Raw genomic sequence first — 114,670 nt, forward strand, 5'->3', positions numbered from 1 at the left:
TGAAAACGCCGTCCCCAGGGGAAAATCGGTCCTGCACGCCGTGATAATTGAGGACTACATCCGCGACTGACTGTGCTGAACAGTTGTCTTCCTCTGCAAGCGATGCAAGCCAACGCGTTGAGAACCCAAGCCCCTCGTCCGGAAATTTCCTAAGCCTTTCCTTTACGTCGCTCAGCGCGCTACCAAAGTTCGAGGCTCCGAGGTTTTGATGCTGGATTCGTACGGGCTGGATGGTAGTGAACCATCCGATGCAGCGGCTTATGTCCAGACCTGCGGCCAGGGGGTCGCGGCCATGGTTTTCAAGGTCGACGCGTATGCTACCGTCGGCCCATTCGTTGAGTGTGAGGCACAGCGCCGTCGCCAAGATCTCCTTGACGCGAATGCGAAATACTGACGGCACCTCACGCAGGAGTCGGCGTGTTTGGTCAACGTTAAGCTTGCGCACGATAGTTGCGCCATCCGCTCCGATGCTCTGGTCTCCGCTGCCGTAGTCGTGCGGGACACGCTCCGCGCCGTCGGTGATAGCTCGCCAGTGCTCCTCCTGCGCAGCGACCGCCGCACTCCGCGCGTAGCGGTGCACCCAATGCGCCCAGGGCGTGAACGGCAGGGCTGGCTCGTCGTCTACGAGTACCCTTTCTCCTACTCTTGCCTGGTACGCGGTCGACAGGTCCGCTAGTAGGGTTTGCCAAGACAAGGTGTCGACTGCCAGATGGTGGACGGCAAGCAGGATTCGATCTGGGTGTCTCCTTCCGAAACGAAACAGCCCTGCGGCCAGAAGTCGGCCAACGAGTGGATCGAGTGACGACTGGATTCGCGTGGCGACGTTGTGCACCGTGACCTCGGAATATTCGCCGTCCTCTACGTCGATCACCGTCAAGATGCCCGTAGATTCCGTCTGGGCAACTGATTGGTTCCAGAATCCCCCGGTCTGCTTGAACGTCAGACGAAGAGCATCGTGACGTTGCACTACGTCGTGGAGCGCGCCCTCCAGTGCGGCTGGATCCACGTTGTCAGCTTCGAGGTGGCTTGATTGGTTGTAGTGATGCCAGTCGTGCATTTTCTGGGCGAAGAACCATCGCTGAATGGGCAGGAGTGGCAGGGATTCCGTTGCGGACGTACTGACGTGCTGGACGGGGACTGCTTCGGTACGCTCCGGTCCGACTTCTGCTGCTAGTGAGGCGATCGTCGGGTGATCAAAGATATGCTTCGGAGTTAGAGGGACCCCCTGTCTACGCGCACGGGCGCAAACCTGGACGGTCAGAATGGAGTCGCCTCCGAGCTGAAAGAAATTGTCGTGCACCCCGATATGATCGATCTGCAGTGCCTCGCGCCAAATGGTGCAGAGGTCTTCTTCGACCGTGTTTCGCGGCTCGATAACCTTAGTGTTGACATCGCGGATACGGGTGGTCAAGGTCGGCAGCGCCTTGCGGTTGACCTTTCCATTGGCATCAAGCGGGATTTCCTCGATCGCAATGTAAACGGACGGGACCATGTAGGAAGGCAGCGTTGCACTGGCCCATCGATGCAATTCATCGTCGGGAATATATTTTCCAGTCTCCCGGAGTGTGTAGTAGCAGACGAGGCGCTGAAATGCGGTCTCGTCCGCAACCCCGAGCACGATCACTTTTCGTACCTTCGGGTGCTGGTCGAGACAGTGCTCGACTTCCCCTAGCTCAATACGGTGGCCACGGATTTTCACCTGCTGGTCACTGCGGCCCACAAACTGCAGGTTCCCGCCTGGGAGCCAATACCCGATATCTCCTGTGCGGTACATGCGGCTTCCGAGCGCCTTGGTGAAAGGGTCCGGAATGAACCGCTCTGCAGTAAGGGCTGGCTTGTTGAGATAGCCGCGGGCACAGCAGACTCCGCCGATATATACCTCTCCGTGCACGCCAGCGGGGAGGGGGTTCAGGTCGTCGTCGAGGACGTACAGAGTGGTGTTCTTTATGGGGTACCCGATGGGCAGTAGTTCTCCCCGATTGTCTTCCCTGTCCTCTGCGGTGTCATAAAAGGTGTTGGCGACAGACGCCTCGGTGGGCCCGTACTCGTTCAGGACGGGCGTGTCAGGGTCCAGCGTTCGCCAGGATGCGAGAGTATGCGGAGAGAAGGCGTCGGCACCCACGGCCAGGAGGCCAGCAAGGTTGTGTGCCTGCGCTTTAGTGAGCTGCTTGGCAAGGAGGTCTAGGTGGCCGGGAGTCATCTTGATGAAGGCGTAGGGGCTCTTCTCTACAAGCCGCTCGGCGAGCTCACCCGGGTTCAGGCCTTCGGGAATTAAGTGTACCGGCTGGCCCATGAGCAAGGGCGTGTACAGATTCGGCACGATCATGTCGAAGCCGAAGGATGAGAAGAGAGGGGCGCCGTTCGTTCCACGATAGGCGTAGTTTTTCATACAGGAGCGCAGGTAGTTCACCAGGCCCCGGTGGTGGCAGGCGACGCCCTTGGGCCTGCCCGTCGAGCCCGAGGTATATATGACGTAGGCCAAATCATCTGGACCGATGGTGCGTTCCGGCTGCGTTCGGAGGTGCTGGGCGATCCGGGCGAAGTCAGTTTCGGTTACACAGGCCCTGACCTGGCTCAGGTCCAGGCGCTCCATCAGTCGTTCCTGGGCTACGAGAAGTTCGATTTGCGCGTCTCGCAGTACGTATTGAAGGCGCTCTGCGGGGTTGTCGGGCGCGAGTGGAACGTAGCCGGCGCCGGTCTTCATCACTGCGAGCAGTGTGATTACCATCTCCAGGCTTCGCTCGTAGAGGACCCCAACGAGCTGGCCGGATCCCGCACCAAGTGAACGCAGGTAATGGGCCAGTTGGTTGGCTCTCTGGTCCAGCTCCTGATAAGAGAGTGACACCTCACCGAATGTGAGGGCCGTATGTGTGGGCGTCTTCGCGGCCTGCTGTTCGATGAGCTGGGCGATTGTGAAGTCGTTGTCCCAGTCGGTTGATGTCTCATTCCACGACCCGACGATTTCAGCCTGCTCAGTGGGGGTGAGGAGTCCGACGGTGGCAACGGTCCGAGAAGGATTACTGGCTAAGGCAGTCAGCACCTGGACCAGGTGCCGGGAGACCTTGCGCATACCAGCTGGCTGCAGTCGGCCGCGCTGGTAGCGCAGCGTGAGGTGAATGGTTTCCTCTTCTTCGTCGATGACGAGGACTAGTGGGTATCCGGTCTGCTCGTACATCGCCTGAAGCTGGAGTCTCGCGCCGTCTTGTGGACTGCCAGCGGCCACGACTGGGTGATTCTGGGAGATCACGATGCTCGAGAACAGTGACTGTCCGCTCGGTATGCCGCTCCACCTGTGGATATCAGCGAGCGCCGCATCGGCGTGGTCGAGCGCCGTGAGCAGATTTTGTTGGATCCCTCGCAGCCAGTCGCCAATGGGAGTATCGCTGGGCACCCGCACGCGGATAGGCAAGGTATTGATGAACATGCCGACGATGGACTCGATACCGGGAAGGTTGGCAGGGCGGCCGGATACGGTGGAGCCGAAGACGACATCACGGTCGCCGCTGTAGCGTGCAAGCAGCAGCCCCCAGCTGGCGTGAACGATCGTGCTCAGGGTAATGCCCTCGCTGCGGCACGATGCACGCAGGGCAACGGCTCGCTCACCGGCGATGCTGACGGTAAGCTCCTCATTCTCACCCGGCCCGGCACTCGGGTCATCGCCAGGCAGTTGTGTGGGCGCCGTGAATCCTGACAGAGCGTTGCACCAGTGAGCCCGGGTAGCTGCCTCGTCATCGCGTGCTATCCACTGAATGTACCTGCGGAATGGAGGCGGCGTGCCTAGACGTCCAGGCCGTGCAGCGAGGGTTGCCGCGTAGATCTCGACGATCTCGCGGACGATAATGGACAAACTCCAACCATCTAGGATGATGTGATGGAAGGACAGCAGTACCTCCGCCTCACTTGCGCTCGTGCGCATGATCGTCAGGCGGATAGGGGGGCGAGCGTCCAGCTGGAATCCGCGTGCCTTGTCTTGGGCGAGCAGATCGGCACGGGCGGATTCCATCGCATTGTCGTCGAGATTACGCCAGTCAAGCCAGACTATGTCGATATCGACGTCTCGATGGACGAGTTGGAGGGGCCGAGGGACGTCCTGCCAGTGCACGGTTGTCCGGAGCGCTGGGTGGCGCTCTGCGATCTGGCGCCACGCGCTCTCGAAGGCCCGTGTTTCGATGTGACCTGCGAGGGTGAAGATCGCTTGCTCGAAGTAGTCTGTGGAGCCAGTGGTGAAAAGGCTGTGGAATAGCATTCCAACTTGCAGAGGAGATAGGGCATACGCCTCCTCGAAGTCGGTGTAGGTGGTCCGGAGTTGTGCCACGACACCGGCGTCCGTGAGGTGCAGATTGATTGCTTCCGGAGATGGGGATTCTCGCAGAGTCAGCTCGCCGACGGTGTCGGCTAGTCGCTGAATGGTGCGCTGTTTGAAAATGTCGGAGACGCAGAGATTGAGGCCACGGCTGCGGGCACGCGCTGTGATCCGCATGGCCTGGAGTGAATCTCCTCCGAGGTCGAAGAAGTCCTCGTCGGTGCCAACCTCGATACAGAGAACACTCTGCCAGATGTCAATAAGGCTCGCTTCTGTTTTTGTTGATGCAGCAGTTCGTATCTGAGGGCGGTCGGGGAATGCCGAGAGCGCCAGCAGGGCCTGCCGGTCGACTTTGCCACTTGCTGTGAGCGGGAACCTACCCTGGAGAACAATTCGGGATGGAACCATATGAGCAGGAAAAAATTCATTCAAAGAACTCTTGACTTGTTGCGGGTCCAGTACGTGCCCTTGAAATGGAACGATATGGGCCACGAGCTGCCGATGCCCGGAAGGCACTTCAGCGAGCACTACGGCCGCGTCCCGTACGCCCGTTACCTTCAGGAGGGTTTCCTCGATCTCCTCGAGTTCTACGCGCTGGCCCCGAATCTTGACTTGGCGATCGGCCCTTCCCAGGAAGTCAAGCAATCCGTCTTCCCGCCAGCGGGCCAAATCCCCAGTGTGGTACAGACGCCCTTTGCCGAAGGGATTTGGAATGAACTTCTCCGCAGTGAGGCCGGGCTTCTTGTAGTAGCCCCTGGCGAGTTGTACGCCACTGATGTACAGGTGGCCAGTCTCCCCGCATGGAACCGAATCGAGGTTGTTGTCCAGCACGTACAGCTGTGTATTGTCGATCGGGCCCCCGATCGGAACGTCCAGCGCAGCAGGGTCGGGCTGACACGCATAAGAGGAGACGTCGATAGATGCTTCTGTGGGCCCATAAAGGTTGTGCAGGGTTCCAGTCAGGAGATCGCAAGCACGGTTCATCAGTGCTGCCGGCAAGACTTCCCCGCTGCAGATCACCCGTCGGAGGCTGCGGGTCTGAGCGAGCGAGGGAGTATCAAGAAACTCGGAGAGCATCGATGGGACGAAGTGCAGCGTAGATACCTTCTCCTGAGCGATGACATCCACCAGATAGGAGGGGTCACGGTGGCCACCAGGCTGGGCTAGGACCAAGCGTGCGCCGGTCATCAGCGGCCAGAAGATCTCCCAGACAGATACGTCGAAGCTGAAGGGGGTCTTCTGCAGGACGACGTCGTCGGTGCCGAGTCCGAAGGTGCGTTGCATCCAGGTGAGACGATTGACGACTCCTCTGTGCTGGAGACATACGCCCTTGGGGGCCCCCGTCGAGCCGGACGTGTAGATGATGTATGCGAGATCATCGGGCCCGGCGGTTCTCTCCACGGCATGGGTTGGCTGCTGGAGGACTTCGTCCTCGCCGATAACTACAACTTGGGCGCTGCCCGCGCGTCCCTTGATCCTCTCAAAAGTTCCGTGCTGGGCCACGATGACTGGACAGGCTGTGTCGTCGAGGACGTACTGAAGGCGCTGATCTGGGTAGTCAGGGTCCAGTGGAACGTACGCGGCACCCGCCTTCAGGATCCCGAGCAGCCCAATGACGAGTTCGATGCCCCGTTCCGCGCAAATGCCCACGGGGACATCAGGTCCGACACCAACCTTGCGCAGACGGATTGCCAGACGGTTGGAAGCCTGCCAGAGCCCCCGATAGGTCATGTCGTCGGTGCTGGATGTGAGAGCCGTGGCATACGGGGTGCGTTTGGCTTGCTCGTCAAATAGGTCATGGATGCAGCGGTCGTCAGGGAATGGACGTGCGGTGTCGTTCCACGAAGTGAGGCCTGTGAATCCGCCTGCGTTGCAGGACATCGAGCCTGATCGTTTGGTCATTCCGTTCCAACCCTTTACTTCAATGTCGTTTTCCCGGTACTCAGACAGGTCTGACTACGACGGTGTTCAACGGCCCCTCGAAATCGAAGTGTCACCTCGTACCGCACGAAAATTAGTCCTTGATTGTCCCGCACTCACTCCCGGCCTGGCTACGCTTAAACGCATTTCATCGCTGATTACCAATAGCGCGTCTGTCGACGATCGGCATGATCACGATTCCAGCGGCATTTTCCCGGTGGTGAGCTACCTCGAGTTGCCGGCGGGCCCAGCGCTGTGTGGCCTCTCGCCCACAGAGGATCGGCAGCTCTGTAGCCCGTAGCCCGTCGCGTAGTACTCCATGCGATGGCGGCGCACACCGAGATAGGAGCGGGTGGCCCCATGGGGATGGGAGACGCCGTATCATCGGCAGCCTGGCACGTCATCTCGTGAGCGATAGCTCCCTCCAAGTACCAGCCCAGCAGAAAGCACTGAGTCGCGGCTCAACCGACTTGATCTCCTTCCCATAGCAGCGATAATGCGCTGGTTCCCATGCCCTCGACATACCGAAAGCCTGATGGGTTCCCGCTAGGCTGTGGGTCAATTCCGCATACCAGCTGGAAAGGTCAGGCCTCTGATTTTTATCCGCTGCCGATTGCCCTGCCGCTCGCGTATCTGCGTCCTTTGTTCCGAGAGGTTACGGCTGCACTCAGTTTCCTATCTCAAAGCGGTCAAGGAGGTGACGAGCAAGACTGGCCACCGTGGGGTTCCCGAAGAAGAACTTGAGATCGATCTGCACATCAGTGAACAGGTCGATCCTGTTGACAACTTGTGTGGCGAGCAGCGAGTGGCCGCCCAGGGCGAAGAAGTTGTCGTTGACCTTAATGTGGTCGATGTTTAGGATCTCCTGCCAGATCTCTGCTATCAACTCCTCGACGTCACTTAGTGGACCTGTGGATCTGGCGTCGCCTAGGTCTTGCATAAAGTATGGCGCCGGGAGATTATGCCGGTCTAGCTTTCCGGCGACGGTCAGTGGGAATTCATCAACAACTACAATATGGTTCGGGACCATGAAAGGAGGGAGGGCTTCGCGGCACCATTGCGCGAGGGCTTGCGCAGTGGGCTGAGATCCTGCCCTGGGAAGGCAGTAGGCAACGAGGCGCTTGTCGCCCGGAGTGTCTTCACGGACGATGGCGACAGCGGAAGTCACGTCATTGTGGCTGACAAGGAGGGATTCAATTTCTCCTAGCTCGATGCGCATGCCTCGAAGCTTCACCTGGTCGTCCGTTCGGCCGATAAACTCCAGATGCCCGTCCGGTAACCAGCGGACTATATCCCCGGTACGGTATACACGCCTCTGTGTGTCAGGAGAGAAAGGGTGCGAAGTGAAGCACTTCGCAGTCAGTTCAGGACGATTGAGATAGCCGCGGGCAACACCTACTCCGCCGATGAGGAGTTCCCCTGGTGTCCCGATGGGAACAAGCTGGTCGTTCTCATCCACCACGAATACTTCGGTGTTGGCTATGGGACGGCCAATAGCAGCTTGTTTGTCGCCTGGGTGGAGGGTGCATGCTGTGGCAGTAATAGTGGCCTCAGTGGGACCATATCCGTTGATGAGCGGGGCCGATGAGACGGCAAACCATGCGGCCACACTCTCCGCCCGGACTGCTTCTCCGGCGAGGATCATCAGGCGGAACTGATCCCCCAAGTCGTGCTGACCCCTCATACAGTCAACTACTTGCGCCCACATAGACGGAGTCAGCTCGGCGACTGTGATTTGCTGCTCGCGCACGTAGTCGATGAACTGGCGGGCGGACCACAGGGCCGACTCACGCACCAGAAGCATGCCGCCGGACATGAGGGTCGGGAATATTTGTTCTAGGGAAGCATCAAATACCGTAGAGGCGAACTGCAAGGTGCGATCGCTTGCCTCGATTTGGTAGTAGGATCGCATCGCTTGCATGCGGTTACTCAGTGCTTGGTGTTCGACCATGACGCCTTTGGGGGTGCCGGTCGAGCCCGAGGTGTAAATGATGTAGGCCAAGTCCCGAGGACCTGCTTGTGGGGTGGGATTCTCTGTCGGCGCAGTGGCAATTGCGGGCCAGGCGTCATCGATACAAATTGACCTGTCGTAGAAGCTTGGCAGCCGCTCTTGCAAGCGCCTCTGGGTGATGACCAGTGAAGCTTGAGTATCCGTCAGCATGAACTCCAGGCGCAGTCGGGGGTAGTCAGGATCCATCGGCACATAAGCTGCCCCTGTCTTCAGCACACCCAGCAGCGCAATGATCATTTCAATGCCGCGCTCCACGAAGACCGCTATCAGGCTGCCGCAGCCAATGCCCTGCTCGGCCAGGTAGTGGGCCAACTGGTTCGCCCGCTCGTTCAGCTCCCGGTATGTGAGGCGCTCGGTGCCGTAGGCGACTGCCATCGCATCCGGCGTCCGCTCAACCTGTGCCTCTACCAACCGGTGTACCGCGACATCATCTGAAATCGGCGCATACGTGTCATTGAACTCCACAAGCAGTCGGTGGCGCTCCGCCGGCGAGAGCACATCCCGCCCCCCAACCGGATGGTTGGAATGGAGTTCGCTCCGAAAATCTGAAACGTTTTCAGTGAGTTTGCTGGAAGTGCTACCCGTATTCAAAGTCACTACCTTCCTTACCGTACGCAGCTAGGCGCAGGGCTGAGTGCTCAGGAACGATCACTGGAGAGTGCCACCACAGCGTCCAATAACACTTGACACCCATGGATCAAGTGTTTATCGCTTGTGCTTTCGGCCGGGGAATGGCTGACACCTCCGACGCTTGGCACGAAAAGCATGCCTGTTGGGATATGCTTACTGATGACGCTAGCGTCGTGTCCCGCGTAGCTGACCATGTCGAGGAACTCTCCCCCATGGTTGTGGATTATCTCGCGGATCGCCCGATGAATGCCTTTATCGAAAAGTACTGCCGACTTTTGTGAAAATTTCTGGACGGAAGCATGGCAGCCTTCTGATGCTGCAGTCTCATCGGCCAGCAATCTGATTTTCTGCTCGGCTTCGCGCAAGACTGAATCGAATGGATCTCGAATTTCGACGATCATTCGCGCTTGCCCGGGGATTACATTCGGGCTGCCTGGGAAGAACTCGATTGACCCCACATTTATGCGCAGGCGGTCACTGCACGCTGTTGTGGTGTCTCGCACGCGTGAGGCCATCGTTGTAGCCGCGAGACCAGCGTCGGCGCGGTTGTTCATGGCGGTTGTACCAGCATGATTTGCCGTCCCAGTGACATCGATGGCGTAACGTTCGATTCCAACTATTCCTGCTACAACTCCAATCGAGACGTCGGCGCTCTCTAAAGCAGGTCCCTGCTCGATGTGCAATTCAATATAGGACTGATAGTTCTGCACGTACCCCTTTTCGCAGAAGAAAGTGGAACCGACCAGACCTCCTGTGCCAGGGTCGCGCACTCCTTCCTCGTCCCAAAACCCGACGATCTCTACATATTTGGCTGATGGGTGATTTGCTTCATCAAGCGTCCGCAAGACCTCAAGCGCGGCCATAACTCCATAGGCTCCATCGAGTCGCCCCCCTGCGGGCACGGTGTCGGTGTGGGATCCTGTGAGCAACCGGGGCCATTCAGCGCGTGGAGAGCGACCGAATACGTTCCCTATCTCATCAGTTCGAGGTAGGAGCCCTGCCTCATAAATTTTCTGCTGCAGCCATTCTCGAGCCTCCAGGTCGGCCTGGGAACCCGCTACCCTGTCCACGCCTCCGTCTTGGCGACCGCCGAATGAGGCAAATGTCGCGAGGTCTTCGATCAGACGAGCGCCATGCACGGTCGGGCGAAAATTATTGGCACGGTTGCTCATTTTAGACACCTACCATCCCTTTCGTGTGGGTGACATGCAAACCCTGCCCGTCCGCGGGGCACGGGGGTGCGAACCTTTTAGCTGGAGCCCTCAGTCATTGGACTGACCGTCTGCGACTGCTCAGCGGACGCATATCAGTCCATATCCTTTCGATATGATCGAGACATTCCTCTCGAGTGCCATGCTTACCCTCTTCGTGCCACCCTAGAGGCAACTCTCTGCCTATTGGCCAAAGCGAGTGCTGTTCCTCATTGTTTCGGACGACCATGTACTCTCTTGCATATGGTTCCTCTGGCATGTCTCCCTTTTCTTACTGCAGTACTTCCAAAGCGAAAGCGATGGACTGGGCGCCGACTTGCTATACCGCGCTGATGTGCTGGGGGGCTGGGGGAGCTTCTTCGAGTACAGACTCTGCCGTGGGAATAGGGGTGGCAGCGCACCCGAGTTGATCGAGGGCCTCATCGGCAGTCATTGCGATAGCTATGCAGGAAAGTTCCTCGTGTGAGAGGAATCCTTCGGTCACGACGTTATTGAGCAACCCAATTAGCGGGTCGAAGAACCCTCCGTGGTTAACCAGTACGATGGGCTTGCGATGGAACCCTAGTTGATTCCAGGTCGCCACCTCCATCAACTCATCGAATGTTCCTATGCCTCCAGGTAAGACGGCGAACCCGCGCGAAAGCTTGTACATGCGCGCCTTGCGCTCATGCATGGTGCGGACGACGAAGATTTCACCTCGACTGACTTCAGGACGTTCTCGCTCGAACAACTTGTGAGGAATGACGCCAGTGACAGAGACGCCCCCTGAGAAGGCCGCTTCGGCGACCGCGCCCATCACACCGACGCTGCCGCCGCCGTATACCAATCCCGCTCCCCGGCGAGCGAGTGCGAAGCCGAATTCTCTCGCAAGTTCGATGTATTCTGGCCGGGCGCCTGCGCGCGCACCGCAAAACACGGCGATTCTGTGAGGGGTATTAGAAATTACAGACATTGTTGCCACCGTCGTGTGTTGATCAGTGATGTGAACGGTTTCGACGTTCTGCGGATAGCGACCTGATGTGTCGCAGGGGCACTGAGGCTGCCGTCAGCGCGCTGAGAGGGCGCTCCTGACCGCCTCTCCGACCTCCTTGGTGCCGAGGGAACCGCCCAGGTCCGCGGTGACCCGGCGTTCGCTGATCGCTGTGCCGACGGCGCGGCGGAGTGCGCTGGCCTCGGCAGTCCAGCCGAAGTTCTCCAGCATTAGGGCGTAGCTGAGGATCGCGCCAAACGGGTTGCCGATGCCCCGGCCCGCAATGTCGGGGGCACTGCCGTGCACCGGCTCGTAGAGGCCGAACCCGGTGACCGGGTTGATGTTGGCGGAGCCCGCGTTGCCCAAGCCGCCGGCGAGCACGGCCGCCAGGTCGCTGAGGATGTCGCCGTAGGAGTTGTTGGTGACGATTACATCGAACTGCGAGGGGTCGGAGATTAACTTCATCGCTGCTGTGTCCACGTATAGGTGAGTGGAGCGGATGATGGGGTTCCTGGAGGCGGCCTTCTTGAACACCCGCTGCCAGATCTTGCCTCCGTGGCGGACGGCGTTGGACTTGTCGACCATGCAGACACCGCGTCTGGCGATGGAGTACGCGTACTCCATGACCCGGGAGACCCCCATGTAGGTGCTGACGTCGGCGTCGACGGCCGTCTCGTGCTCGGTGTTCTCGCGCAGTACACCACCGATGTCAGCGTAGAGGCCCTCGGTGTTCTCGCGAACGATGACGCAGTCGATGGCTCCGGCACGGGCGTCGCGCAGCGGGCTGAGGTCCTCGTGGAGCAGGGTGGCCGGACGGTGGTTTACGAATAGGTCGAGTTCGAAGCGGAGGCGGAGCAGGACACCGCGGCCATAATCCGAGGTCTTGACGCGCGGGTCGCCGATGGCGCCGAAGAGTACGGCGTCGCTCGCCTTGACGCGCCCGAAGTCCTCGTCGGAGAGAGAGACTCCCGTACGGAGGTAGGTATCCGCGTTGACATGGTCGAGGAGGTCGAAGCGGAGGTCGAGGCCCAGCGCGTCGACGGTCTCCAAGGCTTCTCGGGTTACCTCGGGGCCGATGCCGTCACCGGGAATGACGGTCACAGTCTTAGTCATGCGGGCATCACCGTTTCTGGGTGGTCGGTGGTGGGGATGGTCGCGGCAGGGGGTGGCGAGCGACAGTCATGCCAGCAGGCTCCGGCGGGCGGCCCCGAGGACGTGCGGCGAGCGGTTGAACGCCACGCGGACGTAGTGCCGACCACGCTCTTCGTCGGCAAAGAACGGGGCCCCGGGCGCGAGGAGCACGGAGGATTCCTCCAGGACACGGCGCACATAGGCGGCGCAGTGCTCGTCCGTGACGCTGCGGATATCGGCCAGAATGAAGCAGCCGCCCTGGGGCGTCCGGAAGGTCAGCCCCATCCGGGACAGGATGTCCGCCATCTCGTCTCGAGCCCCGGCCAGCTCCTTCGCAGCCGCGAGGGAAGCGGCATCGAAGAGGTCCGTGAGGCCGGTGGCCAGCTGGAGCGGGGCGCTGGCCCCATTGGTGGTGATCTCGTGAACTCTCCTGAATGCAGTGGTGAGTTCCTGACGGGCCCGCAGGAAACCAAGCCGCCAGCCGCTGATGGCATGGCTTTTGGACAGGGAGCCGATGACCACGCTCCGATCCCGGAGGGCTGGCACGTCGGCGGCCGAGAGATGCGGCCGCTCGTCGAAGACGAGGTTCGCGTATACCTCGTCGGCGATCACGGTCACCTCCCACCGCTCGCACAGGGCGGCGATCAGTTCGAAATCCTCCGCGGACAGGGTCTGGCCCGTGGGATTGGCCGGAGTGTTGAGGACGATCGCCCGGGTGGCGGGGCCGAAGGCGGCGGCCAGCTCACCGGGGTCGAGCCGCCAGTCGGTGCTCGTCGCTTCTCCGGGCTCCCGCAGTCGAACGAAACGTGGCCGCGCCCCGGCCAGTTCTATGGCGCCGAGGAAGTTCTCGTAGTACGGGTCGAGGACGACGACCTCCTCGCCCGGGTCGACCAGGGACAGGAGAGCCACGCACAGCGCCTCAGTGCCGCCGACCGTGATGGTGAGCTCGCTGTCCGGGTCAGCGGGGGTCGTGAAGGACTCTGCGATCCGTCGCCGGATGTCCGCGCCGCCCTGAGGCAACTCGTACTGGTTGGCGCCGGCCCGCAGCGCGTGTACCGCCTCCTCGACGAGCCGTTCGGAGGGCTGCGGAGCACCGGGGGTGCCCACCGCCAGGTCGATCGCATCCCGCTGCCGCGCGAGGATGAACAACTCAGCGAGGTTACTCTCGGGGATCCGCCCGGCCCGGGCGGAGACGGCAGAGCAGCGGCCGCCGACCTCCCCTACCGCCGCCGTCACGAGACCCGTCGCAGCTTGGCCGCGTCCTGCGACGAGTAGGTCCCCCGTGTGATGCTCGTCATCCAGGCCGGGCGGTGCGCCTCATAGACGGCGATCCTGTCGGCCTTCCCGAGGGTGACGTCGATATCGTCAAGGCCGTTGAGGAGGAGCCAGCGGGCACGGTGGTCCGCCGTGAAGCCCCAGGTCTTGCTGGAGGCGGTGACGGTCAGTTCCTGGAGGTCGATGGTTATCTCGAACTCCGCTTTTGCGGCGACCTGTTCCGTCAGCTCGGCTACGACGGGAGCAGGCAGGGCCACGGCCAGGAGGCCGTTCTTCAGCGCGTTGCGCAGGAAGATGTCGCCGAAGCTGGTGGCGATGACTGCGCGGAAGCCCCAGTCGCGAAGCGCCCAGACGGCGTGCTCCCGGGAACTGCCCGTACCGAAGTTGTGACCCGCCACCAGGACGCTGGCTCCCTGGTGCTCCGGCCGGTTGAGGACGAAGTCGTCTTCCTTGCGCCAGTGGCCGAACAAGGTGTCGGCGTAGCCGGTCTTGGTCAGCCGCTTGCAGAATTCGGCCGGGATGATCTGGTCGGTGTCGACGTCATCCCGACGCAGCGCCAGGGCCCGGCCGGTGTGCGCCTTCAGGGACTCCCTCATGCCTTCTCTCCTTGCAAATGCGGAGCGCTCCCGCGGCCCGGGGCGGGCAACTCGGTCGGCGCGGCCAATCGGCCGGCCACGGCAGTGGCGGCGGCCACGGCCGGTGAGACGAGGTGGGTACGGGCGTGGGTGCCCTGTCTGCCCTCGTAGTTGCGGTTCGAGGTGGACGCGACGCGCTGGATGCCTTGAAGTCGGTCGGCGTTGATGCCCATACACATCGAGCAGCCGGAGAGCCGCCACTCGGCTCCGGCATCTAGGAAGACCTGGTCCAGGCCCTCCGTCTCGGCCTCGGCACGGACGGCCATCGAGCCGGGAACCACGAGCATCCTGACCGTTGGGGCCAACGTGCGTCCGCGCAGCACATCCGCTGCGGCCCGCAGGTCCTCGATGCGACCATTGGTGCAGGAGCCAAGGAAGACCGTGTCGATGTCGAGGTCACGCATCGAAACGTCCGGTGCGAGACCCATGTACTCTAGGGCCCACCGTGCCGCTTCCCGCTCGGCGCCGGTGCCAAAGGAGTCGGGGGTCGGCACCGCGGAGTCCAGCGGCACGGCTTGGCCGGGGTTCGTCCCCCAAGTGACGAAGGGCTTCAGCGTGGTCACGTCGAGCTGGACCGTACGGTCGAAGACGGCGCCTTCGTCGGTCCGCAGGGACCGCCAGTGGTCGACCGCCTCGTCCCAGTCAGCGGCGGCCGGGCCCCAGCGCTCGCGCAGGTATTCGAGCGTTGTGTCGTCTGGGGCGATGAGACCGGCGCGCGCCCCGGCCTCGATGCTCATGTTGCAGACCGTCATCCGCCCCTCCATGGACAGGTTCTGGACGGCACATCCGCGGTACTCGATGGCATAGCCGTTAGCGCCGTTGGCGCCGATGTTTGCAATCAGCGCAAGGATCAGGTCCTTCGGCGTCACGTCCGTCGGCGGCTCGCCGACGAACTCCACCGACATCGTCTTCGGGCGCTGGAGCGTCAACGTCTGGGTCGCGAGAACGTGCTCGACGTCGCTGGTGCCGACGCCGAAGGCGAGGGCGCCGAAGGCGCCGTGCGTGGAGGTGTGGCTGTCACCGCAGACCACAGTCATTCCGGGACGGACGAAGCCAAGTTCCGGTGCTACCACATGCACGATGCCCTGCCGGTGGTCGCCCAGCGAAAACAGCTCGATGCCCTGCTCCTCGCAGTTCTGGCGGAGCCGCTCCAACTGCGCGCCGCCCATGGCGTCCTTTACCAGGAGCGTGTCGGTGGGCACGTTGTGGTCTTCAAGGGCTAGGGACAGATCTGGCCTGCGGACCCGGCGCCCCGCCAGTTGGAGACCGTCGAAAGCCTGCGGCGAGCTGGCCTCGTGAAGCAAGTGCAGGTCGATGTAGAGGAGGTCGGGCTCGCCCGGGGCTTGGTCGACGACGTGGCTCTCCCAGACCTTCTCTATGAGGTTGCGCCGGGTGGTGGTCATGGCGCGGTCACCGCCAGATCGGACGGGGCGGCGGAAGCCGTGGCATGGCCGAGGCGCTCGGTGATGATGTGGCGCAGCTCGCCAAGCTCGATGCAGGTGCCGTCCTCACGGCTGGCGATGTAAGTGTCGTAGATCGCGTCGAGCAGTTCTGACTCGACGCCGAGACCCATCTGGTCGAGGGTGTTCCTGATGACGTTCCGCCCGGAGTGGCGGCCGATGAGGATGCCACGCTCGCGGCCGAAGCGGTGCGGCTCCACGTATTCGTACGTCACCGGATTGCGCAGCATTCCGGCCTGGTGTATTCCGGCCTGGGTGGCAAAGGAATTCTCACCGAATACCGCCTTGTTGCGCGGAGTCGGCAGTCCGATGATCCGACTGAGGATCAGATACGCATCGTACAGCTTCTCGGTACGAAGGCGGCTGGTCACGCCCAGCTGCTCAGCCTTGTAAAGAAGGACTGCTGCGAGCTCTTCGAGCGGGGTGTTTCCGGCCCGCTCGCCAATACCGGCGAGCGTGGACTGCACTTCGTCCGCACCCGCATCGATACCGGCTAGAGCATTGGCCAGGGAGAGGCCCAGGTCCTGGTGACAATGGATCGAAAGAATGATGTCGTCGTGAATCCAGGAGCGGACCCGCGTCACTTGAGCGCCGAATTCCGACGGAATCAGGCAGCCAGTGGTATCGGCGAGCGCCACCGTGCGGGCACCCTCCGCGACGCCCGCCTCGATCATCGGGCGCAGCAGGTCGTCGGAGCCGCGGCTGGCGTCCTCGATGCCGAGCGTGATGTCGGTGAAGCCCAACTCGCGGGCGAACCGGACGCTGTCGACGATCTCTTTCAGGCCTTCGGCCCGGGTGATGCCGCGCTTGTGTTCCAGGTGGACGTCGCTGCCTGTGGCCATGATCTGGATCTGGTGGTCGATGCCGCCAGCTTCGGCCGCCAGTTGAATGTCCGCGCGGACCGCGCGGTTGAGGGTCGCGACCTTGGCAGTCGTGAGCGCTTGGGCGATCAGCTTGGTGGCCTCGAAGTCGCTGGGTGAGGAACTGGGGAAGCCGGCCTCGATGGTGTCGACGCCGGTGGCCTCGATGGCGAGGGCAAGTTCCAGCTTCTGCTCGGGGTTCATCGCGTTTCCGGGGGCCTGCTCACCGTCGCGGAGCGTGGAGTCGAAGACCCGGAGCCTGCGCGCAAAGACGTGAGAGTTCGAAGTCACTATTCGCCTTCCTCGGTTTCTCGGGAACGTCGCCGTGGTTGCACACGACCGGACAGTCACGCTGCGGGCAGCGGATCTCGTGGTCGGCGGTGGTGACTTTACGCAGCCCAAAGCATCGCCCGTCAAGGTCTTCTCGCAGAATAGAGCGAGGATAGCGAGCGAATAGACGGCCCGCAGAAAATGACCTCCAGCCTGCTATTCGGAATGCATCGAGCGTGATTCAAGGAGTGATGCTAATGAGTGATTCATCTTCCGAGGCTTGGCTGCTTTCTCGAATGCGGCGCGCGGGAGTTGCCAGTCGCATTTTGCGTCGTGGGGAGGGGGTGCGGGAGGTTCCGTTGTCCTTCGCACAGCAGCGTCTGTGGTTTTTGGACCAGCTTGATCCCGGCAGTGCCGAGTATGTGGTCCCCACTGCGTTCCGGGTCCAGGGCCCCCTCGACCGGGAGGCGTTGAACATTGCGCTTGATGCCCTGCTGGAGCGGCACGAGGTCCTGCGGACACGTTTCGGTACGAGTCCGGACGGCGACCCGGTGCAGATCATCGACGATCCCTGGCACGTCACCGTCGAACACCTCGACCTCTGTGGCGGCACGGAGCCGCTGGAGGCCGGCCGCGCGGCGGTCGAGTCGTTTGGACACCGGCCTTTTGACCTCGCCGAGGGACGTCTGCTGCGCGCCATGACCGTGGCTGTCGACAACGACGACCACCTGCTCGCCCTCGCGATGCACCACATCGTTGTGGACGGCTGGTCTATGAGCGTCCTGTTCGAGGAACTCCGCAACCTCTACATTACCGGCGATTCGTCAACCCTCGCCGAACTGCCTATCCAGTATGCCGACTTCACACTCTGGCAACAGAGCCAGCTCAGTGGTGACGCGCTCGACCGCGACCTCGACTACTGGCGCGCCCAGCTCGCGGACCTGGAGACCCTCGAACTCCCCACCGACCGCCCCCGCCCCCGGATCCGCTCCGGCGCCGGTGACACCCACACCTTCACCGTCCCCGCCGCCACCACCGAGGCACTGCGTGAGCTGGCGGCCAAGAACAACGCCTCCCTGTTCATGACCGCGCTCGCTGTCTTCCAGCTCGTCCTCGCCCGCTGGAGCGGCCAGAACGACATCGCCGTCGGCGTTCCCATCGCCGGCCGTGACCGCGCCGAACTCGAAGGCCTTGTCGGCTTTTTCGTCAACACCCTTGTCATCCGCACCGACCTGCCAGCCGACGCTCCCTTCACTGAAATCCTCGACCAGACTCGTTGCACTACTCTCGACGCCTACACCCACCAGAAACTCCCCTTCGAACGCCTCGTCGAAGAACTCGCCCCTGAGCGTGACCTCAGCCGCAACCCGCTCGTCCAGTCGGTGTTCGCCCTGCAGGACGTGTCGTTCCGCGACTGGGACCTGCCGGGGACGACGGTCGAGCTCCTGCCCACCGACGAGCGGACCTCGAAGTTCGATCTCGCCGTCTTCCTGACAGAGGAGCCGGACGGGAGTCTGTCGGGTGAGGCGACGTTCGCGACCGAACTGTTCGATGTCTCCAGCATCAAGCGGCTGACCGGCCACTTCACCACCGCCCTCGCCGACGTCTGCCGCGACCCGAACCAGAGACTCGGCCAAGTCCAGCTCCTCACTGAGGCAGAAAAGCGCCAGATCCTGCACGATTTCAACGACACCACCGTCGAATACTCCGACGACACCACCATCCACCACCTCTTCGAACAGCAGGCCCGCCTCACCCCCGACGCGCCCGCGGTGGTCCACCACCACACCACCCTCACCTACCGGCAACTGAACGGACGGGCCAACCAACTCGCCCACCACCTCATCGATCAGGGCGTGCGCACCGACACCCTGGTCGCCCTCTGCCTCGAACGCGGCATCGACATGATCACCGCACTCCTCGCCGTCCTCAAGGCCGGCGGCGCCTACGTCCCCCTCGACCCCGACAACCCCCCTTCCCGCCTATCCTTCATGCTCGAGGAGACCGAGGCACCCCTCGTCCTCACCCACTCCCCCCTCGCCCACCGCCTCAAGCACGTCCCCGTCCCCGTGGCGTCCCTCGACCGGCTCGACCTCGACGACCGTCCCATCGACAACCCCACCACCCCGACCGGCGCTCGCGACCTCGCCTACGTGATCTACACGTCCGGCTCCACCGGCACCCCCAACGGCGTCCAGATCGAGCACCGCTCCATCTGCCGACTGCTCACCAACAACTGGATCAACACGATCACCACAGACGACGTCGTCGCCCAGATCCTCAACTTCGCCTGGGACTCCTTCGCGCTCGAATGCTGGCCGGTCCTCACCTCCGGCGCGACGATGGCGATCCTGGACCCCAAGGTCCTCGCCGGAAGCGAACCTTTCGCCGCGGCCCTCGAACGGCACTGCGTTTCGACGACCCTGATTCCGACGCCCTTGTTCAACCAGTACCTGGTAGAGCGCCCAAGCCTCTTCGAGAACCTAAAGTCCGTCTTCTACGGGGGCGAGGCCGGGGACCGCTCGGCCGCGGACACCCTCATGTCAGGCCCGTACGCGCCTGAGCGTCTCGCGCACCTCTACGGCCCAACGGAGGCTGGCATCGCCGCTACGTGTTTCGTGGTGGACGAGAACCGGCCGGACACGACCACGATGCCCATCGGTCACCCCATCTCCAACACGCAGGTCCTCGTCGTGGACCACCACGGCGGACTGGCCTCCATCGGAGTCCCGGGCGAACTCTGGATCACCGGACCCGGCCTGGGACGCGGCTACCTCAAGCGCCCCGAACTCACCGCAGACCGCTTCACCACCACCCACCACACCCCCACCCCGACCCGCGCCTACCGCACCGGCGACCTCGTCCGCTGGCTCCCCAACGGCACCATCGAATTCCTCGGCCGCATCGACAACCAAGTCAAGATCCGAGGACTCCGTATCGAACTCGGCGAAATCGAAGCCACCCTCACCGACCACCCCGACATCGCCCTCACCACCGTGATCGTCCGCCAGGACACCCCCCACGACAAACGACTCACCGCCTACTACACCACCCACACCAACAGCCCCCATCCCCAGGCCGACCTGCGAACCCACTGCCGCCACCGCCTCCCCGACTACATGGTCCCCAACCACTTCGTCCACCTCGACAAACTCCCCACCACCACCAGCGGCAAAGTCGACCGACGCGCCCTCCCCGCACCCACCACCGCACCCACCACCCACACACCCCCACGCACCCCCATCGAAACCACCATCACCACCATCTGGGCCGACACCCTCGACACCCCCGACCTCGGCATCCACGACAACTTCTTCGACCTCGGCGGCCACTCCCTCGCCGCCACCAAAGCCGCCAACCAGGTCAGCCGGGCGCTCGCTATGGACGTCTCGGTCCGTCAGCTGTTCAGTAACCCGACGGTGGCCGAGCTTGCGGCCAGTTTGAGCAAGGGCGGCAAGGCGGTCTCGCCGATTTTGCGTCGTGGGGAGGGGGTGCGGGAGGTTCCGTTGTCCTTCGCACAGCAGCGTCTGTGGTTTTTGGACCAGCTTGATCCCGGCAGTGCCGAGTATGTGGTCCCCACTGCGTTCCGGGTCCAGGGCCCCCTCGACCGGGAGGCGTTGAACATTGCGCTTGATGCCCTGGTGGAGCGGCACGAGGTCCTGCGGACACGTTTCGGTACGAGTCCGGACGGCGACCCGGTGCAGATCATCGACGATCCCTGGCACGTCACCGTCGAACACCTCGACCTCTGTGGCGGCACGGAGCCGCTGGAGGCCGGCCGCGCGGCGGTCGAGTCGTTTGGACACCGGCCTTTTGACCTCGCCGAGGGACGTCTGCTGCGCGCCATGACCGTGGCTGTCGACAACGACGACCACCTGCTCGCCCTCGCGATGCACCACATCGTTGTGGACGGCTGGTCTATGAGCGTCCTGTTCGAGGAACTCCGCAACCTCTACATTACCGGCGATTCGTCAACCCTCGCCGAACTGCCTATCCAGTATGCCGACTTCACACTCTGGCAACAGAGCCAGCTCAGTGGTGACGCGCTCGACCGCGACCTCGACTACTGGCGCGCCCAGCTCGCGGACCTGGAGACCCTCGAACTCCCCACCGACCGCCCCCGCCCCCGGATCCGCTCCGGCGCCGGTGACACCCACACCTTCACCGTCCCCGCCGCCACCACCGAGGCACTGCGTGAGCTGGCGGCCAAGAACAACGCCTCCCTGTTCATGACCGCGCTCGCTGTCTTCCAGCTCGTCCTCGCCCGCTGGAGCGGCCAGAACGACATCGCCGTCGGCGTTCCCATCGCCGGCCGTGACCGCGCCGAACTCGAAGGCCTTGTCGGCTTTTTCGTCAACACCCTTGTCATCCGCACCGACCTGCCAGCCGACGCTCCCTTCACTGAAATCCTCGACCAGACTCGTTGCACTACTCTCGACGCCTACACCCACCAGAAACTCCCCTTCGAACGCCTCGTCGAAGAACTCGCCCCTGAGCGTGACCTCAGCCGCAACCCGCTCGTCCAGTCGGTGTTCGCCCTGCAGGACGTGTCGTTCCGCGACTGGGACCTGCCGGGGACGACGGTCGAGCTCCTGCCCACCGACGAGCGGACCTCGAAGACCGATCTCGCCGTCTTCCTGACAGAGGAGCCGGACGGGAGTCTGTCGGGTGAGGCGACGTTCGCGACCGAACTGTTCGATGTCTCCAGCATCAAGCGGCTGACCGGCCACTTCACCACCGCCCTCGCCGACGTCTGCCGCGACCCGAACCAGAGACTCGGCCAAGTCCAGCTCCTCACTGAGGCAGAAAAGCGCCAGATCCTGCACGATTTCAACGACACCACCGTCGAATACTCCGACGACACCACCATCCACCACCTCTTCGAACAGCAGGCCCGCCTCACCCCCGACGCGCCCGCGGTGGTCCACCACCACACCACCCTCACCTACCGGCAACTGAACGGACGGGCCAACCAACTCGCCCACCACCTCATCGATCAGGGCGTGCGCACCGACACCCTGGTCGCCCTCTGCCTCGAACGCGGCATCGACATGATCACCGCACTCCTCGCCGTCCTCAAGGCCGGCGGCGCCTACGTCCCCCTCGACCCCGACAACCCCCCTTCCCGCCTATCCTTCATGCTCGAGGAGACCGAGGCACCCCTCGTCCTCACCCACTCCCCCCTCGCCCACCGCCTCAAGCACGTCCCCGTCCCCGTGGCGTCCCTCGACCGGCTCGACCTCGACGACCGTCCCATCGACAACCCCACCACCCCGACCGGCGCTCGCGACCTCGCCTACGTGATCTACACGTCCGGCTCCACCGGCACCCCCAACGGCGTCCAGATCGAGCACCGCTCCATCTGCCGACTGCTCACCAACAACTGGATCAACACGATCACCACAGACGACGTCGTCGCCCAGACGGTCAACCACTGCTTCGATCTCTTCACCTATGAGTGCTGGGGAGCCCTCATCTCGGGCGCTTCCCTCGCCATCGTGGACAAGGGCGAGCTGACCGACTCGAACGAGCTTGCCGCCGCCTATAGGCGGTACGGAGTCACCGTCACCTGGCTGACGGCCCCGTTGTTCAATCAGCACGTTGTCGAGCGCCCGGACCTAGTGGCCGGGATGAAGAGGGTCCTCTACGGCGGCGAGGCCGTCGATCGCTCGGCTGCGGACACTCTCATGTCAGGCCCGTACGCGCCTGACTCTCTGGTCAATGGTTACGGACCCACCGAGACGACCGTCTTCGCGGTGTGTTTCGTGGTGGACGAGAACCGGCCGGACACGACCACGATGCCCATCGGTCACCCCATCTCCAACACGCAGGTCCTCGTCGTGGACCACCACGGCGGACTGGCCTCCATCGGAGTCCCGGGCGAACTCTGGATCACCGGACCCGGCCTGGGACGCGGCTACCTCAAGCGCCCCGAACTCACCGCAGACCGCTTCACCACCACCCACCACACCCCCACCCCGACCCGCGCCTACCGCACCGGCGACCTCGTCCGCTGGCTCCCCAACGGCACCATCGAATTCCTCGGCCGCATCGACAACCAAGTCAAGATCCGAGGACTCCGTATCGAACTCGGCGAAATCGAAGCCACCCTCACCGACCACCCCGACATCGCCCTCACCACCGTGATCGTCCGCCAGGACACCCCCACGACAAACGACTCACCGCCTACTACACCACCCACACCAACAGCCCCCATCCCCAGGCCGACCTGCGAACCCACTGCCGCCACCGCCTCCCCGACTACATGGTCCCCAACCACTTCGTCCACCTCGACAAACTCCCCACCACCACCAGCGGCAAAGTCGACCGACGCGCCCTCCCCGCACCCACCACCGCACCCACCACCCACACACCCCCACGCACCCCCATCGAAACCACCATCACCACCATCTGGGCCGACACCCTCGACACCCCCGACCTCGGCATCCACGACAACTTCTTCGACCTCGGCGGCCACTCCCTCGCCGCCACCAAAGCCGCCAACCGCCTGAGACACGCCGGGTTGGACGTGACGGTGCGGCAGATCATGGAGTGGCAGACCGCCGCCGAGCTGGCCGCCGCGATCGAGGAGAGCAGGAGCGCGACGAAGGCGATCGTCTACAAGCTGTCCGCTGGCGAGGCCGCTCCGGACCTGCCGAAGCTGTTCTGCGTGCACCACAGTGGCGGTACGCCGCACTCGTACGGACAACTGGCTCGCCTGCTGCGTGACGACTGCACGACGTACGGCATCCAAGCAGTGGGCATGGACCGGTCCGAACGGCCCCTGCGGGAGTCCGGGGAGATCGCCACGCGCTACTGGCAGGCCATCAAGTCGGTCCAGGCCGAGGGACCCTACTACGTCCTCGGCTGGTCGCTCGGCGGCGTCATCGCCCACGAAGTCGCCCGCCAGGGCGCCGACGACATCGCCTGCGTCTTCCTCGTGGAACCGCCGGTCCACGGCCCACGCCTCGAGAAGCGGCTGCGGCCGAGTGTCGAGCTGTACGCACGGGCGGCGGAGCTGTGGGAGGTCGGCCAAAACACCGACCGCGAGACCCGGGAGGCGCTCACTGCCGAGCTGCGGCGCATAACGAAGCCGCTGGAGGTCCCCCCGGACGCGGTCGGCCTCGACGAATGGTATCCGTACGAGACGCTCGGGCTGCTGCTCGATGCCATGCTCCGGCATCGCCCCTCGCCCTCGTCGGCCCCGGCTGTGCTGTTCGTCAGCGACGAGGTTGCCCACAGCCGACAGGGCTCCGACGTGAACGAGCGCGATCTAGCCGAATATCTGGGCCACTGGAAGGCCCTCCACTACAACACGCCCCGGGTGGAACGCACCCCCGGCGACCACGGCGCGATGCTGACGGAAGTCCCGTCCGCCGAAAGGGTCGCGGAGGTCATCCGTACTGCCTTCCCCTCCCCGCCCGTGTCGTCCGACGCCACCGAGAACCAACACGCGAGTTGATCAAGGTGAACGTCGTTGCTGGAGTGCTGGAAAGCAACCACGGCCGCAGTGCCGTCGCTTTCCACGCCAGGTTGGAGGCGCTCATGGACAACGAGTGGGTACTCTCGGGGAGCGTAGGACGAACGCGAGTGGCCGGATCCAAGAGTGGGACGACGCGGGGAAGCACCGGGGCCTCTACCGGATCGTGTTCGACACCGACCTGTACTTCACGGGGCTGGGCATGCCCCGCATGCCCCCGACCTATCCAGAGGTCACGAACACGTTCCAGGTCTAAGACGAGAGGGCGGAGCACCGGGTGAACGTGACCTTCTCGGCTCATACTCGGCGGTCTTCACCGCCATGTAGGCCACAGGGACTCCTCGTCCGTCTCCGCCTCTCTGAGGCGGGCGAGGACCGGTCCGGCTAACTCCGGCGCCCATCGGGAAGGCCAATTCCCCCGCTTCGGCCAGGGGCTGCTCTGCGGCCCTCGGATCACCCGCGGCCCGGGGCGTGCAGGCTGACCAGCGCCTTGGCCTCCTCGGTAAGGATTTTCATGAGCCGGATGAACGGCAGCACCCACCGCAGGTGAGCCACCGCCTGGTCGGCGCCCCAGGTGGCGAGCGCCAGCTCGCCCAAGGTCACCAGGATGCGGCCCGTGACCAGGCGCTCGTCGTTGGCCTCCGCGTGCACGAGGGCGCGGTGCAGGACGTCGGCGACCTCACCCGTCTCGCCTCGCCGGAACCGGCCGGAGCTCATGCTGTGCAGGGCGTAGCCCTCACCGGTGTGGTCTCCGATGAGTCGGACGATGTCGAGCACCTGGTCGAAGGCCGTCAAGGCGGCGCCGTACTCTCCGCCCTTCAGATAGGTCTGACCCAGCCGGTGCAGCACCTGGGCCTTGACACAGTGGCCCAGGCCTTTCCGGCTCAGCCAGAGGGCCTCGACGAGAAGCGGACCGGCCGCGGCCTCGTCGCCCATGTCCGGTCGGAGCTGAGCAAGGCTGTACAGCACGTAGGCCACGGCGACGGAGCGGTCACCGCCCTTGCGGGCCGCCGCGAGGGCCACCTCGTGGGTGTCGCGCCAGTCGTCAAGGCACACATGGGTCTCCAGGGATGGCACGGCGGTGACGGCTAGGGCCCCAGCGATGCTCGGCGAGCCCCACCATGACGGTCCGCCGGACGCTGGAACACAGCATCTGCGCTCCTGGGAAAATCATGGAAGAGGCTCGGCCAGGATCCGATCCACAGTCTTGTCGGGCAGTGGATAGAGGGAAGGACACGTTGGTCACTCCGGATCAGGACATCACGCCCGCTCTCGCGGCAGGAAGATGACAGCCGAGCACCCGGAACAGCGCGGCCTCGCGTTCCTCCGCAGTCTCCTCGGCAGCGAGCCGTTCCCGGGCGAAGACTCGGATGAGGCTGAGCAGCCGGTACTGGCGGTCACGTCCAATCACGGTTCCGTCAGTGTCCAGCAGCTGCGCATCGGAGAGTTCGTTGATCAGTTCCCGGACCGCCGTCTCGGGGAGGCCGAGGAGCGCCATGCCAGCCCAGACGGAGAAGGGCCCCTCCTCCAGGACGGCGAGACGCCGGAGAAGCCGGCGGGCGCCCTCGCTGACGCTGTCGTACAGGAGGGAGAGGGTGGCCCGGACGCTCACGTCGGCGTACTTGAGCTCGTCGAGCCTGCGCGTCTCGTCCTCCAGCCGCTCCACTAGTTCGGTCACCTCCCAGTGCGGCCGGGCGGCGAGCCGGGCGCCTGCGATGCGCAGCGCCAGGGGAAGATGGCCGCATAGATCGGCAAGTGCTTCCGTGGCCTCTGGCTCCGACGCGACGCGTTCCGCGCCCGTTATGCGGCCGAGGAGTTCCGCGGACAGCTCTGGGGGGAAGGTTGTGACGTCGACGCGGACCGCTCCCGCGAGGCTGCCGATGTGCCGCCGACTGGTGATGATCACGGCCGAGGTGGGCTTACCCGGCAGGAGCGGCCTGATCATGCTCTCGTCGGCAACGTTATCGAGGACAATCAGCATGCGTCGTTTGGCGAGCAGCGCGCGGTACATCTCAGCCCGTTCCTCTACGCTGTCGGGTATCGCGGTGCCGGTGACGCCGAGGGCACGCAGGAAGCGTTCCAGGATCTGGGCGGAGCCGACCATGGTGCGCGCTTCACCGTGCAGGTCAGCGAAAAGCTGGCCATCGGGAAAGTTCGCGGCGACCCCGTGGGCCACGTGCACGGCCATGGCCGTCTTGCCGACGCCCGGTTTGCCGACAATAGAGACAATAGGCACCGCGAGCGGGGGCTGCTCCTGAGAGGAGAAGAGCAGGCGTTCGCGGATGCTGGCGACCAGCTCGCCGCGTCCCGTGAAGTCGGCGATGTCGGCGGGCAGCATCTCAGGCATGCCGAGGGCGGCTGCCGTGTGAGCGCCCGGGGCAGCCGTCCCGCGCCTGCCCTTCAAGTCGAGCCGGGGGTCCGTGATGAGGATGGAGTGTTCGAGCCGTCTCAGCCGAGGATCGGGTTCCACGCCGAGTTCTTTGAGCATCCACTTCCGGGTATCGCGGTAGACCTGTAGAGCCTCCGTCTGACGGCCGGAGCGGTAGAGCGCCAGCATGAGCTGTCCGCGCAACCGTTCACGGAGCGGAAATTCGTCGATGAGTCCGATGAGATCGCCGACCAGTGCGCTGTGCCTGCCGAGGGCGAGCTCCAGCTGGAGGCACTCCTCGGTGGAGGTGATCCGCTGCTCGGTGAGCCTGCTGGCGCCGGACCGGATGACCTCGCTGACCATGCCCCCGAGGGCGGCGCCGCGCCACAGTCCGAGCGCCTGGCGGTACGTGGCGGCGGCTTCCTCCTTCTGCCCCGCGTCGCGCAGCTTGCGCGCCTCGCCGACGAGGAGACGGAAGCGGAGGGAGTCGAGGCTTTCGCCGCTCGCTCGCACCATGTAGCCCTGGGAGTGCGTGCGGATGACGTCGTCGATGCCGTGGTTGCCGAAGAGGCGCCGCAGGGCCGAGATACTGATCTGGATCTGGGCCCGGGCTGTGGGCGGGGGCGCCTCCTCGTAAATGGCGCGGACTAGGCGGTCTAAACTGACCACCTGATTGGCCTCGAGAAGGAGGGTTGCGAGCACGGTCTGCTGGCGGACGCCGCCGAGATTCAGCGGCTTGGAGTCGACGCTCGCCTCGAACGGGCTCAAAATTCGGTACTCGACTTTATGTGGATGAGCGTGACCACCGTCGCTGCGTGCAGCTAATTTTGGCCGCTGCCCCATGTTTTCACCCCCAGACATTCGCGCCTGTCGCCGGAAAACCAGGGGCCCCTGGGGGGCTGTTACCTCACTTTTGTCGATACTTGTCCCGTAGGTAATGGGCTGCTGAGGCATGTGAATCTCTCCAAGCTAGCGGGACAACTACTGCAATGAGACCTGCACAGTCCGCACCTTCAGTAAAACGAGCACCATAGGCCTTGCAATGAGGAGCCGCAACCGAATCGCTACGTTCATCCTGGTGCGCCGGATGGTGCAGCAAACTCGCGGTGAGAGCGACCACCAAGGATACGGGGATATGGTCAAGGGCATACGTCGAAGACGTTGGCAGTCAGTTCAGAGGCTATGAGGACGGCGTCGCCGATAAGTCCGTGATTTGGATGCCAATGCTCTGCGAGCATATCCCCGGTATGTGTACGGGCGGTGCTGATCGGCAGGAGGTGGTCCGTCAGGTCAGCAGTGACAGCATGAAATAACACGGGAATCCGTAGGTAGAAGTGAGTTCTTCTGCCCGACCTACGTCACGCACTGCAGGGAGTACCCACAGAACGTCGAGCCGGGAACCGCTGCGGATTGAAGAACGGTGTATCAAGCTCATGCGGCCATTTCACCTGATGGCACCGGAGCTGTTTGAGGGCGATGGCAGTATTCTCTGCGATCAGACTCATGTCGGCATCCCTGGTCACTGCGACAGCGATGTATGCGTGGCTGCCAGCCGCGAACAGATACAGACAGGTATCCTCGAACTGAATCGAAGTCTGCTTCCAGGAGGACCCCTCTGCGGAGCACAGGGCAGACGCATGCCGACTGGCAGCCTGTATAGACGACAGTGCAGCGGCAACTCGCTCTGCCGTGTGTGTAGCAATTCCGTCCGAGCTCGACAGGCTGCCGCCATCCGCAGACAGCAACAATGCATGAAGAGCCCCAGGAGTGCGAGCGAGCTGGTCCAAGGGTGGGCTCATGAGGACATCCTCCATTCATTGGAGCGGACACAAGCATGCGAAAAAGGTCAGGATCCAAGGGAGCAAGGAACTGCTGTCGCCCGGGATTGCTAGAAATCTGCACTGAGCGGAGAGACTGATGCGGACGCGCGGCCAGGGAGAGACATCACGTGCCAGTTCCTCGAACGTGAGACTGCCCATCATGGCGATCCCGAGAACGCGTATTACATCGCAGATGAGGAAGGGCACCTTGGTAGTCACAGCGGCAGCACTGCCCCCACTGGGCTTAATAAGTAGACACGCTCTACGATCGATCTGTTGGCAGTAGCACTGCACCGTGGCGTCAGGGCCGCGAGGGTGGGTGGCGCGCGCCAGCAGCCCCGAGGCTCAGCATGATCGACAACCGCGTATACCGCTGATTCACCGCATTCTCGACTGCCGCGTCGCGGGCGCTTGGCGTTCTTGAAGCCAACGCCCTGCCTGCTGGGCTGGGCGGTGAAGCGGTGCGACTGTGTGGCGAGGCAGACGACAGCTGCCGAACCCGCCGACAGGCACCCCAGTAGTGCGTCCGTCATCGGATCCTCAAGCTTGGTCGGCAACGAGTTGGCACATGTTAGGGCGGCCGCCGTAATCTCCCGGTGACCAGCTTCCCCCACTCTTCAGCATCCCGCGGGCTGAGAAAAGCGTTTCGCTGTTGCCTGAATGACGAAACACTGGCGGGGAGCGAAGAGTTAACGTCAGACTCCCGAACGGAGAGGCCATCTCAAGAGGGGACCGCATGCCGCCTACCACTTCCACACATCTGTCCGTTGTCATCGATACGGACCCTGGGGTAGATGACACCTGGGCGATCCTGTTCCTAGCTGCTCAGCCGGACGTCGAGATCGTCGCAATCGGAGCAGCGCATGGCAATGTGCCCGCTGCCATGGCGGCGGCCAATGCCTTACGCGTGCTCGACGTCGCCGGCCTGGACCACGTACCGGTTGCCGTCGGGCATCCAACCCCCCTCCAGCAGCCCTTGCAGACAGCCGAGTTCGTGCATGGAGACGATGGGCTCGGTGGCAAGGCTGGCCCCCCGTCACCGCGCCAGGCCAGCACGGAATCATCAGCGGAACAGCTTGTGCGCCTGGCCAGGCAACGGTCAGGAGAACTGACATTGCTCGCCCTGGCACCGCTGACCAACGTCGCCCTCGCGCTTCGCATGGAGCCGAATCTCCCTAGGCTTCTACGCCGTGTGGTGTTCATGGGCGGCGCGTTCCGCGTGCCAGGCAACATCACTGCCTGGGCCGATGCGAACACCGCTCATGATCCGGAAGCGGCCGAGGAGGTTCTGCGTGCGGGGTTCGAGCTGACCATGGTGCCGATGGACATAACCGTGCACGCATGGGTTGACGAAGACTGGCTGAAGCGCATCGCGGATGCCGACACCCCTGCGGCCCGCTTCGCATCATCCGTGCTCGACACCTATCTCGCTATCTACAGTGACGCTCACAACACCGTCGGCTGCCTCATGCACGACCCCATCGCTGCAGCCATCATGGTTGATGAGTCATTGGCCACCTACAAGGAGCGGCAGGTCGTGGTCGAGCTCGCGGGGCATGCGCGTGGCGCCACACTGGTCGACGAACGGAAATTCAGCATCCTCCAAGGGGGCATCCCCGACCAGCGACCGCCCGTGCGGATAGCCGCCACAGTGGATGCCCCCACCGCTATGGACCGCGTGCACCGGGCTCTGCTCATCCCTGAGGCTAGTCAGTAACCGAAAGCGTTCCGGCCTGAGGCCATGCAGCCAGCCGGTCTCGCAGTCGCGCAGCTCGAGGATCGCCAAGCTGGTCGAACAGTCTCCACGCCCGCTCGCACGCCTTCCGCGCCTCTTCCCACCGGGATAGCTCCTCGAGGAGTTGAGCGCGGAGGTCGTGCGCGGCAGCCTGCCCCCAGTCGTTGCTGCCCTGGTAGTGGCACTCGGCGCTTCGATCTAGACATTGCACTGCCTGCACCAGTGCGCCGTGCTGCTGGTGCAGATGAGCGCGTCGCTCCCAGAACATCCCCTCGCCGAAGAGGTCGCCCATCCGGCGGTGCAGCTCCAGCCCCTCCTTGAACCCGGCTTCCGAGGCCGCAGCGTTTCCCAGCAGCCCGTCGGCTTCGGCGAGACTGCATCGCGCCACGGCTTCCCCGTGCAGGTCCCCGGTCTGCCGGAAGGCATTCAGAGCCTGGCTGAAGTACGCGTGTGCCAGCGGCGTTTCTTTTCGGTCGGCGGCGATGAACCCCAAGGCTTCGAGGCACCAGGCCTGGCCCTGCCGGTCACCGTTGCGGCGGCGCAGCGTCAGGGCCTGTGTGACATGCTGTTCCGCTCGGTCGTAGTCCCCGGACTGACGGTATGCCTCTCCGAGATTCATCTCGACCCAGGCCTGGTCGCCGGGGCGGCCGTACGTCGCTGCCGCCTCTAGTCCGATCGTGTGGCTGGAGATCCACATGCTCCAGGGCTTGCGCAATAGCAACCAGTTCCACAGCCGCACTGGGATGTGCCACGCCTCTGGAAGTCGGTACCGTGCGGCGAGTCGGACCATCGGGACAGCTGAGTCCCGCACCTCCTCATCTAGCCAGGCTCGTGCTTCTTCCGCCGCGGTATCGCTGGTAAAAGTCAGCGGGATGACTCCAGCGGGGGGCGGTTCTAGCAGTGGGACTTCCCGTTGCGGGGCCAAAGCAATGTTGGCGGCATCTACGCTGAGCGTGTACCACGACGTCAGCCGGTGGGCCGCAGCTACCCGTTCGGTCTGTGATTCCTCAACTGCGGCCCGATCGGCCGCATAATTGCGCAGCAGATCGTGCGTCCAGTACCGGTCCAGTCCGGTCTCCTCCACCAGGTGGACAGCCACCAGTTCATCCAGAAGAACCCGAGTGCGGGCCAGCGGGTACCCGGCCAAGGCTGCTGCAGCGGCTGCGCTAATGCGCGCGCCGGGGTAGAGGCCCAGCAGTCTGAACATCCGTGCTGTATCTTCGTCCAGCGCTTGGTAGGACAGGTCGAACACTTTGCGCACGGTCAGGTCGTCGTCGTCGCGGTCAGCCAGCACATCAAGGCGGTCCTCACTGGACAGCTCGTCGGCTACATGCGATATCGGCCAATGGAGATGAGTCGCCAGCCGTTCTGCCGTGATCCGCAGGGCCAACGGCAGATGCGCGCACCGGAGCGCCACCGCCCGGGCCGCGTCGTACTCGTCGTCCACCCGCTTCCCTCCGACAACCCCGCGGAGCAACTCGAGCGACTCTTGGTTCTCCATCGGGGCGAGGGACAGACGCCGGGCTCCGGCTGTGACGCCCAGCCCGGTCAGACGTCGCCGACTGGTCACTATTACGGCGCAGGAAGGAGCCCCCATCAGCAGCGGCTTGACCTGCTGCGAGTCGACTGCATTGTCTAGCACAACAAGGACATGCCGGTCGGCCATCACAGTACGGAACAGCGCGGACCTTGCTTCAAGCTCGTCAGGCACGGACTCCGTTCCCAGGGCAGCTAGGAAGCCCTCAAGTACCTGCATAGGATCAGCTGGGCGACCTTGGTGGGAGTGTCCTTGGAGGTCGGTAAAAAGCACCCCCCCGGGAAAGCGGCTGGCTACACGATGTGCCCACTGGATGGTCAGCGCGCTCTTGCCCACGCCGGGAGGCCCGTCGATCGCCACCGTCAGGGCCGTGCCAGCCCGCTCGGCCTTCGCGAGAGCGTCATCGAGCCCACGTAACGCATCGGCGCGGCCGACGAAGCCCGCATCGGCAGACGGTAACTGGGCCGGAAGTAATCGGACACGGGCCTCCAGCCGAGCTAGCTCCAGCAGCTTGCCGCGCGCTGACAGAGCGTCATCGCAGCTACGAGCTAATGCCAAAGTGGGCGCAGCTTGCCCTCGTTCTATCCTGCTGAGCCATCCCGGGCTGTAATGCACTATGCGCGCAAACTGACGCAGCGACAGGCCTCGCTGAGATCGAAGGTGGCGCAAAGCGGCGTTGAACTGTCCAGGCATGGCGAATATTCCTCTCTTGGTACATTCCTCACTCCAGCATCGTTGCCTTCGACAGAGCCCTGAAGGGCGATCTCACCGAACCTGCCGTGTCGACCGCCGGATGGCCACATGGATGCAGGACTCGACCTCCGGGCACGGCTTGATGCCGGGACCAGGTCCCCAGCGACTTGTGGCAACGATCCTGGGAGCGAGAACGGCCAGGCTCGCACGGTCGAGGAGCCCTACGATTGGTGGCCTTGCCGCGACGGCGACGTTGACGACGCCTTCGGCGTACATGCGCGTCAAGGTCTCGACCGGGCGGTGGTCGTCGTAGTCGTAGGTGCCCCTGGCTGAGGGCGACGTAGTTGCCCGACGGCAGCGCGCATGCCAGCCGCTCGATAAACCCTGCCGAATCGGCACCGTCGGGTACGACGAGGAACACCGACGCCAGCAGTAGCCCAATCGGCGCATCGAAGTCGATAAGGTCCCGCATCACATTGACCCCCAAGATGGAGCCGGGTTCGTGAAAATCGGCGGCGAGGTGGCCAGCCCGGTCGTCGACAGCGAACGAAGCCCGCTGATTCGCAGTGATCATTGCTAATTGATCGACGTAGCCAACGCGGCAGCCTGGATCTGCGGCCTGCGCAACGTCGTGTCGGCCAGACTCAGATCGCCAGGCCAGCTATCTCTCCTGTCCCCCAGCAAGCGCGCGTGCAGCTGCGCCCCATGCACGTGCATGCTGATGTCGGTCATGCTGCTGCTCTCCAGTGATCACGCATCCGCTCTAGTAGTCGTTGTGTCTCGTCACCGCGCGGAGTGGCCTGCGCGGCTGTCTGATTCAGAACCGCTGTGTAGGCCGCGGCCGTTGGCTTGTCTACGAAGGCGAGTCTCTCTAGATGCTGCACGCAGACGATTGGGTTGGCCCCGACGAGATGCCGCCGCTGTGCAGGTGGGCCGGCGCGGCACACCCCCACGGGTTCGCGGTGCTCGCAAGGGCTGCGAGACGATTCCGCCCCCGACAATGCCCCTCCCATGTCCAGCAAGGTCCACCAAATCGCCTGCAACAGCTACTGGGCCACTCGACCGCCAGCTTCACATGAGTCCATAGGACGAGCCGGGGCCGTGACCCAGGAGGTCCGTCCCGCCGCATCGGCTCGCCAGACCGCATACGGCGGCTAGAAGCCGATCACGGTGCTCGGTCAGAACTGCGAGCTGGTACGCCTGATTAATCTCAGCTACGGTCAACAGGTGAACAATCTGCCACGCTACGTAGCGAGGCGTCAACTAGCGTTAATCAGTTGGGGGGTCGTTCGCCGATGGACACGTTCAGTGAGCGCCTGAACAGGCTCTTTGAGGTGGTGCACCCTCAAGATCGAGGCCCATACTCGAACCAGGAAGTTGCCAAGCTACTGCACGAGCGCGGCGGTCCGACCCTCTCCCACGTCTACTTGTGGCAGTTGCGTACCGGCCGGCGCGACAACCCCACCAGGCGGCACCTGGAGGCACTTGCCGAGTTCTTCGGCGTACCTGTGGCCTACTTTTTCGACGACGGCATCGCGCTCCAGGTCGAGTCCGCGATCGCCCTGTGGCAAGGCCTCAGGAACAACCAGCAAGTCCAGAAGATCGCCATGCGAGCGGCCCATCTGACCCCCGAAGGCCAGGCTGCCGTTCTCGGGGTGGTGGAGCAGATCTTGAGAGAAGCCTCCGCCACGGCACCCATGGATGGTGACGACGACTGAGCGGGCAGCGCAACCGCACCGGCACACCGGCGTGACCGTTCAGCAATGGTATCGGGATCATGGAGAGAGTCGTGGACGTAAAGAGAATGCGGCGGGTGTGCGCCGAGTTATTCCGCGGACTGAACCTGCGGGTGCCTACTGAGCCAGACATTCTGTTCTCGGCGTTATGCAAGGAGATGACAAAACGGCACGATCGGCCTGTCGAACACCGCCTGGTTCCCTTTCCTGCCGGTACTGTCAGCGGCCTGTGGGTCGCCACCACAGATCGCCACCTGATGCTGATCGAGGCCAACACGGCTCCTGACCACCAACTGGTCATCCTCGGGCACGAATTCTGGCACTTGGAGGCCGACGCCGGGCGTGTACAGCCTGTCGACTCAACCGAAGCCTCGGCCTTGCTCGCGCCGAGCGTGGACGCCGACACTGTGCAGAAGATTGCCACCCGGGTTGCTGCACGCACTAACTGCGGGCAAGACGACGAAACCGCCAGTGAACTATTTGGTTCCATGCTTGGCAGCAAGGGCCTGCACTGGCTGGAAGACCGGGGACGCTCTCTGCCTGCCTCGTCCACAGCGCTAGTCCACCGTCTCCACGCATCCCTGGGACTCCCCGAAGGCCCGGGGGCGCCACAGTGAGCAACGCGATCTACTGGATCCTCGCCGGCAGCACGTGGACTGCCTTCTTCATCAAGGCCCCCGGCCTGCGCCTATCAGCGCGGAACCCACTCTACCTATCCGTGTGCGGTGTCCTCCTCCTCAGCGGGGCGACATACCTCTGCAGCAATCCCAGTTTCGTCTCTACCATGGACGACCTGATTGGCGTTACCAACCTCACACTCCTGCTCGACCGTGCGATGTTGACCGCTATCAGCGCCATCATCCTGACCCTGATCATGTACTGGCGGGGCGGGCCGAAGAATACTGTTGTCGCACGCACCGCTCGATGGCTGCTCACGACCTACGCTGTCATTGTTGTCGCAGAGGTGATTCTATTCATCCTGGGCGATACCCCCGTCGAAACACCCCTCGAATTCGACACCTACTACGCCAACACGCCCTACATACGCTGGATGATCGCGCTCTACCTGCTAGCTCACGGTATCGCCGCCATCATAGCCACCACCCTATGCTGGCGCTGGTCCGCAGGTCTCACCGAGCCCCTCTGGCTGCGACGCGGACTACGTGTCCTGACCTGCGGCTTCCTCCTCAACATCTGCTTCGACATCACAAAAATCACGGCCGTGGGAGCCAGATGGGACGGCACCAACTGGGACTTCATGAACACCACGGGCGCACCCGTGTGCGCAACCTTGTGTACTACCGCCACCACAATTGGCTTCATCCTTCCACTGGTCGGCGACCGTATGTCCACCGCACGAGCCGATCTGACCACGTATCGTGAGCTGCACTCATTGTGGAAGGCTCTACGCACAGCCACCCCCGACATCGCTGCCCCCGTGCCCATCCCTTGGTGGAACCTGGATTTACGGCTGACCCGGCGCATCACAGAAATTCATGACGGCCGCCTCGCGCTGCGCGCATACCGCGATCCTGCCGTCGCCGCAGACGCCACCGAACAGGCCCGGGTAGCCGACCTGGCCCCCGATGATGCGAATGCGGTAGTCGAAGCGGCCGTCCTGGCCTCAGCCATCAGACGCAAGGCCACCAGTCTTAAAGCCCCACCTGTCACGACTGGCCCCACGACGACAGCAACCGAGGTCCCCCTCCCGCGCGTGGCTCTAGTCCAAATATCCCGTGCGCTACAGCATTCGCCCATCATCGCTGCCGCGTGCACACTCGCACCTCATCAGGAGATTTCCACCCATGGCCCCGCCAATCAATAGCACCGTCCCGACACCCCGTCGTGCAGTCGTCCTCGGCGCAAGCCTGACCGGGATGCTTGCTGCCACCGTATTGGCCGACCACGCCGACGAGGTCATTGTCGTTGACCGCGACAACCTCCCGAACGGGCCTGTCCGCCGACCGGGCCTCCCACAAGCCCGCCACGTCCATATGTTGTGGTCGGGAGGAGCCCGAGCAATCGAAGCCTTAGTCCCGGGCCTGGAGGAGCGCTGGCTAGCTGCCGGCGCACGCCGTGTTCATATGCCCGCAGACCTGGTCGCACTGACCGCGCACGGTTGGACGCGGCGTTCACCGCACACGCAGTACCAAATCGCCTGCACCCGCGACCTCCTGGACGCAGTAGCTCGGGAGCACACCCTCGACAGGCCAGGCATCACCGTCCGCACCCGCACGCACGCCGACGGCCTCATCGGTGACCAGCACCAGGTACGCGGCGTACGCCTTCGACATCTTGAGACTGGCGCCGTCACCGACCTGGAGGCATGCCTTGTCGTGGACGCGACTGGCCGCGGCTCTCGTGCCCCGCAGTGGTTATCCCAGCTGCACCTTCCACCCGTTCGCGAAGAAATCGTCGATCCCGGCCTGGTCTATGCCACGCGCGTCTTCCGCGCCCCAGCCGGCGGGGAGAACTTCCCGGTAGTCACCTTCCAGGCCGACCCCAGCGACGGCACACCTGGACGGATGGCAACGCTGGCCCCCATAGAAGGAGCCCGGTGGCTGGTCACCCTGGCCGGCACTCGAGGCGCTGAACCCACCGCTAGACCTGAGGAGTTCGAGCCCTTCGCCCGTCAACTCCGCCACCCCCTGGTCGCCGACCTCATCGCCAACGCCGAGCCGCTCACCGACGTCCACATCACCCGAGCCTGCAGCAACCGGCGACGCTTCTACGAACAGATGCGTTCGTGGCCGTCCGGATTCATCGTGCTAGGGGATGCAGTTGCTGCCTACAATCCGGTATACGGGCAGGGCATGTCCGTTGCAGCCCAGGGAGCCACCACCCTACGACACATGATAGGCAAACACGGGCTACAAACGACAAAGCTGGCGCGCCATGTCCAGCCCGCGATCGGCCGCCTGGTCCAAGGACCCTGGAACGTGACCACAGGCCAGGACAGTCAGTATCCCGGGGCAGTGGGGAAGCAGCGACCGGTGGCCGCCCGGCTGGTGCACGCCTACGTGGTTCGGCTGATGCGTACAGCCAATGGCCGGAAAGCCGTCACTCGCGCCCTGTATGACGTCATGTCCCTTTCTGCCCCATCACGACGCCTTTTTCATCCCAGCGTTGTCTTACAAGTATTACTCGGCCCGGGCCAGCCGCCTCTCACCGAACCTCCGCTCAGCCCCACCGAACGTGCGTACTTCTCGAGACCTTGAAGACACGCGCAAAAGAGCCCTCAGCGGCATGCTCGCGAAGGGGCCTCTCCGCGCAGGCGGAGGTGAACCGGTGACGAGCAGTGACAGAGCGGCGGAGACGGTGTCCTCTCCGCGCAGGCGGAGGTGAGCCGGTGCGGCGCGGGTCATCCTCTTTTCAGGTGGTGGTCCAGTCCCGAAGCTGGCGAGCGATCCGGGCGATACCCAGGGAGCCTGCCGATGCGTCGCGGACGAGAGCGACCGCGTTTTTCGGCGTGTAGCTGAGGGGGTGTCCGTTCAGGGCGAGAAAGGCTTCGGCGCTGTGCCATGCGAAGGCCTCGTTCGAGTGCTCCAGACACGGGAGTTTCACCAGGGTCTGAAGCAGCGCGGCTGCCTTGAGGTGAGAAGAGCCGTAGATGTCACGCTCCATGACCCGGGCATACATGCGTTCGACGGCGGCGTAGAGCGGTCCGAGGTCGTCGACCTGTGGGTCGCCGGGGAGCCGCTCGGCGGCATGCAACAGGAAGGGGACATCGAGGCGGGGCGGCTGGTGAGGGTCGGGCTGGCTCACGCGGCGTGGCCCTGCCCGTGGTTTTCAAGGCTGCGGCGTGCTTCCTGCTCGGCGGCGCGCTGTTCGGAGTTGGGATCGATGCCACTGGGTTCGGCGGCGAAGGCCTCGTGGCTGCGGGCTACCGAAGCCTCGAAGTGCTCCAGGAACGTCGCTTCGACTGCCGTGGCACGCTCGAAGGCTGCCGACAGGATGTAGTCCTGCATGCTGACGCCGGCGTTCTTGGCTGCGGCGGCGATTGCAGCGCGCTGCCGTGGGTCAGGGAAGCGCAGGCTCATGGCCTTGGGTTCTTTGGACTCGCTCATGATACCGACGGTATCAGCGATACCAGATGATCGCTGCTTCCTGCCCCACAATGGGACCAGAGATGGTGACCTGCGACCGATCGGCAACTCGATGCGCTCTGCGCGCTGGCGGAGGTGAGCCGGCTCTGGGCCCGGCCCGACACCGTCCTATCCGCGCGAGCGGATGACCGTCGTACGCGGCGCAGCGAGATGGGGGCAGACCGCTACGCTCCTGCCTATGGCCAACGGTCTCGGGTTCACGTGCTCATGCCTTTGCGACTCATGCCGCGCTGCCGATGGGCTACTTGACCACCGCTCCACGCGTTTGCGGGCGGAGATTCGCCGATGCTCCCTGACCAGGACGGGCAAGGGTGGCTGCTGGAGCGGCGGCATGTGGAGGCCCTGCTCGCGCTGGACTCCCACCCCAGCCTGTGGGCCCTGACCATGGAGCAGGAGGACCGCTACGAGGGCAGCGCGCAGAAGCAGGACGAGCGGGAGAGGGAGCAGGCCAGCCGGACTCTGGAGCGCATAGGCGAGGATGAGGCCGACCGTCGGGCGGCGGCCGCGGCCGACCTCCACGACGGCCCGACCCCCGACGATCCGTACGCGCTGGAGCTCCAGGAGTGCCCCGTATGTGACTACGAGGCGTTCAGCTCCGACGATGGCGACGAGCTGGGCATGCGGGTCGGCACCGGTGAATGCCTGGTGTGCCACTACCGGCGCAGCCCGGCCATCGCCAACGCCATCGCGCGCCAGATGGAGTGGGAAAGATGCTGGGAGCGCGACTGACCGAACGGCATCGGACGGGTTGTCGCCTCGGATAAGCCCTGGTTATCCGACGCGGCGCGCTGTTGCAGTTCAGGAACGGGGCGGCGGCAGCGCCGAGCCGGGTTCGGTCAGCAGCGCGTCGCGGTCGGCAGGACATGCACGGTGCGCACGTTCGCGCCCGGCACCCCGGTATTGGCCGCCGCGATCAGCTTCGGTGCGCTCCAGCACAGCTTGGTTCCGTACGCGGGGGCGTCGGGGACGACGACCAGGCGGCCGGTGTCCGCATCGAACTTCACCGCCTGGGCGCGGCCGCTGCGAGGATGTCGTCGAACCGGGCGAGGACGCCGCCCCCGGCGGCCGGGGCGACCATGCCGCGCTCGGTCATCATCATCGTGATCGCGGTGCCGAGTCCGAGCGCCTCGCGGCCGTCCCGCCGTACGGCCTGTCCGGTGCGCCGCTTCGGCTTCTGCTTGCGGTGGCCGCGGTTCTTCTTCGCCTGCTCGCCGGCAGCGGCCAGGGACTGGCCTGCGAGGTCGACGCCGCTCGGCTCGGTGGCCATGCGATCACCGCCCCGGCCGCGTCGCCATCGAGGGGCCGGGCGGCGCGCTCGCGCAGCCGGTCCCTCGCGGTCTGCTCGTGCAGCTGCTCCAGCCGCGTGGCCAGGAGGTACTGGGCGGTGCGTTTCCCGGGCGGCGTCGGTGGCCTTCGTCGCGGCGGTCACCGATTCCACGCCGACCGGGTTCGCGCGGAACCAGCGGCGGTTCTGCTCGGTCGCATACGCCCGCCGTGCCTCCGCCTCGGCTTCCTCGGCCTGGCCCAGCATCGCCAGGGCGCACCGCCGGTACTCCGGTGCCGCTTGTTGCACCGCCTGGAGCGCGGCGAAGGCGAGCGCGGCCGCCGCCGCGACCCGGTTCGTGTTCAGCTCGCCCGGCTCCACCAGCTCCATGACTCGCGCCGGGCGGCCTCGATGTCGGCTTCCAGGGACTCCCTCACGCGGGCGGTGATGGCCGCGACGGCGTCCGCATTGTTCAGATCGGCGGACCAGGCGCCGCGACCAGGCCGGCCTCCACGATCAGCTCCTCGGACGACAGGGCCGGGACTACCCGGCTGGGCACGGGTGTCCGGTGCCCAAGCGCATACAAGAGCGCAGTGGCTCAGGAGGGGGACCCATCAGACCGACCTCATGCCGGGGCCACCCGTGATACTCAGTACTGCTCGGTGTTTCCCTTGGCCGACTTCTCACCGCCAGTTCCCGGCCTGCTCTACGGTGAGTGGCCCGGAGCCGGTGTTTCCGGCGGAACATCGAGACCAGGCGGGTAACAGGGGGGCGTGAGTTGGAGATCGAGCTGGCGGACGCGGTCGCGGCAGTACGGGACGAACTGCTGGAGGCCGCGGCACGCGGTGCGGGGCAGGATCTGGCGTTCAAGGTCGGGCCGGTGGAGCTGGAGTTCGCCGTGGAGCTACGCGCCGACGCCAAAGCGAAGACCGGGTTCAAGGCGTGGGTGATCAGCGCGGATGCGGAGGCGGGGGTCACCCGCGGCCGCACGCACCGGGTGACGCTGACGCTGACCCCGCAGCGCCCGGACGGGAGCGACCTCCTGGTCCACGGCGCCCCCTCCCGCCAGCAGGGTCCCGGAGACGTGAGTGGGCGCATCCCGGACTGACCGAGCCGGACGCGTTGACCGGTCGACCGGGGCGAGTAGGCCGCAGGGTCGGGTAGGGACAGCAGAACAACTGGGGGCACGGGGTGGATCGGGAACGTGTGGTCGCCGTAGACGGCGACCGTCCTGGGTCGGGATACGCGATCGCGGGTCGCCTGGTGCTGACCAGCGCCCACGTCTCCCCCGAACCCGGGGGCACGGTGAGGGTGTTCCGGCCCGGCCGGGAAGAGACCTGGTGCGGCACGGTGGTATGGCGGGGCACCCCGGGCGGACGTGACGACGCTGCCCTGGTCAGCATGGATCCGGCCTGGGCCGGGCCGCGGCAGCCGGTCCGTTGGGGGCGTACGGTGACCCACCGACCGGGCACGCCGTGTGAGACCTGGGGGGCTGCGAACCTGGTGCAGCGGCCGGGACGAGCGGTGGACACCGTGCAGCTTTCGGGCACGCTGAACCCCGGTGACCGGTTCGTCGGCAACCGGTACGTGATGAGCCTGGCCCAGCATCCACCCGCCCCTACGGGCGAGGGTGACTCGCCGTGGGGCGGGATGTCGGGGGCGGCACTGTTCTGCGGAGATCTGCTGGCCGGGGTCATCGCCTCCGACCCCGCCGGACGCGCCCACGCCCACCTCGAAGCAGTCCCCGCCTACGTCCTGACCCACGACCCCGGCTTCCACGCCGCACTGACTGACCACGCGCCCGAAGCCAACGCGACGCTCGAACCGGTCGAGTGGCAGCACCTCGCCGAACCCGCAGCACGCACCCGCCTGATGAACTCCCCCGCCACCCTGCTCCAGGCCCGCCGGCAGATCGTCCCCTTCCGCGGGCGCACCACACTCCTCACCGACCTCGACACCTGGGCACAGGAAGACGGCTTCGGCGCCAAGCTGCTGCACGGGCCCGGCGGCCAAGGCAAAACCCGGCTGGCCCAGCACCTCGCCGACACCCTCACCACGCGAGGTTGGACGGCCCTGTGGCTTCGCGCAGACGCCCCCGCGGACACGCTGGCCGACCTGTCGGCCGCAGCTGTCCCGCTCCTGGTCATCGTCGACTACGCCGAGACCCGCAGCCCACAGCTGACAGCGCTCCTGGAAGCAGCCGCCCAGCACGTCGGTGACAGCGCGTTCAAGGTGCTGCTGCTGGCCCGCACTGCCGGTGACTGGTGGAACGATCTGCACGCCGCCACCGCCACCGCCGAAGACCTCCTCGACGGCACCAAAACCATCCCCCTCCCGGCTCTCGAACCCGAACCCGACGACTCCCGCACCCAGGCCTACCATCAGGCCGTTCACAGCTACGCCGCCCACCTGCCGCATGTCCGAGGCTGGCAGCACCACGACTGGCCCACCCTGGCCGCCCCCCTCACTACCGGCACTCCCGACGGTCTGAACCGCCCCGGTTTGGACACCGCCCTGACGCTCCATATGACCGCCCTCGCCGACCTTCTCGACACCACTACCACCACCGCGGCCACCGCAGACGCCCCCACTGTCGAGGACCGGCTACTGGTCCACGAACGCCGCTACTGGACCACCACCGCCACCGCCCACCACCTCCACCCGCGCCTCACCACCGCCACCCTCACCGATGCCCTCGCCGCCGCACACCTCCTCGGAGCCGACACCCACGACCAGGCCGACACCCTCCTGCGGCACGTCCCCGCCCTCGCCGACCAGACCACCGACCGCATCCACGCCGTACGCCGCTGGATCGCCGCCCTCTACCCTGCACCCACCCCCGCCCAGCCCTGGGGCACCCTCCAACCCGACCGCCTCACCGAACACTTCACCGGCCGCCATCTCCTCCACAACCCCACCCTCGCTCACCACCTTGCCCCCACCGCCACCGAACCCCAGGCCGCCCGCCTCCTCACCCTCTACAGCCGCGCCGCCGCCCACCCCGCCCTCTGCCAGCTCGGCCCCCACCTCACCACCCTCTGCACCGACCACGCCCCCACCCTCGCCGCACCTGCCCTCGACGTCGCCACCCAGACCGAAACGCCCCAACCCCTCATCGACGCCCTCAACCACATCACTGACAACCCCACCACCCCACCAGCCCACCTCCAATACCTCGCTGAACGACTGCCCCACACCAGCTACAACCTTGCTCCCTACGCCGCCCACCTCACCCAACACCTCACCGAACACCACCGAACCCACGCCCACCGCGATCCCACCCACTTGCCGGACTTCGCCTCGAGCTTGAACGACCTCTCTAACCGGCTGGGCGATCTGGGTCGGTGGGAGGAGGCACTGAAGGCGATCGAAGAGGCGGTGGAGATCCGGCGCGGGCTGGCCCGGGACCGGCCCGACGCCTTCCGACCGGAACTCGCCATGAGCTTGAACAACCTTGCTGTCCGGCTGGGCAAACTGGGCCGGTGGGAGGAGGCACTGAAGGCGATCGAAGAGGCGGTGCAGGTGTACCGCGGGCTGGCCCGGGACCGGCCCGACGCCTTCCGACCGGAACTCGCCATGAGCTTGAACAACCTTGCTGTCCGGCTGGGCAAACTGGGCCGACAGGAGGAGGCACTGAAGGCGATCGAAGAGGCGGTGCAGGTGTACCGCGGGCTGGCCCGGGACCGGCCCGACGCCTTCCGACCGGAACTCGCCATGAGCTTGAACAACCTTGCTGTCCGGCTGGGCAAACTGGGCCGACAGGAGGAGGCACTGAAGGCGATCGAAGAGGCGGTGCAGGTGTACCGCGGGCTGGCCCGGGACCGGCCCGACGCCTTCCGACCGGAACTCGCCATGAGCTTGAACAACCTTGCTGTCCGGCTGGGCGATCTGGGCCGACAGGAGGAGGCACTGAAGGCGATCGAAGAGGCGGTGGAGATCCGGCGCGGGCTGGCCCGGGACCGGCCCGACGCCTTCCGACCGGACCTCGCCTCGAGCTCGAACAACCTTGCTGTCCAGCTGGGCAAACTGGGCCGACAGGAGGAGGCACTGAAGGCGATCGAAGAGGCGGTGCAGGTGTACCGCGGGCTGGCCCGGGACCGGCCCGACGCCTTCCGACCGGACCTCGCCATGAGCTTGAACAACCTTGCTGTCCGGCTGGGCAAACTGGGCCGACAGGAGGAGGCACTGAAGGCGATCGAAGAGGCGGTGCAGGTGTACCGCGGGCTGGCCCGGGACCGGCCCGACGCCTTCCGACCGGACCTCGCCATGAGCTCGAACAACCTTGCTGTCCGGCTGGGCAAACTGGGCCGACAGGAGGAGGCACTGAAGGCGATCGAAGAGGCGGTGGAGATCCGGCGCGGGCTGGCCCGGGACCGGCCCGACGCCTTCCGACCGGACCTCGCCTCGAGCTTGAACAACCTTGCTGTCCGGCTGGCCGAACTGGATCGGCGGGAAGAGGCTCTGAAGGCCATCGAGGAAGCGGTGGAGATCCGGCGCAAGCTCGCCCGAGACCGGCCCAAGATCCACCAATCTGAACTTGAGCATTCGCTAAAGGTATTGGATTGGTTGGAGGAATCTACCGGTTGAGCCGATGCGGCCGAGACTAACGATAGGGAGTGCTGAGGGCGGCCGTCTCCGTCACGGCGGCCGGGCAGCGGGCGTTCGTCGAAGTGTGCGGACGCTGAAGAGTACGTGTCCTATCCACCAGAACAGGCCCTGCAGGCGTCTCCGCGCTCGAGGTCGAACGCCCCGTACGCCTCCGTAGGCTGCCGCCTACGGGCTGCGACCCGTCACCCCTGCCGACTGGCCGGAAGCACCAGCCCTCGACCCCCGCCCAGACCCGCAGGACCTCAGCGGCGACGACATCGACGACGGCTGGAGCGAGCAGACGCTCTTCCAGGTGATCGTCTCGCTGATGCCCGGGGCCCGCGCGGTGCTGCGCTGGATCACCGACCTGGGCGGCACCACCTCGTTCGACGAAGTCCAGCAGTACTTCGTGTCCCATCCGACCACCCCGATCGCCCCAGGGAAACTCGGCGGGACTCTGACCAGTATCAAGGCCGTACAGCGCCGCATCGGCCCGACCGGCTCATCCCGGCTGCTCCAGCGGAACGAGCGGGCACGGCTCTACCACATCGATCGGCCCCTAATAGAAGGGCTCAGGCGGGCTTTCGCGATCGCCGATGCCCGCCCCGACCTGCTGCGCGGTGAGCCCACCGCACCTGTCACCTGACGCGGCCGCGCCACCGGTAGAAGAAGGTCTCGCCGGGCCCCGCTCCGAGCTGGATCGGCACGCCTGCCAGCAGGGTGCCGACGTCGATCGCTTGCCCGGGCCGCAGCACGGTGAAGCCCTGCCGCGTGTAGTACGCCTCGAGGTCACGCCCGGTATCGAACTCGCCGAACAACAGCATGTAGTCCAGCTGCCAATACACCTGCACGCACCGCTTCAGCAGCGCGGCCCCGATCCCGCGCCCGCGGACATCTCCCGCACCGCGACCGCTTTGATCTTCGCGTACTTCAGCATCGACAGCAGCGCGTACTGATCGTGGCCCGGCAGTTGGGCGACCGTGGAGATGACCGTGCCGGACGGAACGGCCAGCAGCGCTCCCACGACCCGTCCATCCCTGTCTTGGGCTACGAGCGGCAGGGACAGGGATGCTGCCGCTGGCTGCAGGCTGCCGGCCGATGCCGCTCGTACAAGCGGTTCGGTCAGGCCGACGCCCGAAAGTCCGTCCATCAGCCACGTCCCGCACTGCCCGTTGGCGAGCGCTTGGAGATGGCCGATTTCCAGGTCATCAGCGGCTGCTTCTAGCAGCGCGGCAACCCCGTCGGCCTCCTCCGGCGCCGCATAGCGGATCCGCACACTGCCCGGCCCGGGTAAGCCCTCGAGCACCTTCTGCTTCGTCAGACGCACCAGCCCGGTGGATGAGCCCGCTCGCTTCTTCGTCTTCTTCGCCATCCCTGAGAGCTACCCGCCGCCAGACCAGACAGCACCCGAGCTTGCGGCGCTGCCCGGCGCTGGGCCGTCGGTGTCGATGCCATCGGAGACGCTGTTTCTCAGGCCCGCTCGGCGGTCCGCACGTCGACCTATTCACTGAGAACCGATGTGTTCCGCGCTCCTCATCCCCCGGAACAGGCCCGATCGTTATCTGGGGTTGTCAAGCTGATGCCGCAGGTCAGACCGCAACGGAGGCTTAAGGCATGTACTCGCGGCGGAAGATGAAGGTGCTCCAAGGGCTCCAAGGCGACCGGTGTGGGAGCACCGATCTGAGGTGGTCGAGTTGAAGAGGGAGGGGTAGAGCTCTTACTGACCACGGCTGTCATACGGGGGGACTCATGGAAGCGGCTAACCTGGCATCGATCGCCATGCAGATGATCAGCGGCCTGGCAACCAGCGCGGGCACCAGTGTGGGAACGGCAGCCGGCGAGGAGGTATCCCGACTGGTCAGAGACCGGCTCCGCGGATCCCAAGAAGGCCGTGCGGCACTGACCCAGCTCGATCAGGAGCCTGGATCACCTGAAGCGGAAAGCCAGGTGCGGACGATCCTGACGAGGGCTCTCGCCGACGATCCAGACTTTGCGACACGACTGGAAACCGCTGCGACGCAGAACACACTCCACGCGGGCAGAGACATGACCGTACAGACGGTCAGCGTCAGCAGCAGCACCGTGAAGGGCACCATCAACATCGGTCCATTGACGATCACGAAGTCACGTGGCGCATACCTTGCTCTTGGCGCTGCCGTCATCGCGCTGGCCTTATTACTTGCCTTGGGTACATATGGCGCGGTGCAAGTGATCAGCATCAACAACTCACCATCCACGCCTTCCCCCGACCCGACCACTACTCCAGCCACACCTTCCACCGGCTCGACCACCACTCCGCAGGCCGGAAGCGGGCCCAAACTAGAGCCGATCACGACCAGGAACGCCGCGAAGGCGGTCATGCCGGACCAGTCCGTCCTGCCTGCTGGTTGGTCGGCAGCCGGCGAACCCGATGTGGTTACGGCAAGTGAGGCAAAGTATCCGGTTGATCCGGACGACCCGCCGCTCGAAGGCGGGATAGAACTCACAGGGCCTGACTACGGCATCACCCTGCAAATGGACTTCTTCGAGACCGCGGCCTCGGCCTCGAACAGATTCAACCGCTACGACATCATCGCGGGATGGGAAATCGATCAGCACAGCGAGTCCCTAGCCATGCCGAAGATCGGTGACGACAGCATGGCCTTCATCGACTACACCCCCTCCGACCACGTGGCGGGGATGGTCGCTGCGGCCCGGATCGGCACCATCACGTGCCAAGTGGCGGCGACCGACACTGTCCACCCCGCCGATCACGCCGACGAGGTCTTCGCCTTCACCCGGATGTGTATCCAGCGCGCCAAACAGGGCCAGCAGAGGAGGACGCCGGAGGCGTCATGGAAACCGGCTCCATCACACGGCCACCGGCTTCCGTGTCTCGGCGCGGGGGCGGGGAAGGGCAGTCGACTCGTCGCCGGTGTGGTGGCGGACCCACACCGACAATGTCTCGAAGGTGCCGACTCCCTGGCGCTGATGCGGCGGTAAATGTTTCGGCCGAAACATTTGGACTGCTGTTCGAGTGTCGCGCCGCGTCCTTCGTCGGGCTGGACGCGACGGGCCACGAGGAGGGCTCGGGCCCAGCCGCCCTTGCGGTCGTGGGTGGCGAACTCTTCGACGTCAGCGGCAATCTGCTCTTCACCGTCGTCGGTGGCGTTCAGGTAGGCGCACGCCTCGATGTGCAGCTCGAACGACTCGCTGACGACGACCCAATACGTGGAGTCATCGGCGGAGATGGCACGTTTGGCTCGGAAGTGTCGGTGCAGAACAGTAGAGACGGCCGACGTGCCTTAAACCCCGGGATATCGTTCAGGCAAGTACAAGATCACTCTACTTGCCTCACATGCCTGAAGGACTTCAGGGACCCAAGATAACGGCAGGCGTCTCCTTTCGTTGGGGTCGTAGGGGGCTCCGCAGGCGCAGCGGGGCCAGCCCAGGCAGGTGGGGCATTGGGTGTGGGGGTCGGCGACGGGGCGGCCGCAGGTGCCGCCGCGTCCCTCGCATTCGCGGTGTGGAGGCCGGTAGACGACCGCTTGGGCCGGGGTACGGTCCGCGGCCCTGGACGGGGCCTGCCTCTGTTCTTCCCCGGACTGATCGTTGTCAGCGTTGTGGGGGCTGGATCCGCGGCCGGGCAGGAGCCATCCACCGCGGCAGACGCTGCACGGCTGGTCGTCGTCGGCCGGCCGCTCAGGCGGAGCGGGGTGCCATCCGTCTTCACACCGGCCGGCACACGGCGTGGGGGCCAGCAGCCACACCGCGACGTCATCGGGCCGGTATCCGTCCTCTCCGTCGTCGGCTTCGCGCTCGAGGGGCCGGTTGGCCCAGGTGGTCCACCAGCGGCGCTCGATCCGCGCGGTGAGCCGGGCGGCGGGCTGGCGGAGCAGTTCGTCACGAATGGTCTGCAGGACCGCCGGCGGCACGCCGCCCGCAGGCACGGAGCAGCTTGTCCGGAAGCGCGGTCAGGACGGCACGGACTGGGTCAGCGGCGGAGGCTGTGCGCTGGCAGGCATCGCACTGGTCCCAGGCGCGGGGATAGTAGGTGCGCGGTCAGCGGCGGTGTTTGTCCTTGCGCTGTCCGGCCTCGACGCGGGTGATGGTCTCGGCGGAAGCCGGGCGGGGAGGGAGCGGGGCGGAACAGGTGCGGCAGCGGCCCTGGCAGGCGCGGCAGATGCCGCTTTCCTCGTCGGTGGCCGCCTGGCACATGGGCACTCGCGTCGGCAGACCCCGCACAGGTGGTCCTCCGGATGCGGTTGGGAAAGCCACCGGTGCTCGCCCTGGCAGCGCACACATTTGCGGGTGTCGGTGTCCTCGAGGTGCGTAGCGAGAATGGGCTGGCCAGGGCACTGGTCGCACCGGCCTCTTCGCCTTGGCCGTCGCGCTCAGCTTCGGTGCGCTCCGGTGCAGCTTGCTGCCGTACGCAGCAGGGTGTCGGGGAAAACGTCCAGGCGGCCGGGGTCCGCGCCGACCGCCACCGCGCCGTGGCCGGCGAGCTCGGGCGGCCACGGCGAGGACGTCCTCCCACTGGGCGAGGAGCTGGCGGCAGGGCGACCGTGCACATCGGATTGCCCCGCATGCCGAGCACGGTCTTGGGGGCCACCGGTTGCAGGGGCGAAGTGAGGCCGCCAACGCCCGATCAAGGCTGCCCACCTGAGCCGGTGAGACGCTTCGCGGCAGCGGCCACTTTCCTGCCGAAGGGCGTGGGCCGCATCTTGCGACCCTGTTCAGCACGCTTCGATCAGGGGCCGGCCCAGGTCCCTTTCAAGCCGGTTGATTTGGGTTGTCAGTGTCGGTTGGTGAATAACGAGGGCTCGGGCAGCTTCGGTGACGGTGGGGTAGGGCAGGGCGGCAGCGAAGCGTTCGAGTCGCTGCCGGGCATTTGGGCTGTTCAGGGCGTCGCGCGCAGGATGGCGGGGGCATCTGCGGCCTGCTCGGAGGTGCGGAGGGCGGTGTGGTGGCTGGGCTCCGCCGCGTGGCCGGAGGGGGATGTTGTGGGTATGGGCCCAGCGGCCCATATTTGCGGTGCTCATGCGGGTTTCGCGGGCGAGGTCCGGCAGAGTTCGGCGGCGGTGGACGTACTGCTCGATGAGCCAGTCCCGTTCGACGGGCCCGCGGCGCTTGTAGTCCTGTGGGCCCTCGCGGAGCGGGACGCATCGCCTCGTTCCGTCGTCACCGCAGGTCAACCCAGAGGCCGCGCATAGGCAGCGGGGCCAGTCCAGAAAGGTAGGGCACTGGGCGAAGAGGGGCGGCGGGGCGGCCGCAGGCGCCCCACACCGTCTTCACCCAGGGCTCATGCAATACCACAAACATCCATCGCTTGTCCGGACATCCTGGCGGAGGCTGGTCACCAAACGACGGTGGTGAGTCGGGGCGCGGGGCCGAACCGGTCTTTGGCGATGTGGACGTCGATGGTGTCGGTGTCGTAGACCATCTCGGCGGCCAGGCCGAGATGGTCGAGTGCCAGGGGCTCGTTGCTATCGGCCGGCGGGGTGATGCGTGCCATGACCACCACGGTGGGCTTGTGGTAGGCGGCGTTCACCGCGAGCATCTTCAGCCCCGTCCGGTGTCAGCCGCCTGGTCGGCCGGCTGTATGTGGTCGTCCATCGGACCGTCGGCGTACCTCGGCTCGGGCAGGACCGGGGTCATCAGGTGGAAGTGGTCGATGTCCACCAGGCCTACCGGGGTCGGGCAGGTGGGCGAAGGAGGCGACGTCCTGTTCGACGGTTTCGGGAGTCAGTATCGGCCGCCGCCGGATGGTGAGGTTGGGTACCGGGTTGCGGGCCGGAAGACCGGGGCGAACAGCAGGGTGCGTCCGTGCGCGGCGGCGTGCAGCGCCAGGTCGTAGCCGGCGGCTCACCTCCGCTCGCGCGGAGAGCACTACCGCGCCGTCACCGGGGCCACCCCGAACTGCGGCTCACCTCCGCTCGCGCGGAGAGCACCACATCGCGCTCGCGCCCCGCACGAGCAGCACCGGCTCACCTCCGCTCGCGCGGAGAGCACTTGTTCGCAGCACGGACGGCTTTGTTGAGTTCCGGCTCACCTCCGCTCGCGCGGAGAGCACTCCGCAGGTCGGCCCCGTGGTCAACGGTCAGACGGCTCACCTCCGCTCGCGCAGAGAGCACAACCACCTCAGCGCGGTTGCCCAGCCACCCGGCGGTGTCGGCGGCGGGTGAATCGTGGTTCTGGATCACTTTTCGTGCAGCGCTGACGGACGGTCACGGACCCGACTCGGCCGTGGGACGGTCACGCGGCCAGCAGGACGCGCTTGCGTAGCAGCGCCAGGCCGGCCCGGCCGAACATCTGCCGCTTCAGCATCTTGATCCGGTTCACCTGCCCCTCGACCGCCCCCGAGCTGAACGGCAACGTCAGCCCCGCCTCCACCGCCCGCAGATCACACCCGATCCCGTTCACGAACGACACCAGCTCGGGCAGCTTGCCGGCCTTCACGCTGTCGACCCAGGCCGCGAGCTTGTGACCGGTTCGCGCGTTCATCATCTCGGCGAAGGTCCGGACGTGCTCGGCGGTGGCATCGAGTTCCGGACAGCGGGCGAGGATGTCCTTGAGGTGTAACGTCTCGTCTTGGGTAAGGCTGTCGGGGTGGCGGGTGATCCAGCCGGTGACGTCCCGGACCGACGGTGGTCGGTGGGCCCGGTCGGCGGGCTTGGCTCCGGCGCGCAGGGGCTGGAGGTAGTCGCGGACCACCGAGTAGCCGCCGCGGAATCCCGCAGCCTTGATCTCTTCGAAGAGCTTCTTGGCGCTGGTGCAGCCCTCCTGCCAGCGCTGATGGAGGTAGGGCTTGTAGTCGTCGAGGATGCTCGCGCGCCCCTGCCACTTGCCCGCGCTGAGTTCCTCGGCGGTGGCGGCGCGGGCGAACTTGCGCACGGTATTGCGGGCCAGGCCGAGCTCGCGGCTGATCTCGCGCAGGGTGAGCCCCTTGTCGATCAAGGCGTGTATCTCCTGGTGCCGGTCGCGGGTGCGGTCGGCGCACCGGTGGGCGGCGCGTTCCGCCTTCGCGGCCCCGCTGATCTTCTCCAGTTCGGCGGCCGGGGCGGTGGACATCGCAGGGCTGGGCGGCGGCTCCGGTGTGCGCAGGCGGGTGGAGTGCCTGGTCACGCATCGGTCCACGGCTTCGGTGAGGTTGTGGAACAGGTGCCATCTGTCTGCGACTTGCACGGCGTCCGGCGCGCCGAGGCGGGCGCCTTCGGCGTAGCCGCTGGCGCGGTCGCGACAGATGATCTCGACGCCGGGGTGCTCGGACAGCCAGCGGGCCAGGGTCGCCGACTCCCGGTCCGGTAGCAGATCGATCGGGCGGCGGGTCTCGACGTCGATCAGCACGGTGCCGTAGATGTGGCCTTTGCGCAGGGCGAAGTCGTCGACGCCGAGCACGCGCGGCGTCACGGACGACGGGTCCGGCAGGGCGTGGATCAGCCGCAGCAGGGTGGAGCGGCTGACGGCCGCGCTGAGCACGGCGGCCAGCCGGGCGCCACCTCGTCCAGCCAGCATGAGTGCGACCATCTGCAAAACCGTGTGCAGCCGCTGACTTCGCCGCCCGTGCCGGAAGGTGAGCCCGTCGATCTGCTCGACGAACGTCGTCCGCGGGCACGAAGCCACCGGGCAGCGAAAGCGCCGGACCAGCAGGTGCACGACCACTGGCCGACCGCCCACCGCTGCGTCGGCCAGGCGGCGCTGGTAGCAGCTGTGGACTCGCCGGGACCTCGTCCCGCAGGCCGGGCAGGTGGCCTCGCCCGCGCATGCGCGGGCGGTCACGCTGACCGCGTCTTCGCTGAGTTCGACCTTGTCGACCTGCAGGCCGTCCAGGTCGGCGAACAGGACGTCCCCTATCTCCACATCGCTCACGGGGCTTGATCATCAGACCCACAGAGTCGGCAGCGCCGGGAAGGACCGGAAGTGATCACAAGAAGCTGGTGTCGTTCGTGAACGGGATCGGGTGTGATCTGCGGGCGGTGGAGGCGGGGCTGACGTTGCCGTTCAGCTCGGGGGCGGTCGAGGGGCAGGTGAACCGGATCAAGATGCTGAAGCGGCAGATGTTCGGCCGGGCCGGCCTGGCGCTGCTACGCAAGCGCGTCCTGCTGGCCGCGTGACCGTCCCACGGCCGAGTCGGGTCCGTGACCGTCCGTCAGCGCTGCACGAAAAGTGATCCAGAACCGAGTTCGACCGACGCCGAGAGGCGGCTCACCTCCGCTCGCGCGGAGAGCACCGACAGAAGATCGCCGACACCGCCCTGCGGCTCTGGCTCACCTCCGCTCGCGCAGAGAGCACACGAAAACAGCACCCGCCTGGGCGGTGGTGACCGGCTCACCTCCGCTCGCGCGGAGAGCACCTGTCCCATCCGCACATCGTCACCGTGCACGACGGCTCACCTCCGCTCGCGCGGAGAGCACCGGGACCAGGTCCGCTGGGCGAGGTCCCCGGCCGGCTCACCTCCGCTCGCGCGGAGAGCACTCGGGGGTCCACCGCTGGACGCCCTTGCCAGCCGGCTCACCTCCGCTCGCGCGGAGAGCACCATCAGCAAGATCCTGGAGACGCCCGACGGGGCGGCTCACCTCCGCTCGCGCGGAGAGCACCCTTCGCGACCTGCACCGTTAGAACCGATTTGCCATTCCTTGACTGTTGCTTAGCGGATCTGGTTGGAGAGATCCGAAGGCGACGAGAGTCAGTCCCTCGAAGTCGATCGGCCGTCGTCGTTGTTGACCTGCGGTTCGTAGCTCGAACCCCTGCTCGTTGTCGGCGGGATAGACGAGTACGGCTACGCCGTCTGCGGTGCAGGCTGTGACCGTACTCCACAGCTCATCACGTACACGGGCCGAGACAGTACCGACATAGAGCTGGGGTGTGACCTCCAGCAGCCACCGGGTCAGCGCCCCGCGTAGATGATCGGGGACCGCCGAGGCTGCAATTGTGATCATGGATGCCATGGGAGCTCTCGTGTGGTCATGGAGCGTCCGCTGCGTAGTTGATGCCGCCAGGAATCGGACCGGAGACCGGGTCCCACAGGTCAACGAGTTGTTCTTCTGGTTCATGGACATCAGCGGCGCGCTGGGGGGCGAGAATGCGCTGGATGTCGGCCGCGATACGAGGCATGAGTTTGAACAGGCGTAGCCCGTCGCGGAAGCTGCGGCGGGCCTGTTGCTCTGGGTTGTCGCTGTTGTGGAGGCTGAAGGCCAAGGGGATGGTGAGGTCTGCTTTGTACAAGTCGGCGATGTCGTAGACGAATGCCTGCTGGTTGCCGCTGTGGCGATGCCGTAGAGGCAGGTGTTGGCCGCGGAGAGGGCGAGGTTGACCGGGTCCTGGGTTTCCCATTGCTCGGGATCGTAGGTTCTGCGGAAGCGCCCAATGCAGTGTTGCCGGGCGAGGAGGCGGTACAGCGCTTTCATACGCTGCCCTTCAAGGCCGCGCAGCTGCTCGAGTGTCGGGGCGTGAGGGGCGGTGTCGGCCCCGAATCGCTGTTCGTACATTTGAACGGCGACGGCGAGGCGTTGCTCGTCGTCGGCCCAGGCACGGGCTTGGTGCTCAAGCCAGCGGGTGGTGAGGGAACTGGGGGTGGTGGCCGTGTAGCAGCGCACTCCACCGGCTCCGGTACTGCCATGGCGGGCCAGGGTGGTCAGAGCCCGGGCCGTGATGGATGTGCCTGGGCCGAGCATCAGGCAGGACAGGGCTGCGGTGGGCAGGTAGACGAGTTCGGTGCCGCGTTCTTCGGTGGTGATAGTGGCGCACACCCCGGTGGACGCGCACGATGTCCAGGTAGAGAAAGGACAGGCTGTCGCCGATACGAGGCAGCATGGCGACCGTCGGTGCGGCGAGCCGTCGTCGAGCTCCGGTGTCGTTTTTCGGTGTGCGGCGGGGGGCGGTCATGCGGGTGCCAGGGTGAGCAGGCCACAGCCGTAGGCTTTGCCGCGGCCGATTCCCTCCATGAGACGCCGTTGGAGCAGGCCAGGGTCGGTGATGGTGGCGGTGCCGTCGAAGCAGGTGCGGGCGTGGCGGATGTGGTGCTTTCCCTGGGCGTGTTCGCCGCGGGCGGCGTCGAGAGGGGTGCTGTGGACAGTATGGATGGTGAGACCGCTTTGGCGGGCTTGCCGGATCCACCAGTCGTCTGCGGCGGCGCCGGTCAGGGGGACGATGGGTTTGAGGTTGTAGAGGGAGCGGGTGGTTTTGCCGGGTTTGCGGACGGCGCTGGCGGCGATGCGGTAGCGCACTGGGCGCCCGGCCCGGAGGCCGTCAAGCAGTGGGGTGAGGGGTTTGGTGGCGATGGTCCCGTAACCGACGGGTAGGGCGGTGGTGTCAGGCTGGGCCTGGCTCTGGATCAGGAGGTGAGGTCCCTGGGGGCCGTCTTCGATGCGGAACAGGACACCGAGTGCGGCGCGAGCTTGTTCGGCTGCGGTGTCGGGGAAGAGCTGCATGACGCGGTGGTGCATGCCCACCGCACTGGCCAGGTCACGGCGGGCTTGGCGGCTGCGGAGGTCAGGGATGATGCGGGTGAGCCACAGCTCGGTCATGCGTCCGCCTCCTGGTCCAGGTCGTCGCGGTAAGCGTTGAGGTACGTGTGGATCTGGGTCAGATAGGCAGCGCCCAGGCCGCCGCGCTGGGTGGCGGGCAGATGGAGGGTGCGCCGGTAGACAGCACGAGCCCGATACGTGCGCTGGTGCGGGCCGAAGTCGAGGGGGTGGTCGTTGAGTTCGCCGGTGGGGGTCGCCCCGTCGTGCGGCCCGGCGGCTTCCGGTGCGCCCGGCAGAGTGTCCAGGGGCTGGTCGCTGATGAAGTCGATCGCCGCGGTCTCCTCCACCGCGGCGTCGTCGTGGCGGGAGGACGATGCCGTGGCCAGGGGCAGGCGGACCAGGTGGTGCAGCGGATTCCGGAAGAGTCCGTCGCCGATGAGCAGGGGCCCGTGGGGTGGGCAGGAACGGCGCCCGAGATAGAGGGGCCAGGCAGGTTCCTTGAGCGCTGCGGCGCACTGCTGCAGGAGTTGGTGGTCGTCGCTGGTGATGGCGGCGGTGAAGGCGGCATCTGCCAGGTAGTAGCGGTGGGAGAGCAGGGTGGCTGCCGAGGAGGGGCGTTTCTTGCCTTCGGCAGTGGTGACGGTCCGCTTCGCGGGCAGGCCGCCGCCGACGGTGTGCAGGTCGCGCAGCAGAACACCGCGGCGGTCCGACCGGATGGTCAGCGACATGCTGGCCAGGTCCTCGATGGTTTCGCCGCGGCGGCGGCCCAGGGCGCAGGCCAGGAGGCCGGTGATGCCGGACTTGGTGGGGAACGGCGCGGTGTCGCGCTGGTTGAAGCGGCTGTGCTCGCCCCAGGACTGCAGTGGCCCGGCCAGATGCAGCAGCAGCCCCAGGAACGGCTTCGCCGACGGCGCCGTCATGCCTCCGCCTCGGCAGGAACGGCGGGGGTGAGGGCGGTGTCGATGCTGAGGTGGATCAGTTCGGGGAAGGAGCTGTGGCGCTCGCCGAGCCCGGTGAGGTCTTTGTCCTCGAGGCTGGCCCAGCCGGAGGAGAGAAGGCCGCGCTCGCCGAGGAGCTGGTGCGCGGCCTCGGCGTAGGCGGCGAGCTGCTGGCGGGAGGCTGTGGCGTAGCCGCCGTGGCGGTCTGCGGTGACCGGTTCCTCGAACGCGGCTGCGAAGGAGACGGGCCGGTCGCTGCGGACGCCGATGTGCACCAGGTCGGGGATGGTGTGCGGGGCGGTGGAGTTCTTCTTCGCCTGCGGCAGGGAGAGCACGAAGGCCTCGGCGAAAGCCGAGGTCAGCTCCCGCGCCGCGGTGATGTCGCCGTCGAGGTTGCGCAGCAGGTCATCGAGGTCGACGGTGGCGTACCGGTAGAAGACGCCGGCGCTGTGTTCGGTGCTGCCCATGTGGGCGCTGCCCGCGGTGTCCTTCCAGCCGGCGGTGATGTCGTCGACGGCGGAGAAGTAGTCGACTTCCACGTCGGTGGCGTGGGTGGTCATCGCGTGGGCGACCTGGACGGCGCCGTCGACACCGGCGCCGTCGACCTCCGCGAGCATCCGGCCGAGAAGGTTGATGACCCCGTTGCGGGACCGCAGCACCGCATCGATATCGCCCTTGGGTAGAACGCTCTTGCCGCCCTTCTTCATATCCGGCGCCGCCTCGAGAACCTCGCGGTGCTGGACGGCCAGGTCCGCCAGCTCGGTGACCGCGGTACCTGGCACGTACACCATCGCGTTGGTCGACCACGCCGGCACATCATCGTCCGGCGGGTCGGCCTTGATGCTGCTGCCGGCCGCGATGTGCTGCCCGGCCCGCCGCGCCAGATCCTCCGGCCAGCCGCATCGCTCCCGCAGGTCCTTCGCGACGGCTTCCCCGATCCGGCGAGTCCGCAGCGCCTTCTGTCCCAGCGTCCGCTCGAAGTACAGGCGCGTCGCCCGCTTCCAGCACTGGCTGCTGACCCTCGTGCGCTCCACGTTCCCGTACTGGACGGTCTTGACTGAGTTGGTGTCGTCCCGGTTGAGGTTGGCGTACGGCACGCTCTGCAGCACGTGCAGATCGACGAAACGTCCCGGAGCATGAACCACTCGCTGCATGAAAACTTCTCCCCTTAGTTGAAAAACAGCAGATCAAACCGGTGCCCGATAGGATCGGGCCAGCCCGGACATCGCGATGGAACAGCCCCCTCGGCCACAACTACGGCCGGGCTCGGCCAGGTTCGGGTGCGATGCCAGGGGCCCGGTGGGGCAGGGTCAGCCAGCCGCTGCCGCGGGCCGGTCGGCGTCTGTGGCATCAGCCTGCTCGGCGGCGTCCTTGGCGGCCGCGATCTCGGCCTGCCGTCTGGCGCGGTAGAAGTCCTGCAGCCACCGCCGCCCTGTACGCCCCCGCTGGTCACGCCAGCCCCGCAAGTCCACCACCAGCTGCGCCCAGTCCGGCTGGGTCTTCTTGTCGCACAGCTGCCGCACCGCCGCCGGCAGATGACGGTGAATCCCGGCCACGCTCTGCCGAGTCAGCAGATTCAGCCGCATCTCCGCGCTGCTCTCCCGCAGCCCGTCCCGCGGCCGGGCGACCGCTGCCGCGAAGGCCACGCCCAGGCTTTCCCCGAACCGCGACCCCGGCGACTTCCCCGCCTTCTCTGCCCGTCCTGTCTGGTTGGGCGCTTCGGTGTCGCGGCGGGCGGCGATCAGCGCGGCCACCGCGTAGTAGGCCCGCTGCGTGTCCTCATCCAGCGACGGCAGCCACACCGCCACATACCGGTGCATCCGCCGGGCCTCATCCGGATGTTTCCCCACACCGGTCCGCAACGCGGCCCGCGCACCGCGGTCCTGCGCACACAACTGGAGCATCGCGGCCACGAACTCCCTGGCGTGCGCCAGCCGGCCCGTTACCTGTGCCTGGTCCGGCCCTTTCCCGGTCTGCTGTGCGGGGATCGTTCCCTCGCTCATCGCGCCGTCCCTCCCCCGCCGCCTGCGGCGGCGGCCGTTTTCTTCGCTGGCTTCGGTCGGCCCCCATACAGCTCCACCCGGGCCTCCTCACGCGCCCGAGCCCCCCGAGCCGTACCCGCCGCCCCGTAGGTGACCTGCTCATACACCTGCTCAGCGATCCGTCTGAACCCGCGCGCCGCCCCGTCGAAGTCCCGCTCGCGCACCCGACGCCAGAACTCCTCCTCCGCCCGCGGCCAGAACCTGGCCGCCGCCTCCTGCGACCAGCCGCACTCGACCGCCTTGGACGCATCGGTGAACAGCGCCCACGCTTTTCGCGTCGCAGTGGCCAGGCGGAACCCGGCTGTCTCTCCCCACACCCGCAGCCGCCCCACCTCCCGCGCGGCTGGCACATCCTCCTGCTTCAACAGCCCCACCAGCGGCGGCGTGCACGCCGCAACGAACTGGATGTCCTTGGCCTGCCCGTCCTGCTCGAACCCCACCGCCCGCACCCGCAGTTCCTCACACGCCTCCACCGCGGTGCGGAACACCTTCGGCCGCCGCGGCCGTGCCGCCCCCGGCGGATCCTCCAGCAACAGCGCGTCCACGTCCCGCCACAGCGCCCGGCCCGCATCCGCAAGCCGCGGGTACCGATTGCCCTCCTTGCTGGTCTGCCAGATCAGGAAGTCATCGTCCCGCGGCATCTTCTCCAGGAACGCCCAGGAGATATACGCATCCCGCACCGTCTGACCGCCGGGTTCGGGCACCAGCAGCAGCGCGTGCTGTGACCGCGCCGTCAGCCCCGAACACGGCCCGCGCACCATATCCGGAGCCTGAACCGGGTCCGGCAGCTCCTCCCACTCCCACGGACACAGGTCCGCCTCCGGCCGCACGTCCGGATCCGGCTCGGCCACCCCGGCCAGCAGCGTCTCGAACAGCGTCCGGCCCTCCGGGTGGTAGGACAGGGCACTCCGCAGCGGTCCGGCGGTCACATTCGCCGCCTTCACCGACCCGACCGTCCTCGACGAACAGCGCCCCGACGGACCCCAATACCGCCACACCAGCAGATGCAGCACCGCCTCCGCCGCGGCCGGAGCCTGCGGGGCCGCATCCCGGGTGTGCTGGAACCAGGCGTGATTGTTCCCTGACGGACGCGTCGTGATCAGCTTGTTCACCCCGGCGGCCTTCTCGCACTGCTGCGCCAGCCGCGGGTCCTGGAGGAACGGCCACACCGGATCGAACAGACGGAACCGGTCGGTGTAACGGCTCAGGTAGGCCCATAGCCGATCCGGGTTGAGCCGACCGTCGTCCAGGACGTCGTACCGGCGGTCACTCCAGTCATCGCCTGGCCGGTCCAGGCCCGTGACCCGGGCGGTGAGCGCGTACAGCACCCGGTATAAACCCGCCAGCGCCGGCGGCACCGTCACCGCCAGAGCATCGATCTCGTGCGCCCGCTCCAGCAACTCACGCAACCCCACCGCAGCAGGCAGTTCCTCCCCGCCCTCAGCCGCCGCTTCCCCTGCGTCCGCGGCCGTTCCTCCGGCGTCCGCGAGGGTCTCTGCCGACCAGCGCACCGGTATCCACCGCTGCTCTAACAGGTCGTAGCCCTCATCGGGTGGTGTCCGCTCCATGTCGCCTCCCCAGGCGTGTGAGTGGGTAGCCTTCGATGTGACAGGAGACCCCGCTGGCGCGGGGGTGAGCCGCGAGAGGTGGGCAAAGGCTCGCCCGAGGTTCCTGCTCTCCCCGCGCGAGCGGGGGCCCAGTTGTCCCGCCTCGAGCTCGGGGGCCGGGGCCCATGCCGTCCCGCCCCGAGCTCGCGGGCGGGACGACCACGCTGAACAGTAGAAGCGAGACGTGGGTAAAAGCGGCCGAATACGGAGATTGGCCACTATCGCTCGCTGACACCGAGATCATCGAGCAGCAATGACCGATCCCCGACCGAACACGACCACCTCTCGTCAGCCCCGAGGCGGAACCGCAGTACCACCAACGACGCCAGCACCGGCCGATCCGACCACGCCACCAACGCGGCATGCCGCTCATCCCGCCCCGCCAGCCACCGCCCGGGCAGCGGCACCGTATGCCGCATCACCTCAGCCACCTGCCCCCGGAACAACCGCCGCCCATCCACTCCCGGCAACTCCCGCCGCCCCTCCGGATCCAGCGTCAACGCCCCGCCCGCATGCTCGTACACGCACACCGCACGCTCGGAATCCGCACCCAGCCGCGTCGTCACCAACGCCTCATCCACCAGCCCCTCCGCACCGCTGAGCAGCGACAAGTCCCGCAGCGACGAGGCATACGGCGACGGGATGGCCGTCAGCTTCGCCAACTGCGTCTCCGCCGCCTCGCCCGCAACCCGCCGGGCATCCCGGAGCCGCAGCTCCTCCGCGGCCGCCTGGTCCAGCCGCTCACCGAAATCCTCCGCGTAGACCTCGTCCACGACCTGCTGCACATCACCAGGGACCGCGATCCCCTTCCCCGCCCGCTCCACCAGCAGCCGCCGCGTACGAACCAGCAGCGACACGTCATACACCTCACCCCAACTCCGCGGCGGCTCCACCCCCTCCTCCCCCAACGGATCCAGCACCACCAACCACGGATCAGACCCCACCCACCCCGGCCGGCCCCCACGCTCATGCCGCAGACACCGACCAGCCCGCTGCAACAACTGCGCCAACGGAGCCAGGTCACTCACCACCAGATCGAAATCCAAATCCAGCGACTGCTCCACCACCTGCGTCGCCACCAAAACCGAACACACCGGCCGCGCCACACCCTCGGCCCCCGGCTTACCGAACGCCCTCTCGCACTCCCCCGTGATCTCCTCACGCCGCCACGCCGGAAACCGCGCATGCAACAACCGCAGCCCACCCTCCTCCCCCGCCAGCTCAGGAAACACCGACCGCAGAAAACGGAACGTACGCTGCGCCTCGTCCACAGTGGTGCAGCACACCAGCACGCAGCCGCCCTGCTCCACCACCGGCGTCAGATACTCCACCAGGGCCGCCCGACGCGACCCCGCCGCCGGAACGCCGGCCGGCTCACGCACATCCCACGCCACCGGCTCGACCACCACCCGCAACGTCCGCGGCCGGTCACTGCCCACCGCCCGCGGCCGCGAGACACCACCAGACGCCGCATCGACAAACAGCCACCCCGGATAACACGGCTCCACCACGGCCGGCTCCCGAAACCCACAGCCCCGCCGATACGCCTCCACCAGCGACGACGCCACCCGCCCCGACAACGTCGCCGACAACAGCACCACCGGCGCACTCAACGCCCCCAACCACTCCAGCAACCGCACCAGCAACATATGCATCCACGGCCCATACGCATGCGCCTCATCCACCACCAGCACCTTGTTCGCCAACCCCAGCAACCGCAGCACGTTGAACCGCACCGGCAACACACCCGTCAGCACCTGATCCACCGTCCCCACCCCCAACGGCGCCAACAACCCACGCCGCCCACCCCGCAACCACTCCCCCGCCTCCAGCGCCGTCACCCCATCAGCCACCACCCGCCCACGATCATCCTGATCAGACCCACCCCAACGGCTCAGCCACGCCATGCTGTGCAACAACACCAACGCCCGATCCCCACCCACATTCACCCGGGCAAACCCCTCCACCCGCGACACCATCGCATCCGCCGTCGCCATCGTCGGCAACGCCACAAACACACCCCCCGCCCCCGACACCCGCCCCAACACCGACGCCGCATGCAACGCCGCCTCCGTCTTCCCATCCCCCGTCGGCGCCGTCACCAGCACCAACCCCGAACCCCGCTCCCCCACCAACCCCGGCAAACCCCGCTCCACACTCTCCTGCAACGCATTCGCCGAAAACGGAAACTGCCCCGCGAACGACCGGACCGGGAAAACCGCCGACCCCAGCCCGGCCCCCGCCACCACCCACTCAGCCGCCTCCACCGCCTCCCGCCAGTGCGCCGCCAACTCCCTCCCGTCCCCCACCCAGCCATCCGCCGGCAACCGCTCCGCGATCACCGACTCCTGACTGGCCAGCCAATCCGCGACCACCACCACACCCGACACCACCACCGCCGCCTCACCCGACAACCGACCCGACGGCACCCCACCCGCCCCCGTCAAAACGCGCACCACACCAGCATGAACAGCCCGCTGCCCCACCCAGCCAGGCCCGCCCAACCCCGGCTCCCACACCTCAGGCGAACGCAGCTTCGACGCCTCCAATGCACACCCGAATACCCCGTGATGCCCACCGAGCAGCTGCGCCACCTGATGAGCCACGGACTGTGACACCGGGCCGTGCGGATAGCCCCACTCCGCGAACAGGACCGTCAGAGCCCAGTGCGTCGCCCGCTCATGCCGCAGGCCCCGCTCCCCCTCCGCGCCCGGCGCCGATGCATACGCCTCGTCTGCGGCGAGGACGGCGTACCTGCCGGCCGACATGCTCTGAAACGGCGGAGTGATCTTCCCCAGATCATGCAACCCCGCCCAACAACACACCCACCGCCGCGACGCATCCTCACCCAGCCCCAGCCGCTCAGCGATCAGCCCATGCGAGCGGGCCCCCAGCATCACGTCCCACAGCCGACCCGCGATGGCCGCCGTATCCAACAGATGACAGATCAACGGATAGGGCCTCAGCAGCCCCTTTTCCTTCCCCCACAACCGCGCATCGAGCTCAATCCCAGCAGGCGGTAACGGCGTCTCGTCCATGCCGTACGACTACCAGCAGCCACTGACAATCGCCGACCACACGATAGATTGGCGCGCATGCACAACAGCCGCTCCTTGAGTCAAGAACACGCTAAGCCCCTCTAACGCCGCAGGTCACGAAGGGTGCTCTCCGCGCGAGCGGAGGTGAGCCGTCAGCAGGATCGTCACGAGCCCGGTCCATGCCGTGCTCTCCGCGCGAGCGGAGGTGAGCCGGAGATGGCCAAGGGCGGGCAGCCCCAGGCGATGTGCTCTCCGCGCGAGCGGAGGTGAGCCGCACCACATCGACGAGGCGACGGTGGCGGCGAGGTGCTCTCCGCGCGAGCGGAGGTGAGCCGGGTGCCGGTCGCGTGGTTGATCTGGCGGATGGGTGCTCTCCGCGCGAGCGGAGGTGAGCCGCCGCACTGGAAGACCAGCGCCTGGACCGCCTCGTGCTCTCCGCGCGAGCGGAGGTGAGCCGCAAGGGGTGCCGACCGGCGGCGGCGACGTGTGCTCTCCGCGCGAGCGGAGGTGAGCCGAATCGGGACCCCCGCGACCGTGCGACCGGCCCGTGCTCTCCGCGCGAGCGGAGGTGAGCCGTTCATCGCGGCGACCAAGAACGCCGCCGCTCAGTGCTCTCCGGCGAGCGGAGGTGAACCGCCGCGCTCGGTGTACTTGGGGCCCTCGCCGGGGTGCTTTCCGCTCAGGCGGAGGTGACCGGAGCCAGACGCGGCCGACCGGTTGGCCGCGCAGCCACTCCAGTGCGGGAAGCAGATGGTCAGCCCTTGGGGTCCTCCGGCGTACGTCTGCGCAGGCGGAGGTGAGCGGGGTAGCTGTTTACGGAAGTCCTCTCGGTGTGACAGCGGCCAGCTGGAATTCCCCACGTACGGCCAGGTGCGGTGTCACTGTTCGTAGTCGGAATTCAGACGGCCCGGCTGTGTCGCACGGTCCCGGCCCGGGCCCGGGGCTGGCCGCTAGGCGGGGCGGAGACCGTCCATCAGGAGGTTCAGCAGGCGACTGGCCTTGGCTTCACGTTCGGGCCGGGGGGCCACGGTGAAGATGCCGATGAGGGAGGCGGCGATGTCTTCGGCGGTGACGTCGGAGCGGAGGTCGCCTGCCGCGCTGCCGGCGTCGAGAATCGTGGTGATGGCCGCCAGTAGCTCGGTCCGGGTCTGTGCATGGGCGATCTCGCCAGACTCGATCATCGCAAGCAGGGTGTCGAGCATGCCGTTCTTGGTCGCGATCCAGTCCCCGAACATGTCCATCCAGCGCCGCATCGCCGCGCCCGGGGGCAATTGGCCGAGCAGCTCGCGGGCGCCGGTCGTCAGCCGCACGACCTGGTCCCGGTAGACCGCATCGACCAGCGACTCGCGGGTCGGGAAGTGCCGGTAGAGCGTGGCGATGCCGACGCCCGCCTCGCGGGCTATCGCACGCATCGACGGCTCGGCGTCAGCCGACGCGAACATGCGGGTCGCCACCGCGAGCAACTGGTCACGGTTGCGGGTTGCGTCCGCCCGTGGCGAGCGCATCTCCCCCTCGGCAAAAACGGATCGTGCTCCGTTTGTGTTACGGTCACTCATGTAAACGGAGCATAGTCCGTTTCAGTACGCTCCCTCGACCCCAAAGGAGGCAGGCGCACATGCAAGAACAGCGCGATCAATCGCCGACGGACAGCAGCAGGGCGGTCCGGCTCGAATCATTCGGCGGCCCCGAAGTCCTGGACATCCGTGACATTCCCGCTCCGCAGGCCAGTCCGGGACAGGTCCGCGTACGGGTCACCGCGGCTGGCCTCAACCCGATGGACTGGTTCATGACCGCCGACGCGGACACCGCCGCCCGGTTCGGCCTGAGCCTCCCGGCCGGGTTCGGGACCGACTACGCAGGAGTTGTTGACCAGGTCGGTGACGGGGTGACCGGCTTCGCACCTGGCGACCGGGTGTTCGGGGGCGCCCTGTCCCGCGCAGTCGCCGACTTCGTGGTGATCGAACCGGCCGAGGGGACCGCGGCGAACGAGGCCCATCACACCCCCGGCGGCGTCGACGACCGCACCGCCGCCACCCTCACGATCGCCGGCCGCACGGCATCCGCGGCCCTCGCCGTGGTCGACCTCGGCCCGGACGACACAGTGCTGATCGGCGGCGCAGCAGGCGGGGTCGGGGTGTTCGCCGTCCAGTTGGCCAGGATCACAGGAGCACGCGTGATCGGGACGGGATCGGCGACATCAGCCGGTTTCCTGCGCGATCTCGGAGCCGAGCCGGTCGCCTACGGTGACGGCCTGGCCGACCGGGTCCGAACCCTCGCTCCCAGCGGTGTCACCGCCGCCATCGACCTGCACGGAACCGAGACAGTGCACGCCGCGAGGGAACTCGGCGTCCCGGACGGCCGCATCTGCACCATCGCCGCGCAAGTCGACGGCGTGCCGGCGGCCAACGGCGCGAACGCCGCTCCCGGCACCTTGGAAGGGCTCGCCCGGCTGGTCGCGGCGGGCCAACTCCGGGTGCCTCTCGCGGCGAGCTTCCCGATCGAGCAGATCCGCCGTGCGGTCGAGCTCCAGGCCGACCGGCATGTGAAGGGCAAGGTCGTCATCGACCTCTAGCCGCGGCTGCCCGAGACGACCACAGAGCAGGCACCCCCGAACTTCAACGCAGCGTCACCACTAGCGGCCAGATGACTCCCCATCAGGTGGCCGCCAGCGGGGAATTGGAACTGGCCACTGACACGCGGTGGCGTGTCCGCGCGAGCGGTGCCATTTCCAGGTGCTTCCCCGGCCCCGATCGGCATACCTCGTGGAGACTCCTTACTCCTGTACCCCGACGAGGTCTGCGGTCAGTCGAGTTCCCTGGGTCCGTAGTGGGCGGTTTCCGCTCCTGTCATCAAGGCCCAGTAGCGGTCTCCATATGACCAGTGCCACCACTCTGTGGGGTAATTGACCAGGCCAGCGGTGGTGAGCGCAGTGCTCAGGATGTCCCGGTGGGAGCGGGCCCCGCCGCTGATGTTGTCGGCCTGCGTGTAACAGGCATCCGCGCTCTCCTCAGGAGTCGCGTTCATCCGGGTGCCCATGTCGAGTTCGCGGCCGTCGGCATCTGCAAGGGTCAAGTCAACAGCTGCGCCGGCGCTGTGCGGTGCAATCTCGGGAGGAGAGACGTAACGGCTGGCTGCCGAGCGAACCTGTTCAAGGGACCAATCCGGGTGATCGGTCCGCAGTTGATGTGCGTATTCGTCGAAGTAGTGCCGTTGAAGGGACGGTGGACGGTACCCCTCCACGAACAGCAGTCGCATCCCTTCAGGCAACAGTGTCTGTGCTTTGAAAAGTCGATCGAGTACTCCTTTCCGTAGGTTGGCGAAGGCGCCAGCGGAGTCCTGCCACTTCCGCTCATCAACCAACAGACGGCTGTCTCGGCGGACGTCCACGAGCCGCACAGCCTGCCGAGTTCGTCGACCTCATCGTGGTCTCCGCGTGAGCGGAGGTGAGCCGACATGAATCCCTCATCGTTCCCTCGCAGGTGAAGTCCTCTCCGTGCCCCGGGAAAGCAACCGGTGACGCCGCTACTGCGGATCTGTCGGGGCTCATCGCTCGTTTGGCGTAGTTCCTTCGCGTTCGCGCGCCTCGCTTCGGATTTCGTTGCGAAGTGCACGGATCGACCTGATGGCTTTCGCTGCCTTGTGGCAGATGACCGGAATTTGATCTAGTACATGGCTAGCGATCCAGGTGATGCAGGTAAGCCCGGCGATGGTGGCGCTGGCCCATCCGAAGGTTTCCATGGGGCTCACGGGACCACGGGATAGGCAGCCATGGGGATCTTGGTGGATTCCTGTGGACGACTCGTCGGTTGTGGATAACTGCCATGGCCCCGTGCGGGACAGAAGTCCCGCTCCGAAGGGTTTGGTCAGTGCCCCCCCCGCGAACGGAGGTGAGCCGCAGGCCACCGATCCGAGGAAGCGCCGGGCGATGGTGCTCTCAGCGCGAGCGGAGGTGAGCCGCGAAACGCCGTACGGGAGCGATCGCGCGCGGCGTGCTCTCTGTGTGAGCGGAGGCGGGCCGCATGCTGCAACCCTGTTCAGCCGGTTCGGCCGATGTGGATGACCACGATGGTGACGGTGGTTTCTGTGATCTCGTACAGGACCCGGTAACGGCCGACGTGCATGCGGCGCAGGTCCGGGGAGCCGTACTCCGCGGTGCCTGCCGGGCGGGGGGTGTCGGCGAGCAGGTCGACAGCGTCCATCAGCTGCCGCAAGCCGTCAGGGTCGTCCTTGAGAAACCGGGCGGCCGCGTTCACCGCGCCCTCGTCCCAGATGATCGCGTAGGTCAAGAAGCATGCCCCAGCCCGAGCTGAGCACGCACCTGCTCATGCGGCACACCCGTGGCCTCGCCGGACGCCTGCCGCGCCCGGTACTGCGCCAAGGCAAGGGCGTCCTCAAGGTCGGCCAGTTCCTGCGGGTTGATCAGGACCGCCGCAGGCTGGCCATGGTCGGTGATGGTGATCCGCTCACGGGCATGGGACGCGCGACGCACCAGCGACCCGAACCGGGCCCGCGCCTCCGTAATCGGCAACGTGTCACTCATGCAGAGAACTGTACACTTCACGCGCTTCGCGCCGTCACCATCCCGAGCACGAATAGAGACGAGCGATAGGTTGAGGTGCGTGTACGACCGCCGCTCCTTGAATCAAGAAAACGCAAAGCCCCTCTAACATCGCAGGTCGCGAAGGGTGCTCTCCGCGCGAGCGGAGGTGAGCCGCCGGACCCGTACCGGCGTCCGATGCGGTCCCAGTGCTCTCCGCGCGAGCGGAGGTGAGTCGGCCCCGCGCGAGCGGAGGTGAGCCGCCCAGGACTATGGGCGGTACGACCAACACGGGGTCCTCTCCGCGCGAGCGGAGGTGAACCGACCAGGATCACCGCCCGCTCGGGCGGAAGTGAACCAGGTCGATCGGCTGCGTGCCGCGCCCGCCATGGCGCCGAGGGTCGGGGCGTCGGGGACGACGTCCAGGCGGTCGGCGTCCGCATCGAACTTCGCTGCTTGGGCGTGGGCCGGTGAGCTCTGGCGCGGCCGCGGCGAGGATGTCGTCCCACTGCGCGAGGACGCCGCCGCTGGCGGCCGGGGCGACCATGCCGCGCCCGGTCATCATCAGGGTGATGACGGTACACAGCCGAGCGGCTCGCGGCCATCCCGCCGTACGGCCTGGCCGGTGCGCCGCTTCGTCTTCTCCTTGCGGTGGCCGCGGTTCTTCTTCGCCTGCTCGCAGGCGGCAGCCAGGGCTTGGCGGACGAGGTCGACGCCGCTCAGATTGCTGGTCATGGGATCACGCCCCGGCGGTGTCGAGGGGGCGGGCGGCGTATGCGGCATGGGCGGCGGCCTGCTGCCCGAGGCGCCTGGAGCCCCGTTGCCGCGTTGTGGGCCGTTAGCCTGTCGGTATGTCAGAGCGTGTCATGCCCGGTCGCACGGACGGCCTGATCACCCTGGGTGCCGCGGACGCTCTGTGGGTCGATTTGACGGCCGACAGTGCTGTGCCGACTGCTTCTGGGGCATTCACCTGCTCTCCTGCCCACGCCCGGGTGGGGTACGTCCTGCTCGGCGGCCATGTGGTGGCGACGGTGAAGGCGAGCGGCGGTCAGCGGAGTGTTCCGGAGCTTGAGGTACGCCGAGCAGCCGCGGAACTGAACGCGGTTGGGATGGATCGGCAGGACCTGATCCGCATCGGTCCGTTTCGCAGGGCGCCGAGGCAGGAGCGCAACGAGGAAACGCCACTGCGTTGGCGCCAGCGCATCACGGAGGAACTGGAGGAGCTGGGCGGCCCCGAGCGGGCAGCACGAGGTGAAGTCGGCCGGCCGTACCATCTGGCGGGGATCGACTGGCGGCGGACGCTTGTGGAGCAGACCCGCGACGGGACACAGCGGACGTGGTGGCTGCCGCGCGCCGTGGTCAGGCTGCTCGACGCGGCCGAGCACACCGAAACGCAGTGGGTGCAAGCCGCGCGGACCCGCCAGGCAAGCGCAGCCGTCACCGAGCCGCCCTCCCACCCCCGGCAAGCCCAAGACGCCGACGGTCGGCAGACGACCAGCCCCGAGGGCCCCACCGCCTCACTGCGCCCGTACAACGCAGAGCTGGAAGGCCAGCAGTACTCGGTACTCAGCAGGAAGCCCGGTACCTCCCGCAGGGTGGCCGGGTGGGAGTGCGCCGTCTGCCGCACCGCACCCGCCGCAGTCCTCGACCACTGCCATGAACACGGCTACGTCCGCGCCCCCGTCTGCCAGTCCTGCAACACACAGGAACACCCCGACCACCTGTACAGCAACGACATCCGCGTGGCGAACCGCTACACACGCCTCTTCCACACCGACACCGACGACTGGCTCCGCCACTGGCACCGCTGCCCCGGCTGCCGCGCACGCACCACCCTGCCCCTGCCGCACCTCGCCGCATGGACCGCCCACATAGCCTGCCGATCGCTGCGCCCGACCCACCCCGCCCCCCGCGGGCGCAAGCCCTGCGGTGTCCTGCGCGTGTCCTGGACGAGCAGTCAGAACGCGCCCCGTTCCTGCCTGCTCACTGTCGCAGTCGATTTCTGTCCCTCCGGCGAGCACCGTGTCCTGGCGCGAGTCTCCTATCGCGAAGCCGCCGAGCGGTTCCGCCACTGGTTGGCCGAGACGGCCCCTGCCGTGGCCGCCGCGGCCGGTCCTGACCGTTTGGACGGCCTCCCCGCCCAGTCCCGGCCAGTCATCGCGGACACCAGCGGCGAGGGCCTGGCACTGTTCTGAGCGAGCACCGGGAGACTGACACCCCAACAGCACCTCTGCCCCCGACACGGTCACCCCGCACGCCCCAGCGAAAGCGGCATAGGGTCAACACGACGGTGTCGAGCAAGTCCCTGCTCGGCATGCCCTGGCGGTACGCGACCGGCTGCGTCGACCAGCCCGGACTTGTGCACCGGGCCGAAATGATCTGGCACAAGCCCAACCCCATGCCCGGGTCCGCCACCGACCGCGTCGTGGACCATCTTCCATTTCACCCGAGGCCCGCAGTACTGACACGACCCCGAACACGCCCGCCTGCCAAGCATGTGGACCGTGCCCACCACCCCGCTGAAGCCACCGACCGAACTGGAGGACGCCCGGCACTTCGCCGCCATGCCCGAGACCCTGACCCAACACCTGCCTATCCTCGGCTACGCCCCACCGCTCGGAATCGTCCTGGACCCCTTCGGCGGCACCGGCACCACCACGGCCATGGACGTGGCCTGAGCCTGGTCGCTCTCGGGGGAGCGTGTCTGAAAGATCGTGTAAGTCCGTGATGTGGCAGGCTGGTCGGGGCTCTGACCTGGGCCTTTGACCAGCCGGGACGGACGGACATGAACGACAACGAGATCCTGGCCGTCGGACCGGTCGAGGACGAGCTCGTGGATGAGGTCGTCGAGCGGCTGATGGACCGCGCCGACGCCTCGGGTGCTGCCCTGCTGGGTGAAGGCGGGCTGCTGACCGAGGTGACACGGGCCGTGCTGGAGCGGGCCCTGGACGCGGAGATGACCGACCACCTCGGATACGAGAAACACGATCCCGCGGGCCACGGCTCGGGCAACAGCCGCAACGGCACATCGCGCAAGACGGTGCTGACCGATGCCGGGGCGGTCACACTGGCCGTTCCGAGGGACCGTGACGGGTCGTTCGAACCGCAGCTGGTGCCCAAGCACGCCAGGCGGCTTGCGGGCTTCAACGAGCAGGTCCTGTCGCTGTACGCACGCGGCATGTCGGTGCGCGACATCCGCTCGCACCTGGCCGGCATGTACGGCGTCGAGGTCTCACCGGACCTGATCAGCAAGGTCACCGACGCTGTCACCGATGAGCTCGACGCATGGCGGAACAGACCGCTCGACGCGGTCTGGCCGATCATCTACATCGACGCGCTGTGGGTGAAGATCCGCTCCGGATCCGTGGCCTCCCGGCCGGTCTACCTGGCCGTCGGGGTGGACATGGACGGCTGCAAGGACGTGCTCGGCCTGTGGGCCGGCGACGAGGGCGAAGGCGCCACGACCTGGATGACCGTGCTGTCCGAGCTCCGTAACCGCGGGGTCGAGGACGTGTGCATCGTCGCCTGCGACGGGCTGAAGGGCCTGCCCGTCGCGGTCACTGCGACCTGGCCCAAAGCCACCGTTCAGACATGCGTGATCCACTTGATCCGTGCCTCGCTGAGATTCGCCTCCAAACAGCACCACGCAAAGCTGGTCACGGAGTTGAAGGCCATCTACACCGCCCCGACCGAGCAGGCCGCCGAGCAGGCCCTCGCCGACTTCACCGCAGGCGAGCTGGGCCAGCGGTATCCCGCGATCGTGCGGACCTGGCAGGCCGCGTGGAGCGAATTCACCCCCTACCTCGCCTTCCCGCCGGAGATAAGGAAGGTCGTCTACTCGACGAACCTGATCGAGTCGATCAACGCACGGCTGCGGAAAGCCACCCGCAACCGCGGACACTTCCCCTCCGAGCAGGCCGCGTTGAAGGTGCTCTACCTCGCCATCCGTGAGCAGGTCACTCCCAGAGCGCGCGATGTCAACCACGTCGCGGCACACTGGAAGAAGGCACTGAACCAGTTCTCACTCTTCTTCGAGGACCGGCTCAACACCAAGTGAAAATCGAGGACTTACACAAAGTTCCGTACACGCCCTCTCGGGCTGATCGCCATTGTGGCCAACAGCCTGGCCGCGCTGACAGAGGCAAGCGATACGTTGTGGCGCATGTACGACCGCCGCTCCTTGAATCAAGAAAACGCAAAGCCTCTCTAACGTCGCAGGTCGCGAAGGGTCCTCTCCGCGCGAGCGGAGGTGAGCCGCATCTGACCGGAGGCGCCCAGTGACCGCAGGCGTCCTCTCCGCGCGAGCGGAGGTGAGCCGTTGCCCCACACGTTGCCGTCGGCGTATCTGACGTCCTCTCCGCGCGAGCGGAGGTGAGCCATGCTGGCCGATCATGTGACGCCAGATCGCGCGGGGCCCTCTCCACGAGCGGTGGTGAACCGGTCTGACGTCCCTTGGAGGGGTGGCAGGCCCAGTGCTTTCCACACGAGCGGAGGTGAGCCGAAGCACGACGCGGTGACGCGTGAGCAGCTGCTGTGCTCTGCGCGCGAGTGGAGGTGAGCCATTCCGTGGGGTCAAGGACGACCAGGGCCTGCCGTGCTCCGCGCGAGCGGAGGTGACCCGGTGCCATCCATCACTGCGTAGGCGTCGCACCGGTGCTCTCCGCGCGAGCGGAGGTGACCCGCTGACCGTCGACACGGGTATCGCCCACAGTCAGGCCTTCTTCGCCCGAGCGGAGGTGAGAGCGGACAGCGCAAGATCCTTGTAGGCGGACAAGTCAGATCCTGCTTTGCGGACAGTTGATCTCCCTTTCCGTGGACCCATTCGTGTCGGTTCCGAACAGGTGATCCCTCCGGGGGTTGGCTCGGTGCTGCCTGGCACCCGAACCAACTCATCTCCGGAGGGATCGTGAAGAAGTCTGACAGGGAGATCATGGAAATCTTCGAGGCTCTCGACGCCACCGAATGTGCGCATTCGGCGGCTGTGCTGGCGGGGGTCGATCCGAAGACCGTGCGCCGGTACGCACGGATGAGGGACACGGGTCGGCCGATTTCCGGTCCGGTCGTGCGACCGAAGCTCATCGACCCGTTCATGCCGAAGATCGAGGAGTGGGTCGAGCGGTCCGAGGGCACGGTGCGGGCCGACAAGCTCCACGAACGCCTGCGACTGCTGGGGTTCACCGGCGACGAGCGCACGACCCGCCGCGCGGTGGCGAAAGCGAAGGAACGTTGGCGGTCCGGCCACCGGCGAACGTATCGGCCGTGGATCACCGAGCCGGGGCTCTGGTTGCAGTTCGACTGGGGCTGGGGCCCGAAAGTCCCTGGCCCGGGCGGTGGAGATACGCGTGAGACGTTGTTGTTCTGCGCCTGGCTGGCCTGGTCGCGCTATCGGGTGGTGATCCCGGTCTGGGACCGCACCCTGCCCACCGTGATCTCGTGCATCGACTCGACGCTGCGGGCGATCGGCGGGGCACCGACCTACGTACTGACCGACAACGAGAAGACGATGACCATCGACCGGGTCGCCGGAGTCGCGGTCCGACACCCTCAAGTCGTCGCCGCGGGACGCCATTACGGTCTGCAAATACACACGTGTGTCCCCTTCGATCCTGAATCGAAGGGAGGCTCGGAAGCCACCGTCCGCATCGCGAAGGCGGATCTGATCCCCACGACCGCGAATCTGCGGGAGAAGTACGGCGACTTCGCCGAACTCCGCGGCGCCTGCGCGATCTTCTGCCAGCAGGTCAACACTCGCGTCTACCGAGAGACCGGCAAGACCCCGGCCTCCGCCCTGGACATCGAACGGACTCGCCTGCACCCACTGCCCGACGCCCCGCACACCCTCGCGCTCGGCGAATCGCGGCAGGTGCTGCGGGACCAGACGGTTCGTTTCGGCTCGGTGCGTTACTCGACCCCGCCGGGCCTGGTCGGCCAGGAAGCCTGGGTCCGCGCGGACGGCGAGGAACTCGTCGTCGTGGTCGACCTGTCCCGCCTGGCCCGCCGCCCGGAGTGGATGCAGGGACCGGCCGGACTGACCGAGGTCGCCCGGCACCCGCTCTCGCTGCCCGGCCGCCCGGTCATCGATCTGTCCCACTACCCGGGCCACCCGCAGGAGATGGACGGTTCACCACGCCAGCCCAAGCCGAAGCCGGCCAACGACGCGGAAAGAGCCTTCCTCGCGCTCGGCCCGGGGGCGAAGTCCTGGCTGATCGAGGCGGGTGCCGCGGGCACCACCCGGATCCGGGTGAAGATGGCCGCCGCCGTCGAGCTCGCCGCCCTGGTCGGCGTCGCCGAAGTCGATATCTCCCTCGGGCTCGCGGCGACCGCGGGCCGCTTCGCCGAGGACGACTTGATGTCGATCGTCCAGCACCGCCGCCATGGCGCCCGTCCCGCCGACCTGGTCGTCGCCGACGAGGCCCATTCCGTCCAGCCCGGCACCTCCGCCTGGGCCGACTTCGGCCGCAAGGCCACCTGATCCACCCGTCCCGGGCCGCGAAGCGGCCCGGGACGGGCAAGCCCGAACAGCACGCCAGTGAAAGGAAGTTGACGATGGCCACCGCAGCTGTTGCTGATCCGCCCGAGACTGTTCCCGCACCCTCACCGCTGCCTCCGGCGCCGACGGCACCGCCGATCCCGGCCGCGCTGGAAGCCGTGCTCAAGCGGATGCGGTTTCCTTATCTGCGCAGGGCCGCCCCGGAGGTGCTGGCCACCGCCCGTTCTCAACGCTGGGACCCGGCCGAGGTCGTGCGGATCCTGCTGGAGGAAGAGATCAAGGGCCGCGATGAGGCCACCCGCCGCAACCACCGCAAGCAGGCCCAGCTCCCCTCGGGCAAGACCTTCGACTCCTGGCGGGAGGAGGACTCCTCCATTCCCGCTCCGACCCTGCACGCGCTGATGACCCTGGAATGGATCTCCAGGGCGGAGAACTTGGCCTGCGCGGGCCCCTCCGGCACGGGGAAAAGTCACCTGGCCGAAGCGTTGGCGAACAAGGCGATCGATGAGGGGATGAAGGTCTCCTGGTTCACCCTCGAATCGCTGACCGCCCACCTCGGACGGGCGACCGTCGACAGCACGGTCTCCAAGGCCGTCGCGAAGATCACCCGGTCCGACCTCATCATCGTGGACGACATCGGCATGCTGCCCTCGGGGCAGGCCGCGGCCGAGGCGTTCTACTGCTTGATCGACGCGGCATACGAACGCCGCTCGGTGATCGTGACGAGCAACCTTCATCCCTCAGGATTCGATTCGATCATGCCCAAAACGCTGGCCACCGCCGCCGTCGACCGGCTCCTGCACCACGCCCACGTCGTCCTCACCGAGGGCTCATCCCTGCGGCTGACCCAGGCCACCACCGGCCAGGGCGTCGTCCCACTGAGCCCGACGAACTGACCCCGGCCTGCTCAGATGGCCGGCTCCGGAAGATGCCCGAGGCGCTCGATGACCCGCTTGCGAAGGAGCAGGTACTCGTCCCAGCGGCGCAAAGGGCCCGGCGGGCGTTTCACCACGCGGCCCTCGGTGACGGTCCGGCCTCGCTGGAATTGCTCGCGTGTCAGGTCGATCTCGATACCGCTGGCCAGCCGGTTCCACATGTGGAAACCGTGCTGGACCCCCTCGGAGTGCACCTCGCCGGCCATGAGGTCGCCACCGAAGACGTCATTGACGATCAAGGCCGTGATGTCACAGTGCCCCCAGGCCGGGTTCTCGGGCTGCCAGCCAGAGCGAGCGAGATCGTCCGGGGAGCAGGTGTCAGCGGCCCAGCTGGCACGCAAGGCGCTGTCCAGGTCGAGCAGGTTCCAAGGGATCATGCCGACAGCATCGCAGTCACCACTGACACCGACACTGGGCGCGGAAGCCGAAGTGGCTGACGCTGCCCCACCCCATCCGAGGGACGAAAAGTAATACCGGACAGGGAGATCAACTGTCCGCCCACAGGGACCCGAAAAGCCCGCTCACCCGGACGGACCGCTGTCCGTGGACACAGCTCGCGGCCCATGAAGCTTTCGAGAAGCGGCAGCGTGAGCGCGGCATGCCGTTCGATGCGTCCGCCTTTATTTCGGTCCTGGCTGCTGCACGCTGTGGCATGTTTGGCAGAGCCGTCTCGTGGCCATGCGGATACAGGTTGACGTCGATGTCGTTGCCGTGCGCGGACTGGAGGCGAGGGAGAGCGTCGCCAGCAGTTCCATCGACCGCCGTTGACATCCAGAGCAGCGCGGCCGCGCTGAGGCAGGCTCGCCACGATCCGAATGTGGAAGTGATCGTTGTGGCTCCACGGATGACGGGCGTTCAACCGAGCCATGCCCATCGAGAATGCGCCTCCAGCGAACAAAGCTCCGAATCATCGCAGCGCCACGGCCCGCATGCTGCCACGTCCGTGAGTTCGCAGCCGTCACCTCGCGCGCGGGAGTTCAACGGTTGAGTAGATGTCGACAACGAAAGCGATGGGATGTCGGCCGTCTGACGGCAGCCACCGGCGGCCTGCGGAGGCATCCGGTCAGGACGGGGCCCAGCAGGAGGCCAGTGAGTTCTCGGCCAGCCGGGTCAGCTCCGCCCGGGTCAGGCCCAGGCCGGCGGCGCTCGCCACGTAGTTGTCGGCGACGTAGCCACCGAAGAACGGCGGGTCGTCGGAGTTGAGGGTGACCACCACACCGGCGTCGAGCAGGCGCTTGAGCGGGTGGGCGGCGAGTGTTGGCACCACCTTGAGCGCCACATTGGACAGCGGGCACATGGTCAGCGGTACACCGAGGTCGGCCACCCGGCGGATGAGCGCCGGGTCATCGGCCACCGCCACACCGTGATCGATCCGGTCCACCCCGAGTTCCAACGCTTCGACGACGTACGAAGCTGGCGCGTCCTCGCCGGCGTGGATCGTGGTCCGGTAGCCGCGGCGCTGTGCCTCGGCGAAGAAGCGGGCGAACTTCGAGGGCGGGTTGCCTCGCTCTGCTGAGCCCATCCCGATGCCGATGACCTGCTCGCGCCACGGCTCGATCAGGTCGAGCAGCTCCAGGGCGGTGGACTCCTCCCGGTGGCGCTGCGCGGTGCAGATCAGCCGGGCGTCGATGCCCCATTCCTCGCCGGCTTCGCGGAAAGCGGCGAGCACGCCGTCGAGGATGACCTCGATCGGCACGCCGGCGTCGAGGAAGGTCTGCGACCCGACGAAGACCTCCGCCCGGGTGACGCCGTCGGCGTGCACATGGCGCAGGTAGTCCATCGCGAGGTCGAAGAAGTCCTGCCGCTGCCGCAGCGTGCCGGCCACCCGGAAAAGCACCTCGAGGAAGGCCGGCAGGTCGGCGAAGTCGTAGGCCGCCCGCAGCTCCTCCTCGCTCCCCCACGGCAGGCTCACCCCGTTGCGACGAGCACAAGCCAACGCGGTGGCGGGCTCGAGGGTGCCCTCAAGGTGTACGTGGAGCTCGGCCTTCGGCAGCGAACGGACGAAGGCCAAGTCGATGTCGGCGTCCATGTCGGCGGTGCTCATCGCAGCAGCCTAACCGGGAGGCGTCGGCGGCACCGAAGCCGGTGGCGGCGATGCCGTCCGACAGCGCCCTCGCGTTGCGCAACTGACCAACCATCTCGCCCGATCCCTGCTGGAGACCGCCGCCTGGGAGCGCAACTACACCCTCGTCTGGGCAGAGCCTGACACCAACCGTCAGCCCCTCCAGCCTCACGACACCCGCTGAGGCATTCCGAGAGTTCCAATACCCGACTCCACCATTAGCCATCTACCCCACCGAGACCATCGAAGCCCACCGCGCGTTCATCACCCGCCGCCGCGCCCTGCGGCCCGCCGAGGAATACCGCACCCCCACCGACGTCGAGTGGGAAGACTTCCTCGGCCACTTCGAACGCCGCAAGCTCTCCGTCGGCACCTGCGCCCGCGCCTACGGAACCGCCTGCATCCACGAACACGCTTGCTTATCCGAACTAACCCAGCACCGCGGTGAGTTCACCCTCTCATCGACGCCCGCCACGGAAAGCAGTTGTGGAGGGTGGGCCAATCGGCGCCCTCGGGCATGTCGCGGGCGCCGGAGGTCGTGCAGCTACTCGGTGCCGACGGTCAGTCCAGATTCCACTTGCACTTCAGCGCCTCCAACGGGTCCTTGTCCTGAGGCCGTGCGTAGGAGAACCACACCCGCCACGCCGTCGATACAGCGTTTTGGATCCACTGCTCCCCGACTCCGCGGCGGTCAACATCGGAGAAGGCGCCGCTGGTGTGCTGCTTGGACCCGATCAGGCGCGCGAGTTCGGCCCGGTACTCCGACGGCCCGAAGAGTCCGAGCACCACCTCCGACAGGACCCAACAGCACCTGCCGGCTGAAACGGCCTCCCGCACCTGCGTATTGAAATCCAGCCAGTCGCCGTCGCCCGACAGTTTCAAAATGTGGTTCCAGAACCGCTTGTCCTCCAGCTCTGGCAGTAGACAGAGCAGCTCAAGAAGATGCCGTTCGTCGCTGCTCCGCGCGTGAGCCATGCCGGAACCTCCCCGTTCATCCGATGGCGTTTAAAGATCCGTCCTCGCCCCTCCTTAATCATCTCATTGGCCCTTTGGTTTTGGCCCGTATCTCGGTCACACACCCTCCTCGGCCGGGTCGGGAGTGAGCCTGCCGACGGTGGTGCGGAAGTCGGGCATGCCGAGGTGGACGGTGGTGTGCTTCGCGGTCAGGTCGCGCATGGCCTCCAGCTTCTGCGCTGCGGCGGCCAGGGTGGTCTCGATCGCCACGACCTCGCCGAGCCAACCCTGGTCCCGAGCCTCCTGCAGGCGGTCGATGAGGTTGGCGTGGATCTCCTGAAGGCGAGGCATCTGGGCCGGGTCAACGAGAAGTAGGGGGCATCTGACGCAGGCGTTTTCATGCTGGCAAGGGGTCGCGTAGTCGCGGCCGCAGGTGCCCAGGGCGACCTTGCGGAGTTCGAAGTGGGAGAGGAACTCGTCCCATTCGGTGGCAGTGAGCTCGCGGTATTCCTCGCTGGGCCGCTCGGTTCTGCGGCGGGCGATGAAGGCCCGGTGGTGGGAGATCACGTCTTCGGGGTAGATCGCGGCATAGCCCATGGTGGTGTCCAGAGCGGCGTGGCCGCAGATCTTCGCGGCGATGTGCGGGGGTAGTCCGGAGCGGATGGCGTCGGTCACGAAGATTCTTCTGAAGTCGTGGGGGCGCCATTCGAGTGGATCGCCGGCGACGGTGATCTGGGCGGACTGCGAGGTGGCGACCAGGCACTCGCGGATGTAGCTGCGGGTGAGCGGCCGGTCCTCGGTGCCGTACCGGCGTTGGAACAGGAACGGCATGGGCGTGCCCCAGGTCTGCTCGAACACGTCGTAGGCCGACACCAGCGGCAGGGCGGCATTTCCGGCCCGGACCCGGAAGATGACTGCGGTCAGCACCTCCGCCAGTTCCGGGGAGACCAGCAACAGGCGCTCGGCATCGGTCTTGGAGGGTGCGACCTGCAGCATCGGCACCACCTCGCCGGTGGTAGGCAGGGTGTAGGCGATGAAGCTGTGGTGGGTGAGCTCCAGCATCTCCTCGATCCGGATGCCGGTGTGCCGTAGCACTTCCACCGTCGCCCAGGACCAGAATCCCGCTTCCTCCTCGTGGGTGAGGTTCCGCCGCCTGCCTGTAGTCACCTCGGTGGCGTAGACGCGATGGGCCTGCCCGGACCGGCATCGCTCGAACTCCTGCCCGGCGACGAGGAACCGCTCTCCGGCCGGCGTCGCGCCAGCCGTGGTGATTCGGTTCTCGGCGTCCTTGCGCTGCTGGTCGACGGCGCGAAGCAATGCGGGCAGCAGTGGCAGTTGGGTCCTGGTCCGCTGGTCCATCCGGGACTTCACGCCGGACCTGGACTTCTTCGTCGCGCACTCGCTCGCTTTGATGGGACACGGTGCCACCCAGGGCGCCCACCGGCCAGGATCGTCGGCGGCCCAGCGGGCGATGTCCTGGTAGAAAGCCCGGACGAACACCAGCTCGCTGCGGAAGTTCACCCGCGGCCGCACCGGATGACCGCCGGTGTCCGGCTTCCTGCGCGAGGTGGGCAACCTGGCCGGCGGCCCCTGGGATGATGAGGACGACGGCGTGAGGGTGACCATGTCGTGGAATGCCCCCGGCCGGACCCGTCAGACTCGGAGGGAAGAGGGATGACCGCACAGCCAGTCGATCGACACCAGCCGGAGCCCAGGGTGCCGCGCACCATCGGCGGCATTTCCGAGGCGCTGCGCGGCGCCCGGCGGGCGCAGTTCTTCGCCGAGGTGCTCGCGGCCGAGCAGGGCCCCGAGCTCGATGCGACGCTGACCGAGTGGTGGGGCCGGGCCATGCTGGACAGCGACCCGCAGCGCGGCCGCATTCACGCGGCCGCCGAGGCGGGCACGCTGCCGACCACGAGCTGGGACGAGATCGCGCGCCGCCGCCGTGCGAACGGCGGAGCGATGCCCGGTGAGTGATGAACCCCGCGGCTTGTGGCCAGTCGCCCCTTCCGAAGCGGTGGGGGAAACACTGGCTGACCCGGGACTGTCCGCCTACCTGTTCTCCGCGGTGGTCGCCCTGACGGTGTCCATCGCCGAGGACCCGTGGCTGAAGGGCAGCACACCGCTGGAGGGTGATGACGACTGGCGAGAAGTCTTGATCCTCGGCGGGCGCGGCATCGCCGAGTACCGCATCAACCAGGACGCCCACGACGTAATCCTCACCCGGATTCTGCCGTTCTGACCGAAGCCCCGGCCCCTTCTGCTGGGGGCATACCGTCAGCATTCAGCGGCTGCAGTGTCCTCTCCTCGCAGGCCGAGGTGAACCGCTGAACGCCGCGCGGGCCTGGCTCATTTCGAAACGTCCCTATTACAGCCGCTATGGGCTGGCCTCAGTTCCCGGTCTGCTCACGGAGGAAGCGGCGTTCTGCGCGGCGGCGGCGCACCTGGTACCAGCGTGCGGTGTAGGCGAGATCCTCCCGGCAGACGTCCAGGAAGACCCTCTGCGCGGTGACCACCGCCTCGGCCTGCCGCTGGGATCGGCGGGCGCTCTTCTCGTTCAGCTCCAGGTTGCTGGTGGCCTCGACGGGGGTTTCCGCCGCGGCGATGACGTGGACGCTGCCGCACAGCCGGACCCCGTGCAGCGCGCTGATGAGCTCGCTGCTGACCTCCCACGCCTGGGGGTCTGGCCCAGCAGCAGCTTGTGCGCGGCGCGTCCGGCCTCGCGCTTCAGGTGGGCGAACTGGTACGCGTAGTTGAACGAGCGGGTTGAGGCGTCCAGCAACCGGCGGTACGCCTCCGCGCGGTCTTCCCTGCTGCCCAGCCGGGGAACGCCCACAGGCCGGTACCGCCCGACCAGCGCGCTGGCCACGCTCTCTGTCGCTTTGATACCGGCAGCCGCCATGCCCGGCGTTATGAATGTCATGCCGGGGTTCTACCATCCGGCGGGCCGGGCGCCGGCCGGGCTGCCGCAGCAGCTGCTCGACCCGGGCCGTCCCGCAAGGCGAGGTCTTCCCGGCAGGCGTTCGGGAGGCGCACTGCGTGGTGGCCACGGGCGTCCCGGCCAGCGGGGACCGCCCCGCCAGAGCCCAGCCATCCATCCGCCGCTGCTGCGGCCGCGGCAGGAAGAAGGCCCGAACCTCGGCGGCTGAGGTTCGGGCCCTGTCCTATTGAGGAACGCGTTCAGCCGGTGTTCGGGTCCTGGCCGACCAGCCGCGTGAGCAGTTCCACGATCTGGGCCTGGTTCCGGTCCATCTTCTGTCCGAGCTCCTCAAGGCGGCTCTCCAGCCGGCCCACCTTCTGATCGAGGTTCCCCACCTGGAGACGCACGGCCGTCAGGTCGCTCTTGACGATCCCGAACTCGCGGTCGTTCTTCTGGTCGACCTGTTCGAACCGCCGTGTGAGAGCGGCGAGTTCGCTGTGAGCTATGGGGTCCTCGGGCACGCGGGGCGCTCCTGCCAGGTCAGGGGTACAAGCAGACATCAGGCCGTCCACGATATCGCGCTCACCGGGCGCCGGTCCCGGCCTCGGACGTGATCGAGGCGGGCACCAGCGATCCCTGGTGGAGTGTGGAGGCCGGGGCGGGCAGGGGGGGGTACGTACGAGCGGGCCAGCCGCTGCCGAGTGATCGGGGCGGCCCGATCGGGGCAGTGGCATTTGGGGTCAGGGGGATGGTGCTGCGCAGTCCTCCAGTCGGGCGGCGAGTTCGAAGGAGGCTTTGGGGATGGTGCCGTAGTCGGCGTCGGATTTGGTCTCCAGGCGCTGGACCGCCACGGCCAGTGACTGGCATAGCGGCTGATCGGCGAGGGCGGGGTTGTCGACGACGCGAGTGCTGGCGGCGACGCCGGAGTGCAGGATCGCCATGGTGCGGTTGATCATGGACTGGGGGGTGTACCAGCTGCCGCGGTGTCCCTGGCTGGGCGGCCGGCGCAGGAGGCTGACCAGGTCGTCATGGGGGCTGGTCTGGTTCTCCAGGTGTTCCAGGCAGGCGGCTTCGTGTGCCCAGTGCTCGGCGTCTCGGAGTTCTCCGCGCTGCATGTGCATCAGGTACAGGCACAGTGCCGCGGTTGCGCTTCCGGCGCCGGCGGAGAACTGCCACCAAAACTGTGCTCCCTCCCTGTCCGCCAGGTGCAGCAGGCAGGCGAAGATCAGCGCGCTGGCGGGTTCGGCGCGGCACGACTGCGCCAGGAGCGCGATGTGGTGAGCGGCACGGGAGTCGCGGATCACCAGGGTGGACAGCTTGCGCAGATCCTGGGCGGCCTGTTCGTGCTGGGCCGTGCACAGGGGAGTGCGGTGGCGGGGGGCGTCCTCAGGGAGCCAGGGCTTGACCTGCTGAGCGGAGGACTCGAGCAGCAGCGCGCTGCGCCACCAGGTGTCGGCGATTTCGCGTTCGATACGCAGACGTGAGGCCGCGGTGTCCTCGTCGTCGTACTCGTGCTGAAGGATCTCGGCGTCGGCCAGGAGTTCATCGAGGCTGCGCGGGGTCATGTCACTCCTCATCGTCGCAGTCCGTATCGAACGCTATGCCCAGTTCCCGGGCGATCTTCCGGCGCGCGAAGTGGCAGTGCGAACGCACGGTGGCCTCGGTGACTCCCATGATGCGGGCGACGGTATCGGTGGAGAAGCCGAGGACGTAGCGGAGCACCATCACGTCGAACTGCCGCTCGGGCAGCCTGGCTATCGCCGGGTACAGGCCCAGAGCGCTTTCGATGACCTCGAATTCCTGGCGGCTGGATTCCAGCACCGCGCGCACCACGAGCTGCAGCATGGCCGTCTCGGGCACCGCGGGCTTGCGGCCCTGGATCCGGAGCTCCCCGGCGACGCTCTCCTTGAGCAGAGCCCACGCGGAGGCGGCGGGGTTCGCCTCCTCCATCAGGTGGGCCCAGTTCATCGCCAGGTGCATCAGCACTTGGTGGACCAGCTCACCGGCCGCGTGCGGATCGCCCAGATGCACGTGGGCGTAGCGGCGGTAGGCCCGGTAGTACTGGTCGTGGAACGCCCAGAACGCCTTCGGCAGTTGTGGCAGCGGCACCATCAGGGCGGGCCTGGACTGCGACGTGCGGTGGTCGCTCACTCCGGGCCACCGTCCTCGCGGACAGCGCAGGCGGTCGGGGTGCCGTCGCGGCGTTCCGTCAAGGCCGCGGCTCCCACGCGCACCCCGGCCCCGAGCAGTCGGCGGGCCAGTGCCATGGCGTCCGGGGTGAATACGCGCAGCGCGATAGCCGAAGCCAGCACGCTGTTTGCGACATCGTGAGTCACGAGTGCAAGGCCCTTCTGGTCAACAAGGTGGGCAGCGCCTGGTCCCCCCTCGGGGCGCTGGAGAGCGTCCTTGCCCTCGATCACCAGCTAATCGACCATGAGGCCCAAACGTTGAACGGCACACTCGAGATTTTTATACGCGAAGCAACCGGACGGTTACTCTCGTTCGAATCCGCTCCCGCGCCACACGCCGACGCCCCCGGGGTGATGGCTTTGCAGAGCCTGCGGCAGCATCCCCACCTGCGCCCTCTTCTCACCGACCGCAATGTGGTTGTGACGTCAAGTAACCATCGTTAATCGCACTCTACTTGCGTCGCACCAAAGCCGCGTGTTCCAGATCACAGATGCGACGGGTGGGGCCTGCGAACCAGGCCATCGCCGCACAGCCGGCCACTGGCCAGCCCAAGCCCGGTCGCGATCGCCCCAGCAGTGTGGAGACGCTGCCGTAGGTGGCCTGGCGAGCGACTTACACCGCGGCCCGGCCGTGGGCCTGGAGCAGCCATTGCGGCCCCGTTGCCGAATCCCGGCACCATACGTACTGGTGCCCTGGTTCCACGGTCATGCCGAAGTCGTACAGCGTCGGCTCCCCTTCGGCCAGCCACCAGCCCCAGACAGGTTCCAGTTCGTCGGCCAGGCGCTGCGGCCCACCCTGATAGGCGACGGCCTGCCCGTCGGGGAGTGTGGTGAGCGTGGCCCAGGAGGCGACGCCGTCGTGGATCCACACGTTCACGCCGTCGTCGTCCACGCCCGTGCTGATCTGCATGTCGGGGAGGTGGATGCGCAGGGCGAACTGCAGGTGCGCGTTGTCTTTCAGGGGGTGCAGGTCCCATGCGAAGGGCCGTTCGTCGTCGGCGGGTCCGGTGCCGCGCACGTGCGGCCAGTTGCTCGCGGGCGGTGTGCCGCGGGCGGGGTCCTTGTTGGTCACGCGGTCGTACAGATGATCGGGATGGCAGGAACCACTGATCGGGCCCAGGTTCGGAATTCGCAGCCTTGTCCGGATTTCATGACGGGTCCGGCGCTCTCCGGTGGTGGGCAGCCATCCGTCGGAGCCGGATACGAGCGCCGTACGGGGAGCCGGCACCAGGGACGAGGCGCGGTGGTCCGCAGCCGGCTTCCATCCCCAATTTGGCGCGCGGGTATACCCCCTCGTCAGGTCCGTGCCCTGTCTGCCGCGTCCGGCAGACCCCCGGTCGTCCCGCGGCTGTACCCGCTCTCGGCGCCCGCCGGCTGCATGCTGGACGGACATCACGATGAACTCGGGCAACGCCTGCGCGTACCAACCGAGAACAAGCCATTCCGCCCCGGCGTGATCAAATTCGCTGATTCCGTCATCAACTTTTCATCGGGTGGCCCTATGTTCAGTCGCGCTCAGCACCATCACACTGACCACACCACCGGCCGGGGTTCCCGCCTGCGCGCGGGCCGGCCAAAGGGGGAAAGACAACGATGCGTCACTTAAGATCGACCGGCCGCTTCGGCAGAGAGCTCATAGCCTTCACCGCTGCGGCTGCCTCCGCGATAGCCGCCATGAGCTTCGCGGCCTCACCGGCCGCCGCCGCCCCGGCAAAGCCCGCCGCTGCCCAGGCAAAGCCCGGCGACACCTGTACGGCGGCCGACCTCGGCACACGCCACCCGTACATCAAGAGCACCGAAGTGTCCCCGACGATCACCCACTTCAAGGGCTGGTACGTCACCGAGGGCACGACCGGCACCCAGACCGTCACCACCAGCACCCAGACGACCATCTCGGTCTCCGTCGGCCTCAACGGCAATGTCGAGGGCAGTTTCGCCGTCGAGACCCTCGGCAAGGTCGGCGCGAGCCTGGGCCTGAACGTGAAGGTCGACTACACCTCCACCAGCACCGAGTCGAATGCGGTCACGTGGAACTTCAGCCAGCCCGGCTACTACGGCGCCTACAAGGGCACCAAGAAGGTCACCGGTACGTACGGAAGCCTCAACTGCAACCGCGTCCAACAGGGCGACGGCAGTTGGGCGTTGAAGTGGATCGAGGGGCCCGACGGCGGCAACTTCACCACCTACACCACCCTCGAGGAAGGCGCGGTGCGCTGCCAGGACGAGGTGCCCGCAGGCAGCATCATGGCCAAGGCACAAGGCCTCCTCGACTGCGGCTCGGCTGCCGCGAAGGCCGAGCACCCGGCGGGTGCGGTGGCGCCGACGGCGAAGCAAAAGCGGGACCGCCTCGTGCAGCGCCCGGCGCTCACCAGCGGCACGTCCGCCGAACAGCCCAAGGCCACCGGGCGTAGCGCGCGGGCCGCTCTCGACTGCAAGGCCGAGGTCTACAAGATCGCCGTACCCGGCAAGCCCCTGTCCTGGGGCGCGCCGCTCCTGGCGGACGACGGTGTCCGCCTGCGGCCCTCGTCGATCTTCAGCGCCCACCTGGACAACTGGCGCCTGTGCAACGTGACGGAGAACAACGGGGTCCTCGAGGCGTCCCTGTGGAACTGGGGCAACGGCGGGTGCGCGACCATCGCCGAGCAGAACGCGGCCACTGAACAGGCGGTCCTGCAGACGGCCCCCTGCACGGAGGACGACCTCCAGCGGTTCTACATCTACCGCGACGTACCCGGCAGCTCGAAGATCGGTGTGCAGAACAAGTACACCGGCTCCATGATGGGTCACGACCGTTACGCGGACGGGGAGTTCATACGCCAGTACTCCAGCGGCAGGCAGGACGGTACGGGTACGTACACCCTGATCGGAGTCTGACGGCCCACACCCCGTGAGCGGCCCCGCACGTGAACCCCCGACCTCCCGGTTTCGTGCGGGGCCCTCCGCGTCCCCAAGGCCGGAATAGTGCACGGTCGGAATAACCCCCTCCCGCCAGTAATCAGGGGCAGCGGTAGAGCGCGCGGGAGCACTCCAGGGAGCAGCGACGACCGGGCCGCCATCGCCTGGACGCCCGGCGGCATCCCTCCCGGCTCCCGGCGCGCCGGACACTCCAGCGCGCCGGGAGCCAATGCGCATCAGGCGCAGGTGTCGAGCATGCCGGTCAGCGCGGCATGCTCGTCCTCGTCCGTGGTGAGGGCGTAGGCGTGCTTCACGGAGATCCACGCACGGGCGTACGTGCAGCGGTAGCTGGCCAGGTCCGGCTGCCAATCGGAGGGGTCTCGATCGCTCTTCGTCCGGTTGGAGCGGGCCGAGACGGCGATGAGCTGGGAATGGGCGAGATCGTTGGCGAAGGCCCGGCGATCCGCGGTCGTCCACTGCGAGGCGCCGGACCGCCATGCCTCTTTCAGCGGCACGACGTGGTCGATGTCTACCTTGGATGCCGCGTCGAGCACCGCGCCGTCGTACGCCGAGCGCCAGCTGCCGACGGTGGCCCGGCACTGCCCGTCCTGGGTGACCTGATCGCCGTCCCGGGCGAGGACGACTTCGCGGGTGTCGCAGGTGCCGTACTGGGTGGCCCAGTGGGGGAACTTTGCCCGGCTGTAGCCGGGGACATCGTCCTCGGGTACGACGGTCAGCTCGTCCAGTTCCGTCCGGGCCTCCTCCGCCGTCGGGGGCTCCGGAAGCTCCGTCGCCGACACGGGACCGGCGATGGAAGACGCAGTACTCGGAGTGCTCGGTACGGCCCAGCTCGAGGGAGCGGAGCCCACGAGGCCGGCGGTTGCCAGCATGGCGGCCGCTGCAGCGGCCCAGCGACGAATCATCATGACCGTCACCGTGGCCTGCCCTGTGGGGCCGGGCGCTCAATTCCCCGAGGCATCACCTCAAAGTGGATACGCGGCAGCGAGGCTCCAGTTGCCCTCGAGCACGCAGGCATATCAGCCGGAGACCTCCCGCGCCGATCTCCTGCGGCATGCCCCTCGTGGCATCTGGTTGCCCCAGAATCCGAACAAGCGATCTAACGCGAGGCATGAGCCACGACTTCCCTCTCGACCTCGTGGAGGCGCAGACCGCCTGGTACCGCACGTACTGGCAGCTCGCCAAATCCGGGCCGACAGCCAGCACCACGAGGGACCGCTGGCGCCTGCAGCAGCTGTCGAAACAGATCGCCGGACACCCGTACTGGTGTGGACCATCGGGCACACCCGCCGCGCGCATGGAACTCAAGGAGCTCGCCCGGCGTGAGGTCAGGCGATGAGACCCGCCGCTCGAACGGAAACACCGGTTTGTGTGTTCATGACCTGGACATCGGTCTCCCGCGGGGAGCGCAGACCCGGAGCCTGACCGGCGCTATCGGGTCCCAGCCGATCTCCGTTCTCGACTGTGCGCGGTCGGCGTCCGGGCCGGACAGGCATCTCGTCCTCGTCGTCCCATGACCGGGTCTTTCTCAGTGGCCGATTTCGCTCCACCGGGCCGACTGGTTGCTGGGACGATCGCTCGTAGGCAGCCACAACGAGCCCGGGGGTGGGACGGTGTTGGAAGAACGCAACGAGCAGGTGGAGCGTGGCTATCTGCTGCTCCAGGCGGCGGTCGCCGAGGGTGCCCTCGGCGATATTCCAGCCGCCTACCGTCGGGCGCAGGAACTCGCGGAGATGGAAGGCGAGGCGCTGGTCAGGCGGGGGCGTCGGACGCCATCCGCGGATCATCATCCGGCGCCGGGAAGGGTCACCTCGCTCGGCTTCGCGTACACCCAGAGGTCGATCTCGACCTCCTCGTCGCATTCCTCGCAGCGGCGGACGTCGACGTCGCCGGCCACGCGCACGTGGATCAGCCAAGCGTTCCTGCCGCACTTCGGGCACATCGTCTCGCGCGCCGTACGTATGGGCTCGCCGTATCGCTTTGTCACACCAGTATCCTGCCGGACGGCCTCCCGGAGACCGGCATTTCCCTCATCAAAGGGTGTCGGCGGGTTCTTGAGGGCCCGGGGGTTTTGAGGGAGTTGTTGAAGGCTCTGGGCCATCCTTCGAGGGGTGTCCGGCCGACCCTCAAAGAACGTTGGTTATTTGAGGGCACACTGCCGTTCATGACCGTGCTGAACGACGCGCTCGGGTCCGCCGACAACCTTCTCGGCACCTTCCCGCTGCATCCGACCGAGATCCGCATCGGGTACGCGCGATAGCCGGGCATGAGACGTGTCCGGTCGATCGATGTCGACTGCGCGCCTGATGGTTTGCCGCCCACGTCGGCGGGAGTGCGCGAGGCTGTGTCTCACGTAATCGACCTCTGGGACTGGGATCCTTCGAGATCGCGGTCAGTCCCTACGATTGCGTAATCCGGTCGCGCAGCCAGGAGTCGACGCTGCTGAGCGCTGTCCTGGCCATTGCCGTGGGGTGGGCCGTGAAGCCGTGAGGTGAGTCGGGGTAGACCCGGAGCTCGACGTCATTGCCAGCCGCTGACAACCGACCTGCCAGCGCCAGGTTGTCTTCCAGCAACACGTCTGCGCTTCCGACGATCAGCAGCGTTGGGGGAAGCCCGCGAAGAACGCCGTAGATGGGAGAGATGTCGGGAACGGTGCGGTCTTCCACATGGCCGGCGTACGCCTGGATGAAGTATTCGTCCGCGATGCGGCGACCGGCCGGGGTTCGTGCGCTCAGGTCGTAGGTCCCGAATTGGAGTGCCGCGCCGGTGAACTGACCAACGGTATCTCTGTCCCTCAGCCGGAGCAGGGTCGCCAAGGCGAGTGTGGCTCCCGCGGAGCTCCCGCCGATCGCAAGTCGGGACGTTCCGAAGCGGGCATCGGCTTCTTCGACGAGCCAGAGCGCCGCTGCTTCGCAGTCGTCGGGTGCCGCTGGCCACGGGTGCTCGGGGGCCAGCCGGTAGTCGACGCTGACAACGGCGAGGTGGAGGGCGTCTGCGAGTTCGCGGTTGCGTTTGTCTCCTCGCGCTGCGGAGTCCATGTAGAAGCCGCCGCCGTGTATGTCCAGGTAGACGCCCTGCGGCGGACCGTCGATAGGAGTGAAGATTCTGACAGGGACGCGTGCTTCTGCGGCTTCGATCGTCTCTTCGATGGCAGGCGGATCGGCGGCAGGAGGAGCTGACCTCTTCGCTCGGACATCCTTCAGCTCCTCCAGTGAGCCGGGGCCACGGCCTGCCGCCCTCGACTTGTAGAAGTCGCGAGCTTCATCGAGCTGCTCCGCGGGCACGTCAGCGAACAGTGCGTCCAGCGCGAGTCGCACGCGCCCTCCTCATCACTCGGGTCTAACTCCACGCTATCGAGGAAGTGTGCGGACTGACGCCACCGGGGTGGCGTCAAGCTGTCGTCGAAGCGTGGTGATCTCTTCGTGCTGGGCTGCGAGGCGGGACAGGGCTGTGGCCTGGAACTCCTTCAGAGCGTCTAGCTCAGTGTTCTTCCTGCTGAGGCGCTCGCGCAGAGTGGCAACCTCGGCCTTGAGACGTTCGATCTGAGCCAGGCGTGGGTCGGGCTGCTGTCCGGCTTCCTGGGCGGCTTGGCGCTGACGGTCGAACTCGGCCTTGAGGTGTGGGTAGGTGCGGTAGAGCGTCGCTCGCGGTACTCCTGCGAGGGTGCACAAGCTCTTGACGTCGCACTTCAGCCCGTCGGGAACGGGCCCGGCGAGAAGTTGCCGCATCGCGTTCTGAATCCTGGCCTCGGGTTCCGCTTGGGGGTTGTGCATCATGAGCGCGGCTCCTCGTCAGGGTGGCCGGCAGCGTCGATATCGGCGACGATGCGAGTGGCACGGTCGAAGGCGGCCTGGGCTCGGGCCCGTTCGGGCTTGGAGAGTCTGGGGTTGCCGAGAAACACGGCCCGAGTGCTGTCGGCGTGTTCGGCCCAGATCTGCCGGTGCTGGGGGTGGTGGGTGGCCTGCGGGCAGCGGGCCGAGTCGCACATCCCCATCAGCGGCTCGGCTGCGTCCGGGGTGCCGGCGATTTTCAGGCACAATGCCTTGCCCGGATCGGAGAACCAGCAGTAGTTGCCGACACCGAGGTGCAGGGTCTTCGCCTTCGCTTTGAGGACTCGCTCGACGCGCCGGTCGTCGATGACGGTGACCGGCCCGGCGTCGTGCCGCCCCAGGACTTGGTCGACGGCCCTGAAGGCGCCAATGAGGTCGCGGGCGCCTTGGCCGCTGGGCAGGATGCCGCGCTGGTAGTCCTCGTAGGCGGCGACGGTCAACCGCAGGTGTTCGGCTTCTTCCTCGGCGGCGACTTCGGCGGCGAAGGCGGCCTGGTGTCCGCCGGGGCGGGCGGCATAGCCCTCGGCTGTGGCGACGCTGGCATGCTTGAGGTGCAGTTTCACGGCCATAAGGCCGTGCGGGCGCTGGGCGATGGCCATCGCGAGCGTGCGCCGCAGAGCTCGGGGATTGACCGGGCCGTCGGGGATGGGCTCCAGGCCGAGCCGCTGTCCGTACTCGCCGTTCACCCATGCGCGCAGGGCGGTATAGCGGCTGTTGCTGTTGTTGGATGCCTTGGCGAACAGCCGCTCACCCGGGGCGGCGCCTGTGAGGGCTTCGGCGGTGGCGATGGCCAGGTGCACGTCTTCGGTGACTACCCACGCGTCCTCGGTCCCGCCGAATACCTCGCCCTTGATGCGGCGGGAGACCAAGCGGTAGCGGGTGCCGCCGCCGGGCCGCTGTTCCTGCTGGCGGCAGTTGCTCGTCAGTTCCGCCAGTTCCGAGGAACGCATCCCGGAAAGCGCCGAGGTGAGGAAGTAGGCGGCAGAGGTGACGGCATGGACCGTGACGTCCAGTTGGTGCCGGGCCATCGGCAGGGCCCAGGGCACCGGGGTGCCGTCATCGGGGCGGGACACCAGGGCTGCATCGCGGCACCAGGGCTGCTGAAGGCCGCACTCACTTACCCACCGTTCCAGTTCGGGACGGAGTCTCTCCAGGTCCCTGCGGTGTCCCATGGCTCCCGCCGCCTGAACGACGAGCGGATGCCACGACATGTGCAGGAGCGGGTCGCCCGCGTCCCATCCGCGCTTCAAGCGCTGAGTGACGGTCGCGTCAGCGGCCCGTGCAGCGGCAAGCCCGGTCTCTCGCCGTCGCTCGATGACCTCGCGCAAGCCATCGACCTCAGTGACCAGCAGGCCGCGCCGCGAGGCGGCCTCACGTTGGTCGGCAGCGCGGGCCACGGCCGCCTCGGCCACCAGCAGCGGGCCGATCGTCTCCAGCAAGTACAGACAGTTCGCCAGTAGAGGCCGCAACAGGGTGTCCGGGACCGGCGGCACCCGGTTCTCGTCACTGCGTACATATCCCGTGACCTCGTCCGCGCTGCGGCCCGGCCACGGGGTGAAGCCCGGCTGGTAGCAATCGCTGAGGATCTCTGTATAGAGGACGAGGAACTGTGGAATGCGGACCATCGCCACCGTGGTCGCGGGTGACAGCAGCCGGTCAGGGTCGGTGGCACTGCGCGAGGCAGCCGCGAGATAGACGTCGCAGTGATGCTGGCGGACCTGCGACAGCGAGGTGATGCCAACCGCGGTGAGGTGGTTGAACCACAGGGCCAGGTGCTTGAGTTCGGACCAGAGGGAGTTCGGGTTCAGTGGGGTGCGGAACGCCTGCGGCAAGACGGCCACGTCCGGATGGAGCGGGGCCATCCGCGCCATCAGGTACTCGCGGGCAACCTGCCGCCAGCGGGGGTTGATGATGGCGGTGAAGTCCAGGATCTTGCGGTGTGCGCTCATCACCACCGGGGCGTCGGCGAGGCCGGTCAGGTCCCAGACATCCTGGTCGAATACGGGCCGCGGGCTGCCGGGCTCACGCCGCAGGCCGGCGGTCTCGATGACCGGGAGACCGTGGAAGGGGCGCCGCCCGGCCAGGGCCGGGGAAGAGGCATGGGCGGTCGTCACTGGGGCTGTTCCTCCAGGTGCAGCGGCAAGAAGGCGGCGGTCTCGGTGCTCTGCCGGGTGACGGCCTCGATGGCGGCCGGGCCGAAGCGGGGCAGGATGTCCTCGTCCAGGCGGGCCGTGTATGGCCCGAAGATCCGCAGGAACTGCGTGGTGGTCATCTGCTGGGCCTGCCGGGAGAAGTACGCCTTGAGCCTGAGCAGATTGGGCAGGTGACGGGTCGCGAACGCGGCGAGCGGACACAGCAGACACACCCAGGGCCGGGCCGGACACAGGGTTCCCGCCGGGGCGCGCGGGCCGTTGAGCGGGCTGGCGCACGCGGCGACGAACATGTCCTGCTCACCGGAGAGCAGAGCCTGGATGGCCGCCGCGTCCAGACCGGCTTCCTCGACCAGGCGAGGGAAGCCCGCGGCGAACGCGGCAGCGTCCTCACCGCTGATCACGACCGGCGGGCCGGCCTTGCGCCGCACATCGCCCTGGGCCTGCTCGATGACGCCCTCAAGCGCGTCCAGCTGGGCCGGGGTGTGAGAGCTGAGGTAGTGATCTCCCTCGACGCGGGCGCTGTGGTTGGGGTCGATCGTCGTGCGGCCGGTCCAGGCCGTGCGGTCGCGCCGGTGGTGGTAGGTGGCCCTGACCCGGCCGCCGTGCACCGGAAGGGACTGCCCGTCGTCGCCGAGCACGCCCGAGGACTCCATCCAGGCCCGGCGCTGGCGCTGGCCGCGGGGGCGGTCGAAGATCCTGCCCTGCCCTCTTCCGAGTCCGTCGCGGCCCACATAGATCCATACACGATCAGCCAAATCCCCGGCGTGCTCACGTAGTTGGGCTGAGTGCTCCAGCCAGCGGTCCAGCAGCCGCACGGCATCACGGGGCAGGTTGAGCGCCTCGTCCCCGGTGCGGCCCTTGCGGTAGGAGAGCAGGACGGTGTTCGCCGAGGTCCGGGTGATGTTGTCGAGTCGCAGGGCGTCGATGCCGTCAGGGACGATGCCCGTGCGCATCGCAAACAGCGTGAGGTAGGCGAACGCCGTCTCCGAGGCCGGGAACAGCGCGGCTTCGACCGCTGCGAGCTGAGCCCGGTCAACACCGGCGCCCATCGTGCCGAACCGCTCGATGGCCTTTCTCGCCTCCGCGGGGCCCGCGTGGAGCCAGAGCCAGGCGAGGTTGTCGAAGGTGACGCCGTGGACGGACGGATCGGCACCCCGGCCGGCTGCCTCCTGCGCCTGACGGTGTGCGCGGCGGGCCGCCGCGATCTGTTCGGTGCAGGAGGCTTCCAGCCGCCGCCATTCACCGTCGCTGTAGGGCTGGTTGGGCCGGCTCTTCTGCACCTTGTTGATCCGCCGCCCGGCCAGGTGACGGCAGATACCCGGGTCCAGTCCTCCGGCTGTCTCCTGGAAGGCGTCCAGCACCACGCGGATGCGCCGTTCGCGGTGGTAGTCGCAGGTCAGCCAGTACTGGACCAGAGTGCCCGGGGTCAGATCGGCAAGACCGCCCGTGACACCCCAGGCATCGAGGTCGCGCGCCATCCGGCGCATCGTCGTCATGTACTGCCGGGCCACCGAGCGGGTGCGGATCGGCCCGTGCGGATGCGTGGCCGCAACCAGTCCCACGGCCAGGTCCGTGGCAAGCTGCTGGTTCGGCAGATCGTGCAGGACACCGTGGTGGATGACGCCGTCCGGCAGCGTGAACAGCACCGCCAGGGGGTGCTGGATCTCGGCTGGCATCAGACCTCGCCCTCGAACTCGGCGACCGCGTCGGCATCCACGGTCAACGCGCCTCCGGCGGTCGCGTAGGCGTCCCGGTAGATCCGCTGGATGTCGAGCAGATGCAGATACGCCTGAGTAGTGGCGGCACTGGTATGTCCTAACAAATCACGCAGCACCAGCAGGGGATCGGCCTTGGTCAGATAGAGCGCCAGGGCGTCGTCGCCGCCCGTGTCCACGACGAGCTGGGCGGCCTGCTGGTAGTAGCCGCGTACCAGCCGCTCCAGCGTGGCCATCGCGAAGGTGTGCCTGGTGACATGGGGATGGACATGTGGGAAGGACGACTCAAAGCGGTCCCGGATCCGTAGCGCGGTCCGGCGCAGAACGGTCGCCCAGTCGACGAATGGCTTCCCGCCGGACTGCACTGCCAGCAGGGCGCTGCCTCCGCCGGGTGCCACCAGCCGCAGCCGCTCGGCCGGGGTGAGGGTGTGCCAGCGGCGTCGCATTCCGTTGATCAGCGCGCCGTCGTGAGTCGGGGCCTCGACGAACAGCGGATCACAGGGCTGCCAGCGCGAGCCCTCCGCCGCCGCGGCCCGCTCCCAGCCGATGTAGTCGTGGACCCGGGCCAGGTCCTCGTAACCGATCCACGTCGACCGGCCCTTCCTGCCCTTCGCCGTCGGCGGAGCGAGCACCAGCGGCACCGGCACCGCCGTGCGGCGGCGCGGCAGCGGCGGCAGCTCGTAGACCGTCAGATGCGTGAACTCCTGCGACCGCAGCCCGCTGGACAGCGCCAGGCCGATCACGGCCGCGTTGCGACCGGTCTCCCGCCCCCGGAACGAGACATCCCGCTCACCCGCCGGGTCGTTGCCCGCCAGGGCCTGCATCAGCAGCTCAGCGTACGGCCTCTCCAGGTACTTCCGCGTCGCGTGCGCGTTGCCCGAACGCACCGTCGCCAGGTTCCTGGTGACCTCCACCCGCGCACCGTCCGGGCGGGTCATCGACTGGCGCACGTAGGAGAACGGGACCGTCGGCGCGTACCCCTCGGCCGCCGCCCACCGGTAGAAGGACGACAGCGTCTTGACCGCCAGATTCCAACTCGCCGAGCTCAGCCGCACCTCCAGCGGCCCGGACAGCCGGTACTCGGCGTACATCGACAACGCATCCCGAAGCCGCTGCCGATCAGCGAAGACCGGGATCCGGCGGGCGCCGAGAAACTCCACCCAGCCCTTGAGCGCCTGGGCGTACGTACGCCACGACTTCGGCGACGGCGCCCCGCTCACCGGTAACTCCCGGAGCCACAGGTTCATCACCACCGTCGGCCGAGGCACCGCAGCGTCCTCGAAGCAGAGGTCCTCGTCGATGAGGACGGGCATGGTCTCCCGGATGACGGGCCGCTCGTACAGGCCCCACTCTTCCCACCCGGCGGAACTGAAGTAGTGCAGGATCACGGAACGAACCTGGAGTGAGGCACGAGACAGAGCAAGAGCTAACACTCGTACGAGGGACAGAACTTCACCCTCACGAGACACGCTCAAACCGCAGAGCTAACGCGCGGGTGTCCACCGACGGCCAGAAGCTCGACCGGCAGCTTGACGCGCTCACCCTGGCAAGTGTCGGCGCATCTTCTCGGACAGGAAGTCCGGCAAGAACGACCTGCGCCCGGAGCTGAAGGAGTGCCACGCCTTCCTCCAGCCCGGCGACTCCCTCGTCGTGACCGTCGCCCGCCTGCTGGGCGTGTCCGTCGGCACCCTCTACAACCACATCCCCGACCTGAAGGAACTGCGGGGCTCGCGTATCCCCGCCCAACTCGAAGGCAGCATGTCGTGACCGACTTAGCCCTCTTCGCCGAGACCTCCCAGCCCAAGGAGCCAGCCCGGCCCGCGACCGCTCCCGTCGTCCACGGTGCGGTCATCATCAGCGCCGTGGAGACCGCGTGGAAGGAGATCCGCCGCCGCTATGACGGCGTCCCGGACATCTCCGTCACCACCCCGCCCACCGCCGGCGCGCAGGACCCCACCAAGTGCACGGCGCTGCGCACCGGCCGCCGCTTCATCCGCGACGGCCGCCTGACCATGGAGCTCCAAGTGTCCTCCGGCACCTTGGGACTCGGCGGACGTCCGATGATGGAGGGGCTGCTGCATCACGCCGCGCATGGCCTCGCCCTGGACCGGGGCATCACCGACGTCAGCGGCGGTGACCGGCGCTGGCACAACAAGCGGTACGGGCGCCTCGCCCGGGAAGTCGGCCTCACCCCGCCCGCACGGGCCGCCCGCGTCGTCGGCATGGGCCGCTGCCCGCTGTCCGACGCCGAGGCCGCGAAGTGGGCCAAGGTAATCGCTGCCCTGGACGCCGCGGCCGCCGTCCAACTCGAAGCCACCGTCGAGGCCGTGGCCCCGCCGCGCGGCGGCCGATCCGGTGCCCGCTTCCTGATCGTCTGCGAGTGCACCCCGCCCCGCCGCCAGCAGGTCACCCCCTTCTTCTTCGAACAGGGGCCGCTGTTGTGCGGGCTGTGCCTGGCCAAGTTCCGGCCCGCCGACACGTCCGTGCCCCACCAGGGCGCCGGGGACGGCTGAGTGCCTGACGCTGTCGGGGATCTTGAAAATCGGAGTCGTTCAGCGTGGTCAACGTGCTGGTGACGCGATGCGTTTCCCCTGATCAGAGCTTCGCAATTAGGTTGGCGAGCCCCTGAGGGCCGCTCCTCCGCGTCCATCCCAGCCCTCCACCTCACCGCTCGTCCGTCTCCCTCCCAACGAGAGCCGGCGGCGCGAGTCGCGGAAGTCCTCAGACACGTTCGGCTTCTGAGCTAGGCGAACACCAGTCAGGACTTTGAACACAGGCACTGAGGCGATGGTCTTCGTCTGCGTACACGGCGACTGGGGCCGCATCGACGTCACCCAGGCTGATCTCGGCTGCGGCCAGGACCGGGAGAGCATCTACAAGGTCAAGCCGCCCGCACCGCTGACCTGCTACGAGTGCGACTGGCGGCTGCACCTGGTCCACAAGACCCACGGCACCTACGACCTGTGGTTCCTGCGGCACGCCAACAACGCCCCGCACTGCGCCACAAAGACTGCGGGCGAGGGGATGGCTCACCACCTGCTCAAGCTCGACCTCGCCCATCACGCCCGCGCAGCCGGCTGGAGCACCGAGTACGAGGTCTCCGCCCCGGACGGCTCCTGGCGGGCTGACGTGATGGGGGAGCGCGGGTCGTGGAACGGAAAGTCCGCTGCCCTGGTGCGTCACACACCAGGGCAGCGGGGCAGTGGGCCTCATGGCATAGCTGTGAGCTGGTCAGCCGATGGGGTTGACGAAGGTGCCGGGGTGGGTGGCGCCGCGCTGGTCGACGAGGGTGTCGGTTTCCCAGGGCCACTCGATCTTGAGGGCCTTGGTCTCGTTGGGCGGGGTGATCTCGACCCAGGCCGGCTGGTAGAAGCCCTCTTCCTCCTTGGTGAAGGCGAGGTTGAGGGTGAACTCGGTGCTCTGGCCGGCCTCCACCTCCAGGGGGCTCCACTTCTGCGAGGAGCGGACCAGGGACCAGCGCTCGCCGCCGTTGATCGAGGTCAGGTCCACACCGGGGAAGCCGCCGAGCTTGCAGGAGTAGTTGCCCTTGTTCATCAGGACGATGGTGGCGGTCGTCCCGCCGTCCTCCGGCACCGGGAGCGCGTCCTGGCCCGTGGCGAAGGCGGCTTCCAGGTTTTCGGTGTGGCAGCGCTCGACGCCCGCGTGCGCCCTGCCGCCGCCTTCGGTGGCGGCCTGCCCGCCGCCCGACTGCTTCTCCGCGGCGCCCGCCTCCGAGCCCCCCTTGGCCTTGGCGTCGGAACCCTGCGCACCGTGGGAGGAACCCGAGGAGCCGCTGGACCCGGCCGGGGCCGTGTCGGTCTGGCCCGCGGACTTCTTATCGCCGGTGTCCGAGCCGTTGCAGGCCGTCAGGGTCAGGGCGGCGGCCGCGGTCAGGACCGCGGCCGCCACGCGGAGAGTGCGACGGCGGGCGATGCGGGCAGTGGTGTTGGAACGCATTTCGGGTCCCCCAGAGCGGTCGATGTCGTGGTCTGCTCGGTACGACAACAACTCTGACCGGGGCCACTACCGCAACACCGCCGTCCCACTAACATCCGGCTAACACGACTGTGACCAGGGAAAAGACGCCAAGGGCACGCCCGTCCCCACCATGGCGGCGAGCAGTGGCAGACCGATCAGGGAGCTGGCGCCGGTGTGCCCGAAGGACACCGCCCACCGTGCCATGGGCAGGGACCGGAACCGGTCCATCACGCCGAACCAGCAGCGGTTCTGCTCGGTCGTGTACGCCCGGCGCGCCTTCGTTCTGCCCGCGCTGGCCATGGAGCGACCAGCAAGAGGCCCCGGCGAGAGCGGGGCTCGTCAGACCCCTCGGCCGTCAGGGACGGTCAGTACACCTGGACGCGGGTGAGGACGATGTGCGGCGGGTCGGCGTCAGCAACGATCACGTACTCGGCCACGCCGAGTACTCCATCCCGGCCGAGCGGCATCCGCCGCTGCTGCGGCCACTTCGCCGAGGCGGTGCTGCCCGGCACCATGCCCCGGGTCTCGTTGATCTGAACCGTCGCCGCGATGATCGCCCCGAAGACCTCACCCGGCAGGGATAAGTCGGCCAGCAGCGCGTCGACCTCTTCGGACAGTTCACACGGCCAGCCTTCCGGCTCCTGGCCGTACGACTCACTCAACGGGCAGCCCGGCTGCCCGGCGGCGCGCGATGGCCGCCGCGACGCTATTTGTGGGCAGGGTGCCGTTCAGCGCGGCCTCGGTGAACCGGCCGACGGACGGGTCGGTGTCGAGCATCGCCTCGCACCACCAGCGCCGCAGCACCGCCTCGGCGTCCTCCGGCGCGGCCGCCAGGAGCTCGCGGTAGAACTCCATCCGCCGCTCGCCCTCGAGCGCGGCCGCGATGCCCTCGGCGTTCCGCGGCACCCGGTCCGGCTCGTGCGGGTGAATTGGCTGTGCGCTCATCGAGTGGCCCCTTCCATCTGGCCCCGAGTCTGCCGCGTCCCGAACGGCCCCGTCGACCGGATCGCCGTCCCGTCGTGCACCAGTCGCCTCTCCCCTGCTCACCGGCAGGTCGCACAGGCGTCGCCGATGGTGGGGTCGTAGCGGTGGCCGCAGGTGCAGCGGGGCCAGCCCAGGCAGGTGGGGCACTGCTTGTAGGGGTCGGCGACGGGGAGGCCGCAGGTGCCGCCCCGGCCTTCGCATTCACTGTGCGGCGGCCGGTAGGCGACCGCTTGGGCCGGGGTGCGGTTGGCCGCCGTGGACGCAGTCTGCGCCTGGTCGTCGCCGGGCCGGTCGTCATCCTTGTTGTGGGGGTCGGGCCCGCGGCCGGGCAGGAGCCACCCACCGCGGCAGACGCTGCACGGCAGGTCGTCGTCGGCCGGCCGGTCAGGTGGGGCAGGGAGCCAGCCGTCTTCGCACCGACCGGCGCACGGGGTGGGGGCCAGCAGCCACACGGCGACGTCATCGGGCCGGTACCCGTCGTCTTCGTCGGTTTTGCGTTCAAGGGGCCGGCTGGCCCAGGTGGTCCACCAGCGCCGCTCGATCCGTGCGGTGAGCCGCGCGGCGGGCTGGCGGAGCAACTCGTCCCGGATGGTCTGCAGAACGGCGGGCGGCACGCCACCCCCGCACGCACGGAGCAGCTTGTCCGGAAGTGCGGCCAGGACGGCACGGACCGGATCGGCCGTGGAGGCCGTGCGCTGGCAGGCTGCGCACTGATCCCAGGCGCGGGGGTAGTAGGTCCGCGCCCAGCGGTCGTGCTTGTCCTTGCGCTGCTCGGCTTCGACACGGGTGGTGGTCTCAGCGGAGGCCGGGCGGGCAGGGAGGGGGGCGGAGCAGGTACGGCACCGGTCCCGGCAGCCACGGCAGAGCCTGCCTTCCTGGTCCGTGGCCGCCTGACACTCCGGGCACTCGCGCCGGCAGACCGCGCACAGGTGATCTTCCGGATGCGGTTGCGACAGCCAGCGGTGCTCGCCCTGGCACCGCACGCACCTGCGGGTGTCGGTGTCCTCGCGGTGAGTGGCAAGGATGGGCCGGCCAGGGCACTGGTCGCACCGGATGGTGGGGCGGTCGGTGTTGCGGTGCAGGATCATGCGGCGCTCCCGGCATCGTGGGCGGAGGCGAGTCGGTCAGCGTAGCGGGTGGTGATGGCGCACCAGGTGGCCGTTGCGGCGGATACCCGGCGGGCGTGCTGTTGCGCGGATTCGGCCTCCTGGGCTGGCCGGTAAGCCGCGTGGGCGGCAGCCCGTGCGGCCGGGAGATCCTGCGGGGCGATGGCCGCGAGAGCGAGCAGCTGCTCCCGTACCGGCCCGGGCAGTTCCGGGTCCTCGCCGGCTGACAAGTCATCTGCGTGCGTTGGGCGGCCGGCCGCCGGCGCATCACCGTCTGGTGCCGGTGCGTTCGGTGGCGGGTCGGCTGGTTGCGGCAGCGGGGCCGCGAGGACGGCTTCGAGAGCCCGGCGGGCCTGCTCGGTCTGCATGGCATCGAGCTCGCATGCGTCGCAGCGGACACGGTCCGTCGCCCGGCCGCGGGTCAGGTTCGCGCAGCCGCGATGGGCACACGGCACCAGCGTCATGCCGCCAGGCGTGTAGGGCAGGCCGACGCTCAATGCCCAGGACAGCGCGTCCCGGCGGAATGCGTAGGGCCTGTTCGGATCTCCCGTGGCCAGCGGTCGGAGCCGCTGTTCCAGCCGAGTCGCGATGATCGCGTCGGTCTCGCCGTCGGCGAGCAGTCCGCGCACCAGCCGCGTCAGGGCCTCTCGCTGAAAGCCGCTCGGCGACGGGATGACGGCCGACAAGATGCCCGCTACCTGCGGAACCTGACCGGACAATGCCCCCAAAGAAGTGAAAGAAGACAAAAGTGGGCGGTTTGGTTGTTCCGCGCGGAGCGCGCTCTGCCCACCACCGTCCCGCAGTAGGCCATCGCCCGGACGGGGAAGCTCGCCCTCGCGCGCGCCCGCGCGCTCCGGCCGACGGCCTTCACCCCCACGGCCTTCGCCGGAACAGCCACCAGAGAGCTCAACTGGAGAGACAGGAGTAACCACAGGAGCGTGAGAAGCGTGGAGGTGAGCAGCACCGGCGAGGGCTGCAACACCGCCCTCCTGCCGCTGCCCGGAGCCCTCCGCCCCCGTAATCGCAGGGACCACAGGGCTACCGGAAGCCTCATGATCTCCGGATGCAGCACAGGCGAGGTCTGAAAACACCGAGGTGACGGCCTTGCTGGCCTCCCCGATGCGCAGCCCGTGAGCCTGAGCGACCGGGAGCAGCCGCACCCGGCTGCGCGCGTTCAACCCGGACGCCGTCTCACGACGCTCCACCGCCAGCACGCCCCGCTCCTGGAGCCGCGCCAGCACCTTCGCCCCGGCCGCCGGCGAGCACCCCAGCAGCCGCCCCGCCGTCGCCGCCGGACGCCCACGGGACGTGTCCACGCTGCCGGGGCATAGCTGCAGCCAGCCACGCGAGTTCGAGGACAGCACCATCAGCAGCAGCCCGAGACGGTCCGTTGCCGCTCCGCGACCCGTACGGTCCGCGAGCAGCCCCGGAGGTGTCGGCTCCTTCTCCTTGTGCGTCCACCCCGGCCCGAACAGGACCTCGATCAGCTTCAGCAGCACCGCCAGTTCCACCCGCGACAACGCCAGAACGTGCCGCCGGTCTCCGGCGTGCTGTGCCCGGTACATCGGGACCACCCAGCACTCCAAGCCCGTCGTCCATCCGGCCGCGTTAGTCGTCGCGAGCGAGCCGAGCACGCCGCACTCCCGCAGCCGCGGCAGCACCGTATGCGCCACCCGCGACACCTTCAGCCCCAGCCACCGGCCCAACTCCCCCGCACGGATCTCCGTGCTGTAGTCCGCAGCGACCCGCGCCTTCGCCATCAGTACTACCGACGCCAGCCGCGCTGGGTCACCAGCACCCTCCAGTGCCGGGTCTGACACCAACATGCGCACCGCCGCGAGCAGTCGGGCGCGCATCGTCTTCGACAGCTGGAGCGGGTTGCCCAGCTCCAGCTCCACCGCCGGGCCGGCTTGTTTCGGCACGGACCGCAACCGACGCCGACTCTGCCCAGGCACCCACGTCCTCACGGCGGCCTCGGCCGCCACGGCACTCACCGGGCCGCCCGAACGACAGCACGGGCAGACGGCAACAGAAACGCGTTAAAGATCATGCGGCGAGCCTCGAACGGATCGCCTGTGGACAGAGATCGGCCCCAGTTGCACCGGCGGCTGGGGGCAACGGTGCAGAGAACGGCCGCGGGCGCGAGCAGACCGGCGAGCGGCGCAGAGGACGTCACACCTGCAACAGGTGTCGAGATCCGCCGCGGTGTGACACCGAACGAGCATTGATCTTCTCGCCGAGCGGGACATGCTGGGTGAATCGGACTGTGATATCCGGCCAGACGGGACTTCGTAGACGTGCAAACATGGATGAAACGGACGTATCTGGGCTGGCGAAAGCCAGAACGGTCATGCAAAATGAGAGCTGCTCCTCTCCTTGTGTGAGGGCATGACGAAGCCCCTCGTGGTCTTCGTGGTTCCTGGGAAAGAACCAAGGTTCGAACCGTTCGACCGGCCGCTAACCGATCGGACGACTCCTTCGGGAGGGCCTGCTAAGCCCACCCGGTGGAATGTGGGGCGCTCGGCTGAGGTGACCGCTAATCACCTGGTTGGCAGAGCGTCCCGGCGGCTCAAGGCCCGCAGTGCGGGCGCCGCCTCGCGACTACGCCGTCTCGACCTCCAGGGGAGAGATGTGCCCGCGCCCGGACCGGCGCGGAAAAACAGCAACGGCACCCGGCCACCGGAGCGACGCGCGAGTCATCGCTGCTACGGAGGCGGGTGCCGTGTGTGTCTGGCAGAAGATACGGGTACCCTGGGGCATGTCGAGACCATCCTGATCTTGGTCTGCGGCCGTGCCCCGGAGTGCAGCCTCGCGGGGCTTAACCATGTCTGTATTGATCTTATCCGCAAACACAGTACCCCCACTACTGCGCGTAACGACACCCCGTACTCCCCCGTGTCGCCTTGCTCCCAGGGCCTCCTGACGTGGCGCCACCTCTGGCTGACCTCGGCCCTTGGTAAACAGACGGACACTCAGACCGGCATGATGAGCATCATGCACGCGACGCCAACCAACCCCCTCGACGTGGAGACATTCGCCGAGCCGGCGCAGCAGCGCCGCTTCGCCGCGGCGATGCACCGGATCGCCGCCGACCGTCCCCCAGGCGTCCCGGTACGCGTGTATATCAGCGCAGCCCCCCGCACGAGGAACAATCCGAAGTGGGAAAACTGGCTCGCCCAGATCACGGACGAACTCCCCGACGGAGTCCAGATCCTCCACTACGGCAGCCTCTTCAGCGAAGACCGTCCCTACGACTGGGAGACCGTAGCCGACGACCTCGACGGGCTCGTCGTCGTTGGCAAACAGAAAAGACCCGGAAGCCGCGTCAATCTGCTCGGCCCCATCGCCCGCCTCGAACTGCGCTCCCTCGTCGCCCGAAAACCCGCCCTCCTCTACGGGCACAACCTCGGCCTCATCCCAGTCATCGACTGCAAGAGCCAGGTCCTGGCCCCCGAAGACGCACCCAGACTCAAACTCATTGCACCCAAGAGATGGAGGAAGGACGACTCCCCGACCCTCCACGCCGCCCTCCGCGCCCTGCGACCGCGCAGCACGGACGCCGGGACCGACCACGACATCGACGTACCGAGGCATCTGATCCATCCGTTCGCTGCACCTCCCCGGTAACGCCTTGGCACCGCTCAGCCGCAGAAGCCCTTCGTAGCGCTGGTGTGGCCATGATCTGAACAGATCCTGAGGGTGGAATCCAAGGGGATCGGTCGAATCCCTTCGCGCTTCCCGCCGGGCGGGCGGCTTTCCACCTGTGGTTCCCGCCAGACGGGATCCACGCAGGGAGGGTGTTCGGGGAACGGCCCCCGGTGACCAGCCAAAGGGGGCCCTCAATGAGATCGCCGCAACTCGCGCAGGTGAGCAACGAACTCCTGGGCCTCAGCCGCATGCTCGTAGCGAGACTGGAGCACTTGGTCGAGGTCGGACGACACCATCGCCAGCGAGGGGAGAGAGCGCCGATCCCCGCGCAATGCCCGCTCGCCATACGCGAGCGCTGAGTCCAGGTCGCCTTCACGGGCCGCGACCACGCCCAATGTCACCCGGGCCTCGGCAATGCGCATGGGCGAACGCTCGGTTCCATCGAAGTCGGTGCCAGCGCGGATCACCTCGCGTGCGAGCTGCTCCGCTAGGACTTGTCCGGGCGATCATGTGCGAAGCCAAATGACCAGCGCGGCTGTGGTGGCTGTGCCGAGGAAGACGTAGCCGCGTTTGTCGTAGCGAGTGGCCACGGCCCGGGACTGCTTCAACCTGTTGATCGCCCGCTCGACCGTGTTGCGCTTCTTGTACCGTTCCTCGTCGAAGCCGGGTGGCCGTCCGCCGCGTGAGCCTTTACGCAGGCGGGCGGCCTGACTGTCGGACTTCTCCGGGATGATGTGCCGGATGCCCCGTCGTCGCAGGTAGTCGCGGCAGGGCCCGTTGCTGTAGGCCTTGTCAGCGGCGAGGCTGTCGGGCTTTGTGCGCGGTCTGCCCGGCCCCGGCCGTGGAACGCGGATCTTCTCCAGCACCGGCTGGAACTGGGTGCAGTCCGCCCGCTGTCCACCGGTGACAATCAGGGACAGCGGGCGGCAGCGGCCGTCGGCGCTCAGGTGGAGCTTGCTCGTGAGTCCGCCGCGCGAGCGGCCCAGTCCCTCACCTCCTGCACCACCTCCACCAGCCGGGCGAGCAGGCTCTGCCACGGAGGCTCGTCCTGGTGTTCTGCTGTTTCGGCCCCCTTTGACGCGGCTGCCGGCGGCGGATCTGTGCGAGCACCGGCCGCGTGCTGATGAGCGCGCACGATGGTCGAGTCGACCGCCAGGTCCCAGTCGATGTCGCCCGCGGCGTCGGCCGCGGCTTGGACCTGCTGCAGCAGGCGTTCCCAGGTGCCGTCGGCCGACCATAGCCGGTGGCGTTCATAGACGGTCTTCCACGGTCCGAACCGTTCGGGCAGATCACGCCACTGCACCCCGGTGCGCACGCGGTGCAGGATCCCGTCGATCACCTGTCGATGATCCCGCCACCTGCCACAACGTCCATTGCTGACCGGCAGGAACGGCCGCAGTCGTTCCCACTCCGCATCCGTCAGATCACCCCGCCCCATGCCACATCAACGATTCAGACACGAGGCAGTCACATGATCGGCCGGACAAGTCCTAGGCGGTCCTCGCCGACCTTCCTGTAGGAGTCCATCCGGTAGAAGTCGTATTTGGCCGGGTCGACGACGAAATGATCTTCGATGTTCTCGGGATATGGCAGTCGCTCCAAGAGGAGCCGCCCCTGGTCCAGCGCGACCTCCGTCTGCTGCCGGTCCCCCAACCGTGCCCACGCCTTGGCCTTCTGGGCGTAGAGCTGCGCGGCGACGCTCTCGTTGGGCGCGGTGGCGATGCCTGCGTCGGCGGCTGCGATAACACCGCGGTAGTCGCCCCTGGTCAGCGCGAACCATGCACGCATCTCGTGAGCCCACCCCTGAACGCTCGACTCGCCAGCCTCGGCACCGAGCATGAGAGCTGCTCGCCGGGTGGCCTCAGCATCACGCGGCCGTCCAGAGTCATACTCCACGCAACCGACCAGGAGCGACAGCTTGCCAGCGAGGGCGATGATCTCTCGGTGTTGCGCCAGGCTCACCCGCTGATGCTGGAGGCCTACGACGCGGCCCAGCCACGCCTTGCCCTCCATGAGCAGCTGGTCGGCCGGCATGTAGGCGTACTCGCAGCACAGCCGGTCCGCCGTGATCCGCAGCGCGTCCAGCCTGGGCCGCGTCGACATCGGACGCGCGCAGCCGGGCGATGATGTCCACGGTGTCCATTCCGCTGACCTGCAACACCTCGGCACGCCCGTCACGGCGGCCGCGCTCGGGAAAGAACGCGCCGGTCGTCGTCCTAAAAGTGCTCGCGATCGCCGCCTTATATTTCGTCGGCTGACTGCCCCCTGCCTCCCACCGTTTCCACTGACGGAGCAGATCCTGTTCAAGGATGTCCTGGCCTTCAGGGAGACGGACCATCAAGGCGCGCACCGCGTCGAGCTGGCTCCAATTACGTGCAGCCCGCTCTTCTGCCATCCGGCGTGCCCAGTCGGGACGTTCATCAGTCACCACTGTTCCTCCCAACCCCCAGTGCCTGGCGCAGCGCGCCCGACAGGTTGATGCTCGCAGCGCAGTTGCTGGCCCTTCCTCGGCCGAGTTTTGCACGCAGTCTTGATCGCGCGGAGGTGACAAGTGCCGGTGACATCGCGGATGTCACCACTCGGTGTCACTTTCTGTAGCGCTGCGTCGGGAGCACGGTGATCCGCAACAAGTCCGTTGCTTCCCCTGGGGGGATCCGTGTCCGGCGTGGCGTTAGGCATCGAATTCGTAGTCCAGTACGTACGAGGCGGAGTCCAGGGTCATCTCTTGGATCTCGATGGCCCGACCGTCGGTGCTGAACGCGGTTCGGCAGATCTTGAGTACGGGGCGTTCGGCAGACATGCCGAGGCGGTCAGCTTCGTCGCTGGTGGGCAGGCGACCGCGGATTTCTTCCCGGAAATGCACTGGTGCGTGTCCAAGCTCAGCCAGCCGGGCGTAGATGCCGCCCGGCCCAGTATCGGGCCGAGTGATGGCGGATCCGGCTACCAGGTCGTACGGCAGGTAAGCCACGGCGAGCATGACCGGTCGCTCGGCCAGGCTGTACCTGCGGGAACGCGCGCATGCGGTAGCGCTCGACGTCAGGCCGAGTACATCTGCGATGTGAGGCGGTGCGGTGACCTCTTCGACGCTGACCTGGTCGACGCTCAGTGTCCGGTCGTCGTCAGCATCCCAGATGGATCTGCCGGTACCCCACTGGTCCTGGGCGAGGCGCTGGATGCCCCGGCGCCGAATGGGGCGGAACGCCTGAACGAAGACGCCGGCGCCCTTCCTCGATTCCGCCAGGCCTTGGTTCTTGAGCACGCGGAGAGCCTGTCTCGCGGTCATCACTGCCACTCCGTACTGAGGAGCAAGCGCATTCTCGCCTGGCAGGCGGTCGCCAGGCTCATACTCGCCCGCTTCGATCGCCGCCTTCAGGTCGTCGGCGATCCGCTGGTACTTGGGCCGCTCTGCGCCCGGCTTGTCCGGCATACGTCTCCCTACCTCGCTAGCGATCCTACGGCGGGTCGGCGATGCCCGGCATGCAGGGGCGGCGTTTCTGATCTATGCCTTGCTGACTCGAAAGAGTACATCGCTAGCGAGGTTATTGACGTCGCTAGCGAAGAGGGTTTTGACTGTGCCTCGATAGCGAGGTTGGTGAGGCCCCGGCTACACCCTTCTCGATCCTGCTCTGGGGATCGCGGTAACCAGTCCACCCCGACTGAGAGGGAATCGATCCACATGAACGTCACCTCCACCCCCACCTCCACAGTCGACATGGCGGGGCTGTACGGCCGCTACTCCGCCCGCTTTGCTGCGCACGCCGCTGAGTGCCTGGCCGCTGCGAGCGCCGACCCGGTCGACGAGGTCGATGACGTGACGCAGGAGGTGCGGCTGTGGGCCGCACAGCAGCGTCGCCTGCCCGGGTGGGAGGGCCTGCAGGTGATGACGGACTGGGTGATCGAGGCGGCCATCAATGAGCAGCAGGCCCGAATCGAGGTTCCGGTCGGCCTGCGGCCGTCCGGTACGCCGGTCGCTCCCCTTGTCGACCTCGAGAGCGTGCGGCCGGTGCGCATCGAGACGGCCGAAGCGCCCTCTCTCTCCTTGTCGCCTGCGGCCTGACCTCGCCGGGTCCTTCACGGGCCCGGCTCCCCCACCCGGAACCGCCTTGCGGGGCGGCGTCGGCTGAGGGAGCCGGAATCTCGGTCCCCTACCAGCACCACCGCAGCAGTCGCCACCTCGGTGGCCCCGGAGTCTTTGCACCATGAGGCACCACTAACTCCTCCGGACCAGGGCCTTCGGCTCAAGGGCTGCTGCGCGAAGTCGCAACGCTGATGCGTTGTCCGTCCTGCGGGACGCCGGCCTAGCCGTGCGTCCCGCAGCGGCGGAGAGAGCACCCGCCATTGATACACCCCGTCCGCTCCGTACGTGAGGAGTCCATATGTCTGCTGCCGTTACCGAGCGCACTGCCAAGGAGCGTGTCCGCCGCACCCGTTCCCGCGGCCGCAACGAGCTTGCCCCGCTGCGTGTTTCCCAGATTGCCGTGCACGAGTACGACCTGGACCCGGCCTGCGTCTCGCTGGTGTGTCCGTCCTGCCGTACCTGGGTTCCGATCAGTCGTCCGAACGGGCGGCCTGGACGAACGCGGTTGGTGCCACACCACACGGAGAGGGCAGGCACGGCCGATCCAACCTTCTGCACGGACGGCAGCCACCGGCGCGTGATCATCGACGTAGAGGTCGAGCGGTGGCGGCGGCATATAGAGGAAGGCGTCTCGGAGACCGACGGGCGCCGCTCGAACCGCGTCACGCGGAAGCCGAAGGTCGCGCCCGCCCTGGCCGTCAGCCAGATCGCCGCAAAGAAGCAGACGGCGACGACAGAGGATGAGCCGGGCGATGACCGGCCGCTGTGGCTGCTGCGTGAGATGAAGTGGGCGTCGACAGAACCGGCGGTCCGCGAGACCGACACCCAGCGCGCCCAGCGTCCCGCTGGCGACGCCCCGCAGGTCGGCCTTCCGGTCCCGCTCACCACCCTCCACCCCAAGCGCCCGACGCGCTGAATCGACCTGCACGAACACCCACGGCCCCGGCCATCCCGAGTGATCGGGGAGGCCGGGGCAGTGGCTGCTCGTGGCCGCTGGAGGGAGCGGCGTCTCCCTCGCGGTTCTGCACTCGCTGATCCGCTGATCGACAGATCGGGTGAGATGCCCCCAAATTCCCAAAAGACAACGGCCCCGGGATTGCGTCCCGGGGCCGTTGTCGATCATTCACATCTACGGAGATCGACATGACCACGATCGCGCACACCGGCCGCCGCTATTCGAAGGCCGAGCAGGAGCTCATTGACCACCAGGACGCGCTCCTGGGCTACATCACCTCCCGCCTCCTGGTCACTGACTGGCACCGGGCCGATGACCTCGCTCAGCAGACCTGGACCCAGGCGCTCTCTCAGCCTCGCCGAAGTCACGCCCCCGACACCGATGGGGTGCCCGGCTGGATCGCCTACCAGGCCCGCATCGTGCTGCGGCGTTTCCTGCTGCTGCGACTCGCAGTGCGGGAGGACGTCCCCGCCCCGGCCGCTGTAGTCCGGCGCCCTGCCGCGCCGGTCGCGGTGGCCGTCTGACTGCCCGTACCAGTGACCACGGCCCTGGGCATCCCCGCTCACGTGGTGGATGCGCAGTGGCCGTGGCCGCTCGTCCGAGCGGCCAGACGGCGACAGCCCTGGAGGGTCAGAGCTCCAGGGCTGCCTTTACAGGACCTGTAGGAGGGACCTGTGATCAACAGCATCGCATGCACGATTCCCCGCCCGACAGGCGGCATTCTCGACGACTTCGAGGAGGAGGACGACCAGCGCGGGTACGAGGACGAGCCCGAGGCGCGCCTTTGGGTCTACCTCAACCGTCTGGTCCGTGAGGCTGACGCTCGTATCGCCGCTGGTCGGCCGGGGCGCACCGTCGGTCTGGCCAGCGGCCGCCTGATCGTCGGCGCGGATCAGCGCTGCATCTGCGGGCAGCCCGCGGACAACTGCCGGTGCAAGGACCCGTATCCGCGGGCGTCCGAGACCGTGTTGGCCGGGGGCGGTGTCCGATGAGGAAGAACCTTGAGCGTCTGGTGATCGTCGTGTCCTGGACGTGCTGGTTCTGCCAGGCCGAAGTGCCCGGCGACCAGCAGGTCTGCGGCTGCCAGCGCCCCATCGGCTGATCCTGTTGTGGCTGGCCTACCCGGCCAGCCACAACAAGCACCAGTGCTGACGCGTCATGACGAGCGGCTGCGGGCCCACGGAAGGTCACCCACCCGGGGCGAGATCACCGTGGGCCCGCCCGCTCCCCTGGCCGCATGACCTGCTCGTGCGGCCAGGGGAGCCGGATCCGGCTCCACGTCGGAAGCGGCGCCCAGGGCTTAGGCCCCCTGAGCGCCGCGGTACAGGCCACACCACTGCTGAGAGGCAAACCTGTGAAGTACACCATCGCATACCTGGCCGTCCTCGCCATGGCTGAGCAGGACCTGGAGGACTACCGCAAGGCTCAGGAGGAGCGGGAGGCCCGCGAGGCGGCGGCCCGGAACCAGCGGGCGCATGGCCAGGTCCACGGAAACACAGCGGGCGGCAGCCGATAAGTAGGGATATCCGATGCTGTCTGCTCACACTGTCCAGGCTGCCGTCACGTCGGCAACCAGATGTGAAGCGGTCAACGCTCGGCTGCTCGGCACCGCCCGAACTCCCGGACATCTCCTGAACACAACTGCGCTGCCCTCGCTCCTTCTCCGGGAGCGAGGGCAGCGCCTTACCTACCGCATCCCTATTGACCATTAGCGACATAGCGCGGGCCACGCAGGCGGCTGCCGCACACGTCATCGCCGCGCAAGGCGTGCGGACTCCGGCCGCCCTCGCCCTGCTGCTCGCCGCCGACACGGCGACGGGCGCGGCCTTGGACGCCGGGTACCCCGTCCACGCCATTCACCCACCCCGAGAGGGTTCTCATGAGCGCACCCAGCCCCACCACCACGCCGATACCGCGTGATCCCCGTACACCGCTCGAGCGCGCCCAGGACCGGCTGGCGGCCGCCCGTCGAAAGCTGATCGGGCCGAGCTTGTCTCGCGCCGAGCGGCGGGAGATCGCCGACCGGATTCACGACCTGACCGTCGAGATCAAGAGCTTGAGTGGCTGATCTCGGCCCGCTGATGGGGTGCCGTCGATGCCGGTGCCCCACCTGCCCCTCACCGCAGCCTGGGCTGCCCTGGTGGCCGCCCGGAGAGACGGCCGTCAGGAGTGCACAGGACGCACTGCCCCGCCCCGGCGGGGCCCGACCGCAGTGCCTCGAGGAGAACAGTCAATGACCGACCCCACCGCCCGACTCGCCGAATCGGGCTGGCTCGCCGCCGCTACCGCCGCCCACGAAGAGCAGCAGCTCGAAATCCTGGCGAGCCAGTTACTCCAGATCAGGCGCCACGCCGACCTGATCAACAGCCGGCTCGCCGACCTCGGCATCGAGCCCGTGCACGAAGCCAGCGTCGACCGCCTCGGCAACCTGCGGTCGGCCAAGCTCCTCGACGCCGACCACGACCGCGGCACCTACGAGGTGCGCGCGTACTGGGGAGAGGACACCCAGGCGGTCGAGTTGCACACCGCCGACCGGTCGACCGACCCCACCGGTTCGGCCGCGTACGCCTGCTGAACTCGCTCGCCGACGTCGCCGCCGCCCGTCACGAGCCCCCCACGTTCCCTGCCCTTCAGAGCGACTACCGCCTCGAAGCGATCCGGGCGACGAAACGCCTCAACGTCGACCACCTCAACGACATGAGTGCCGAAGCGATCGTGACTGCCATCAACGGCATCACCGCGGCGCTGCTCGGCCTCATCGACGCCGTCGACCGCACCAACTCCACCATCTGACTTCTGAACGGAGGCCTCATGCGCCAACCTCATGCCCGTGCGCATCCGCTGCACCCCGGCCGCCAGTGCGCCGGTCATCATCGACTGGCGCCAGCGCGCGGCGTGTGCTGAGGAGGACCCCGAGCTGTTCTTCCCGATCAGCAACACCGGCCCCGCCCTGCTGCAGATCGAGGAAGCCAAGGCCGTCTGCCGCCGCTGCCCTGCGATGGACCAATGCCTCCAGTGGGCCATGGAGACCGGCCAGGACTCTGGCGTCTGGGGCGGAATGAGCGAGGACGAGCGCCGCGCGATGAAGCGCCGCGCCGCCCGTCAACGGGCCCGCAACGCGAGCGCCTGACCAGCCCAGCACACGCAGCCCCTGCGCTGCCGGGCGCCACCGGACCGGCTTCTGCCCGGCCTCGGTGGCGGCGGAGAACGCAGGGATCCGCAGCTGGCCACCTCGCCCGCTGCCGTCGATCCACACCTCATCCGACACCGCTCCGAGGGAGTTCACCCGTGATCACCCCCTGCCCGCACACGCCTTCCTGCCCGCTGGCCGACAGCTCCGATCGCGAGGCCGCCCACCCCGTGGCGCACCACCCGGGGCAGGGCTGGAGCCTGCTGTGCAACGGTGTCCTTCTCTTCGAGGACACCGGCGAACTGTTGCCCGACGGGCGGGTCATCGCCCCGCACCGGCCCATCGATGCCACCAACGCCCACGTTGACGGGGTGCTGCCGTTCCGGCTCGCGGATACCCACGCGCTCATCGGCGGCACGCCCCGCAGCGGGAAGTCATCCAACGCGGCGCTGCACAGGGCCGCGGGTCTGGCGAACTCCCCCACGGACCACTGGTCGGCCTGACAGCTGCCTGATCCTTCCGCCCCGCCCCCTCAACTAGGGCGACTGGGACGGGCGGTGACGGGGAGCCGGACAGCCCGGACCGACAGCCTTTCGATCCCCTTTTCACGGCCGGCCACCCGCCGACGGGTGGCCGGCCTTTTGCACGTCCCGACCCGGGAGAGCCCCGGGGCCGGGCCCCTTCGACACAGGAGGACCGGATGCCTCGCACCATCACCTTGAAGCACCCCCTGGACGACAACGGTCTCCTCTGCCAGCAGACGCCGGCCGAGCCGATAGCACCCGCTCCGGCCGTGGCGGTCGCTGACGTGAGCCGCTACTCCCACCCGCATTTCCAGCGCGCCGAGCCCGGCCAGTACGAGGGATGGATCACCTACTGGTTCGCCCCCTTCACCGGCCGCGAGCCCAGGCCGGAAGTGCCCTCGGCCGTCTACGACGATAAGACGACGACCTACGAGCAGCGCAAGCAGCTCAGTAACCAATACCGGGCCGCGCGGACCGTGTGGTCCCAGGCTCGGCTGCGACTGCTGGCCGGTCCGCTGCTCCGCGAGGCCGGGCCTGTGTGGGAGGAGTGGCAGACTGCCCTGGCGGAGCTGCGCCGGGTGTTCAAGGGCTTTTGGGAGACCGAGGACGGCAGGTGGCGTATGCAGCTGCTGCGGCTGACCGACGCCGAGCAGGTCGCGAAGAAAGCGGCCGTGGCGTGGGACCAGGTCGCCGAGAAGCTCGCGAAGCTGGCCGAGGAGCAGATTCACGTCGCCGGGGAGCGCGACGAGTTGCGGCTGACCACGGTCGCTGAGGAGCTCGGCCTGGACGCTTCGGCGTGGTCCGTCGACCTCGTTTGGGAGTACGAGACGTCCTACGGGCACAGCACCCCGCTGGTCGAGGCCCTCACCCGCGAGATCAACGAACAGCGGGAGCGGCTGCGTAAGGTCGCGCAGCTGGCTGGAGACGTGGACCTGGCCCACCACGCTCTCGCCTGAACCTGCCGCGGGCGGCCACCCGCCAAGAGCTAACCGAGCGCGTCCGCGTGATCCCCTCGGCACCGCCTGGCCGAGTCCCGGTGGCTCGAGCCGGGCGGTGACTCGGCCAGTGCGATTTCGCTCCCGGCCGGTGGGAACTGCGGTCCGTTTCGCACGCACCTCCAGCACTCCCCCGGACCAGCCGTCCGCACCACGGGCAGCTGGCCCTTCTGCACGGCCCGCTCCGGTACGGCAACGGCCCCCACGGAGCCCGTTTCGCCCCCACCGACCGCCGTTTCGGCAGCAGCCGCCCGCGTTTCGGGAGCGGCCCCCACCGTTTCGCCCCCACCCTGAACCACCCATTCCGGAGGCCCTCGTGGCGATCACCGACGTGCCGCAGAACGCGGCCACCGACACCCTCATTTCGCCCCCACCGACCCCCGTTTCGGGCACACCCGAGAAGATTTCGGGAGCGCCCGGGTACGTTTCGCCCCCACCTAAACGGAACCCGATCAAGCCCGAGCGCGACCGCCTGACGATCGCCCTGTTGTTCGTCGCTGCCTTCGGTGGAACGCTGGTCGGCGCTATCGGATTCACCATGTCCTACAGCACCCTGGCAAAGGTGGCCCTGAGCTGGGGATTCAGCGAGGAATTGGCGCCCTGGTTCCCGGTCGGCGTGGATGCGTCGATCATCGCGTTCCTGGCGCTGGACCTGTACCTGATCTGGAAAAAGATCGGGTGGCCGCTGCTGCGGCTGGCCGCGCACGCCATGACCGGCGCGACCATCTGGTTCAACGCGTCTTCGCAGGGCTCCATCGAGGCCGACCCGGTGCAGGCCGCCTCCCACGGCGTCATGCCGCTGCTGTTCGTGATCGGCGTGGAGGCAGCCCGCAAGCTGTTCATCAGGAAGGCGCAGCTCGAAGCCGGTACGCACGCCGATCGGATCCCGCTGCACCGCTGGATCCTCTCCCCGCTGGCGACACCGCGGTTCTACCGCCGGATGCGGCTGTATGGGGTGACCTCCTATCCGGAGATGATCCGGCGCCAGCAGGAGCTCATCGCCTACGAGCAGTGGCTCAAGCGCAAGTACAACAGCGACCTGACCAAGGCGACCGACGACGAGCGGCTGCCGATGAAAATGGCCGCCTACGGCTACACCGTCGCGGAGGCCCTGGCGCTGCCTGAGCAGCAGGAACGCAAGGCTGAGGAACGGAAGGAGGAGGCTGAGAACCGGCGCCGGGAAGCGGCGACGCGCCGCAAGGTCGCGGAGACGAAGGCCGAGGCCGCCCAAGTGAAGGCCGACGGCGAACTCGAAGCTGTCCGCGCCCAGGTGGCGGGCGAGACGGCCCAGGTCCGCGCCCACACGCGCGCCCAGGTCAGCGCGGCCGAGCGGGCTGCTGAGCTGGAGGAGCAGGCGCTGGAGACGGCCGTCATCGCCGAGGCTCGGGCCCGTACCGCCGAGGCCGAGCGCAAGGAGGCGGCCGAGCGCAAGGCGAAGGCGTCCGACGACCTGGAGGCCGCCCAGTTGGAGGAACAAGCGGCCGAGAAGCGGAGGGAGATCAAGGAGGCCGACCGGGTCGCCGCGGCAGAGAACCAGGCGATCGAGACGGAGAAGATCGCCAAAGCGCGTGAGGCTACCGCCGAAGCGAATCGGCTCGCCGCCGAAAAGGACCGGGCTGCCGCCGAAGCGAAGCACGACGCCGCCGAAGCCGAGCGGAAGACGACCGAGGAGGAGGCACGCCAGAAGGCGGCCCGCGCCGACATCAAGCGGTCGGAGCAGGCCGCCGCCGAAGCCGAGCAGCGCGCCGCCGAAACGCGGCTCGCCGCCGCCGAAACCGAGCGGCGCGCGGTCGAAACCGAGGACGCCGCGAAGCTGACCCCGCGCCAGCGCGCGGTCCGCAAGGTCGCCCGCATGGCGCTCGCGGCCGGCCTCGACCCCGAGGACCAGACGCGTGACGCGATCTACCGCCAGCTGACCGAGCGGGTGTCGATCGCCGACGCCCAGCGCGTGGCGGACGTCTCCTCCACCGATACCGCGTCCAAGTACCGCCACGAGGCGGCCGACCTGCTCGCTGAGGGCTACCAGCCCTGAGCGGGTGACCTGCCCATTCACCGAGTCGAGAGGAGCTCACCATGAGCAGCTGGCAGTACGTGATCGGCCTGATCCTGGCCCTGACGGCCCTGGCCGCAGCGCTGGCCACGCCGTTCTTTCTGGCCCACGCCCGGACCGAGCGCGATCACGGCCCGGACTGCTGGTGGTGCCACCCGCACTTCCCGCACCGACCGAACAAGCGCTGAGCTGCGCAAATGAGCTGCTTCGACGGTTCCACTGGTCCCCGAGATGCTGTCGACACCTCGGGGACTCGGTGAAGGCGCCGAAGCGCCGGGTCCCACCCTCTCACCCAACCTGCCCGTCAGGAAGGTGAACCGGGAGGTGACCAGCACAAACAGCGGCCGGGTGATCAGGCATCGCGCTCTGCGAGCCGCCCGGCCGTTTTGGCCCCGCATGACCCAGCGATCGAACGGAGGAACACGGAAACGTGGGCGGAACCGCGTACTGGA

General features: G+C 67.1%; 104 protein-coding genes, 6 pseudogenes and 3 CRISPR repeat arrays (2 of these 113 cut by a window edge). Of the genes and pseudogenes, 43 read left to right on the forward strand and 67 right to left on the reverse strand.

Annotated features, from left to right (window positions below; translation table 11 throughout):
• The 10 genes from STRVI_RS43950 to STRVI_RS43985 form a co-directional block, all read right to left on the reverse strand.
• Nucleotides 1–6,184: the 5' portion of a non-ribosomal peptide synthetase gene (locus tag STRVI_RS43950; RefSeq protein ID WP_167543313.1), read on the reverse strand. 1,607 nt of this gene lie to the left of the window's left edge; only the first 6,184 of its 7,791 coding nucleotides appear in the window; the start codon lies at nt 6,182–6,184; its stop codon lies beyond the left edge, outside the window.
• A 706-nt stretch (nt 6,185–6,890) separates the two neighbouring features.
• Nucleotides 6,891–8,699 carry a non-ribosomal peptide synthetase gene (locus STRVI_RS43955; RefSeq protein ID WP_050994149.1) on the reverse strand — a complete coding sequence of 603 codons (1,809 nt, stop codon included), beginning with the start codon at nt 8,697–8,699 and terminating at the stop codon, nt 6,891–6,893.
• A gap of 173 nt (nt 8,700–8,872) precedes the next feature.
• Complete coding sequence (locus STRVI_RS49585) at nt 8,873–10,036, reverse strand: M20 family metallo-hydrolase (RefSeq protein ID WP_014043512.1); 1,164 nt, start codon at nt 10,034–10,036, stop codon at nt 8,873–8,875.
• Nucleotides 10,037–10,130: 94 nt separating this feature from the next.
• The gene (locus STRVI_RS49590; RefSeq protein WP_078505969.1) at nt 10,131–10,334 is read right to left on the reverse strand and encodes an MbtH family protein; all 204 of its coding nucleotides are present in this window, start codon (nt 10,332–10,334) and stop codon (nt 10,131–10,133) included.
• A gap of 60 nt (nt 10,335–10,394) precedes the next feature.
• A complete protein-coding gene (locus STRVI_RS49595; RefSeq protein ID WP_106686044.1) occupies nt 10,395–11,027 on the reverse strand; it encodes a TIGR00730 family Rossman fold protein in 633 nt (210 codons plus the stop codon).
• Nucleotides 11,028–11,120: 93 nt separating this feature from the next.
• Nucleotides 11,121–12,158 carry an isocitrate/isopropylmalate dehydrogenase family protein gene (locus STRVI_RS43965; RefSeq protein WP_014043514.1) on the reverse strand — a complete coding sequence of 346 codons (1,038 nt, stop codon included), beginning with the start codon at nt 12,156–12,158 and terminating at the stop codon, nt 11,121–11,123.
• 66 nt (nt 12,159–12,224) lie between these two features.
• Nucleotides 12,225–13,325 carry a pyridoxal phosphate-dependent aminotransferase gene (locus STRVI_RS43970; RefSeq protein ID WP_251983033.1) on the reverse strand — a complete coding sequence of 367 codons (1,101 nt, stop codon included), beginning with the start codon at nt 13,323–13,325 and terminating at the stop codon, nt 12,225–12,227.
• Nucleotides 13,326–13,408: 83 nt separating this feature from the next.
• On the reverse strand, nt 13,409–14,047 hold the full coding sequence (gene leuD / locus STRVI_RS43975) for a 3-isopropylmalate dehydratase small subunit (protein ID WP_014043516.1): 639 nt from the start codon (nt 14,045–14,047) through the stop codon (nt 13,409–13,411).
• The gene (gene leuC / locus STRVI_RS43980; RefSeq protein ID WP_014043517.1) at nt 14,044–15,489 is read right to left on the reverse strand and encodes a 3-isopropylmalate dehydratase large subunit; all 1,446 of its coding nucleotides are present in this window, start codon (nt 15,487–15,489) and stop codon (nt 14,044–14,046) included. Before leuC ends, leuD begins: the two co-directional genes overlap by 4 nt.
• The gene (locus STRVI_RS43985) at nt 15,486–16,757 is read right to left on the reverse strand and encodes a LeuA family protein (RefSeq protein WP_435532647.1); all 1,272 of its coding nucleotides are present in this window, start codon (nt 16,755–16,757) and stop codon (nt 15,486–15,488) included. Before STRVI_RS43985 ends, leuC begins: the two co-directional genes overlap by 4 nt.
• 215 nt (nt 16,758–16,972) lie before the next feature.
• On the opposite strand from STRVI_RS43985, the pseudogene STRVI_RS43990 reads away from it, so the two are divergent.
• The 4 genes and pseudogenes from STRVI_RS43990 to STRVI_RS43995 all read left to right on the forward strand — a co-directional run.
• A pseudogene (locus STRVI_RS43990) lies at nt 16,973–22,819 on the forward strand (amino acid adenylation domain-containing protein); the annotation flags it as partial.
• Nucleotides 22,714–22,938: pseudogene (locus STRVI_RS56275) on the forward strand (hypothetical protein); the annotation flags it as partial. The pseudogenes STRVI_RS43990 and STRVI_RS56275, both read left to right, overlap by 106 nt.
• Nucleotides 22,939–22,941: 3 nt before the next feature.
• Nucleotides 22,942–24,138, forward strand: a complete 1,197-nt coding sequence (locus STRVI_RS46890; RefSeq protein ID WP_353477096.1) for an alpha/beta fold hydrolase — start codon at nt 22,942–22,944, stop codon at nt 24,136–24,138.
• A gap of 94 nt (nt 24,139–24,232) precedes the next feature.
• Entirely contained in the window at nt 24,233–24,412 is a 180-nt protein-coding gene (locus STRVI_RS43995; RefSeq protein WP_043242256.1) for a hydroxyisourate hydrolase, read from the forward strand.
• 197 nt (nt 24,413–24,609) lie between these two features.
• On the opposite strand, the gene STRVI_RS44000 is transcribed toward STRVI_RS43995, so the two are convergent.
• The 3 genes from STRVI_RS44000 to STRVI_RS56280 all read right to left on the reverse strand — a co-directional run bounded on the left by STRVI_RS44000 (nt 24,610) and on the right by STRVI_RS56280 (nt 28,338).
• On the reverse strand, nt 24,610–25,233 hold the full coding sequence (locus tag STRVI_RS44000; RefSeq protein WP_150112972.1) for a tetratricopeptide repeat protein: 624 nt from the start codon (nt 25,231–25,233) through the stop codon (nt 24,610–24,612).
• 175 nt (nt 25,234–25,408) lie between these two features.
• On the reverse strand, nt 25,409–27,367 hold the full coding sequence (locus STRVI_RS44005; RefSeq protein WP_167543314.1) for an AfsR/SARP family transcriptional regulator: 1,959 nt from the start codon (nt 27,365–27,367) through the stop codon (nt 25,409–25,411).
• Nucleotides 27,368–27,882: 515 nt separating this feature from the next.
• Nucleotides 27,883–28,338: a roadblock/LC7 domain-containing protein gene (locus STRVI_RS56280; protein WP_014043519.1), complete on the reverse strand. Its 456-nt coding sequence runs from the start codon at nt 28,336–28,338 to the stop codon at nt 27,883–27,885.
• 742 nt (nt 28,339–29,080) lie between these two features.
• Between STRVI_RS56280 and STRVI_RS44010 the strand changes: the two genes are divergently transcribed.
• Nucleotides 29,081–30,061 (forward strand): nucleoside hydrolase, encoded by a 981-nt coding sequence (locus STRVI_RS44010; protein ID WP_014043520.1) that lies wholly within the window; start codon nt 29,081–29,083, stop codon nt 30,059–30,061.
• Here the strand turns inward: STRVI_RS44010 and STRVI_RS44015 are convergent.
• The 3 genes and pseudogenes from STRVI_RS44015 to STRVI_RS55380 all read right to left on the reverse strand — a co-directional run bounded on the left by STRVI_RS44015 (nt 30,051) and on the right by STRVI_RS55380 (nt 33,041).
• Nucleotides 30,051–32,309: a tetratricopeptide repeat protein gene (locus STRVI_RS44015; protein WP_014043521.1), complete on the reverse strand. Its 2,259-nt coding sequence runs from the start codon at nt 32,307–32,309 to the stop codon at nt 30,051–30,053. The two genes, STRVI_RS44010 and STRVI_RS44015, sit on opposite strands and share 11 nt — an antisense overlap.
• Before the next feature lie 28 nt (nt 32,310–32,337).
• A pseudogene (locus STRVI_RS56285) lies at nt 32,338–32,886 on the reverse strand (SAM-dependent methyltransferase); the annotation flags it as partial.
• Complete coding sequence (locus STRVI_RS55380) at nt 32,886–33,041, reverse strand: hypothetical protein (protein WP_251983035.1); 156 nt, start codon at nt 33,039–33,041, stop codon at nt 32,886–32,888. The pseudogene STRVI_RS56285 and the gene STRVI_RS55380, both read right to left, overlap by 1 nt.
• A 563-nt stretch (nt 33,042–33,604) precedes the next feature.
• Here STRVI_RS55380 and STRVI_RS44020 point away from each other — a divergent pair.
• The 4 genes from STRVI_RS44020 (at nt 33,605) to STRVI_RS49610 (ending at nt 37,263) form a co-directional block, all read left to right on the forward strand.
• Nucleotides 33,605–34,027, forward strand: coding sequence for a helix-turn-helix domain-containing protein (locus STRVI_RS44020; protein WP_014043522.1), 423 nt, complete (start codon nt 33,605–33,607; stop codon nt 34,025–34,027).
• Nucleotides 34,028–34,098: 71 nt separating this feature from the next.
• Nucleotides 34,099–34,662: a hypothetical protein gene (locus STRVI_RS44025; protein ID WP_251983036.1), complete on the forward strand. Its 564-nt coding sequence runs from the start codon at nt 34,099–34,101 to the stop codon at nt 34,660–34,662.
• Complete coding sequence (locus STRVI_RS44030; RefSeq protein ID WP_014043524.1) at nt 34,659–35,870, forward strand: MAB_1171c family putative transporter; 1,212 nt, start codon at nt 34,659–34,661, stop codon at nt 35,868–35,870. The genes STRVI_RS44025 and STRVI_RS44030 overlap by 4 nt, the downstream gene beginning before the upstream one ends.
• Nucleotides 35,851–37,263, forward strand: a complete 1,413-nt coding sequence (locus tag STRVI_RS49610; RefSeq protein ID WP_014043525.1) for an FAD-dependent monooxygenase — start codon at nt 35,851–35,853, stop codon at nt 37,261–37,263. The genes STRVI_RS44030 and STRVI_RS49610 overlap by 20 nt, the downstream gene beginning before the upstream one ends.
• A gap of 154 nt (nt 37,264–37,417) precedes the next feature.
• On the opposite strand, the gene STRVI_RS44040 is transcribed toward STRVI_RS49610, so the two are convergent.
• Entirely contained in the window at nt 37,418–37,810 is a 393-nt protein-coding gene (locus tag STRVI_RS44040; protein WP_014043526.1) for a hypothetical protein, read from the reverse strand.
• On the reverse strand, nt 37,807–38,112 hold the full coding sequence (locus STRVI_RS44045; protein ID WP_014043527.1) for a DUF1778 domain-containing protein: 306 nt from the start codon (nt 38,110–38,112) through the stop codon (nt 37,807–37,809). The genes STRVI_RS44040 and STRVI_RS44045 overlap by 4 nt, the downstream gene beginning before the upstream one ends.
• Nucleotides 38,113–38,436: 324 nt before the next feature.
• Between STRVI_RS44045 and STRVI_RS44050 the strand changes: the two genes are divergently transcribed.
• Nucleotides 38,437–38,880, forward strand: a complete 444-nt coding sequence (locus STRVI_RS44050; protein WP_014043528.1) for a hypothetical protein — start codon at nt 38,437–38,439, stop codon at nt 38,878–38,880.
• A 107-nt stretch (nt 38,881–38,987) separates the two neighbouring features.
• On the opposite strand, the gene STRVI_RS55385 is transcribed toward STRVI_RS44050, so the two are convergent.
• Both STRVI_RS55385 and STRVI_RS55390 read right to left on the reverse strand, forming a co-directional pair.
• Nucleotides 38,988–39,155, reverse strand: a complete 168-nt coding sequence (locus STRVI_RS55385; RefSeq protein ID WP_251983038.1) for a hypothetical protein — start codon at nt 39,153–39,155, stop codon at nt 38,988–38,990.
• A complete protein-coding gene (locus STRVI_RS55390; protein ID WP_251983039.1) occupies nt 39,152–39,805 on the reverse strand; it encodes a hypothetical protein in 654 nt (217 codons plus the stop codon). The genes STRVI_RS55385 and STRVI_RS55390 overlap by 4 nt, the downstream gene beginning before the upstream one ends.
• A 388-nt stretch (nt 39,806–40,193) precedes the next feature.
• Between STRVI_RS55390 and STRVI_RS44065 the strand changes: the two genes are divergently transcribed.
• The 3 genes from STRVI_RS44065 to STRVI_RS44075 all read left to right on the forward strand — a co-directional run bounded on the left by STRVI_RS44065 (nt 40,194) and on the right by STRVI_RS44075 (nt 44,648).
• Nucleotides 40,194–40,523 (forward strand): trypco2 family protein, encoded by a 330-nt coding sequence (locus tag STRVI_RS44065; protein WP_014043529.1) that lies wholly within the window; start codon nt 40,194–40,196, stop codon nt 40,521–40,523.
• Between the two features lie 98 nt (nt 40,524–40,621).
• A complete protein-coding gene (locus STRVI_RS44070) occupies nt 40,622–44,002 on the forward strand; it encodes a tetratricopeptide repeat protein (RefSeq protein ID WP_014043530.1) in 3,381 nt (1,126 codons plus the stop codon).
• Between the two features lie 313 nt (nt 44,003–44,315).
• Nucleotides 44,316–44,648 carry a hypothetical protein gene (locus STRVI_RS44075; RefSeq protein WP_251983040.1) on the forward strand — a complete coding sequence of 111 codons (333 nt, stop codon included), beginning with the start codon at nt 44,316–44,318 and terminating at the stop codon, nt 44,646–44,648.
• Here STRVI_RS44075 and STRVI_RS55395 read toward each other — a convergent pair.
• Together STRVI_RS55395 and STRVI_RS44080 are read right to left on the reverse strand one after the other, a co-directional pair.
• Nucleotides 44,641–44,853, reverse strand: a complete 213-nt coding sequence (locus STRVI_RS55395) for a hypothetical protein (RefSeq protein WP_251983041.1) — start codon at nt 44,851–44,853, stop codon at nt 44,641–44,643. The two genes, STRVI_RS44075 and STRVI_RS55395, sit on opposite strands and share 8 nt — an antisense overlap.
• An 8-nt stretch (nt 44,854–44,861) precedes the next feature.
• Nucleotides 44,862–45,374, reverse strand: coding sequence for a hypothetical protein (locus STRVI_RS44080; protein WP_251983042.1), 513 nt, complete (start codon nt 45,372–45,374; stop codon nt 44,862–44,864).
• A gap of 377 nt (nt 45,375–45,751) precedes the next feature.
• Between STRVI_RS44080 and STRVI_RS52325 the strand changes: the two genes are divergently transcribed.
• Nucleotides 45,752–46,984: a hypothetical protein gene (locus tag STRVI_RS52325; RefSeq protein WP_014043532.1), complete on the forward strand. Its 1,233-nt coding sequence runs from the start codon at nt 45,752–45,754 to the stop codon at nt 46,982–46,984.
• Between the two features lie 1,059 nt (nt 46,985–48,043).
• Here STRVI_RS52325 and STRVI_RS55400 read toward each other — a convergent pair.
• The 4 genes from STRVI_RS55400 to STRVI_RS44100 all read right to left on the reverse strand — a co-directional run bounded on the left by STRVI_RS55400 (nt 48,044) and on the right by STRVI_RS44100 (nt 51,850).
• The gene (locus tag STRVI_RS55400) at nt 48,044–48,226 is read right to left on the reverse strand and encodes a hypothetical protein (protein ID WP_251983043.1); all 183 of its coding nucleotides are present in this window, start codon (nt 48,224–48,226) and stop codon (nt 48,044–48,046) included.
• A 491-nt stretch (nt 48,227–48,717) separates the two neighbouring features.
• Nucleotides 48,718–49,023: a helix-turn-helix domain-containing protein gene (locus STRVI_RS55405; RefSeq protein ID WP_353477095.1), complete on the reverse strand. Its 306-nt coding sequence runs from the start codon at nt 49,021–49,023 to the stop codon at nt 48,718–48,720.
• A 314-nt stretch (nt 49,024–49,337) separates the two neighbouring features.
• Complete coding sequence (locus tag STRVI_RS44095; RefSeq protein WP_014043533.1) at nt 49,338–49,541, reverse strand: hypothetical protein; 204 nt, start codon at nt 49,539–49,541, stop codon at nt 49,338–49,340.
• Nucleotides 49,542–49,842: 301 nt separating this feature from the next.
• Nucleotides 49,843–50,115: a CRISPR direct-repeat array (repeat unit 29 nt; unit sequence CGGCTCACCTCCGCTCGCGCGGAGAGCAC).
• A gap of 121 nt (nt 50,116–50,236) precedes the next feature.
• Nucleotides 50,237–51,850, reverse strand: coding sequence for an ISL3 family transposase (locus STRVI_RS44100; RefSeq protein ID WP_014043534.1), 1,614 nt, complete (start codon nt 51,848–51,850; stop codon nt 50,237–50,239).
• Nucleotides 51,851–51,927: 77 nt separating this feature from the next.
• Between STRVI_RS44100 and STRVI_RS51925 the strand changes: the two genes are divergently transcribed.
• Nucleotides 51,928–52,095 carry a hypothetical protein gene (locus STRVI_RS51925; protein WP_215490792.1) on the forward strand — a complete coding sequence of 56 codons (168 nt, stop codon included), beginning with the start codon at nt 51,928–51,930 and terminating at the stop codon, nt 52,093–52,095.
• An 87-nt stretch (nt 52,096–52,182) separates the two neighbouring features.
• Nucleotides 52,183–52,578: direct repeats of the CRISPR family, unit length 29 nt; unit sequence CGGCTCACCTCCGCTCGCGCGGAGAGCAC.
• A gap of 18 nt (nt 52,579–52,596) precedes the next feature.
• Here STRVI_RS51925 and cas2e read toward each other — a convergent pair.
• The 9 genes and pseudogenes from cas2e to STRVI_RS44140 form a co-directional block, all read right to left on the reverse strand.
• Nucleotides 52,597–52,929: a type I-E CRISPR-associated endoribonuclease Cas2e gene (gene cas2e, locus STRVI_RS49640; RefSeq protein ID WP_078505979.1), complete on the reverse strand. Its 333-nt coding sequence runs from the start codon at nt 52,927–52,929 to the stop codon at nt 52,597–52,599.
• Between the two features lie 16 nt (nt 52,930–52,945).
• Nucleotides 52,946–53,866, reverse strand: a pseudogene (gene cas1e / locus STRVI_RS49645) (type I-E CRISPR-associated endonuclease Cas1e).
• A complete protein-coding gene (gene cas6e / locus STRVI_RS44110; protein WP_014043535.1) occupies nt 53,863–54,507 on the reverse strand; it encodes a type I-E CRISPR-associated protein Cas6/Cse3/CasE in 645 nt (214 codons plus the stop codon). The pseudogene cas1e and the gene cas6e overlap by 4 nt, the downstream one beginning before the upstream one ends.
• On the reverse strand, nt 54,504–55,367 hold the full coding sequence (gene cas5e, locus STRVI_RS44115; protein ID WP_014043536.1) for a type I-E CRISPR-associated protein Cas5/CasD: 864 nt from the start codon (nt 55,365–55,367) through the stop codon (nt 54,504–54,506). The genes cas6e and cas5e overlap by 4 nt, the downstream gene beginning before the upstream one ends.
• Entirely contained in the window at nt 55,364–56,539 is a 1,176-nt protein-coding gene (gene cas7e / locus STRVI_RS44120; RefSeq protein WP_014043537.1) for a type I-E CRISPR-associated protein Cas7/Cse4/CasC, read from the reverse strand. Before cas7e ends, cas5e begins: the two co-directional genes overlap by 4 nt.
• 156 nt (nt 56,540–56,695) lie before the next feature.
• Nucleotides 56,696–57,388, reverse strand: a complete 693-nt coding sequence (gene casB, locus STRVI_RS44125) for a type I-E CRISPR-associated protein Cse2/CasB (RefSeq protein ID WP_014043538.1) — start codon at nt 57,386–57,388, stop codon at nt 56,696–56,698.
• A complete protein-coding gene (gene casA / locus STRVI_RS44130) occupies nt 57,385–58,995 on the reverse strand; it encodes a type I-E CRISPR-associated protein Cse1/CasA (RefSeq protein WP_014043539.1) in 1,611 nt (536 codons plus the stop codon). The genes casB and casA overlap by 4 nt, the downstream gene beginning before the upstream one ends.
• 257 nt (nt 58,996–59,252) lie before the next feature.
• A complete protein-coding gene (locus STRVI_RS44135) occupies nt 59,253–62,072 on the reverse strand; it encodes a CRISPR-associated helicase/endonuclease Cas3 (protein WP_063644483.1) in 2,820 nt (939 codons plus the stop codon).
• 123 nt (nt 62,073–62,195) lie between these two features.
• Nucleotides 62,196–62,648: direct repeats of the CRISPR family, unit length 29 nt; unit sequence GTGCTCTCCGCGCGAGCGGAGGTGAGCCG.
• Between the two features lie 374 nt (nt 62,649–63,022).
• On the reverse strand, nt 63,023–63,577 hold the full coding sequence (locus tag STRVI_RS44140) for a TetR/AcrR family transcriptional regulator (RefSeq protein WP_014043541.1): 555 nt from the start codon (nt 63,575–63,577) through the stop codon (nt 63,023–63,025).
• Between the two features lie 110 nt (nt 63,578–63,687).
• On the opposite strand from STRVI_RS44140, the gene STRVI_RS44145 reads away from it, so the two are divergent.
• Nucleotides 63,688–64,644: an NADP-dependent oxidoreductase gene (locus STRVI_RS44145; protein WP_014043542.1), complete on the forward strand. Its 957-nt coding sequence runs from the start codon at nt 63,688–63,690 to the stop codon at nt 64,642–64,644.
• A 230-nt stretch (nt 64,645–64,874) separates the two neighbouring features.
• Here the strand turns inward: STRVI_RS44145 and STRVI_RS44150 are convergent, their stop codons facing one another.
• From STRVI_RS44150 to STRVI_RS53240, 5 genes are all read right to left on the reverse strand, one after another.
• Nucleotides 64,875–65,468 carry a M15 family metallopeptidase gene (locus tag STRVI_RS44150; RefSeq protein ID WP_014043543.1) on the reverse strand — a complete coding sequence of 198 codons (594 nt, stop codon included), beginning with the start codon at nt 65,466–65,468 and terminating at the stop codon, nt 64,875–64,877.
• A 147-nt stretch (nt 65,469–65,615) separates the two neighbouring features.
• Nucleotides 65,616–65,810: a hypothetical protein gene (locus STRVI_RS52330; protein WP_150112974.1), complete on the reverse strand. Its 195-nt coding sequence runs from the start codon at nt 65,808–65,810 to the stop codon at nt 65,616–65,618.
• A 296-nt stretch (nt 65,811–66,106) separates the two neighbouring features.
• A complete protein-coding gene (locus STRVI_RS44155) occupies nt 66,107–66,358 on the reverse strand; it encodes a type II toxin-antitoxin system RelE family toxin (protein WP_014043544.1) in 252 nt (83 codons plus the stop codon).
• Nucleotides 66,355–66,612 carry a type II toxin-antitoxin system Phd/YefM family antitoxin gene (locus STRVI_RS44160; protein ID WP_014043545.1) on the reverse strand — a complete coding sequence of 86 codons (258 nt, stop codon included), beginning with the start codon at nt 66,610–66,612 and terminating at the stop codon, nt 66,355–66,357. Before STRVI_RS44160 ends, STRVI_RS44155 begins: the two co-directional genes overlap by 4 nt.
• Before the next feature lie 561 nt (nt 66,613–67,173).
• Nucleotides 67,174–67,344, reverse strand: a complete 171-nt coding sequence (locus STRVI_RS53240; protein WP_167543316.1) for a hypothetical protein — start codon at nt 67,342–67,344, stop codon at nt 67,174–67,176.
• Nucleotides 67,345–67,460: 116 nt separating this feature from the next.
• On the opposite strand from STRVI_RS53240, the gene STRVI_RS44170 reads away from it, so the two are divergent.
• From STRVI_RS44170 to istB, 5 genes are all read left to right on the forward strand, one after another.
• Nucleotides 67,461–68,804, forward strand: coding sequence for an endonuclease domain-containing protein (locus STRVI_RS44170; RefSeq protein WP_043242275.1), 1,344 nt, complete (start codon nt 67,461–67,463; stop codon nt 68,802–68,804).
• A 309-nt stretch (nt 68,805–69,113) separates the two neighbouring features.
• The gene (locus STRVI_RS44175; protein ID WP_167543317.1) at nt 69,114–69,287 is read left to right on the forward strand and encodes a DNA methyltransferase; all 174 of its coding nucleotides are present in this window, start codon (nt 69,114–69,116) and stop codon (nt 69,285–69,287) included.
• 107 nt (nt 69,288–69,394) lie between these two features.
• On the forward strand, nt 69,395–70,666 hold the full coding sequence (locus STRVI_RS44180; RefSeq protein ID WP_014043547.1) for an IS256 family transposase: 1,272 nt from the start codon (nt 69,395–69,397) through the stop codon (nt 70,664–70,666).
• Nucleotides 70,667–71,539: 873 nt separating this feature from the next.
• On the forward strand, nt 71,540–73,081 hold the full coding sequence (gene istA, locus STRVI_RS44185) for an IS21 family transposase (RefSeq protein WP_043242280.1): 1,542 nt from the start codon (nt 71,540–71,542) through the stop codon (nt 73,079–73,081).
• A gap of 188 nt (nt 73,082–73,269) precedes the next feature.
• Entirely contained in the window at nt 73,270–73,995 is a 726-nt protein-coding gene (gene istB, locus STRVI_RS44190; RefSeq protein WP_050994194.1) for an IS21-like element helper ATPase IstB, read from the forward strand.
• An 11-nt stretch (nt 73,996–74,006) separates the two neighbouring features.
• Here the strand turns inward: istB and STRVI_RS44195 are convergent, their stop codons facing one another.
• Both STRVI_RS44195 and add read right to left on the reverse strand, forming a co-directional pair.
• Nucleotides 74,007–74,411: a YunG family protein gene (locus tag STRVI_RS44195; protein WP_014043550.1), complete on the reverse strand. Its 405-nt coding sequence runs from the start codon at nt 74,409–74,411 to the stop codon at nt 74,007–74,009.
• A gap of 686 nt (nt 74,412–75,097) precedes the next feature.
• Complete coding sequence (gene add, locus STRVI_RS44200) at nt 75,098–76,078, reverse strand: adenosine deaminase (RefSeq protein WP_014043551.1); 981 nt, start codon at nt 76,076–76,078, stop codon at nt 75,098–75,100.
• Between the two features lie 239 nt (nt 76,079–76,317).
• Here add and STRVI_RS55410 point away from each other — a divergent pair.
• Nucleotides 76,318–76,518: pseudogene (locus tag STRVI_RS55410) on the forward strand (site-specific integrase); the annotation flags it as partial.
• 139 nt (nt 76,519–76,657) lie between these two features.
• On the opposite strand, the gene STRVI_RS44205 reads toward STRVI_RS55410, so the two are convergent.
• Complete coding sequence (locus tag STRVI_RS44205) at nt 76,658–77,071, reverse strand: hypothetical protein (RefSeq protein WP_014043552.1); 414 nt, start codon at nt 77,069–77,071, stop codon at nt 76,658–76,660.
• A 96-nt stretch (nt 77,072–77,167) separates the two neighbouring features.
• Nucleotides 77,168–78,625 (reverse strand): site-specific integrase, encoded by a 1,458-nt coding sequence (locus STRVI_RS44210; protein ID WP_167543318.1) that lies wholly within the window; start codon nt 78,623–78,625, stop codon nt 77,168–77,170.
• A 99-nt stretch (nt 78,626–78,724) separates the two neighbouring features.
• Here STRVI_RS44210 and STRVI_RS46895 point away from each other — a divergent pair, with 99 nt between their 5' ends.
• Nucleotides 78,725–79,027 carry a hypothetical protein gene (locus STRVI_RS46895; RefSeq protein ID WP_014043554.1) on the forward strand — a complete coding sequence of 101 codons (303 nt, stop codon included), beginning with the start codon at nt 78,725–78,727 and terminating at the stop codon, nt 79,025–79,027.
• The gene (locus STRVI_RS44220; protein WP_014043555.1) at nt 79,020–79,292 is read left to right on the forward strand and encodes a hypothetical protein; all 273 of its coding nucleotides are present in this window, start codon (nt 79,020–79,022) and stop codon (nt 79,290–79,292) included. The genes STRVI_RS46895 and STRVI_RS44220 overlap by 8 nt, the downstream gene beginning before the upstream one ends.
• Before the next feature lie 148 nt (nt 79,293–79,440).
• Here STRVI_RS44220 and STRVI_RS55835 read toward each other — a convergent pair whose 3' ends face one another.
• The 6 genes from STRVI_RS55835 to STRVI_RS44250 all read right to left on the reverse strand — a co-directional run bounded on the left by STRVI_RS55835 (nt 79,441) and on the right by STRVI_RS44250 (nt 83,231).
• The gene (locus STRVI_RS55835) at nt 79,441–79,566 is read right to left on the reverse strand and encodes a hypothetical protein (RefSeq protein ID WP_014043556.1); all 126 of its coding nucleotides are present in this window, start codon (nt 79,564–79,566) and stop codon (nt 79,441–79,443) included.
• A 664-nt stretch (nt 79,567–80,230) separates the two neighbouring features.
• Nucleotides 80,231–80,491 carry a hypothetical protein gene (locus STRVI_RS44230; RefSeq protein ID WP_043242286.1) on the reverse strand — a complete coding sequence of 87 codons (261 nt, stop codon included), beginning with the start codon at nt 80,489–80,491 and terminating at the stop codon, nt 80,231–80,233.
• Between the two features lie 219 nt (nt 80,492–80,710).
• Nucleotides 80,711–81,535, reverse strand: a complete 825-nt coding sequence (locus STRVI_RS46900; protein ID WP_014043557.1) for a hypothetical protein — start codon at nt 81,533–81,535, stop codon at nt 80,711–80,713.
• 1 nt (nt 81,536) lies between these two features.
• On the reverse strand, nt 81,537–82,121 hold the full coding sequence (locus tag STRVI_RS44240; protein ID WP_050994173.1) for a sigma-70 family RNA polymerase sigma factor: 585 nt from the start codon (nt 82,119–82,121) through the stop codon (nt 81,537–81,539).
• A complete protein-coding gene (locus tag STRVI_RS53245; protein WP_167543319.1) occupies nt 82,118–82,282 on the reverse strand; it encodes a hypothetical protein in 165 nt (54 codons plus the stop codon). The genes STRVI_RS44240 and STRVI_RS53245 overlap by 4 nt, the downstream gene beginning before the upstream one ends.
• Nucleotides 82,283–82,772: 490 nt before the next feature.
• The gene (locus tag STRVI_RS44250; RefSeq protein WP_150112975.1) at nt 82,773–83,231 is read right to left on the reverse strand and encodes a hypothetical protein; all 459 of its coding nucleotides are present in this window, start codon (nt 83,229–83,231) and stop codon (nt 82,773–82,775) included.
• Nucleotides 83,232–83,752: 521 nt separating this feature from the next.
• Between STRVI_RS44250 and STRVI_RS44255 the strand changes: the two genes are divergently transcribed.
• Complete coding sequence (locus STRVI_RS44255) at nt 83,753–85,033, forward strand: hypothetical protein (protein ID WP_014043561.1); 1,281 nt, start codon at nt 83,753–83,755, stop codon at nt 85,031–85,033.
• Between the two features lie 257 nt (nt 85,034–85,290).
• On the opposite strand, the gene STRVI_RS44260 is transcribed toward STRVI_RS44255, so the two are convergent.
• Nucleotides 85,291–85,980, reverse strand: coding sequence for an HNH endonuclease family protein (locus STRVI_RS44260; protein ID WP_043242437.1), 690 nt, complete (start codon nt 85,978–85,980; stop codon nt 85,291–85,293).
• A gap of 203 nt (nt 85,981–86,183) precedes the next feature.
• Here STRVI_RS44260 and STRVI_RS44265 point away from each other — a divergent pair, with 203 nt between their 5' ends.
• A complete protein-coding gene (locus tag STRVI_RS44265; protein ID WP_014043563.1) occupies nt 86,184–86,411 on the forward strand; it encodes a hypothetical protein in 228 nt (75 codons plus the stop codon).
• Between the two features lie 447 nt (nt 86,412–86,858).
• On the opposite strand, the gene STRVI_RS52335 is transcribed toward STRVI_RS44265, so the two are convergent.
• The 6 genes from STRVI_RS52335 to STRVI_RS44290 all read right to left on the reverse strand — a co-directional run bounded on the left by STRVI_RS52335 (nt 86,859) and on the right by STRVI_RS44290 (nt 94,158).
• A complete protein-coding gene (locus STRVI_RS52335; RefSeq protein WP_014043564.1) occupies nt 86,859–87,059 on the reverse strand; it encodes a hypothetical protein in 201 nt (66 codons plus the stop codon).
• Between the two features lie 412 nt (nt 87,060–87,471).
• Nucleotides 87,472–88,389, reverse strand: a complete 918-nt coding sequence (locus STRVI_RS44270; RefSeq protein WP_014043566.1) for an alpha/beta hydrolase — start codon at nt 88,387–88,389, stop codon at nt 87,472–87,474.
• A 33-nt stretch (nt 88,390–88,422) separates the two neighbouring features.
• On the reverse strand, nt 88,423–88,848 hold the full coding sequence (locus STRVI_RS44275) for a hypothetical protein (RefSeq protein ID WP_014043567.1): 426 nt from the start codon (nt 88,846–88,848) through the stop codon (nt 88,423–88,425).
• A complete protein-coding gene (locus STRVI_RS44280; RefSeq protein ID WP_014043568.1) occupies nt 88,845–91,016 on the reverse strand; it encodes an integrase in 2,172 nt (723 codons plus the stop codon). The genes STRVI_RS44275 and STRVI_RS44280 overlap by 4 nt, the downstream gene beginning before the upstream one ends.
• The gene (locus STRVI_RS44285) at nt 91,013–92,731 is read right to left on the reverse strand and encodes a hypothetical protein (protein WP_014043569.1); all 1,719 of its coding nucleotides are present in this window, start codon (nt 92,729–92,731) and stop codon (nt 91,013–91,015) included. The genes STRVI_RS44280 and STRVI_RS44285 overlap by 4 nt, the downstream gene beginning before the upstream one ends.
• Entirely contained in the window at nt 92,731–94,158 is a 1,428-nt protein-coding gene (locus STRVI_RS44290) for a tyrosine-type recombinase/integrase (RefSeq protein ID WP_014043570.1), read from the reverse strand. Before STRVI_RS44290 ends, STRVI_RS44285 begins: the two co-directional genes overlap by 1 nt.
• Before the next feature lie 217 nt (nt 94,159–94,375).
• On the opposite strand from STRVI_RS44290, the gene STRVI_RS55415 reads away from it, so the two are divergent.
• A complete protein-coding gene (locus STRVI_RS55415) occupies nt 94,376–94,537 on the forward strand; it encodes a hypothetical protein (protein WP_251983044.1) in 162 nt (53 codons plus the stop codon).
• On the forward strand, nt 94,534–95,283 hold the full coding sequence (locus STRVI_RS44295; RefSeq protein ID WP_014043571.1) for a hypothetical protein: 750 nt from the start codon (nt 94,534–94,536) through the stop codon (nt 95,281–95,283). Before STRVI_RS55415 ends, STRVI_RS44295 begins: the two co-directional genes overlap by 4 nt.
• A 718-nt stretch (nt 95,284–96,001) precedes the next feature.
• On the opposite strand, the gene STRVI_RS44300 is transcribed toward STRVI_RS44295, so the two are convergent.
• From STRVI_RS44300 to STRVI_RS53900, 6 genes are all read right to left on the reverse strand, one after another.
• Nucleotides 96,002–96,727, reverse strand: a complete 726-nt coding sequence (locus STRVI_RS44300; protein WP_014043572.1) for a DUF4232 domain-containing protein — start codon at nt 96,725–96,727, stop codon at nt 96,002–96,004.
• Nucleotides 96,728–96,826: 99 nt separating this feature from the next.
• Entirely contained in the window at nt 96,827–97,048 is a 222-nt protein-coding gene (locus STRVI_RS53895) for a hypothetical protein (RefSeq protein WP_043242292.1), read from the reverse strand.
• Nucleotides 97,049–97,113: 65 nt separating this feature from the next.
• Nucleotides 97,114–97,410 (reverse strand): hypothetical protein, encoded by a 297-nt coding sequence (locus tag STRVI_RS44310; RefSeq protein WP_014043573.1) that lies wholly within the window; start codon nt 97,408–97,410, stop codon nt 97,114–97,116.
• Nucleotides 97,403–97,693: a hypothetical protein gene (locus tag STRVI_RS46905; RefSeq protein WP_014043574.1), complete on the reverse strand. Its 291-nt coding sequence runs from the start codon at nt 97,691–97,693 to the stop codon at nt 97,403–97,405. The genes STRVI_RS44310 and STRVI_RS46905 overlap by 8 nt, the downstream gene beginning before the upstream one ends.
• 98 nt (nt 97,694–97,791) lie before the next feature.
• Nucleotides 97,792–98,820: a hypothetical protein gene (locus STRVI_RS44320; RefSeq protein ID WP_014043575.1), complete on the reverse strand. Its 1,029-nt coding sequence runs from the start codon at nt 98,818–98,820 to the stop codon at nt 97,792–97,794.
• Nucleotides 98,817–100,760, reverse strand: a complete 1,944-nt coding sequence (locus STRVI_RS53900) for a hypothetical protein (protein WP_208949311.1) — start codon at nt 100,758–100,760, stop codon at nt 98,817–98,819. Before STRVI_RS53900 ends, STRVI_RS44320 begins: the two co-directional genes overlap by 4 nt.
• A gap of 1,072 nt (nt 100,761–101,832) precedes the next feature.
• Between STRVI_RS53900 and STRVI_RS44330 the strand changes: the two genes are divergently transcribed.
• A complete protein-coding gene (locus STRVI_RS44330) occupies nt 101,833–102,465 on the forward strand; it encodes a hypothetical protein (protein ID WP_150112976.1) in 633 nt (210 codons plus the stop codon).
• A 212-nt stretch (nt 102,466–102,677) separates the two neighbouring features.
• Here the strand turns inward: STRVI_RS44330 and STRVI_RS44335 are convergent, their stop codons facing one another.
• The 3 genes from STRVI_RS44335 to STRVI_RS44350 all read right to left on the reverse strand — a co-directional run bounded on the left by STRVI_RS44335 (nt 102,678) and on the right by STRVI_RS44350 (nt 104,589).
• The gene (locus STRVI_RS44335) at nt 102,678–102,908 is read right to left on the reverse strand and encodes a hypothetical protein (RefSeq protein ID WP_050994182.1); all 231 of its coding nucleotides are present in this window, start codon (nt 102,906–102,908) and stop codon (nt 102,678–102,680) included.
• A gap of 84 nt (nt 102,909–102,992) precedes the next feature.
• Nucleotides 102,993–103,924 (reverse strand): IS5 family transposase gene (locus STRVI_RS49675; RefSeq protein WP_435532578.1). Its coding sequence is split into 2 segments (ribosomal slippage): nt 102,993–103,544 and nt 103,547–103,924, totalling 930 coding nucleotides; the frame shifts between segments, so codons are not numbered across the junction.
• Nucleotides 103,925–103,953: 29 nt separating this feature from the next.
• Nucleotides 103,954–104,589 (reverse strand): hypothetical protein, encoded by a 636-nt coding sequence (locus tag STRVI_RS44350; RefSeq protein WP_050994185.1) that lies wholly within the window; start codon nt 104,587–104,589, stop codon nt 103,954–103,956.
• Nucleotides 104,590–104,621: 32 nt separating this feature from the next.
• On the opposite strand from STRVI_RS44350, the gene STRVI_RS55840 reads away from it, so the two are divergent.
• Entirely contained in the window at nt 104,622–104,744 is a 123-nt protein-coding gene (locus tag STRVI_RS55840) for a hypothetical protein (RefSeq protein WP_286012095.1), read from the forward strand.
• A 413-nt stretch (nt 104,745–105,157) separates the two neighbouring features.
• On the opposite strand, the gene STRVI_RS44355 is transcribed toward STRVI_RS55840, so the two are convergent.
• Nucleotides 105,158–105,913, reverse strand: a complete 756-nt coding sequence (locus STRVI_RS44355) for a GntR family transcriptional regulator (protein ID WP_014043579.1) — start codon at nt 105,911–105,913, stop codon at nt 105,158–105,160.
• Nucleotides 105,914–106,162: 249 nt separating this feature from the next.
• Between STRVI_RS44355 and STRVI_RS44360 the strand changes: the two genes are divergently transcribed.
• The 13 genes and pseudogenes from STRVI_RS44360 to STRVI_RS44410 form a co-directional block, all read left to right on the forward strand.
• Nucleotides 106,163–106,543, forward strand: a complete 381-nt coding sequence (locus tag STRVI_RS44360) for a hypothetical protein (protein WP_014043580.1) — start codon at nt 106,163–106,165, stop codon at nt 106,541–106,543.
• A gap of 598 nt (nt 106,544–107,141) precedes the next feature.
• Nucleotides 107,142–107,480: a hypothetical protein gene (locus tag STRVI_RS55420; protein ID WP_251983022.1), complete on the forward strand. Its 339-nt coding sequence runs from the start codon at nt 107,142–107,144 to the stop codon at nt 107,478–107,480.
• A 227-nt stretch (nt 107,481–107,707) separates the two neighbouring features.
• Nucleotides 107,708–108,043, forward strand: coding sequence for a hypothetical protein (locus STRVI_RS44370; RefSeq protein WP_014043582.1), 336 nt, complete (start codon nt 107,708–107,710; stop codon nt 108,041–108,043).
• Between the two features lie 150 nt (nt 108,044–108,193).
• Complete coding sequence (locus STRVI_RS44375; RefSeq protein WP_014043583.1) at nt 108,194–108,511, forward strand: hypothetical protein; 318 nt, start codon at nt 108,194–108,196, stop codon at nt 108,509–108,511.
• A gap of 362 nt (nt 108,512–108,873) precedes the next feature.
• A complete protein-coding gene (locus STRVI_RS53250) occupies nt 108,874–109,035 on the forward strand; it encodes a hypothetical protein (protein WP_167543320.1) in 162 nt (53 codons plus the stop codon).
• A gap of 363 nt (nt 109,036–109,398) precedes the next feature.
• Nucleotides 109,399–109,587, forward strand: coding sequence for a hypothetical protein (locus tag STRVI_RS49685; protein ID WP_014043586.1), 189 nt, complete (start codon nt 109,399–109,401; stop codon nt 109,585–109,587).
• 165 nt (nt 109,588–109,752) lie between these two features.
• Nucleotides 109,753–110,094 (forward strand): hypothetical protein, encoded by a 342-nt coding sequence (locus STRVI_RS44385; protein ID WP_014043587.1) that lies wholly within the window; start codon nt 109,753–109,755, stop codon nt 110,092–110,094.
• A 297-nt stretch (nt 110,095–110,391) separates the two neighbouring features.
• Entirely contained in the window at nt 110,392–110,649 is a 258-nt protein-coding gene (locus STRVI_RS44390) for a WhiB family transcriptional regulator (RefSeq protein WP_043242446.1), read from the forward strand.
• A gap of 161 nt (nt 110,650–110,810) precedes the next feature.
• Nucleotides 110,811–110,999, forward strand: a pseudogene (locus STRVI_RS55425) (DUF5999 family protein); the annotation flags it as partial.
• Between the two features lie 350 nt (nt 111,000–111,349).
• Complete coding sequence (locus STRVI_RS44400; protein ID WP_014043591.1) at nt 111,350–112,129, forward strand: hypothetical protein; 780 nt, start codon at nt 111,350–111,352, stop codon at nt 112,127–112,129.
• A gap of 355 nt (nt 112,130–112,484) precedes the next feature.
• Nucleotides 112,485–114,200: a DUF2637 domain-containing protein gene (locus STRVI_RS44405; RefSeq protein ID WP_014043592.1), complete on the forward strand. Its 1,716-nt coding sequence runs from the start codon at nt 112,485–112,487 to the stop codon at nt 114,198–114,200.
• Nucleotides 114,201–114,241: 41 nt separating this feature from the next.
• Nucleotides 114,242–114,406, forward strand: coding sequence for a hypothetical protein (locus STRVI_RS53255; protein ID WP_014043593.1), 165 nt, complete (start codon nt 114,242–114,244; stop codon nt 114,404–114,406).
• Between the two features lie 242 nt (nt 114,407–114,648).
• A protein-coding gene (locus tag STRVI_RS44410; protein ID WP_014043594.1) for a hypothetical protein crosses the window boundary here: on the forward strand, nt 114,649–114,670 show its beginning. It continues 350 nt past the right edge of the window; the window shows 22 of its 372 coding nt (coding positions 1–22); the start codon lies at nt 114,649–114,651; its stop codon lies off the right edge, out of view.

It is taken from the genome of Streptomyces violaceusniger Tu 4113, assembly GCF_000147815.2.
GTDB lineage: Bacteria > Actinomycetota > Actinomycetes > Streptomycetales > Streptomycetaceae > Streptomyces > Streptomyces violaceusniger_A.

Bases quoted from the DNA above. Each gene is read 5' to 3' on its own strand.
- STRVI_RS49585 (WP_014043512.1), bottom strand. From the start codon at position 10,036: ATGAGCAACCGTGCCAATAATTTTCGCCCGACCGTGCATGGCGCTCGT.
- STRVI_RS49590 (WP_078505969.1), bottom strand. From the start codon at position 10,334: ATGCCAGAGGAACCATATGCAAGAGAGTACATGGTCGTCCGAAACAAT.
- STRVI_RS49595 (WP_106686044.1), bottom strand. From the start codon at position 11,027: ATGTCTGTAATTTCTAATACCCCTCACAGAATCGCCGTGTTTTGCGGT.
- STRVI_RS43965 (WP_014043514.1), bottom strand. From the start codon at position 12,158: ATGACTAAGACTGTGACCGTCATTCCCGGTGACGGCATCGGCCCCGAG.
- leuD (WP_014043516.1), bottom strand. From the start codon at position 14,047: ATGAGGGAGTCCCTGAAGGCGCACACCGGCCGGGCCCTGGCGCTGCGT.
- leuC (WP_014043517.1), bottom strand. From the start codon at position 15,489: ATGACCACCACCCGGCGCAACCTCATAGAGAAGGTCTGGGAGAGCCAC.
- STRVI_RS46890 (WP_353477096.1), top strand. From the start codon at position 22,942: ATGGTCCCCAACCACTTCGTCCACCTCGACAAACTCCCCACCACCACC.
- STRVI_RS44005 (WP_167543314.1), bottom strand. From the start codon at position 27,367: ATGGGGCAGCGGCCAAAATTAGCTGCACGCAGCGACGGTGGTCACGCT.
- STRVI_RS56280 (WP_014043519.1), bottom strand. From the start codon at position 28,338: ATGGAGGATGTCCTCATGAGCCCACCCTTGGACCAGCTCGCTCGCACT.
- STRVI_RS44010 (WP_014043520.1), top strand. From the start codon at position 29,081: ATGCCGCCTACCACTTCCACACATCTGTCCGTTGTCATCGATACGGAC.
- STRVI_RS44015 (WP_014043521.1), bottom strand. From the start codon at position 32,309: ATGCCTGGACAGTTCAACGCCGCTTTGCGCCACCTTCGATCTCAGCGA.
- STRVI_RS55380 (WP_251983035.1), bottom strand. From the start codon at position 33,041: ATGACCGACATCAGCATGCACGTGCATGGGGCGCAGCTGCACGCGCGC.
- STRVI_RS44020 (WP_014043522.1), top strand. From the start codon at position 33,605: ATGGACACGTTCAGTGAGCGCCTGAACAGGCTCTTTGAGGTGGTGCAC.
- STRVI_RS49610 (WP_014043525.1), top strand. From the start codon at position 35,851: ATGGCCCCGCCAATCAATAGCACCGTCCCGACACCCCGTCGTGCAGTC.
- STRVI_RS44045 (WP_014043527.1), bottom strand. From the start codon at position 38,112: ATGAGCGAGTCCAAAGAACCCAAGGCCATGAGCCTGCGCTTCCCTGAC.
- STRVI_RS44050 (WP_014043528.1), top strand. From the start codon at position 38,437: ATGCTCCCTGACCAGGACGGGCAAGGGTGGCTGCTGGAGCGGCGGCAT.
- STRVI_RS55390 (WP_251983039.1), bottom strand. From the start codon at position 39,805: ATGGAGCTGGTGGAGCCGGGCGAGCTGAACACGAACCGGGTCGCGGCG.
- STRVI_RS44080 (WP_251983042.1), bottom strand. From the start codon at position 45,374: ATGGCGAAGAAGACGAAGAAGCGAGCGGGCTCATCCACCGGGCTGGTG.
- STRVI_RS52325 (WP_014043532.1), top strand. From the start codon at position 45,752: ATGGAAGCGGCTAACCTGGCATCGATCGCCATGCAGATGATCAGCGGC.
- STRVI_RS55405 (WP_353477095.1), bottom strand. From the start codon at position 49,023: ATGAGCACCGCAAATATGGGCCGCTGGGCCCATACCCACAACATCCCC.
- STRVI_RS44095 (WP_014043533.1), bottom strand. From the start codon at position 49,541: ATGCTCGCGGTGAACGCCGCCTACCACAAGCCCACCGTGGTGGTCATG.
- cas2e (WP_078505979.1), bottom strand. From the start codon at position 52,929: ATGGCATCCATGATCACAATTGCAGCCTCGGCGGTCCCCGATCATCTA.
- cas6e (WP_014043535.1), bottom strand. From the start codon at position 54,507: ATGACCGAGCTGTGGCTCACCCGCATCATCCCTGACCTCCGCAGCCGC.
- cas5e (WP_014043536.1), bottom strand. From the start codon at position 55,367: ATGACGGCGCCGTCGGCGAAGCCGTTCCTGGGGCTGCTGCTGCATCTG.
- cas7e (WP_014043537.1), bottom strand. From the start codon at position 56,539: ATGCAGCGAGTGGTTCATGCTCCGGGACGTTTCGTCGATCTGCACGTG.
- casB (WP_014043538.1), bottom strand. From the start codon at position 57,388: ATGAGCGAGGGAACGATCCCCGCACAGCAGACCGGGAAAGGGCCGGAC.
- casA (WP_014043539.1), bottom strand. From the start codon at position 58,995: ATGGAGCGGACACCACCCGATGAGGGCTACGACCTGTTAGAGCAGCGG.
- STRVI_RS44135 (WP_063644483.1), bottom strand. From the start codon at position 62,072: ATGGACGAGACGCCGTTACCGCCTGCTGGGATTGAGCTCGATGCGCGG.
- STRVI_RS44140 (WP_014043541.1), bottom strand. From the start codon at position 63,577: ATGCGCTCGCCACGGGCGGACGCAACCCGCAACCGTGACCAGTTGCTC.
- STRVI_RS44145 (WP_014043542.1), top strand. From the start codon at position 63,688: ATGCAAGAACAGCGCGATCAATCGCCGACGGACAGCAGCAGGGCGGTC.
- STRVI_RS52330 (WP_150112974.1), bottom strand. From the start codon at position 65,810: ATGGAAACCTTCGGATGGGCCAGCGCCACCATCGCCGGGCTTACCTGC.
- STRVI_RS44160 (WP_014043545.1), bottom strand. From the start codon at position 66,612: ATGAGTGACACGTTGCCGATTACGGAGGCGCGGGCCCGGTTCGGGTCG.
- STRVI_RS53240 (WP_167543316.1), bottom strand. From the start codon at position 67,344: ATGACCAGCAATCTGAGCGGCGTCGACCTCGTCCGCCAAGCCCTGGCT.
- STRVI_RS44170 (WP_043242275.1), top strand. From the start codon at position 67,461: ATGTCAGAGCGTGTCATGCCCGGTCGCACGGACGGCCTGATCACCCTG.
- STRVI_RS44180 (WP_014043547.1), top strand. From the start codon at position 69,395: ATGAACGACAACGAGATCCTGGCCGTCGGACCGGTCGAGGACGAGCTC.
- istA (WP_043242280.1), top strand. From the start codon at position 71,540: ATGGAAATCTTCGAGGCTCTCGACGCCACCGAATGTGCGCATTCGGCG.
- istB (WP_050994194.1), top strand. From the start codon at position 73,270: ATGCGGTTTCCTTATCTGCGCAGGGCCGCCCCGGAGGTGCTGGCCACC.
- STRVI_RS44195 (WP_014043550.1), bottom strand. From the start codon at position 74,411: ATGATCCCTTGGAACCTGCTCGACCTGGACAGCGCCTTGCGTGCCAGC.
- add (WP_014043551.1), bottom strand. From the start codon at position 76,078: ATGAGCACCGCCGACATGGACGCCGACATCGACTTGGCCTTCGTCCGT.
- STRVI_RS44205 (WP_014043552.1), bottom strand. From the start codon at position 77,071: ATGGCTCACGCGCGGAGCAGCGACGAACGGCATCTTCTTGAGCTGCTC.
- STRVI_RS46895 (WP_014043554.1), top strand. From the start codon at position 78,725: ATGACCGCACAGCCAGTCGATCGACACCAGCCGGAGCCCAGGGTGCCG.
- STRVI_RS46900 (WP_014043557.1), bottom strand. From the start codon at position 81,535: ATGACCCCGCGCAGCCTCGATGAACTCCTGGCCGACGCCGAGATCCTT.
- STRVI_RS44255 (WP_014043561.1), top strand. From the start codon at position 83,753: ATGCGTCACTTAAGATCGACCGGCCGCTTCGGCAGAGAGCTCATAGCC.
- STRVI_RS44260 (WP_043242437.1), bottom strand. From the start codon at position 85,980: ATGATGATTCGTCGCTGGGCCGCTGCAGCGGCCGCCATGCTGGCAACC.
- STRVI_RS44265 (WP_014043563.1), top strand. From the start codon at position 86,184: ATGAGCCACGACTTCCCTCTCGACCTCGTGGAGGCGCAGACCGCCTGG.
- STRVI_RS44275 (WP_014043567.1), bottom strand. From the start codon at position 88,848: ATGATGCACAACCCCCAAGCGGAACCCGAGGCCAGGATTCAGAACGCG.
- STRVI_RS44285 (WP_014043569.1), bottom strand. From the start codon at position 92,731: ATGCCAGCCGAGATCCAGCACCCCCTGGCGGTGCTGTTCACGCTGCCG.
- STRVI_RS44300 (WP_014043572.1), bottom strand. From the start codon at position 96,727: ATGCGTTCCAACACCACTGCCCGCATCGCCCGCCGTCGCACTCTCCGC.
- STRVI_RS53895 (WP_043242292.1), bottom strand. From the start codon at position 97,048: ATGGCCAGCGCGGGCAGAACGAAGGCGCGCCGGGCGTACACGACCGAG.
- STRVI_RS46905 (WP_014043574.1), bottom strand. From the start codon at position 97,693: ATGAGCGCACAGCCAATTCACCCGCACGAGCCGGACCGGGTGCCGCGG.
- STRVI_RS44320 (WP_014043575.1), bottom strand. From the start codon at position 98,820: ATGATCCTGCACCGCAACACCGACCGCCCCACCATCCGGTGCGACCAG.
- STRVI_RS44330 (WP_150112976.1), top strand. From the start codon at position 101,833: ATGCACGCGACGCCAACCAACCCCCTCGACGTGGAGACATTCGCCGAG.
- STRVI_RS44335 (WP_050994182.1), bottom strand. From the start codon at position 102,908: ATGCGCATTGCCGAGGCCCGGGTGACATTGGGCGTGGTCGCGGCCCGT.
- STRVI_RS44350 (WP_050994185.1), bottom strand. From the start codon at position 104,589: ATGTCGACGCGGCCCAGGCTGGACGCGCTGCGGATCACGGCGGACCGG.
- STRVI_RS44355 (WP_014043579.1), bottom strand. From the start codon at position 105,913: ATGCCGGACAAGCCGGGCGCAGAGCGGCCCAAGTACCAGCGGATCGCC.
- STRVI_RS44360 (WP_014043580.1), top strand. From the start codon at position 106,163: ATGAACGTCACCTCCACCCCCACCTCCACAGTCGACATGGCGGGGCTG.
- STRVI_RS44370 (WP_014043582.1), top strand. From the start codon at position 107,708: ATGACCACGATCGCGCACACCGGCCGCCGCTATTCGAAGGCCGAGCAG.
- STRVI_RS49685 (WP_014043586.1), top strand. From the start codon at position 109,399: ATGAGCGCACCCAGCCCCACCACCACGCCGATACCGCGTGATCCCCGT.
- STRVI_RS44385 (WP_014043587.1), top strand. From the start codon at position 109,753: ATGACCGACCCCACCGCCCGACTCGCCGAATCGGGCTGGCTCGCCGCC.
- STRVI_RS44400 (WP_014043591.1), top strand. From the start codon at position 111,350: ATGCCTCGCACCATCACCTTGAAGCACCCCCTGGACGACAACGGTCTC.
- STRVI_RS53255 (WP_014043593.1), top strand. From the start codon at position 114,242: ATGAGCAGCTGGCAGTACGTGATCGGCCTGATCCTGGCCCTGACGGCC.